102 protein-coding genes, 1 pseudogene and 2 riboswitches (1 of these 105 cut by a window edge) are annotated in these 113,500 nt (G+C 68.8%); of the genes and pseudogenes, 44 read left to right on the top strand and 59 right to left on the bottom strand.

The genetic code is table 11. The features are described from left to right. Positions 1-791, bottom strand: the 5' portion of a protein-coding gene (locus D0C15_RS08635; RefSeq protein ID WP_116042795.1) for an SDR family oxidoreductase. 76 nt of this gene lie to the left of the window's left edge; only the first 791 of its 867 coding nucleotides appear in the window; the start codon lies at positions 789-791; its stop codon lies off the left edge, out of view. A 178-nt stretch (positions 792-969) separates the two neighbouring features. On the opposite strand from D0C15_RS08635, the gene soxR reads away from it, so the two are divergent. Then, positions 970-1,434, top strand: coding sequence for a redox-sensitive transcriptional activator SoxR (gene soxR, locus D0C15_RS08630; RefSeq protein WP_116042792.1), 465 nt, complete (start codon positions 970-972; stop codon positions 1,432-1,434). A 17-nt stretch (positions 1,435-1,451) separates the two neighbouring features. Here the strand turns inward: soxR and D0C15_RS08625 are convergent, their stop codons facing one another. Both D0C15_RS08625 and D0C15_RS08620 read right to left on the bottom strand, forming a co-directional pair. Beyond that, positions 1,452-1,841 carry a hypothetical protein gene (locus tag D0C15_RS08625; RefSeq protein ID WP_116042592.1) on the bottom strand — a complete coding sequence of 130 codons (390 nt, stop codon included), beginning with the start codon at positions 1,839-1,841 and terminating at the stop codon, positions 1,452-1,454. 103 nt (positions 1,842-1,944) lie between these two features. Next, positions 1,945-2,832 (bottom strand): LysR family transcriptional regulator, encoded by an 888-nt coding sequence (locus D0C15_RS08620; protein ID WP_116042590.1) that lies wholly within the window; start codon positions 2,830-2,832, stop codon positions 1,945-1,947. A gap of 69 nt (positions 2,833-2,901) precedes the next feature. On the opposite strand from D0C15_RS08620, the gene D0C15_RS08615 reads away from it, so the two are divergent. Both D0C15_RS08615 and D0C15_RS08610 read left to right on the top strand, forming a co-directional pair. Continuing rightward, positions 2,902-3,909 carry an EamA family transporter gene (locus tag D0C15_RS08615; protein WP_245975652.1) on the top strand — a complete coding sequence of 336 codons (1,008 nt, stop codon included), beginning with the start codon at positions 2,902-2,904 and terminating at the stop codon, positions 3,907-3,909. Positions 3,910-3,914: 5 nt separating this feature from the next. Beyond that, positions 3,915-4,730 (top strand): SAM-dependent methyltransferase, encoded by an 816-nt coding sequence (locus D0C15_RS08610; RefSeq protein WP_116042585.1) that lies wholly within the window; start codon positions 3,915-3,917, stop codon positions 4,728-4,730. Here the strand turns inward: D0C15_RS08610 and D0C15_RS08605 are convergent. Then, entirely contained in the window at positions 4,727-5,542 is an 816-nt protein-coding gene (locus tag D0C15_RS08605; RefSeq protein WP_116042583.1) for a hypothetical protein, read from the bottom strand. The genes D0C15_RS08610 and D0C15_RS08605 overlap by 4 nt on opposite strands. A 274-nt stretch (positions 5,543-5,816) precedes the next feature. Here D0C15_RS08605 and D0C15_RS08600 point away from each other — a divergent pair, with 274 nt between their 5' ends. Further along, the gene (locus D0C15_RS08600) at positions 5,817-6,434 is read left to right on the top strand and encodes a hypothetical protein (protein ID WP_162829962.1); all 618 of its coding nucleotides are present in this window, start codon (positions 5,817-5,819) and stop codon (positions 6,432-6,434) included. A 9-nt stretch (positions 6,435-6,443) separates the two neighbouring features. On the opposite strand, the gene D0C15_RS08595 is transcribed toward D0C15_RS08600, so the two are convergent. The 3 genes from D0C15_RS08595 to D0C15_RS08585 all read right to left on the bottom strand — a co-directional run bounded on the left by D0C15_RS08595 (position 6,444) and on the right by D0C15_RS08585 (position 10,265). After that, the gene (locus D0C15_RS08595; RefSeq protein ID WP_162829961.1) at positions 6,444-6,641 is read right to left on the bottom strand and encodes a hypothetical protein; all 198 of its coding nucleotides are present in this window, start codon (positions 6,639-6,641) and stop codon (positions 6,444-6,446) included. A 388-nt stretch (positions 6,642-7,029) separates the two neighbouring features. Then, positions 7,030-7,920, bottom strand: a complete 891-nt coding sequence (locus D0C15_RS08590) for a hypothetical protein (RefSeq protein ID WP_116042575.1) — start codon at positions 7,918-7,920, stop codon at positions 7,030-7,032. A gap of 77 nt (positions 7,921-7,997) precedes the next feature. Further along, complete coding sequence (locus D0C15_RS08585; protein WP_245975651.1) at positions 7,998-10,265, bottom strand: patatin-like phospholipase family protein; 2,268 nt, start codon at positions 10,263-10,265, stop codon at positions 7,998-8,000. 188 nt (positions 10,266-10,453) lie between these two features. On the opposite strand from D0C15_RS08585, the gene dprE2 reads away from it, so the two are divergent. After that, positions 10,454-11,197 carry a decaprenylphospho-beta-D-erythro-pentofuranosid-2-ulose 2-reductase gene (gene dprE2 / locus D0C15_RS08580; protein ID WP_116042787.1) on the top strand — a complete coding sequence of 248 codons (744 nt, stop codon included), beginning with the start codon at positions 10,454-10,456 and terminating at the stop codon, positions 11,195-11,197. Positions 11,198-11,204: 7 nt separating this feature from the next. Here dprE2 and D0C15_RS08575 read toward each other — a convergent pair whose 3' ends face one another. Together D0C15_RS08575 and D0C15_RS08570 are read right to left on the bottom strand one after the other, a co-directional pair. Beyond that, a complete protein-coding gene (locus D0C15_RS08575) occupies positions 11,205-11,678 on the bottom strand; it encodes a hypothetical protein (protein ID WP_116042573.1) in 474 nt (157 codons plus the stop codon). A gap of 115 nt (positions 11,679-11,793) precedes the next feature. Continuing rightward, positions 11,794-12,309, bottom strand: a complete 516-nt coding sequence (locus D0C15_RS08570; protein ID WP_162829960.1) for a hypothetical protein — start codon at positions 12,307-12,309, stop codon at positions 11,794-11,796. Between the two features lie 91 nt (positions 12,310-12,400). On the opposite strand from D0C15_RS08570, the gene D0C15_RS08565 reads away from it, so the two are divergent. Further along, a complete protein-coding gene (locus tag D0C15_RS08565; protein ID WP_116042569.1) occupies positions 12,401-13,423 on the top strand; it encodes a TerC/Alx family metal homeostasis membrane protein in 1,023 nt (340 codons plus the stop codon). Between the two features lie 15 nt (positions 13,424-13,438). Here D0C15_RS08565 and D0C15_RS08560 read toward each other — a convergent pair whose 3' ends face one another. The 3 genes from D0C15_RS08560 to D0C15_RS08550 all read right to left on the bottom strand — a co-directional run bounded on the left by D0C15_RS08560 (position 13,439) and on the right by D0C15_RS08550 (position 15,778). Next, positions 13,439-14,674, bottom strand: coding sequence for an NAD(P)/FAD-dependent oxidoreductase (locus D0C15_RS08560; protein WP_116042567.1), 1,236 nt, complete (start codon positions 14,672-14,674; stop codon positions 13,439-13,441). Then, positions 14,671-15,243: a GTP cyclohydrolase I FolE gene (folE, locus tag D0C15_RS08555; RefSeq protein WP_425455371.1), complete on the bottom strand. Its 573-nt coding sequence runs from the start codon at positions 15,241-15,243 to the stop codon at positions 14,671-14,673. Before folE ends, D0C15_RS08560 begins: the two co-directional genes overlap by 4 nt. Before the next feature lie 97 nt (positions 15,244-15,340). Continuing rightward, on the bottom strand, positions 15,341-15,778 hold the full coding sequence (locus tag D0C15_RS08550; protein ID WP_245975650.1) for a hypothetical protein: 438 nt from the start codon (positions 15,776-15,778) through the stop codon (positions 15,341-15,343). A gap of 85 nt (positions 15,779-15,863) precedes the next feature. On the opposite strand from D0C15_RS08550, the gene D0C15_RS08545 reads away from it, so the two are divergent. Further along, positions 15,864-16,559 (top strand): helix-turn-helix transcriptional regulator, encoded by a 696-nt coding sequence (locus D0C15_RS08545; protein ID WP_116042563.1) that lies wholly within the window; start codon positions 15,864-15,866, stop codon positions 16,557-16,559. 105 nt (positions 16,560-16,664) lie between these two features. After that, complete coding sequence (locus D0C15_RS08540; protein WP_116042562.1) at positions 16,665-16,862, top strand: hypothetical protein; 198 nt, start codon at positions 16,665-16,667, stop codon at positions 16,860-16,862. Here the strand turns inward: D0C15_RS08540 and D0C15_RS08535 are convergent. Both D0C15_RS08535 and D0C15_RS08530 read right to left on the bottom strand, forming a co-directional pair. Beyond that, on the bottom strand, positions 16,852-18,747 hold the full coding sequence (locus D0C15_RS08535; RefSeq protein WP_116042559.1) for a hypothetical protein: 1,896 nt from the start codon (positions 18,745-18,747) through the stop codon (positions 16,852-16,854). The genes D0C15_RS08540 and D0C15_RS08535 overlap by 11 nt on opposite strands. A gap of 130 nt (positions 18,748-18,877) precedes the next feature. Continuing rightward, the gene (locus D0C15_RS08530) at positions 18,878-19,471 is read right to left on the bottom strand and encodes a TetR/AcrR family transcriptional regulator (protein WP_245975649.1); all 594 of its coding nucleotides are present in this window, start codon (positions 19,469-19,471) and stop codon (positions 18,878-18,880) included. Positions 19,472-19,626: 155 nt separating this feature from the next. Here D0C15_RS08530 and D0C15_RS08525 point away from each other — a divergent pair, with 155 nt between their 5' ends. Beyond that, the gene (locus tag D0C15_RS08525; RefSeq protein WP_245975648.1) at positions 19,627-20,244 is read left to right on the top strand and encodes a TetR/AcrR family transcriptional regulator; all 618 of its coding nucleotides are present in this window, start codon (positions 19,627-19,629) and stop codon (positions 20,242-20,244) included. A 116-nt stretch (positions 20,245-20,360) separates the two neighbouring features. After that, positions 20,361-20,843 (top strand): hypothetical protein, encoded by a 483-nt coding sequence (locus D0C15_RS08520; protein ID WP_116042554.1) that lies wholly within the window; start codon positions 20,361-20,363, stop codon positions 20,841-20,843. A gap of 76 nt (positions 20,844-20,919) precedes the next feature. On the opposite strand, the gene D0C15_RS08515 is transcribed toward D0C15_RS08520, so the two are convergent. Together D0C15_RS08515 and D0C15_RS08510 are read right to left on the bottom strand one after the other, a co-directional pair. Next, positions 20,920-21,339 carry a nitroreductase family deazaflavin-dependent oxidoreductase gene (locus D0C15_RS08515; RefSeq protein ID WP_245975647.1) on the bottom strand — a complete coding sequence of 140 codons (420 nt, stop codon included), beginning with the start codon at positions 21,337-21,339 and terminating at the stop codon, positions 20,920-20,922. Positions 21,340-21,426: 87 nt separating this feature from the next. After that, on the bottom strand, positions 21,427-21,921 hold the full coding sequence (locus D0C15_RS08510) for a DUF309 domain-containing protein (RefSeq protein ID WP_116042550.1): 495 nt from the start codon (positions 21,919-21,921) through the stop codon (positions 21,427-21,429). 120 nt (positions 21,922-22,041) lie between these two features. Between D0C15_RS08510 and D0C15_RS08505 the strand changes: the two genes are divergently transcribed. Then, positions 22,042-23,187 carry a CapA family protein gene (locus tag D0C15_RS08505; protein WP_245975646.1) on the top strand — a complete coding sequence of 382 codons (1,146 nt, stop codon included), beginning with the start codon at positions 22,042-22,044 and terminating at the stop codon, positions 23,185-23,187. Between the two features lie 18 nt (positions 23,188-23,205). Here D0C15_RS08505 and D0C15_RS08500 read toward each other — a convergent pair whose 3' ends face one another. Beyond that, complete coding sequence (locus D0C15_RS08500) at positions 23,206-24,627, bottom strand: hypothetical protein (RefSeq protein WP_116042545.1); 1,422 nt, start codon at positions 24,625-24,627, stop codon at positions 23,206-23,208. A gap of 161 nt (positions 24,628-24,788) precedes the next feature. On the opposite strand from D0C15_RS08500, the gene D0C15_RS08495 reads away from it, so the two are divergent. Continuing rightward, the gene (locus tag D0C15_RS08495) at positions 24,789-25,349 is read left to right on the top strand and encodes a serine/threonine protein kinase (RefSeq protein WP_162829955.1); all 561 of its coding nucleotides are present in this window, start codon (positions 24,789-24,791) and stop codon (positions 25,347-25,349) included. A gap of 175 nt (positions 25,350-25,524) precedes the next feature. Here the strand turns inward: D0C15_RS08495 and D0C15_RS08490 are convergent, their stop codons facing one another. Together D0C15_RS08490 and D0C15_RS08485 are read right to left on the bottom strand one after the other, a co-directional pair. Continuing rightward, on the bottom strand, positions 25,525-27,054 hold the full coding sequence (locus D0C15_RS08490; RefSeq protein WP_116042540.1) for an alkaline phosphatase D family protein: 1,530 nt from the start codon (positions 27,052-27,054) through the stop codon (positions 25,525-25,527). Between the two features lie 70 nt (positions 27,055-27,124). Continuing rightward, positions 27,125-27,508: a hypothetical protein gene (locus D0C15_RS08485; RefSeq protein ID WP_162829959.1), complete on the bottom strand. Its 384-nt coding sequence runs from the start codon at positions 27,506-27,508 to the stop codon at positions 27,125-27,127. Between the two features lie 207 nt (positions 27,509-27,715). On the opposite strand from D0C15_RS08485, the gene D0C15_RS35435 reads away from it, so the two are divergent. Continuing rightward, on the top strand, positions 27,716-28,291 hold the full coding sequence (locus D0C15_RS35435; RefSeq protein ID WP_116042536.1) for a M23 family metallopeptidase: 576 nt from the start codon (positions 27,716-27,718) through the stop codon (positions 28,289-28,291). Here D0C15_RS35435 and D0C15_RS08475 read toward each other — a convergent pair. From D0C15_RS08475 to D0C15_RS08465, 3 genes are all read right to left on the bottom strand, one after another. Then, complete coding sequence (locus tag D0C15_RS08475; RefSeq protein ID WP_245975645.1) at positions 28,269-31,274, bottom strand: AfsR/SARP family transcriptional regulator; 3,006 nt, start codon at positions 31,272-31,274, stop codon at positions 28,269-28,271. The two genes, D0C15_RS35435 and D0C15_RS08475, sit on opposite strands and share 23 nt — an antisense overlap. 161 nt (positions 31,275-31,435) lie before the next feature. Beyond that, positions 31,436-31,657, bottom strand: a complete 222-nt coding sequence (locus D0C15_RS08470; RefSeq protein ID WP_116042534.1) for an RNA-binding S4 domain-containing protein — start codon at positions 31,655-31,657, stop codon at positions 31,436-31,438. 55 nt (positions 31,658-31,712) lie between these two features. After that, entirely contained in the window at positions 31,713-33,425 is a 1,713-nt protein-coding gene (locus D0C15_RS08465; RefSeq protein WP_116042774.1) for a GMC oxidoreductase, read from the bottom strand. Between the two features lie 118 nt (positions 33,426-33,543). Here D0C15_RS08465 and D0C15_RS08460 point away from each other — a divergent pair, with 118 nt between their 5' ends. From D0C15_RS08460 to D0C15_RS08450, 3 genes are all read left to right on the top strand, one after another. After that, the gene (locus D0C15_RS08460) at positions 33,544-34,620 is read left to right on the top strand and encodes an AraC family transcriptional regulator (protein WP_116042532.1); all 1,077 of its coding nucleotides are present in this window, start codon (positions 33,544-33,546) and stop codon (positions 34,618-34,620) included. Positions 34,621-34,664: 44 nt separating this feature from the next. Continuing rightward, positions 34,665-34,934: a hypothetical protein gene (locus D0C15_RS08455; protein ID WP_116042530.1), complete on the top strand. Its 270-nt coding sequence runs from the start codon at positions 34,665-34,667 to the stop codon at positions 34,932-34,934. 137 nt (positions 34,935-35,071) lie between these two features. Further along, a complete protein-coding gene (locus D0C15_RS08450; protein ID WP_116042527.1) occupies positions 35,072-35,977 on the top strand; it encodes an AurF N-oxygenase family protein in 906 nt (301 codons plus the stop codon). 132 nt (positions 35,978-36,109) lie between these two features. On the opposite strand, the gene D0C15_RS08445 is transcribed toward D0C15_RS08450, so the two are convergent. Together D0C15_RS08445 and D0C15_RS08440 are read right to left on the bottom strand one after the other, a co-directional pair. Continuing rightward, positions 36,110-36,565 (bottom strand): GreA/GreB family elongation factor, encoded by a 456-nt coding sequence (locus tag D0C15_RS08445; RefSeq protein WP_116042525.1) that lies wholly within the window; start codon positions 36,563-36,565, stop codon positions 36,110-36,112. Between the two features lie 56 nt (positions 36,566-36,621). Then, complete coding sequence (locus tag D0C15_RS08440) at positions 36,622-39,039, bottom strand: Tex family protein (protein ID WP_425455368.1); 2,418 nt, start codon at positions 39,037-39,039, stop codon at positions 36,622-36,624. Positions 39,040-39,152: 113 nt separating this feature from the next. Here D0C15_RS08440 and ilvD point away from each other — a divergent pair, with 113 nt between their 5' ends. Beyond that, entirely contained in the window at positions 39,153-40,826 is a 1,674-nt protein-coding gene (gene ilvD, locus D0C15_RS08435; protein WP_116042522.1) for a dihydroxy-acid dehydratase, read from the top strand. Positions 40,827-41,011: 185 nt separating this feature from the next. Then, positions 41,012-41,398 (top strand): DUF7715 family protein, encoded by a 387-nt coding sequence (locus D0C15_RS08430; RefSeq protein WP_116042519.1) that lies wholly within the window; start codon positions 41,012-41,014, stop codon positions 41,396-41,398. Positions 41,399-41,428: 30 nt separating this feature from the next. Here D0C15_RS08430 and cobN read toward each other — a convergent pair whose 3' ends face one another. The 8 genes from cobN to D0C15_RS08390 all read right to left on the bottom strand — a co-directional run bounded on the left by cobN (position 41,429) and on the right by D0C15_RS08390 (position 52,842). Continuing rightward, positions 41,429-45,049: a cobaltochelatase subunit CobN gene (cobN, locus tag D0C15_RS08425; RefSeq protein ID WP_116042517.1), complete on the bottom strand. Its 3,621-nt coding sequence runs from the start codon at positions 45,047-45,049 to the stop codon at positions 41,429-41,431. Between the two features lie 36 nt (positions 45,050-45,085). Continuing rightward, positions 45,086-45,202: riboswitch (cobalamin riboswitch) on the bottom strand. 148 nt (positions 45,203-45,350) lie between these two features. Further along, positions 45,351-45,590 carry a helix-turn-helix transcriptional regulator gene (locus D0C15_RS08420; RefSeq protein ID WP_116042514.1) on the bottom strand — a complete coding sequence of 80 codons (240 nt, stop codon included), beginning with the start codon at positions 45,588-45,590 and terminating at the stop codon, positions 45,351-45,353. A 7-nt stretch (positions 45,591-45,597) separates the two neighbouring features. Further along, on the bottom strand, positions 45,598-46,449 hold the full coding sequence (locus D0C15_RS08415; RefSeq protein ID WP_116042512.1) for an ABC transporter permease: 852 nt from the start codon (positions 46,447-46,449) through the stop codon (positions 45,598-45,600). After that, positions 46,446-47,405 carry an ABC transporter ATP-binding protein gene (locus tag D0C15_RS08410; protein ID WP_116042510.1) on the bottom strand — a complete coding sequence of 320 codons (960 nt, stop codon included), beginning with the start codon at positions 47,403-47,405 and terminating at the stop codon, positions 46,446-46,448. The genes D0C15_RS08415 and D0C15_RS08410 overlap by 4 nt, the downstream gene beginning before the upstream one ends. Before the next feature lie 100 nt (positions 47,406-47,505). After that, positions 47,506-48,576 (bottom strand): NlpC/P60 family protein, encoded by a 1,071-nt coding sequence (locus D0C15_RS08405; RefSeq protein ID WP_116042507.1) that lies wholly within the window; start codon positions 48,574-48,576, stop codon positions 47,506-47,508. A gap of 12 nt (positions 48,577-48,588) precedes the next feature. Then, positions 48,589-49,071: a poly-gamma-glutamate biosynthesis protein PgsC/CapC gene (locus D0C15_RS08400; protein WP_116042505.1), complete on the bottom strand. Its 483-nt coding sequence runs from the start codon at positions 49,069-49,071 to the stop codon at positions 48,589-48,591. Further along, positions 49,068-50,486 carry a poly-gamma-glutamate synthase PgsB gene (gene pgsB, locus D0C15_RS08395; RefSeq protein ID WP_245975644.1) on the bottom strand — a complete coding sequence of 473 codons (1,419 nt, stop codon included), beginning with the start codon at positions 50,484-50,486 and terminating at the stop codon, positions 49,068-49,070. The genes D0C15_RS08400 and pgsB overlap by 4 nt, the downstream gene beginning before the upstream one ends. Further along, a complete protein-coding gene (locus D0C15_RS08390) occupies positions 50,461-52,842 on the bottom strand; it encodes a HAMP domain-containing protein (protein ID WP_116042501.1) in 2,382 nt (793 codons plus the stop codon). The genes pgsB and D0C15_RS08390 overlap by 26 nt, the downstream gene beginning before the upstream one ends. A 180-nt stretch (positions 52,843-53,022) precedes the next feature. On the opposite strand from D0C15_RS08390, the gene D0C15_RS08385 reads away from it, so the two are divergent. Genes D0C15_RS08385 through D0C15_RS08370 form a run of 4 tightly spaced genes read left to right on the top strand, consistent with a single transcriptional unit; the run spans position 53,023 to position 57,384 of the window. Further along, entirely contained in the window at positions 53,023-53,961 is a 939-nt protein-coding gene (locus D0C15_RS08385) for a hypothetical protein (protein WP_211323125.1), read from the top strand. Between the two features lie 47 nt (positions 53,962-54,008). Then, positions 54,009-55,211, top strand: coding sequence for a precorrin-3B synthase (cobG, locus tag D0C15_RS08380; RefSeq protein ID WP_116042768.1), 1,203 nt, complete (start codon positions 54,009-54,011; stop codon positions 55,209-55,211). After that, positions 55,208-55,831: a precorrin-8X methylmutase gene (locus D0C15_RS08375; protein ID WP_116042498.1), complete on the top strand. Its 624-nt coding sequence runs from the start codon at positions 55,208-55,210 to the stop codon at positions 55,829-55,831. The genes cobG and D0C15_RS08375 overlap by 4 nt, the downstream gene beginning before the upstream one ends. Then, on the top strand, positions 55,831-57,384 hold the full coding sequence (locus D0C15_RS08370; RefSeq protein WP_116042496.1) for a precorrin-2 C(20)-methyltransferase: 1,554 nt from the start codon (positions 55,831-55,833) through the stop codon (positions 57,382-57,384). The genes D0C15_RS08375 and D0C15_RS08370 overlap by 1 nt, the downstream gene beginning before the upstream one ends. A gap of 47 nt (positions 57,385-57,431) precedes the next feature. Here D0C15_RS08370 and D0C15_RS08365 read toward each other — a convergent pair whose 3' ends face one another. The 3 genes from D0C15_RS08365 to D0C15_RS08355 all read right to left on the bottom strand — a co-directional run bounded on the left by D0C15_RS08365 (position 57,432) and on the right by D0C15_RS08355 (position 62,139). Then, entirely contained in the window at positions 57,432-60,608 is a 3,177-nt protein-coding gene (locus D0C15_RS08365; RefSeq protein ID WP_245975643.1) for an arabinosyltransferase domain-containing protein, read from the bottom strand. Positions 60,609-60,685: 77 nt separating this feature from the next. After that, the gene (gene bluB, locus D0C15_RS08360) at positions 60,686-61,351 is read right to left on the bottom strand and encodes a 5,6-dimethylbenzimidazole synthase (RefSeq protein WP_245975642.1); all 666 of its coding nucleotides are present in this window, start codon (positions 61,349-61,351) and stop codon (positions 60,686-60,688) included. Continuing rightward, the gene (locus D0C15_RS08355; RefSeq protein ID WP_211323124.1) at positions 61,348-62,139 is read right to left on the bottom strand and encodes a cobalt-precorrin-6A reductase; all 792 of its coding nucleotides are present in this window, start codon (positions 62,137-62,139) and stop codon (positions 61,348-61,350) included. Before D0C15_RS08355 ends, bluB begins: the two co-directional genes overlap by 4 nt. Before the next feature lie 21 nt (positions 62,140-62,160). Here D0C15_RS08355 and D0C15_RS08350 point away from each other — a divergent pair, with 21 nt between their 5' ends. Next, positions 62,161-63,249 carry a cobalt-precorrin-5B (C(1))-methyltransferase gene (locus D0C15_RS08350; protein WP_116042490.1) on the top strand — a complete coding sequence of 363 codons (1,089 nt, stop codon included), beginning with the start codon at positions 62,161-62,163 and terminating at the stop codon, positions 63,247-63,249. 28 nt (positions 63,250-63,277) lie between these two features. Here the strand turns inward: D0C15_RS08350 and cobM are convergent, their stop codons facing one another. Beyond that, the gene (gene cobM, locus D0C15_RS08345; protein ID WP_116042487.1) at positions 63,278-64,042 is read right to left on the bottom strand and encodes a precorrin-4 C(11)-methyltransferase; all 765 of its coding nucleotides are present in this window, start codon (positions 64,040-64,042) and stop codon (positions 63,278-63,280) included. 139 nt (positions 64,043-64,181) lie between these two features. Further along, positions 64,182-65,408, bottom strand: coding sequence for a precorrin-6y C5,15-methyltransferase (decarboxylating) subunit CbiE (gene cbiE, locus D0C15_RS08340; protein WP_245975641.1), 1,227 nt, complete (start codon positions 65,406-65,408; stop codon positions 64,182-64,184). Positions 65,409-65,503: 95 nt separating this feature from the next. After that, a riboswitch (adenosylcobalamin (AdoCbl) riboswitch) is annotated at positions 65,504-65,609 on the top strand. 71 nt (positions 65,610-65,680) lie between these two features. On the opposite strand from cbiE, the gene D0C15_RS08335 reads away from it, so the two are divergent. From D0C15_RS08335 to cobC, 4 genes are read left to right on the top strand one after another with little or no spacing between them, the layout of a single operon-like run. Then, positions 65,681-67,726, top strand: coding sequence for a magnesium chelatase subunit D family protein (locus D0C15_RS08335; RefSeq protein WP_116042485.1), 2,046 nt, complete (start codon positions 65,681-65,683; stop codon positions 67,724-67,726). Between the two features lie 6 nt (positions 67,727-67,732). Next, a complete protein-coding gene (gene cobO, locus D0C15_RS08330) occupies positions 67,733-68,347 on the top strand; it encodes a cob(I)yrinic acid a,c-diamide adenosyltransferase (RefSeq protein ID WP_116042482.1) in 615 nt (204 codons plus the stop codon). A gap of 28 nt (positions 68,348-68,375) precedes the next feature. Next, positions 68,376-69,725: a cobyrinic acid a,c-diamide synthase CobB gene (locus tag D0C15_RS08325; protein ID WP_116042479.1), complete on the top strand. Its 1,350-nt coding sequence runs from the start codon at positions 68,376-68,378 to the stop codon at positions 69,723-69,725. After that, positions 69,703-70,782, top strand: coding sequence for an Rv2231c family histidinol phosphate aminotransferase CobC (gene cobC / locus D0C15_RS08320; RefSeq protein ID WP_245975640.1), 1,080 nt, complete (start codon positions 69,703-69,705; stop codon positions 70,780-70,782). The genes D0C15_RS08325 and cobC overlap by 23 nt, the downstream gene beginning before the upstream one ends. Here the strand turns inward: cobC and D0C15_RS08315 are convergent. From D0C15_RS08315 to cobU, 3 genes are read right to left on the bottom strand one after another with little or no spacing between them, the layout of a single operon-like run. Beyond that, positions 70,762-71,493: an adenosylcobinamide-GDP ribazoletransferase gene (locus D0C15_RS08315; protein ID WP_116042759.1), complete on the bottom strand. Its 732-nt coding sequence runs from the start codon at positions 71,491-71,493 to the stop codon at positions 70,762-70,764. The two genes, cobC and D0C15_RS08315, sit on opposite strands and share 21 nt — an antisense overlap. A 32-nt stretch (positions 71,494-71,525) precedes the next feature. After that, positions 71,526-72,575 carry a nicotinate-nucleotide--dimethylbenzimidazole phosphoribosyltransferase gene (gene cobT / locus D0C15_RS08310; protein ID WP_211323123.1) on the bottom strand — a complete coding sequence of 350 codons (1,050 nt, stop codon included), beginning with the start codon at positions 72,573-72,575 and terminating at the stop codon, positions 71,526-71,528. Continuing rightward, positions 72,572-73,234 (bottom strand): bifunctional adenosylcobinamide kinase/adenosylcobinamide-phosphate guanylyltransferase, encoded by a 663-nt coding sequence (gene cobU / locus D0C15_RS08305; protein ID WP_116042474.1) that lies wholly within the window; start codon positions 73,232-73,234, stop codon positions 72,572-72,574. The genes cobT and cobU overlap by 4 nt, the downstream gene beginning before the upstream one ends. Positions 73,235-73,285: 51 nt before the next feature. Here cobU and D0C15_RS08300 point away from each other — a divergent pair, with 51 nt between their 5' ends. Beyond that, positions 73,286-74,254: a cobalamin biosynthesis protein gene (locus tag D0C15_RS08300; RefSeq protein ID WP_116042754.1), complete on the top strand. Its 969-nt coding sequence runs from the start codon at positions 73,286-73,288 to the stop codon at positions 74,252-74,254. On the opposite strand, the gene D0C15_RS08295 is transcribed toward D0C15_RS08300, so the two are convergent. From D0C15_RS08295 to D0C15_RS08280, 4 genes are all read right to left on the bottom strand, one after another. Then, complete coding sequence (locus tag D0C15_RS08295; protein ID WP_116042471.1) at positions 74,229-74,459, bottom strand: helix-turn-helix domain-containing protein; 231 nt, start codon at positions 74,457-74,459, stop codon at positions 74,229-74,231. The genes D0C15_RS08300 and D0C15_RS08295 overlap by 26 nt on opposite strands. Then, the gene (locus D0C15_RS08290; protein WP_116042469.1) at positions 74,459-75,091 is read right to left on the bottom strand and encodes a hypothetical protein; all 633 of its coding nucleotides are present in this window, start codon (positions 75,089-75,091) and stop codon (positions 74,459-74,461) included. Before D0C15_RS08290 ends, D0C15_RS08295 begins: the two co-directional genes overlap by 1 nt. Positions 75,092-75,158: 67 nt before the next feature. After that, positions 75,159-75,929, bottom strand: a complete 771-nt coding sequence (locus D0C15_RS08285) for a CbtA family protein (RefSeq protein WP_116042466.1) — start codon at positions 75,927-75,929, stop codon at positions 75,159-75,161. 12 nt (positions 75,930-75,941) lie between these two features. After that, complete coding sequence (locus tag D0C15_RS08280; RefSeq protein ID WP_116042463.1) at positions 75,942-76,154, bottom strand: CbtB domain-containing protein; 213 nt, start codon at positions 76,152-76,154, stop codon at positions 75,942-75,944. A 242-nt stretch (positions 76,155-76,396) separates the two neighbouring features. Between D0C15_RS08280 and D0C15_RS08275 the strand changes: the two genes are divergently transcribed. Next, on the top strand, positions 76,397-77,314 hold the full coding sequence (locus D0C15_RS08275; protein WP_116042461.1) for an ROK family protein: 918 nt from the start codon (positions 76,397-76,399) through the stop codon (positions 77,312-77,314). Between the two features lie 3 nt (positions 77,315-77,317). Here D0C15_RS08275 and D0C15_RS08270 read toward each other — a convergent pair whose 3' ends face one another. From D0C15_RS08270 to D0C15_RS08250, 5 genes are all read right to left on the bottom strand, one after another. After that, positions 77,318-77,608 carry a DUF6343 family protein gene (locus D0C15_RS08270; RefSeq protein ID WP_116042459.1) on the bottom strand — a complete coding sequence of 97 codons (291 nt, stop codon included), beginning with the start codon at positions 77,606-77,608 and terminating at the stop codon, positions 77,318-77,320. A gap of 130 nt (positions 77,609-77,738) precedes the next feature. Continuing rightward, a complete protein-coding gene (locus tag D0C15_RS08265) occupies positions 77,739-79,190 on the bottom strand; it encodes a glutamate synthase subunit beta (RefSeq protein ID WP_116042456.1) in 1,452 nt (483 codons plus the stop codon). Beyond that, a complete protein-coding gene (gltB, locus tag D0C15_RS08260) occupies positions 79,183-83,736 on the bottom strand; it encodes a glutamate synthase large subunit (RefSeq protein ID WP_116042453.1) in 4,554 nt (1,517 codons plus the stop codon). The genes D0C15_RS08265 and gltB overlap by 8 nt, the downstream gene beginning before the upstream one ends. 599 nt (positions 83,737-84,335) lie before the next feature. Continuing rightward, complete coding sequence (locus D0C15_RS08255; protein ID WP_116042450.1) at positions 84,336-84,836, bottom strand: hypothetical protein; 501 nt, start codon at positions 84,834-84,836, stop codon at positions 84,336-84,338. Next, positions 84,833-85,630 (bottom strand): 2-keto-4-pentenoate hydratase, encoded by a 798-nt coding sequence (locus D0C15_RS08250; protein WP_116042448.1) that lies wholly within the window; start codon positions 85,628-85,630, stop codon positions 84,833-84,835. The genes D0C15_RS08255 and D0C15_RS08250 overlap by 4 nt, the downstream gene beginning before the upstream one ends. A gap of 193 nt (positions 85,631-85,823) precedes the next feature. Here D0C15_RS08250 and map point away from each other — a divergent pair, with 193 nt between their 5' ends. The 5 genes from map to D0C15_RS08225 all read left to right on the top strand — a co-directional run bounded on the left by map (position 85,824) and on the right by D0C15_RS08225 (position 89,811). Further along, a complete protein-coding gene (gene map / locus D0C15_RS08245; RefSeq protein WP_116042446.1) occupies positions 85,824-86,591 on the top strand; it encodes a type I methionyl aminopeptidase in 768 nt (255 codons plus the stop codon). Between the two features lie 22 nt (positions 86,592-86,613). Then, positions 86,614-87,189 (top strand): GNAT family N-acetyltransferase, encoded by a 576-nt coding sequence (locus D0C15_RS08240; protein ID WP_116042443.1) that lies wholly within the window; start codon positions 86,614-86,616, stop codon positions 87,187-87,189. 69 nt (positions 87,190-87,258) lie between these two features. Continuing rightward, positions 87,259-88,134, top strand: a complete 876-nt coding sequence (locus D0C15_RS08235) for an SDR family oxidoreductase (protein ID WP_116042752.1) — start codon at positions 87,259-87,261, stop codon at positions 88,132-88,134. A gap of 143 nt (positions 88,135-88,277) precedes the next feature. After that, the gene (locus D0C15_RS08230; RefSeq protein WP_116042441.1) at positions 88,278-89,363 is read left to right on the top strand and encodes an alpha/beta fold hydrolase; all 1,086 of its coding nucleotides are present in this window, start codon (positions 88,278-88,280) and stop codon (positions 89,361-89,363) included. A 61-nt stretch (positions 89,364-89,424) separates the two neighbouring features. Beyond that, positions 89,425-89,811, top strand: coding sequence for a hypothetical protein (locus D0C15_RS08225; RefSeq protein ID WP_162829958.1), 387 nt, complete (start codon positions 89,425-89,427; stop codon positions 89,809-89,811). Between the two features lie 102 nt (positions 89,812-89,913). On the opposite strand, the gene D0C15_RS08220 is transcribed toward D0C15_RS08225, so the two are convergent. The 3 genes from D0C15_RS08220 to D0C15_RS08210 all read right to left on the bottom strand — a co-directional run bounded on the left by D0C15_RS08220 (position 89,914) and on the right by D0C15_RS08210 (position 93,886). Then, positions 89,914-91,125, bottom strand: coding sequence for an acyl-CoA dehydrogenase family protein (locus D0C15_RS08220; RefSeq protein WP_116042436.1), 1,212 nt, complete (start codon positions 91,123-91,125; stop codon positions 89,914-89,916). Between the two features lie 32 nt (positions 91,126-91,157). Further along, complete coding sequence (locus D0C15_RS08215) at positions 91,158-92,453, bottom strand: acyl-CoA dehydrogenase family protein (RefSeq protein ID WP_116042750.1); 1,296 nt, start codon at positions 92,451-92,453, stop codon at positions 91,158-91,160. Positions 92,454-92,686: 233 nt separating this feature from the next. Then, positions 92,687-93,886, bottom strand: coding sequence for a TetR/AcrR family transcriptional regulator (locus D0C15_RS08210; protein WP_116042433.1), 1,200 nt, complete (start codon positions 93,884-93,886; stop codon positions 92,687-92,689). Positions 93,887-94,089: 203 nt separating this feature from the next. Here D0C15_RS08210 and D0C15_RS08205 point away from each other — a divergent pair, with 203 nt between their 5' ends. The 5 genes from D0C15_RS08205 (at position 94,090) to D0C15_RS08185 (ending at position 99,565) form a co-directional block, all read left to right on the top strand. Continuing rightward, entirely contained in the window at positions 94,090-95,301 is a 1,212-nt protein-coding gene (locus D0C15_RS08205) for an acetyl-CoA C-acetyltransferase (protein WP_116042747.1), read from the top strand. Between the two features lie 32 nt (positions 95,302-95,333). After that, entirely contained in the window at positions 95,334-97,505 is a 2,172-nt protein-coding gene (locus D0C15_RS08200; RefSeq protein WP_116042431.1) for a 3-hydroxyacyl-CoA dehydrogenase NAD-binding domain-containing protein, read from the top strand. 214 nt (positions 97,506-97,719) lie between these two features. After that, on the top strand, positions 97,720-98,088 hold the full coding sequence (locus D0C15_RS08195; protein ID WP_116042428.1) for an ArsR/SmtB family transcription factor: 369 nt from the start codon (positions 97,720-97,722) through the stop codon (positions 98,086-98,088). Next, positions 98,085-99,158: an ACR3 family arsenite efflux transporter gene (arsB, locus tag D0C15_RS08190; RefSeq protein WP_116042425.1), complete on the top strand. Its 1,074-nt coding sequence runs from the start codon at positions 98,085-98,087 to the stop codon at positions 99,156-99,158. The genes D0C15_RS08195 and arsB overlap by 4 nt, the downstream gene beginning before the upstream one ends. Continuing rightward, a complete protein-coding gene (locus D0C15_RS08185) occupies positions 99,155-99,565 on the top strand; it encodes an arsenate reductase ArsC (protein WP_116042422.1) in 411 nt (136 codons plus the stop codon). Before arsB ends, D0C15_RS08185 begins: the two co-directional genes overlap by 4 nt. A gap of 261 nt (positions 99,566-99,826) precedes the next feature. Here D0C15_RS08185 and D0C15_RS08180 read toward each other — a convergent pair whose 3' ends face one another. Then, positions 99,827-101,380, bottom strand: coding sequence for an acetolactate synthase large subunit (locus tag D0C15_RS08180; RefSeq protein WP_162829957.1), 1,554 nt, complete (start codon positions 101,378-101,380; stop codon positions 99,827-99,829). Positions 101,381-101,403: 23 nt separating this feature from the next. Continuing rightward, entirely contained in the window at positions 101,404-102,789 is a 1,386-nt protein-coding gene (locus tag D0C15_RS08175; RefSeq protein ID WP_116042418.1) for an FAD-binding oxidoreductase, read from the bottom strand. Between the two features lie 304 nt (positions 102,790-103,093). Here D0C15_RS08175 and D0C15_RS35885 point away from each other — a divergent pair. Continuing rightward, positions 103,094-103,601, top strand: a pseudogene (locus D0C15_RS35885) (aldo/keto reductase). 442 nt (positions 103,602-104,043) lie between these two features. Here D0C15_RS35885 and D0C15_RS08165 read toward each other — a convergent pair. Together D0C15_RS08165 and D0C15_RS08160 are read right to left on the bottom strand one after the other, a co-directional pair. Continuing rightward, positions 104,044-104,544, bottom strand: a complete 501-nt coding sequence (locus D0C15_RS08165; protein WP_116042415.1) for a DUF3830 family protein — start codon at positions 104,542-104,544, stop codon at positions 104,044-104,046. A gap of 12 nt (positions 104,545-104,556) precedes the next feature. Further along, entirely contained in the window at positions 104,557-105,813 is a 1,257-nt protein-coding gene (locus tag D0C15_RS08160; protein ID WP_116042413.1) for an aspartate aminotransferase family protein, read from the bottom strand. A 98-nt stretch (positions 105,814-105,911) separates the two neighbouring features. Between D0C15_RS08160 and D0C15_RS08155 the strand changes: the two genes are divergently transcribed. Then, positions 105,912-107,375 (top strand): NAD-dependent succinate-semialdehyde dehydrogenase, encoded by a 1,464-nt coding sequence (locus D0C15_RS08155; RefSeq protein ID WP_116042410.1) that lies wholly within the window; start codon positions 105,912-105,914, stop codon positions 107,373-107,375. After that, the gene (locus D0C15_RS08150; protein ID WP_116042408.1) at positions 107,372-108,439 is read left to right on the top strand and encodes a tartrate dehydrogenase; all 1,068 of its coding nucleotides are present in this window, start codon (positions 107,372-107,374) and stop codon (positions 108,437-108,439) included. The genes D0C15_RS08155 and D0C15_RS08150 overlap by 4 nt, the downstream gene beginning before the upstream one ends. Positions 108,440-108,506: 67 nt before the next feature. Here D0C15_RS08150 and D0C15_RS08145 read toward each other — a convergent pair whose 3' ends face one another. From D0C15_RS08145 to D0C15_RS08135, 3 genes are all read right to left on the bottom strand, one after another. Further along, positions 108,507-109,181: a GntR family transcriptional regulator gene (locus D0C15_RS08145; RefSeq protein WP_116042406.1), complete on the bottom strand. Its 675-nt coding sequence runs from the start codon at positions 109,179-109,181 to the stop codon at positions 108,507-108,509. A 1-nt stretch (position 109,182) separates the two neighbouring features. Further along, positions 109,183-109,926 carry a maleate cis-trans isomerase family protein gene (locus tag D0C15_RS08140; protein ID WP_116042403.1) on the bottom strand — a complete coding sequence of 248 codons (744 nt, stop codon included), beginning with the start codon at positions 109,924-109,926 and terminating at the stop codon, positions 109,183-109,185. 62 nt (positions 109,927-109,988) lie between these two features. Further along, positions 109,989-110,738, bottom strand: a complete 750-nt coding sequence (locus tag D0C15_RS08135; protein ID WP_116042401.1) for a maleate cis-trans isomerase family protein — start codon at positions 110,736-110,738, stop codon at positions 109,989-109,991. Positions 110,739-110,888: 150 nt separating this feature from the next. On the opposite strand from D0C15_RS08135, the gene D0C15_RS08130 reads away from it, so the two are divergent. Further along, complete coding sequence (locus tag D0C15_RS08130; RefSeq protein ID WP_116042746.1) at positions 110,889-111,815, top strand: D-2-hydroxyacid dehydrogenase; 927 nt, start codon at positions 110,889-110,891, stop codon at positions 111,813-111,815. Between the two features lie 8 nt (positions 111,816-111,823). Continuing rightward, positions 111,824-113,236, top strand: a complete 1,413-nt coding sequence (locus D0C15_RS08125) for an amidase (RefSeq protein WP_116042399.1) — start codon at positions 111,824-111,826, stop codon at positions 113,234-113,236. Positions 113,237-113,500 lie beyond the last annotated feature (264 nt).

Below are 113,500 nucleotides of genomic sequence, written 5' to 3'. Positions count from 1 at the left end.
GTCACATCCCGTACGTTCGTGGTGACCGGCTCTGGATCGGTGACCATTCCAGCCCAGGCGTCGAGTGCGCCTTCGGCGAACTCGTCGGGCCAGTTGGCGAGCAACTCCTTCCGTGCCGTGTCGCGCGGCACTTCCTCGTAGCTCAGCTGGCGCCCGATCGCGGCGCCGATCGCCTCGACCTGCTCGATCTGGGTCAGCTGTTCAGGGCCGGTCAGATCGTGGACGACCCCGCTGTGATCCGGGCCGGTGAGGGCCAGTACGGCGACGGCCGCGATGTCCGCCTCGTGGATCAGGGATCGCGTGGCCTTACCGTACGGCCACCGGACCACGTCTCCGTGCCTGATCTGCTCGGCCCAGCCCAGAGTGTTGGTGGCGAATCCGCTGGGCCGCAGGAAGGTCCATTCCAGTCCGGACCGCCTGATCAGTTGCTCCAGCTCGTAGTGGAACCGGACCGGGCCGTCGGCCCGGTCGGCGCCTGCCGAAGACAGGTACACCACATGACGGACATCAGGGCCAAGGGCGTCCAGCGCCGACGGTGCGTCATCCGCGGTGACGAAGGGCCAGGCAAGGAAAACGGCGCGAACTCCCCGTGCCGCGACGGTGACGGTCGCAGGGTCGGTGAGATCTCCGGCCACGATCTCGGCCTGCTCCGGAAGCCCGGCTGTGGCAGGGTTTCTCACCATCGCGCGTACCGTGACTCCCGTTTCGAGCAGCTGGCGTACCACCTGCCTGCCCACGTTGCCGGTCGCACCGATGACAAGTACCGGATCTGCTGGGTTCCGCTTCGACATCGGGTTCTGTTCCTCTCGCTTGTTCGTGGCATCCGGAAGTCCCGGTAGTGCCGACACTAGAACCTCGACATTGATAGAGGTCAAGAAAGTTGACCGGACAAGGGATTGCGCGTAAACCTCAAGCAATGTCGAATATCGTCGTTCTGCTGGTGAGGCGTCGAGGCGGTGGTGATCGGTGGTGGACGAGCTCGTGTGGAACCAGGCTGAACTGACCGTTGGGCAGTTGGCGGCGCGTAGTGGGGTCGCGATATCGGCGTTGCACTTCTACGAGCGTCAGCAACTCATCGAGAGCAGGCGAACGCCGGGAAACCAGCGAAGATATCGGCGCGACACCCTGCGCAGGGTGGCCTTGATCAGAATCGCCCAGCGAGCCGGGATACCGCTCGCGGAGGTCAGAGACGCGCTCGCTGAACTGCCGGAAGGGCATTCTCCCAACAGAAAGGACTGGCAGCGGCTTTCCCGGCGCTGGCGGTCCGCTGTGGACGCACGAATCCGGAGCCTGCGGCAGATCAGGGACAGCTTCACCGACTGCGTCGGGTGTGGTTGCCTGTCACTCGACCGATGCGCGCTGGTCAACCCGCATGACGAACTCGGCAGGCAGGGGCCAGGGCCTCGGCGATTGCTCGGCCCTGGCGAGTCATGACCGGCGGCTGTTGTGCGTCATGGGATGGCCAGTCCCGCGCCACGAAGTGCTTCCTCCACCCGCAGCCGCTCGACCTCGCGGTCGATGCCCTCCGGAAGGACGGTGAGCTCATGCGAAACATCGACGGCGGCGCACGCCTGGACGAGCAGCGCGTCGTAGGCCTGGCGAGTCCCCTTGCGCCGTGCGGCGGGAGTGCCGGGACCGAACTCCGCGAGAATGCGGTGCACTCGGCGTAGGTCCGCGGCCAGATCCTGGATAGGCCGATGCTCCAGCACGCCTGCGCTGCCGCGCCTGCGACGAACGACTGCCGCGGTGGACAGCGCGACCCAGAACACGAACGTGGGTGCCACTGCCACCACGGCGTAGAGCAGCAGGTTCGTCAATGGAAAGCCGTCGAGTTCGGCCATGCCTCATTCTAGAACCGCTCGGCGCCGGAGGAGGAACGAATTTTCGGCCCCACACCCGGGTACTGAACACGATCAGTACGTTGCCGGCGAAACGAGCGCTCCTTCACGAGAACTTGTCCGGTTTCCTGTCCGCTTCGGTGTCGGCGACGACGTCGCGGAACAGGGTGACAAGAGTGGGAATCGCGGGGTGCCCCGGCATCCGCCGCCAGGCGAGCACGACCGGGATCTCCGGGGCGTCGGCCACCGGCCGGTAGACAACGCCGGGGTACCGGTGCAGGTCGGCTGTCGCCGAGGTGGTGATCCCGACCCCCCGGTTGGCGGCGATGGCCGCGAGCCAGTCGTCTGTGTTGGCCACCGTGACCGTCCGGGCGGGCCGGGACTGCGGAGGCCACAGGTGCACGGTGGTGACGCCGGAGACGGTGTTGACGGCCACGGTCTGGTCGGTGAAGTCGGCCAGCGTCAGTTCGCCGCGCTCCGCCAGCGGGCTGTCCGCGGGCATCGCCGCGACCCTTGCCTCGGTGAGCAGCGGTTCCACGACCAGCCCGGGCGCGTCCACTGTGCCCCTGAGCAGGGCGACGTCGACCTGTCCCGTGGTCAGCCCCGCCGTACGGCCGTCGATCCGGAGCAGTTCCAGCGGAGTGTCCGGGTTGGCGCGCTCCCAGCGTCGTAGCAGGGTGCCGGTGAAGGATCCCGCCGCGGACCAGGCGTGGCCCAGACGCAGTGGCCACGAGCGCAGCCTGCCCGCGTCGAGGGCGTCCTCCGCCGCGGCGACCACCGTGGCGGCCTTGTCGCGGAACGCGAGGCCGTCCTCGGTGAGTCGCAGATGGTGTGTCGAGCGGTCCACCAGGCGCACACCGAGACGCTGCTCCAGCTGCCGTAGCGTGCGCGAGACGGCGGGCTGGGTCAGGTGCAGGCGGTTGGCCGCGCGCGTGACATTGCCTTCCTCGGCGATCGCGAGGAAGCATCGGAAGTGACGCAGCTCAATGGCCATGCACGCGAAGCATAACAAGGAACGAATCGGCATTTCACGCGCTGTTTTTCGATGTCTACCGTGCAGGGTGTGACCGCAGTCCGACTCGACTCCCCGCTGGCCCCGTCCCCGACTTCCACCTGGCGTACCGCCGCCGCACGCCGGACGGTCAGGCGTCGCGGCGACGGTTCCCAGCTCGGCTCGATCGCACTCGTGCTCGGCGGCGCGGTTTCGCTGCAGTTCGGTGCCGCGATCGCCGCCCTGCTCTTCCCCAGGGCGGGTGCGATGGGCGTGGTGTTCCTGCGTCTGGCGCTGGCCGCGGTGGTCATGCTGCTCATCTGCAGGCCGAGGATTCGCGGATACAGCCCCGGCGACTGGGCACTGGTCACCACGTTCGGTGTTGCGCTTGCCGGCTTGAACTCGCTCTTCTACCAGGCGATCGAGCGGATCCCGCTCGGTGCGGCCGTGACACTGGAGGTGCTGGGGCCGCTGACCCTCTCGGTGCTGGCAGCGCGCCGGAAGGCGAGCCTTTTCTGGGCCGCGCTCGCGCTCGCCGGGGTGTTCCTGCTCGGACGGGGTGGATTCGACAGCCTCAACGTCGAGGGCGTCCTGTTCGCGCTCGCCGCTGGCGTGTTGTGGGCCTTGTACATCCTGCTCAGTGCCCGCACCGGCCGCCATTTCCCCAAGGCGGACGGACTGGCCATCGCTTTGGCGATCGGCGCCGTGCTGAGTCTGCCCTTCGGTATCGCAAGCGCCGGGTCCGCGCTACTGGACCCCGTGACGCTCGGGCTGGGAGCCGCCGTGGCATTACTGTCCTCGATGCTGCCCTACACGCTGGAACTGCTCGCGCTGCGCCGGATCGCCGCGGCCACCTTCGCCGTGCTGATGAGTCTCGAGCCTGCCATCGCCGCGTTCGCCGGGTTCCTGGTGTTGAGCCAGGCGCTGTCCGTGCTGGAGGGACTCGGTATGGCGCTGGTGATCATCGCCAGCATCGGCGCCGTGCGCCTGTCCAGATCCGCTCGATCGAGTGGTTCGGGTACCCGAGATCCGGAGGACCACAGACAGCCGGCCGTTCCGCCGAACGGGGCAGTACTCTGACCCAAATGCGGGAGCGGGCACCGGTGGCGATCGACACGAGTGTGCCGAGCATCGCGCGTATCTACGATTACTTCCTGGACGGCGAGGACAACTTCGCCTGTGATCGGGAACTGGCCGCTCAACTTCTGCGCGTCGCGCCGGAGGCACGGGCCATGGCCCGCGACAACCGCGCGTTCCTCGGCCGTGTGGTGCGCTACCTCGCTGGTCGCGGCGTCAGGCAGTTCCTGGATCTCGGAACCGGGCTGCCGACCCAGAACAACGTGCACGAGGTCGCCCAGCAGATCCATCCGGACACCAGGGTCGCCTACGTCGACAACGACCCTGTGGTGCTCGTGCACGCCAGGGCGCTGTTGGCGAACAACCCGCACACCGTCGTGATCGACGCCGACGTACGCGATCCCGCCACGTTGCTGGCCGATCCCGCGCTGCGCGAGCTCATCGACTTCGACCAGCCGGTGGCGGTGTTGCTGGTCGGGATTCTGTACTTCTTCTCCGAGGAGGACCGCCCGTTCGACATCGTCGCCGCGTTCCGGGACGCGGTGGTGCCGGGTAGCCATATCGCCTTGTCGCACGTCGTCTCCGACGAGGGGCCGGAGGAACTCGGTCAGGCGCAGGAGCTCTGTCGCAGCTTCCTCAAGCGGCCGCGTGATGCCCGGCGGAGCAGGAAACAGGTGCTGTCCTTCTTCGACGGCCTCGAACTGGTCGAGCCCGGCCTGGTGCCCGCCAGCCAGTGGCGGGCCGAACCACTGGACACTGTGGACACCAGTGGTGCCGCGGCGTGGATGCTCGGCGGCGTCGGCCGCACCAGGGCGGGCGGTTAGGGCTCGCCGAGCCAGGGCACCGTCAGTGTGGTCGCGGCCGAGGTGAGTGCGCCGAGCAGACTGCTGAGCGGGATGCTGGCGAGCCGGTCCCGCCAGTGATCGGTGACCCCGCGCAGGACGAGGTTTCCCGGGCCGGTCTCGATACCGGTGAGCCGCAGGCCACGGGGCAGGTCCGGCACGTCGACCGGGATGGGCCGGACGCGGGTGGGCAGCGGAACCCGGACTCGGGAGACCTGCGCGGCTACCGGCCGCAACAGGATTCTTGACCCGTCGATGTACGGCTCCACCTGCAGGTGTCCCCACCCGGGCCGGCGAGCGGAACGCAGGCGCAGGATTCGGTCGGCGCCGACGTCGGCGAGTACGTCAGGGCGCGCCTGGGTGACGAGGTCGCGTACGACGTCGCCACCGACAGTGATCGTCAACTCGATGGCCTGTGTGGCGAGAGTGGGTACCGGAATGGACCTGACCCGCAGGTCCCGGCAGACGATCACCGCGCGCCGCACGGGGATGTGCCCGCCTTCGGTGCTCTCGACGTCCTCGACGACCAGCCGCAGATCCCCGACGTCGGCCTGCCCGATACCCACCGAGGAGATCCGGCAGTCGAGCTCGACGAGTGTCATGCGCAGGTCGGTGTCGGCGGCGCGCACGGTGAGGCGGTTGCCCACCAGGCGGTCACCCACGGTGCGGATCGCTGTCTGCAGAACGCCGGAGGGACTGGTCGGCATCGAGGGCAGCAGTGTCCGGCCCGCGGTGAACAGCCCTTCCAGTTCCCGCCACGGCAACCACGAACCGAAGGCCCCGGGAATGCTCATGCGGCCTGTCCACCTGCTCGGCGTACTGGGTCGTTCATCTGTTCAGTGTGACCCAGTGGGCGCGGTGGAGTGGGATCGACCGGGCTTCGGGAGGTTGACGTCACGGGCGCGGTGACACTCCGCGTAGTCGGGGGCACGGGTAGTGGTGGCGTTCCTGTCACCCGCATGACAGGAACCGGCGGAAGGTTCGGCCACCTGGTGGGCAACGCTTTACGAGTGGAGCCGGCGCTCCATACCATCGGGCGCCTGGTATTCACCGCGACGGAGGTTGCCGATGACCCGTACGACTCCGCGGAGGCGAGAGTCCTCCTCGGAGGAGACGGTGACGGTTGCCGAACTCGTCGGCCGCGCGCGCACGGTGGCCCCGCCGAGGAAGCCGGACGACACGATGCCGATGCCGGCGGTTTCCGCTGCTGAGAGTCGTGCGCGGCATCGTCGTCCCGGGGCTCGCGGAGGTGCCCGGGGCACTGAGGGCTTTGGCACACGGCTCGCGCTGGGTGGCGCGGCCGTGGTGACGCTGTCGGTGTTCGCCGTGATCGGTGGGTTCGTAACCGATCACGATGGGGGTGTTGGGCGACCGCCGGGCGATATCGCCGACGGCGCCGAGGCTCCCGAGGGAGCGAGAACCCTCCCGGTCGTGACCATCGAAGGTGTCGCCCATCCCAGGGACACTGCGGCCGGCAAGGCCGTACCTACCGCATCTTCCGGGGCGCGGCAGGCGCGGCCGCGGTCCCCCGATGCGACGCGGCCACGTGCCCCGGAGCCCAGGTCCGAACCGGAGGCGTCGGCTCCCGAGCCGGACCCGCGTGAGCGGGCCCGTGAGGCCGTCGAGCGCAGGTTCGGAGAGTGGGAGAGCCGGGCCAACGAGATGCCAGGCGTCCCGGACTGGTAGCGGCCCGCGCTACTCGCGTCCGCGCACGATGGTCGGCTCGAACTCGTCGTCCTCGGTGATCCGAGGAGCGGGGACCGCGGGGCCAGCAGGAATGTTGAGGCCGGCGTGCGGGTCATCGATGGAGCCTGGGTTGAGTACCGACGTCTGCGCTCGCGAGTTGGAGTTCGCAACCGAGCGTTGCCTCGCCATCTGGCTGTTCCTAGTCACGACAGCCACTCCCTTCACTCAGCGTCATGCACGATCGCGCCTGCGATCGACACCGGCTGCGCCGACGAAATGCAGGCGGACGCCCCTTGGCTACCCGTGCCCCTGTACCGAAAACATCGACCGACACGGGATCGGCGTTACCCCGAGTATTCTCTGCCGCCCCCTTCCCGCTCAACGGATTTCGGAGTTCCGCAGGCCTGGAGAACGAAGATCAGCCCTTCGTGTTCGACCTGCCGAGCCGAGTCCGAAGGCCGGCTCGAGCCCCGGATCTGCCAACTCGGGCCCTGGATCTGCCAAGTCGGGCACTGGATCTGCCAAGTCGGGCACTGGATCTGCCAAGTCGGGCACTGGATCTGCCAAGTCGGGCACTGGATCTGCCAAGTCGGGGCTAGGGGGTTGGGCGGGCGTTGGCTTTGAGGATGGTCAGGGCGCGTACGGTGGCCCAGCCGCGCCATTCGAGGGCGCCCGCCGGTGACTGCGAATCCCAGTCCACCGTCCACCCGCCGTCGGGTTGCTGGGCGGACTCCAGGGAGTCCAGTTCGGACTGGATCGCGGATTCGCTGAACAGGGCACGCAGCGGGCGGTCTGGCACTGGCGCGAAATCCAGTGGCCGCATGGCCTCACCGTCGGTACCGCCTTCGACGGCCAGGATGCCGGACTCCGGCAACCATGCGCCGAGCCTGTGCAGTTCGGCGTCGGCGCCGGGCAGGATGTCGTGGGTGGCGTCCAGGAACTGCAGTGCGAACCGGTACTCCAGTGCGTGGCCAGGTCCTTCGAGTTCCCGGATCCGCTGCAGCGAGTACGCGGTCGCCGTGGTCAGCCAGCGATGCTCCCGCACCACCGGGTCGTGCCTGCCGATCCGGTGGGCGATCGCGGCGAGCATGCAGGTCATGTGCAGCGAGGACACGCGGGAATCCGCCTGGACGAAGAAGGGCGCGCAACCCGCCGGGTCCGGGACCGGCAGGGCGAAGGGCAGGCCGCCATCGGCGAGGGTGCTGGAGGCGAGCCAGTCGCACAGGTGCGCCGCGTGTTCGCTCGCGACCGGCGCCACCTCCTCGAACACCTCGAAGGCGTGCAGCGCGCTCACCGGTTGACTGCCAGCCGATCGCAGGTCCGGCTCCAGCGCGTTGCCGTAGCCGCCGTCGTCGTTGCGGTATCCGGCGAGTGCGGCGAGCGGGCCCTGGGGGCCGTTTTTGCCGGTGAGCAGGTCGAAACGTCTGCGGTCGAGCAGTCGTGCGTGGGTGGTCATGAACCTGGCTGCGGCGTTGAGGTCGATCATGTCTCCATCGTCGCCTTTCCGGCAGCGGCTCGTCGTGAACAGAACGGACATCGACGGGAATTCGCTCCGCAGTGGTGCTACTCCGGCGGGGTGAGACGAAGGACCGGATTCACCGGAGCGGTGCCGTCGAACGGTTCGGCGAGGTGGGTGTCCGCCAGCTCGCCGAGCTCGTCGAATGTCTTCTCGATGGCCGGACCATGCGGTTCCTGCCGCGGCCAGGTGTCGTGTGGCTCGGCGAACCAGCCCGCGAGCGCCTCCGGGATCGGGTACTTCGTCGCCCGCTCCTTGTACAGCGACGCACGTGCGGCAGCCTGCGTGCTGATCTCGCGGTACTCGCGCAGCGCAAGGCGCATCCGCAGCCACCGGTAACGATCGGTCTGGGTGAAACCGGGTGCTTCACCGTCCTTGCCAGGCGTGCTGAACCGGACCTTCAGCTGCTCACCGGCGCGGTACCCGCGCAGGGCCAGTTCGGCGATCAGTTCGGGCGGCATGAACAGGTTCGTCCCGCCTTCGCCGTCCCCCTGCCGGACGTGGGCGATCCGCCCTCGGAATCCCGGCAGCGCCGATTGCATGGTGTCGCGCCACCCGAGGAACGTGTTCAGGATGCGGCCGGCGAAATCGGCCGCCCCGGCGCCGATCGGGCTCCACGGCGCGGCGGGTTCCGAAGAGTTCTGCGGTGGCAGGAAAACCTCCTCGGTCCCGTCGACCTCACCGTCGACGGAATGCAGATTCAGCCCGAACGTCGGCCAGCGCGGCAACAGCGCGTCGAAGAAGTGGATGGGGAAGTTGCTGGTGATCCCGCCGTCGCTGAACCAGTGCGGTCTGCCGCCCCGGTGCAGGGGAACCGGGCAGATCAGCCCCGGCAGTGACAGGCTCATCCGTACCGCGAGCACCACCGGCATGTCCCACGGTTCGGGCAGCCAGTGCAGCGGACATTCCGGGTGGCGGGAACACGTGTCCGCGGCCCTGCCCTCGGTCGACAGCTGCCGGATCACCCGTTCCCCGACGATGCCGTCCAGACATTCAGGACAGAACTGCCAGCGATCGCCGGACCCGTCCCATGCGGCGAGTGGGAGCCGGAACGGACGGCCCGCCGAGAGGTCGGTGGTCATCAGCGCCAGGTTGATCACCCGGCCGCCACTGCCTGCCGCCAGGTTTCGCAGTACCGACGGGTCGCGTTCGGTGTCGCGGTCGGCGTCCGGGCCGAGCCACAGGTCGCCGAAGGTGAGTGCCCGTTCGCCGTCGAGCTCGGCGAGCTCGTCGAGCCGGTCGGCGAGCCACGTCGCCAGCGGCGGAACCCCGGTCGAGGCGGGCACGCCGGCCAGCCGGTCGACCGGGGTCGGGTGGTACGGGGTGGCACCGGGCACGATCCCGAACCGGAACCGTTCGGCCTCGGCGAGTACGGGCCCGCAGGCCCTGCCGTAGATGACGGCGAACGCGGCAGCGACGGCGAGCGTGCTGACCAGCCAGCAGGTGATGACGGCGGCGATTGCCGCACTCCACCCCGCCACGGTGGCCGGATCCGTGTTCGTCCCATGCACCAGCAGGGTGAGCACGCCGACGGTGAGCGGCACGGCGAGCACTGTCCAGCCCAGTCCGAACCAGCCTGCCGATACGCGCAGCAGCCAGCCCGCGCCGGCCACCGAGGCCACCGCCGCGAGTACGGCCCAGAGCGGATGTAGCCCGCCAGCCCCGGCCGGGGACATCGCCATCGCCACGGCGAAGGGCGCTGTGAGCCAGCCGAGGAACAGCAGGGTCAGCACCGCCCCCGCGACCCTGCTCACCGCTGTGAGCAGCGCGGCGAGTACACAGAAGAGCCGGTTGCGCCCGGTGGTGCTCGGTGACTGCATGAGGGCGACGAGCACCCGGAAGATGCGGCTCAGTGCCGTGTTCGGCTGGAACAGTTGCACCAGCCGCCAGCGCGCGGTTCCGGTACCGGAGACCATCCACCTGATCAGCCCGGCCAGCCCGGCGAAACCCGGACGGACCGATCCATCGGGCACCTCGGCGGGCTGCTTGGCGAACCGCCCGTACTCAGCGGCAGCCGTCGCGGAGGCCGCGATCGCGCCCGCGGAGGCGCCACCCACCGAGCGGAAAACGTACCGGCGGGCCAGTGAACAGACCGCGAGCGGATAGATCACTCCGCTGGTGGTCCCGCCGCGCATGGTCAGATCGCAGGAGGAGTCGACGAACCGCAGGTACTCACCGGCCTCTTCGGTGACACGCGCGTCGGCCTCGCTCGGGGACCAGCGCACCCACTCCTCGCCACGGTGGGCGGTGTAGTGCTCGGGGTTCTCCAGATCGAGTTCGGCGATCTCGCCGATCGGGTCGGTGCTGTTCGCCACCGGTGCCTCCGGAAGTCGGAGCGGGAGTACGGCGACCAGACGCTACTACTCGCGGAGCACTGCCGGGGGTGGTTTCGGTGCGGTTCACCGACAGGGCGTAGCGAGAACCTCGGACCGCGAGGTGCCGGTGATCGGTGGGACTCGGACCCGAGTTCTCCGGCAGGCTCCGAGACGGCAGACTGCGCGGGATGAACGGGACTCTCCTGGTACTCGGCGGCCGCAGTGAGATCGGCCTGGCACTGGCGGAGCGCCTTGTCGCGGAAGGAGCCACGACAGTGGTGCTGGCGGCCCGTCGCAGCGACGAGCTGGACGCGGAGCGGGAGCGGCTGGCCGAGGCGGGCGCCGCGACCGTGGACACGGTGGAGTTCGACGCCGACGACCTGTCCTGCCACCGCGAGGTGCTCGACGAGGTCGTCGCGCGGCACGGCCAGCTGGACACCGTGCTCGTGGCCTTCGGGATTCTCGGGGACCAGCAACGCGCCGAGACCGAAGCCGCGCACGCCGTCGCCGTGGTGCACACCGACTACGTGGCACAGGTGAGTGTGCTGACCCACCTGACGAATCTGCTGCGCGCACAGGGCACTGGCAGGCTGGTCGTGTTCTCCTCGGTCGCCGGGGTGCGGGTGCGCAGGGCGAATTACGTCTACGGTTCGGCGAAGGCGGGCCTGGACGGTTTCGCCAGCGGGCTCGCCGACGCGCTGGCGGGCAGCGGTGTACGTCTGCTGCTCGTGCGGCCGGGTTTCGTGATCGGCCGGATGACCGAGGGAATGGAGCCTGCGCCGTTCTCCAGCACCCCGGAGCAGGTCGCCGACGCCGCGATCACCGCCCTGCGCCGCGGCCGGGGCGAGGTGTGGGTGCCCCGGGTACTGCGCCCGGTTTTCGCGGTGCTGCGGTTGTTGCCGAGGCCCCTCTGGCGCAGGCTCCCTCGCTGAGCGCCGGTCAGATCACCAGCAGGCTGACCAGGCTCGAGCTCGCCGCGGCGTAGAGCGTGGTCTCCGGGTGGTAGACGCGGAGAGTGACCTCGGCGCGGACCCGGAAGCTCAACCGGAGCTGGTAGCTACCGTTCGGCCTGCACGAGGTCGAGGTGAGGTTCACCCACGCGCCCGCGACGAGCTGCTGCACCACGAGCGGTTCGAGTGACGACGCGTCGGCGGTACCCGCTGCCCGCAGCGGTGCCTCCACGTCGAGCTTGCCCTTGAGCTTGACCTTCTCGTTGACCTTGACCTTGCCCTTGGCGAGTTTGGCGTTGACCTTGACCTGCTTTTTGCCCGCCGTCGAGTGGGTGCTGGTACCGGCATTGCCAGTGCTTTCCTGTGCGGCGACAGCCGCGCCCGGTGCGGTGGCAACGAGTGCGCACCCCGCCGCCAGCGCGACCAGTGAACGCCGGATTCGGTGCTGTGCTGTGGTGTCCATGATCGCAGTGCAACATGCCGGACCTCGGCGAACGGAGTTAACGGACCCTATCGATGTCGCACGACCACCTGAGAAGGTGAGAGCCGCGACCTGGGTGACGGAGGGTGCTTCCTGCTCAGACGTCGAGCGGGATCATGCAGTGGACGCGGGCGGTCCCGTCCTCGCCGGGGCTGGTCCGCGCGTCCGTGGCCACCGGTCTGCCGTCGACAGTGATGGCGCACCGCAGCGGCTCGGTGGCGGCGTCGGCACCGATGGCGCTGATAGCACTGATGGCGCTGACGGTGATGCCGAGGCTGCCGACGTGTGTGAGTTGCTCGGTGAACTCGAACTCGAATGGCTCGCCTCGCAGTTCCACCTCGGTCTGCGCACCCGCCCTCGAGACCCGCATGACCGTGTCCTGCGGCCCGGACACCGTCACCTTGATGTGGTGCACGGCCGCCTTCTGCGGCTGCGGCCGAGCCGGTAACTCGGCAGGTTTGCCTTGCGTGGCAAGGGATTCCGTGGGCGGGCTGGAGGAGACGGTCACCGCGGCCAGCGCGACGGCGAGCACGGACAGGGAGGCCAATGCGATGCGCTGCACGGGGCGCGCTCCCTCCCTCGGTCTGCGGACGCAGACACTCGATTGTGCCATCCGCCGGTTTCCTCCGGCAGCGCCCTGCCGAGTGGTGGGGTAGCGGTCCGTGGAACAGGATGATCGGGCAGGCAACCGAAGCGGAGGCAGGATGCTGGACGTCGGTGCGGTGACGTGGATCGTCACCATCGGCCTCATCGTCGCGCTGCTCGCGGTGGACCTCGTCCTCGCGGCGGCACGACCGCACCGGGTCGGGTTCGGTGAGGCGACGGCGTGGTCGGTGTTCTACGTCCTCGTCGCCATCGGTTTCGGGGTGTGGTTCACCCTCCAGCACGGAGGGGAGTTCGGTACCGAGTACTTCGCCGGCTACCTCATCGAGAAGAGCCTCTCGGTCGACAATCTGTTCGTGTTCGTCATCATCATGACGACCTTCGCCGTTCCCGTGGAACACCAGCACAAGGTGCTGACCTTCGGCATCATCCTCGCGCTGCTCATGCGCGCGATCTTCATCGCCGTCGGCGCCGCACTGCTGGCGTTGTTCTCCTTCACGTTCCTGCTCTTCGGACTGTTGCTGATCTACACGGCCGTGCAGCTCTTCCGCCACCGCGACGAGGACCCGGACGTCGAGGACAACGCCGTGGTCAGGGCGGCGCGCCGCGTGTTGCCGGTGAGCGACGAATACGTTGGCGGCAAACTCGTCGCCAGGGTGGACGGTCGCCGCCTGGTCACCCCGCTGTTCATCGTGCTGCTGGCGATCGGCAGCGTGGATCTGCTGTTCGCGCTGGACTCCATTCCCGCGGTCTTCGGGGTCACGGAGGAGGCGTACATCGTCTTCACCGCGAACGCCTTCGCCCTGCTCGGGCTGCGCGCGTTGTTCTTTCTGGTCAAGGGGCTGCTCGAGCGACTCGTCTATCTCTCCGCCGGGCTCGCCCTGATCCTGGCGTTCATCGGTGTCAAGCTGCTGCTGCACTGGGCCCACGTCGACATCGACGAGCGCGTCCCGGAGATCCCCACACCGGTCAGCCTCGCCGTTGTCGTCGTGGTGCTCGCCGTCGTCACCGTCGCGAGCCTGCTCAAGAGCCGGGCCGATCCCTCGGTCAAGGCGCACCCCGGCTCGTTGCGGGGCCATCGCGACAGGACCGGTGACGCGGACAGCGACCCGCCCCGCGGTTGACTCGGGGACGAGCGGTCAGGCCGCCTCCTGTTCGGCGAGCGGGACCGAGGTGTCGGCGAGCCGGACCGGGTCGACGGCGATTCGCCCGCGGATCATGTTCTGGACGGCGGCGATGCCCTCGTTCCAGCGGTTGACGTGCATGCCGGCCACCACACGCTCGCCCGCCAGCCAGAAGGCGTGGAACGCTCCTTCGGCCGGGTCGCCGCGGGTGACCAGCGTGTCGAACCCCCGCGGCCGCACCACTCCGGTGAACTCCATCCCCGCGTCGTACTGATCGGTGAAGAAGTACGGCAGGCGGTCGTAGACGATGTCCTCGCCGAGCATGGCCTTTGCGGCGGCGGCACCGCCGTGCAGGGCGTTCGCCCAGTGCTCCACGCGCAGATGCTCGCCGTACAACGGGTGGTAGGCGTTCGCGACGTCTCCTGCCGCGAAGACGTCGACGTCGGCGGTACGCAACGACTTGTCGACAACGACGCCGTTCTCGACCGGCAGTCCGGACTGTCGCGCCAGTTCGTCGCGCGGTCGCGCACCGATGCCGACGACCAGCAGGTCCGCCGCGATCACCGCGCCGTCATCGGTCCCCACGGCGGCAATGTGCCCTGTGCCCTCGATTGCCGTCACCGTCCGGCCCGTTTTGATCGTGACGCCGTGTTTCCGGTGCAGTTCCGCGAAGTACCCGCCGATCTCGGTGCCGAGTGCGGCATGCAGCGGGGTCGGCATCGGTTCGACGACCGTCACCTCGCAGCCGTACTGCCGGGCCGCGGCAGCGACCTCCAGCCCGATCCAGCCCGCACCGGCCACGACCAATCGGCCGCCGCGCACGAGCGCTTCCCGTAGCCGATCCGAGTCCATGGCCGTGCGCAGGTGGTACACGCCGGCCAGGTCCGCGCCGGGCAGGGACAACCGGCGCGGTCTCGAGCCGGTTGTCAGCAGCAGTTTCGAGTAGGTGATCCGGCCGCCTTCATCGAGTTCCACCTCATGGCTGGTGCGATCAACCGCGGTGACTCGCCTGCCGGACAGCAGTTCCACCGAGTTCTCGGCGTACCACGTCTCGTCGTGGACCGAGAGTTTGGCGCGCTCGGTGGCACCGAGCAGATACTCCTTGGACAGCGGCGGCCGCTCGTACGGCGGCTCCGGCTCGGCGCCGGCCAGCACGATCCGGCCGGAGAAGCCCGTCGTTCGCAGGGTCTCGGCCGCCTTCGCTCCGGCGAGTCCGGCTCCGACGATGACGAGTATCTGTTCCCCGCTCATGGTGTCATCCTTCCGGCCAGTGCGAAGAATTCCTGCCTCGAACCGGCGTTTCGGCGCAGCGAGCCGTGGAGGGCCGAAGTCACGGTGCGTGCCCCGGAGGCCCGTACGCCGCGCAGTGACATGCAGAGGTGTTCCGCCTCGATCACCACGCCGACCCCCTGAGGATTCAGGTGGTGTTGCAACCAGTCGGCCACCTGCTGGGTCAGTCTTTCCTGCACCTGCAGATCGCGTGCGAACAACTCGAGCACGCGAGCCAGTTTGGACAGCCCCAGGATCCGTTCCCCCGGCAGGTAACCGATATGCGCTACTCCACTGAACGGAAGCAGGTGGTGCTCGCACAGCGACTGCACCGGAATCCCTTTGGCGAGGACCAGTTCGTCGTACCCCTCATCATTGGGAAAGGTCGTCAACCGGAACTCGGGTGGCCGCAGCAGTTCGGCGTAGGACAGGGCGACTCGTCTCGGTGTTTCGGCCAGATGTTCCGACTCGGGGTCCTTGCCGAACGCCCGCAGCAGATCCGCGACGGCCCGCTCCGCCGCAGCGAGGTCAGGTTCACCGCGATCCCGCATGATCCGCAGGTTTCCAGCCTCGGCCACCGCCGGGCCGATGTGGTTGATGTGGTCGATGTCCGGAACGCTCATCGGGCCTCCGCCTCGGGTGGGGTGATCAGGATCGGCCGGGCAGGGGCGAGCTGTACCTGGCGGCCAGCCGAGCGAGCGCGATGGCGGCGACCAGCAGACCGAAATCTCGCAGCGCGATGTCGTAGAAGCCGGGAATGGTCAGCAGGTTCAGGATGATCCCGCCGAGCCAGGCCGCGACGAGCCAGCCGCCGAAACGCGGGATGAGGGCCACCGTGATGCCCGCGACTATCTCCACCACGCCGACGATGTACATCGCCTGCTGTGCCGTGCCTGGAACCAGCCCGTCGATCCACGGGGCGAGATAGCGGGGCCAGTCCGCGAGCAGGTTGGTGAACTTGTCCAGCCCGAAAACGATGGGCGCCACGGTAAAGGCGGTCCGCAGCAGCAGGAATGCCTGGTAGCCGGCGTCGCTTCGCATGTGTTCGGCGAATCCTCGGCCGGTCCTCGAACGCGAGACACTCATGATCGCTCCTTCTAAAATTAACGTTAGCTGACTATAGAAACTCCGTTCCTGTTTCGTCAACTGGTGTTTGTTTTAGAATGTGGACATGGACGATCGTCTTGGTACGCACGTCGCGGCGGTCGCGGCACTGGATGAGCCGACGCGCAGGCGGCTCTACGACTACGTGACCCGTCAGCCCGGGGCGGTGGGCCGCGACGACGTCGCAGGCGCGGTCGGGCTCGCGCGGGCCACCGTCGCCTTCCATCTCGACCGGCTGGTCGAGGAAGGGTTGCTGGACGTCCGGCACGAGCGGCGCAGTGGGCGTTCGGGACCGGGTGCGGGTCGCCCTTCGAAGCTGTACTACCGCTCCGCCCGGCAGGTCGCGGTGTCGCTTCCGGAGCGGCATTACGACCTGGCCGGGCATCTGCTCGCGACGGCCATCGAGGCGGCGGACGGTTCCGATCGGTCGGCAAGGGCGGAACTCGACCGGCGCGCACGCGTGGTCGGTGAGGAGATGGGTCGCGACTGTGCGCGAGACGCACCGGAAGGAACCGAGAACACCGACATCGTGCTCCACGCCCTTGAGTCGCAGGGGTTCGAGCCGCGGACACCGGACGATCGGGTGCTGCTCGGCAACTGTCCCTTCCACCGATTGGCGAAACAGCACACCGAACTCGTCTGCGGGATGAACCTCAGCCTGCTCGGTGGACTACTCGACGGCCTCGGCGTGGTTTCTCTGCGTGCGGACCTCGACCCGCTGCCTGACCATTGCTGCGTGCAACTCAAGCCGGTTTCGGACTGACACTCCGGGGGACCGGCAGGACAGGTGATCGAACGTATGTTCTAATTGCTGGGCCGGCTCCGGCGGGGAAGACCGGGGCCGGCCCAGACCTGAGGAGGGGTGCGCGTGGCCTGCAAGATCACCCACAAGCTGAACAGTCAGCAGATCCGGTTCGCCAACCGGGACGCGGCCGAGCGCTACGCCGAGATCATCGGCGGTGGCGTCGACAACTGGCACTTCTCGACGGTGCCGCGACCCGATGCCAGGCAGGTGCCGGTCACGGTGACCGGGCCGAGGAGGGTGCGTGTGGTGATCAAGGCGTGAGCACGGATTCCGGCGCGGTCCGTCGTGCGGGGCGGCCGCGCCGGCCGGTACCCGCAGCCGCCGCGGCGTAAAGCCAGGCATAGAGGCACCACGACGCGCCGAAGATGCCACCGACGGCGACGTAGGCGACCGTCCAAAGGATTGCGGGGGTGTCCTCCTTGCGCTCCCGCTGCAGGAAGGAGATCTCGCTGATGAACTCCCGTTCGCCGGGGACGGCCGCGATTAGCGGAGCCGAGGCCTCGGGATCCTCCGGAGCGTAGACCGGCAGGATCGTCATCGTCCGGTCGACCAGCGCGTTGGTCGAGCCATGCAGGCGGATCCCGCTCTTCCATTCCCCGAAGACCGGTAGCGGCTGGGTCGTGGTGTAGACACCGGGGCTCAACTGGCGCATCGGCGAGTGGAAGAAGTCCCCGCCCTGCCAGGCGAGTGCGCGGAACCAAACCGAGTTCTCCGCGACGGCGATGTCCTCGGCGCGATCGAGGGTGATCGTGACGTCGGCCCACCTCGGCTCGTCCTGTGCGCCGGATCCCCTCGGAGCGTGGGAGATGGGCAGGGTCTCGGCGCTGGGGCTCAGTGCGATGTCGGCGCGCAGGCCGGAAGGCGGATCCTCGGGTGGTACCACCACCGCCATGAGCCCGACCGCGCCCAGCGCGCCGGCCAGGCCGAACGCGTGGCGGGCGCGAAAGCGTCGCCCGGCCGAATCCGCGGGTCGCGGGTCCTGCTTGCGACGGATGGCGATGTCCTCGGTGCGCTGGAACTGCCAGAACCCGATGAGAGCGCCGGAAACTCCGGCGAGTGTGCCGAACAAGATGATGGCGGGCAGCATCGCGGCAGGCCACGGGTAGGGCATCAGCCACTGGCTGAACGCCCATTCGGCGGCCATCCCCGCGGTGCCGATCAGTGCACCGGACAGCAGGGCGAACACGGGTTTGGCTGTCCGTCCACGCAGGACGAGCGCTGCGATCTCCACCAGCGCCGCTTCGGCGACGTAGGGCAGCATCGATGCCACATGGAAGTCCAGCGCGAGCGGAATACCCGCGTACAGCGCGCGGGAGAGCAGGAAGACCGCGAGCACGATCAACGTGGCGCCAGGGCCGAACTTGGCTCTGGCGTACACCAGGGTCCAGCCCGCGATCAGCCCGACCAGCACCACCTGGGCCAGCATCGGGAACTGGGGCACTCCGAGGTCGAACTCCATCAGGAACGCGGACGCGCCCATCATCCAGGCACCCGCGAGGATCGGGTCCAGCCAGCGCACCAGCCGCCCGGTAGCGCCGACCTGCCTGGCTTCGGCCAGCAGCAGCTGCAGCCCGATGACCACGGTGATCCCGCCGCCGATCATCAGCACGTGTGTGGGGCCCCACTCGGTGACGTCCTGACCGAACAGCCGGTGCCATACGTCGTCGAGGGGGAATCCGACCACGGCCACCAGGCCGGTGGCCATGATCAGGATGCTGCCCATCGGGGCGCGCCAGTACGGGCCGATGGGGAAGGTGCGGACCGGCAGCTTGCCCTTCGCCAGTGCCGCGCTCAGTACGCCGGTGGCGAAGATGCCCATCAGCCCGAAGTAGATGGGGTAGTGCGATGGGTTCGCCAGCGGCCCCTCGTCGCGACCCAGTTCCATATGGGTCGGTACGTCCCAGTACACGCCGATCAGGGCGGCGACCCCGGAGAGCATCGCGGTGCCCATCGGCAGCCCGGCCCACCGTGGCAGTCCGGTCCAGCGGGCGACCAGGTCGGCGAGTCTGCCGATCAGCGTGCGCCTGCCGCCCCTTTCGCGAATGACGAAGACCGCCACCGGCAGGAAGATCCCGAAGAACATCGCCATCGCGATCAGGATCTGGTCGACAGCGGCACCTCCGGCGGGCGCCTGGGACAGCGTCATCTCGGTTGCCTTCCGGGTTGCTCGATGCGTCCGCGCATCAGAGTCTCGTTACCTGCTACTTAAGGTAACACTTACTGGAAGTAACACAAACCCGAGTCGCCCTGCGGTGGCCGCTCTTCGCTGTCGTCCTCTAGGTTCGCCCGGCATACCGCGCCGCGAGCCGCTGGTGCTCGGCTGCCGCCGTCGCCGGTCCGACATAGGGCAGGAGCGCGCAGTAGACCAGGTCGGGAAGTAGTTCGGGCAGCCGTGCTGCCTCCCCGCGTTGAATTCTGCTGTAGACCACCTCGACCAGCCCGCCCACGACCGTCTCGGCCGTGATTTCGGGAGACTGTGGCGCTCCCTGCGATTTGGCGATGGCGCAGGTGGTCTCATGGACGAGACCGATGATCAGGCGAAGTGAGGCGTTGCGGCGCTCGATCGCCTTCGGCCCGGCCGCGAGCACCTCGACGACGAGCATATGTGCTTCGGCGGGATGTTCCGCGAGTAGTTCGAGGACCGCCCGGAGGGTGGCCTCGGCCAGCCCGGACAGCTCCGTCTCGGAGGATCGCTGCGCCTGCTCGACCCGCTGCAGTACCAAGGCGGCGAACGAGTCGTATGCGGCGAGGAAGGCGTCTTCCTTCTTGCTGAAGTGCTGGTAGAAGGTGCGGCGGGAGATGCCGGCTCTGGAGATGACCGCCTCGACGGTCAGTTCGCCGTATCCGGTCTCGGCCGCCACCTGCGCCACCGCGGACAGGATCCGCCCGCGTTGGTTCCCCTCGACATAATCGCGAGGCAGGCCGTGTCGGCCAGGGGGCAGCTGCTGCGCTGCGCGCTCCCGATCCCCCACTTCGCCTCCGGTTCGCTCTTTGCTCACCGTAAAGTTACGGTTACTGTACGACTGTGGCCTCCGACACAGGAACACCTCGTCGGTGTGACAGCGCCGCGGCGTCGGGCTGCGTCCAGGACTGCCCGGCGTGCCTGCGCCTGCGTGCCGCTCTGCGGGCGACACTCGTGAACCGGTCGTGGCACGATCTCACTCCTACCGCGGTCGCCGACACCGCCGGGATGGCCGTTTCGGCGTTCTTCGCACACTACCCAAGCGTGGCGGCGTGCGGCGCCGCCGCGCTCGACGAAGCCGCCGACGAATGCCGGGCGGCCTGCGAGCTCGCTTATCCCGCGTGGCGTGACTGCCATGAGCGGTTCCTGCGGATGGCCGACGCCGCGGTGAGCTGGATGGCGGCACGGCCAGAGATGGCCCGACTACTTTTCGTGATACCACGACAGGCTTACGACCCCGTTCTGCTGGCGAAGGTGAGTGCGTTCAAGCGGGCGCTGGTGTCGCTGTTCGAGCAACCGGGACGGTGTTCGCCCGCGGGCAGAACGCATGTCGAGTTCGTTATCGGACTGTTCTTTCAGGTGGTGGTTCGCGAGTTCGCCAGGGGCGCGGAGATCGACACCCTCCGCCTCAGGGTGCTGACGCTGGCTCCGTTCGTCGAGACGCCAACGTCCGACAGCTAGCGGTGTCACTCAGAGTCATGACCAGGAACTGACCGTTGACGTTTAGAAACACGCGTGTTTATCTCTTTGGGCCGCCGGGTGTACCCGCCGGTAATGCCGACAGATGGAGGTAGACGATGTCTCGGTTGTCTTCGAAGATCATCGGAATTCTCGCCGGTGCGCTCACCGTCGCGGCGCTGGGAACCGGCCCGGCGCTCGCCGACCACTCGAAGATCGACGGGTCGATCACCGCGAACGGTGAAACCTGCAGCTGGACCGACGGAAGCACCAGTGACAACCCGCCCAACACGCTGACCGTCGACCGCACGACCATCAACGCCCCCGGTGGCAACCTCAGCTGCACCGGTGGCGTCGAAGCCACCCTGAACAACGACCCGACGGCCACCTTCGACGATGACAACGGCACCGCGACGGTCGACCTCCTGGACGTCACCCTCACGCAGCTCGGGGTGGAGTGTCGTTACCAGGCCAACGATGTCGTGGGCCAGCGCGACGGAACGACCAGGCACTACACGGCCAGCGTCAGCATTCCGCTGGCCAGTGGTGGTTTCGGTTGCCCGAACCCGCTGGACGCCGACGCTTCGCTGACTCTGCACTAAGGCCTCGCCTGGCAGCGACCCCTGCCTCCCCAGCTGTGGGAGCGCAGGGGTTCGTCGGGTTCATCGACGGTGAAGGTCAGTGGGTGACGAGCCGGACGAAGGGAATATGCCTGCCCGCTTCCGCGAAATCGGCCGCGCTGCCGTCGACCTCGAATCCCATGTATCGGCACAGCGCCTTCGCCGCCCGGGAGTGCCTGGCCGCATACCGGACCAGCACGTCGGCACCCTCTTCGGTGGGCAGCGGCATCGCCGTCGCCGTCTTGTTCCGGTTGCCGACCTGCACCCGCACCTCGGGATGCGCGAGCAGGTTGCGGTACCAATCGGCTTTGGCGCCGAAGCCGGAGGCGACGGTATAGGTTTTCGCCGCGCTGTCGTGGTGCACCACCTCGAGCACCACCTGCCGGGTCTTGCCGGACACCCTGCCGCGGTGGTGCAGCAGCAGGAAACGGCCGCCGAGCAGCCAGCCGAGACCGACACGGTAGAGGCGAATGGGCAACCTGAAGAGAAACCTCGTCAGCCCCTTCGGCTGCGGCTTCTGCCCGAGGATTCGCACTCCTGTCCCTTCTCGGTCGTCGGTTTCGCGTTACCGGCCGGCCGGCCCGTGCTCGCCTCGTAGCCGCGGGGCGAGCGATGCGGGCTCGCGGCTTTCGGTCCCCTTTTCCAGATCCACCGCCAGGTCCTCGGCCCAGCGACGGATGCCGCCGATGTCGAGCTCGTGCGGGTCCTGGTACGCCGCGATGTTCTCCGCGCCCCTGCGTAGCAATGATGCGGCACCGGTGAGGTTTCCCCTGCCCGCATGGGTCACCCCGACCGCGAGCTGGGCCATACCCCGCCACAGTCCTTCCTCCTCGGGCGGCCCGGTCTTCCATGCGTCCTCGAACACCTCGTGCGCGTGGAACGGCATGCCCTCATCGAGCAGGTGCTGTGCCTCGCGCACGGTCTCCTGCGGGCTGCGCTCGACACCTTCCGGCTGCCGCTCGACGCCCTCGGCTCCGTAGGGCAGCGGCCTGCCGAGGCCATCGCGCGGACGGGCGTTGCGCGCGCGTCCCTCGTCGTCTCGGTCCCGTTGCGTGCTCACCCCTCGATGGTGCCACGGTGCAGGGGAAGCGGCGGTGCCACCGAGGGCAGACCGATGGTGCAGGATGACCCCGATCGTGTCGGTCGGCGGTCATCTGAGCACGTACGGATAGGAGATCAGGTGCGGCGAATCCTTCCCGCGGTTCTTGGCGTAGCGGTCGTCCTGACTGCCTGCACCGGCAACTCCACCGAAACCGGAGCAGGGCCGCGGTCGTGGTCGGAGCCACCGGCCGTGCCGACGGAGAGCGCCGGCCCCGCGGACTCGTTCACCGTCCTGGCCACGGGCGACGTGCTGATCCACCCTGCGCTGACCGAGCAGGCCGAACAGGACGCGGGGCAGGGCGACATCGATTACCGGCCGTTGTTCGCCGGGCTCGAACCCGCTGTGTCGGACGCGGACCTGGCTATCTGCCATCTCGAGGTACCCCTCGCCGAACAGGGCGGTGACTACAGCGGCTACCCCTCGTTCAACGCTCCGCCCCAGGTCGCCGACGCGCTCGCGGACACCGGCTACGACAGCTGTTCCACGGCCTCCAACCACACCCTTGACCAGGGGGAGGACGGGGTGGCGCGGACACTGGACACCCTGGACGGGGCCGGAATCCGGCACACGGGATCGGCGCGCAGCGAGGAGGAGGCCCAGACTCCGCTGGTGCTCGACGTGAACGGGGTCAAGGTCGGGCAGGTGTCGTTCACCTTCGGCTTCAACGGCTATGAACTACCCGAGGGCAAGCCCTGGATGTCCAATCCGCTGGACGCCGAGGCCGTCCTCAGCGCGGCGGAGGCGACGCGGGAGGCGGGCGCCGAGGTGGTGATCGCGAGCCTGCACTGGGGTACCGAGTACCAGCACGAGCCGACTGCGGAGCAGCAGGACCTCGCCGCGCGACTGCTGGGTTCGGACGCGATCGACCTGATTCTCGGTCACCACGCGCACGTCGTGCAGCCGATCGAGCGAATCGACGGCGAGTGGGTCGCCTACGGTCTCGGCAACAGCGTCGCGAAGCACTCCGAACCAAGGGGCGTCACCGAGGAGGGCATAGCGGCGCGGTTCCGCTTCACCCGCTCCGCGGACGGCTGGTCGGTCGAGCGGGCCGAGTACGTTCCGACGCTGATCGACCTCGGCCCGCCGATCCGGCTCGCCGATCTCAGTGGCGAGCCGGGCGCGGACGTACCCGCCGCGCGACGGACCGAGGCGCTCGATCGGATCGACGAGGTGGTGCTCAGCCGCGACGGCGCGAGCAACGGGCTCAGCAGGGCGGGCCGCTGAGCGCTGGCCTCGATCTGATCAGGCGGGACAGGCGGTGAAAAGCCGGCGTGTGCTGCCGGGAGCGGGGTTGTCGTAGGCGGCCGCGTCACTGAACCGGCAGCCGTAATCCGGCTGCGCGACCACAGAGCGGTCGTGCACGACGTCGCCCTCGGCCCGTTCTCCCGTGTCGGCCCAGCGAACCAGGTCGTCCCATGCCGCCCCGGCCTCGGCCGGCGAGAACTCGCAATGGTTCACCGTGCGGATGGCGCGCTGGGCGAGCAGCCGTGTCCTGTGGTGCTTACTCGCGTCCTCCCGGTACGCCTGCTCCATCGAGAACGGCACGAACAGGTCGCCGAGGCCGTGCAGCGTGAGCACTGGAACGGTGGGCCTGCCCGAGATCCGGGGTACCTCGGTCAGCAGCGGCGAGTGCCTGGCGCGGACGTTTTCCGGCCGGACCCGTTGTACGGAGGCGTTGACGTCCACCGGGGTGTTCGGCTCGTACCTCGTGCCGACGTTGGTCGCCACGTCACCAGGGTTCGCGGCGAGCCCTTCCAGACCGGAGGGCACACCGAGGCCGAAGAGGAAGTCCTTCCAGAACGCGAACGACGCGGCGTCGCCTGGGCGGGGACCACCCGTGTGTTCCAGGGTGATGGCGCGCAGCTGTGCCCCGAGTTCGTTGAGGGTGTCCGGACCGCCTGGCGCGAGTTCGGTCATGCCCAACTTCTCCTGGATCAGCGGGACGGCGGACTCGAGGTAGTCCTCCGGCACCGGATAGGCGGGCACGTCAGCCAGATCCTGGGCCAGGAGTTGGTAGTCGAGCAGGAAGTCGAACAGTTCGTGGTCCCCGAGCACGCCGCACATCGGCAGCGCGCCCGCGTAGAAGCCGGGGTACTGCTCCAGCGACCGCCCGATCACGTGCCCGCCCATGGAAACTCCGGCCACGAACACCCGTTCCGGTTTGCCGACCAGCGTGCGGAAGTGCCGCGCGAGATCACGGGTACTCGTGACCCCGGCCCGTACGTCGTAGCCGTTGGCGTAGTACGACGAGGCGGCCCAGGCGAATCCCTGGTCCAGTAACCGCTGCCGTAGCCCGTACGCGGGTGGGTCCACTGTCAGGACACCGCTGTTGCCGCGGTAGCCGTGCGCCCACATCGCCAGTTCGCCGTTCCAGTTCGGCGGCACCTCGACGGTGTAGGCGGCGTGTTCGTGGATGCCTTGCAACACGGTGGTCGGTTCGCCACCGACTTCCGTGGGCGGCAGCGCCGGGTTGTTCACCGTGTAGCCGGGCAGCGGCTGATCGCCTGGCGGTTTGTCGCGCGCGGTGCCGTCCTCGCCGCGTACGGCGGGATGAGCCGGGTCTGCTCCCGAGACCGGTGCCGCAAGGACGCCACCGCCGATGAGCGTCAAACCCAGTACCAGCCCCATAACCGCGCGCGGGCGGCGATTCGACAGCAGCGGCATTGCGCACCTCCGTGCGGCTCACCGTAGCGGATGTGAGTCCGCGGCCGAGGGAAAAATTTGTGACCGTGAGTATCTGCTCGAACACGGTGACTCGCCCGGTTCCGGGGTTGTTGGCGAGCGATCAATGACATTGGGGTAGAAATGCCCCCTACCGCGCCGGCGTGTTGAAAGGTCTCCTGGTGGACGACGAGGTGTCCGTGGCTCAGCTCCTCGAACGCGAGGGCTGGGACGAGCACGCACCGCCACGACCGGGCTCCCGCCTCCGCGTGCTCGCCGTCATGGGTGCGGTGGTGCTCGGTTGCGGTATCGCCGCCGTGCTCGTCCGGCCGGCACCGGAAGGGGAGCCCCAGGCGCTCTGGCCGGAGGAGACCAACCTCATCGAGGTGCCGGGAACGCCGACCGGGGGCGGGCTGCCGGGATCGGTGGCCCTCACCGCGACGGTGGCCGGAACGTCCAGCGAGCGGTCCACGGTGAGCGTGTCCGCCACGGACGACGCCGCCGACACGAGTGAGTCGTCAACGCCGACCGACACGACAAGTTCGACCAGTGCCACCAGTTCGGTTCCGACACCGACCGGTGATTCCAGCAGCGCGCGAGACGACCCGCCGGCCCCCACCGGCGAGCCGTCGGAAACGCGCTCGAGCAATCCGCCGCCGCCGGCCACGACCACGAGGCCGCCGGACGATGACGACGACTATTGCTGGTTCCCGCTCTTCTGCTGACGGCCTCAGTGTTTGTCTGTGAACTCGGGTCCGCGATCGAGTCGCCAGGGCTCTGACTCTTATGCACTGTCCGGTTCTGCTGGTTGACGCCCTGCCGCCTCGATAGCGGGACTTCGTCGGCCGAGTTCCACGGAGCACGATGACCGCGCAATCCACCGGTCCTCGACGGCCTGCCTCAGCCCGGCTGCAGGCCCGGCCTCCCGTCCTCGACGTGGAACCGTTTCACCACCGACAGGGTCGATTTCGCTGGATCCCGCACGAGCACCGAGGACACGCCCATGAACTCGGCCGTCAGCTGCTGCGGAGTGACCCTGGCGCGCACGAAGCCTCGCTGATGGCCGACGTAGTGCACGTGTGGGTTGCGTTCGGGGTACGCGGGCGGAGTGGTGCTGCCCCGTGAGGTGATCGAGGTGGTGACCAGTTCGGTGCCCACGAACGGCGCGTCGTGGTCGTTGTAGTTCCTGCGCAGGTCGCAGGCCCAGTGCCGGTGCACGTCCCCGGTCAGTACCACCGGGTTGCGAACCTTGCGGTCGATCCAGCCCTGCACGATCCGGTCCCGGTTCGCCGGGTAACCGTCCCAGGCGTCCTCGCTGACGTCACAGGTGCTCGCCCTGCCGTCGCCGTCTCGTTGGGCGAAGAACACCTGCTGGCCGAGGAAGTCCCAGCCCGATGTGCGTGAGGTCAGCGAATCCAGCAACCATCGTTCCTGTGCGCTGCCGGTCAGCGTGCGGTCCGTGCGCCGCAGTTCCGTGCAGTTGGTGTTGTTGTTGTTCGGCGCCTGCTTCCAGCGGTACTGCCGGGTGTCCATCATGTGGAAGCGGGCGAGGGTGCCCCAGGTGATCGTGCGATACAACGGAATCGCGGAGTTCACCGGCTTCATCGAACGGGGCAGCGGCATGTTCTCCCAGAACGCCTGGAACGCGTTCTGCTTGCGGTACTGCTGGTCGAAGTCGACCCCCCACCAGTTGTTCTCCAGCTCGTGGTCGTCGAACACCGCCAGCCATGGGGCCGTGGCGTGCGCCTCTTGCAGATCCGGGTCGAGCTTGTGCTGCGCGTACCGCAACCGGTGCTCGTCCAGCTTGTCGACCTCGTCGAGGTCGAGGTATCCCCGGACGACGTCGCTGTGCCCGGAGTTGTTCTCGTACATGTAGTCGCCGAGGAAGAGCACGACATCGGGATCGCCCTTGGCGAGGTGCCGGAACGCGTGGTACCAGCCCTCCTCGAAGTGGGCGCAGGAGGCGAAGGCGAAGCTGAGGCTCGCGGGAGTGCTGCCTTCCGCTGGTGCGGTTCTGGTGCGGCCGACGGGGGAGACGTGCGTGCCGGTCCTGAACCGGTAGAAGTAGTGCGCCCCCGGGGTCAACCCGCCGGGCTCGGCGTGCACGCTGTGCCCCTCCGCGGGAACGGCGGTCTCCGTACCCGAAGCGACGATGTCGGTGAACGCCTCGTCGGTGGCGAGTTGCCAGTCAACCGGCACGTTCTGTGTGCCCATGCCGCCGTCGAGATCGAGCGGAGCCTGAGCCAGCCTGGTCCAGAGCACGACCCGGTCCGGGCGTGGATCGCCGGACGCGACCCCCAGGTGGAACGGGTAGCGCAGGGCCGCGGTGCCCGCGCCGGCCGCCGCGAGCCCGGGGACGACCAAAGCGCCGCCTGCCGCGGCGCCGGCCAGTCCGGTGACCAGGAACAGTCTTCTATTCACTGTGGGCATGAGATCTCCTCAGGTGAGCGGGCGGTGTCCGGGCGTTCGTCACTTTCGCGTTGTCCACTCATGCGCACACTCACGCGTAATCAGTGATGGGGGCACCGCAGGTGGATTCCAGAATCTCCTTGGGGCCGTGTTCCCCCAGGCAGGCTCGGTAGGTCACCCAGTCGCCTTCCGGGAACTCGAGATTCGCCGTCACCGAGGAGCCGTTACCGTTCGGGTTCCAGACGCGGTGTGGGCCGGAACCGTCCGGCAGCCAATACAGCAGTACTGCCGAATGCCCATCGGCCTTCTGGTCGTAGACCTTGAAAACCTCGCCGTACGACTGGAAAGTAACCCGTCCGGAGCAGGCGCTGCCGGACGTGCACCTGGAACTGTCGGCGAGTGCGGGAGTTGCGGCGGTGACGGTCATCGTAGTGGCGGCGAGTGCGATGAAGGACAGTCTGCGCAAGGTGAACATGAAGCCTCCGGCGGTGGGGTGGAAACCGATTCTGCTCACTTTCCGGCCGCCGGTGAAGGGATTTCGCGAGCCTGGGCGAACTCCCAACATATTCATAAAAAACTCCCAACCACCTCCGCCTGTCATTCGCATAGATTTGTACGGAACTTGTATTCGCCGATGTTGTTCTTTGCTTCTCGTTTGTCACGATCCGGAATGAGGAACAACATGAGACTGTCGACCGCCAGGAGATCTCTCGCCGGTGTCGTCGCGGGCACGGCAGCCGTGCTCGCGCTCGCGACTCCGGTCAGCGCGACCGCGGGCGCCACCGATGTCAGCGCGGCCACCGGTTCCGGGGACGTCGGCATACAGGCGGTGAACCTGCGGACGCCCTTCGACTGCGGCCAGGTGTGGAACGCCAACACCCGCACCAATCACAATCCGCAGAATTCGGTGGACTTCCAGCGCGGCGACGCGCTGAACAAGAACGTGCGCTCGAGTGCCGCGGGCACGGTGGAGATCGTCCGCAACCTCGGCAACACCAGTTACGGCAAGTACATCGTCGTCCGGCACGCCGAGGGCTGGAAGACGCTGTACGCGCATCTGAACTCGTTCAACGTCTCGGTGGGCCAGCGCGTGAGCACCGGAACGATCATCGGCAAGGTGGGCAGCACGGGCGGATCCACCGGTCCCCATCTGCACTATGAACAGCGCCTCAACGGTGTCGTGAAGCGCGTTGTGCTCAACGGAGTCGCGATCAGGTACTTCGGCAACACCACGATCACGAGCAGTACCGGCTGCTGACCTGATCGTCGCACTTTCCCGGGAAAGCGGCATCTATGCACGCGCAACCACCGCGCTTTCCCGGGAAAGCGCGTTTCGTGGCGCAGCTCTCCGCTGGTTCGGGCTCGAGGTCGCGCCAGATGGCGAGCGCGTGGTCGAAGTACCGCCGCGACTGTTCGCGCCTGCCGAGCTTGTCGTACAGCTGCCCGAGCAGTTCGGCGACCTGTGCCTGGGACCGGCGGTCGCCGTTGCGGCGGTGCACACTCATCGAGTTCACCAGCAGTAGCCGGGCGTGGGCCAGGTCGCCGCTGCAGAGGTTGAGCTCGCCGAGATTCTGGTTGGCGTAGCCGACGCAGTGGTCGTCCCCGAGCTCATGGAAGATCGCGATCGCTCGGTCCACCAGTTCTCTGGCCTGTCCGAGGTTTCCGCGGTGCTGTTCCAGTGCCGCGAGGCGTTTGAGGGCGTGCGCCTCCCGGTGCTGGTCCCCGATCGTCGCGGACAGCTTCCGGGCGTCGGTGAACCAGCGTCCCGCGCAGGCGAAACAGCCGAGTGCGAGCCACACCGAGCCCACGGCGATCCGCGCGACCGCCTCGCCGTGCCGATCGCCCGCCGACTCGAACAGCTCGAGTGCTTCGTGACAGTGCCCGATGGCCTCGTCGTACTCGCCCAGTATCCGCTGCACGCTGCCCTGTCCGGCCAGGGCGATCGCGACACCCCGGTCGTCGCCTGCCTTCCGGAACAGATCGGCCGCCTCGCTGAACGCGGCGTGGGCCGCGTCGTAGGAATCCTGGTAGAGGTGAACCTGTCCGAGATTGCGCAGAATCACGGCCTGCCCGAGATGATCACCAGTCCGGCGTGCGGCGGCGAGCGCTGTCGCATGTGTGTGCTGCCAGTCGTCCTGATGTCCTCGTAGGTCGAAGAACGGCGTGAATGCGGCGGTCAGCCGCCATGCCAGCTCGTCGAGTCCCCAACGCGCGGCTAGTTCGATCGCCGAAACTACCCAGCGATGTTCCGCCTCGAACCATGCGGCCGGGTCCCCTTCGCGGAGGTGCCCCGGCAACGGACGCTCGGGTAATGGGGACCAGGTCGCGGTGTACCTGCCCGCGGAGCTCATGCCGAAGAAATGGATCGGCATCGCCTCGACCGTCTCGAGCGCGAGTGCCAGGTAGCCCTCGAGCGCACGGCGAACAGCTGCCCTGCGGTCGTCCACACTGTCCAAACGGGACTTGTCTGCGGCGTAACAGCGCAGCAGATCGTGCAGCCGGTATCGGGGCGCGCCGGTGGCGTCCGCGCCTACGGGTTCGACCAGATGCGCGTCGACGAGGGTGTCCAGTACGTCGTCGGCAGCGGCGCGGCCGAGTAGTGCGGCGGGCATCCATCCGGGAAACCGCACGGGCCCGAGCAAAGCCAGCAGGCGGAAAGCCAGGGCGGCCTCGGCGGGGAGCTGGTCATAGCTCAGTCCCACGCTGGCGCGTACTTCGAGGTCGCCGAGCCGGAGTTCGTCGAGCCTGCGCCGCTCGTCGTGCAGGCGCAGCGCGAGTGTACTTACCGTCCACGAAGGACGGTGGACGAGCCGGGCCCCGGCCACCCGGATGGCGAGCGGGAGGTGGCCGCAGTAGTCCAGGAGGGTCGCGATGCCGGCAGGTTCCGCCGCCGACCTCTGGGCGCCGACGATTCCGGTGAGCAGCCGGAACGCGTCCTCCTCCGGCAGCACGCCGACCTCCACCGGGTAGGCGCATTCGAGGTCCGGCATACGCACCCGGCTGGTCACGACAACGGCGCAGCCACCTGTTCCCGGCAGCAACGGCCGCACCTGAGCGGCACAGGCGGCGTCGTCGAGGACGACGCAGAGGCGTCGGCGGGCGAGCCGGGAACGCAGTAGCGCCGAGCGCTCGCCGAGTCCGCGTGGCATGGCCGTGTCCGGTACCCCGAGTGCCCGCAGCACCTCGGCGAGCACGTCCAGCGGGCTGCGTGCAGCGGCGGAGGTGCCTGCGAGGTCGATATGCAGCTGACCGTCGGGGAAGGCGCCGCTGACCGCATGGGCGACGTGCACGGCCAGCGCGGATTTTCCTGCTCCCGGTGGCCCGGACAGCACGGCGACCGTCGGCACGCCGCGCCGGTTGTTCTCCCGCAGCAGTCGCGTGAGTTCACCGATGAGCCGGGCTCTGCCGGTGAAGTCGGGCAGGTCCATTGGCAGCTGGCGGACGGGCAGCGGGCAGCGATCGGCACCTGTGGTGCGCTGCCCCTTCTTCGAGTCGCCGGCCAGCCTCGTCCGTAGCTCCCGCAGGGCGGGGCCGGGTTCCGCATCGAGCTCGTCCAGCAGAACCTGTTCCGCCTCGGCGTAGACGTGCAGGGCCTCCGCCCGCCTGCCGCTCGCGTCCAGCGCCACGATCAGCTGCTGCCAGAGCTCCTCACGCAGCGGATGTTCGGTGAGCAGGCCACGTAGTTCGGCGATCGCGTCGCAGTGCCCGCCCTGCTCGATTCGCAGCCGCAGCCGTTGTTCCTCGGCGGACAGCCGGAGTTCGGTGAGCCGAGCGAGCCGCGAGGCCCAGGCGTGGCTGTGCGGCAGATCCTCCAGCAGGTGCCCGCGCCACAGTCCGCTGGCGGCGTCCAGCTCTGACAGGGCCGCCCCGGTGTCGCCGGTGGCCAGTGCACGGCGGCCGGCTGCCACGTGCTGCTCGAAGACCGAGCAGTCGAGCTCGGTCGGCTTCAGGGTCAGGACGTAGCCCCAGGAGCGGCTCCGCAGGCGTTCGCCGAGCTGACCGCCGCTCTCGTCGAGCCGCCTGCGCAGGGTGTGCACGTAGGTGCGGACGTTGGCTGCCGCCGAGCGCGGCGCCCGGTCCGGCCACAGCACGTCGATCAGCACATCGGTGGCCACCACCGAGTTCGGCTGCAGCAGCAGGGTGGCCAGCAGCATGCGCGGCTTCGGGCCACCGAGTGGCACCGCCCGCTCGCCGATACCGGCTTCGAGCGGGCCCAGAACACGAAAAGGAATCGCAATCACGTGTACCGCCCAGGAGGCAGGAGCCCAGTTGCCCGGATCGTAGGACTCGTGGACAGCGATTACCAGACTTGTCGAATACTTTGGGTATTATTTGCGACTCGGTCGCGCTCCGTATTCCGAAAAGAACTCGAGTTTCACTCGTTTGCCGTTCAGCCGTGCTGTCAGGCGAGGACGACCCGGGCGCGCTCGGCCTCGATGGCGACCACGTCGCCGCCACGCAACTGGCGTCCGCGCCGGTGCTCGGGCTCGCCGTTCACCGTGACGTCGCCCGCCTCGAGCAGGACGCGCGCGTGGGATCCGTCGTCGGCGAGGCCGGCCAGTTTCAGGAACTGGCCGAGTTTGATGGGCTCTTCGTTGATCGTGACGTCGCGAACGCTGGACATGTCCCCATCATCGCGCACGACCGGTGGGCGCGAACGAATCGCACCCCCTGGCACCTCAGACCGGGGTGATCGGCAACCGCAGCGCGCCCGGCGCGAAATCTGGCACGGCCGGGCGTTTCGGCGGTATCGGGCTGAGTCGCTGGTAGGCCGCCCCCAGCGGCGGTCGCGGGTCCGGTTCGCCCTTGTTCGGCCAGAAGGCCATCGCCCGCTCGGCCTGTGCGGTGATCGTCAGCGACGGGTTGACGCCGAGGTTGGCCGAGATGGCGGAGCCATCGACCACGTGCACGCCTTCGTGCCCGTAGAGGCGCTGGTAGGGATCGACGACTCCGGTGGAGGGCGAATCACCTATCGCGCAGCCGCCGATGAAGTGGCCGGTGATCGGGATGTTGAACATGTCGGTCCAGGCGCCCTGTGCGAGACCGCCGATCTTCTCGGCCACCCTGCGGGTGACCTCGTTTCCGGCGGGGATCCATTCCGGACTCGGCGTTCCGTCGCCCTGCCGGGTGGTCATCCGCCTGCCGAGCAGGCCGCGTCGGGTGTAGGTGGTGACCGAGTTGTCCAGCGTCTGCATGACGAGCAACCCGATCATCCGCTCCGACCAGCGGCGGGGGTTGTGCAGGCGGTGCAACTGCCTCCGCTGTCGCCAGAGTTCCCGCAGCCCGAGCACCCAGCGACGCCGTCCCGGCTCCGCGTCCACCAGCGCGGTGGTGAGCAGACCCATGAAGTTGCTGCCCTTGCCGTACCGCACGGGTTCCACATGGGTCACGGCGTCGGGGTGGATGGAGGAGGTGATGGCGACACCCTTGGTGAAGTCGGTGTCGGAGCGCAGGGAGCGCGCGGCCAGCACTGCTTCCGAGTTCGTCCTGGCGAGCATGCCGAGACGCGGGGAGATCCTGGGCAGCGCGCCGGTTTCCTTCAACGTGTGCAGCAATCGCTGTGTGCCCAGCGACGCCGCGGCGAAGACCACCTGATCGGCGGTGAACGTGCGCGAGGCCCTGCGCAGCCAGCGCCCGGTCCGCTCGGTGTACACCCGGTAGCCGCCGCCGGCCAGTGGCCGGACGTCCACCGCCGTGGTCAGCGGGTGTACCTCCGCGCCTGCCTGTTCCGCCAGGTAAAGGTAGTTCTTGACCAGGGTGTTCTTCGCGCCGTGCCGGCAGCCGGTCATGCACTCCCCGCAGTGGGTGCATGTGCGCCGCCGCGGCCCGGCCCCGCCGAAGAAGGGGTCCGCCACGCTCTCGCCCTGCGTGGTGCCGGGCGGTCCGAAGAACACGCCGACAGGGGTTCTGCGATAGGTGTGACCGATTCCCATGTCTTCGGCGACCTCGCGCAGCACGCGGTCGGCCGGGGTGGTCGCCGGGTTCTCGGTCACACCGAGCATCCGGGAAGCCTGGTCGTAGTGCGGGCCGAGTTCGGCCTTCCAGTCGGTGATGTGGGCCCACTGCGGGTCGGAGTAGAAGGTGTCCGGCGGCTCGTAGAGCGTGTTGGCGTACACCAGTGAACCCCCGCCGACACCGGAGCCGCTCATCACGAAGGTGTTCTTCAGCAGGGTGAGCCGCTGGATGCCGAAACAGCCGAATTTGGGTGCCCACAGGTATTTGCGCAGTCGCCACGAGGTCCTGGCGAACTCGTCGTCGGCGAAGCGGCGCCCGGTCTCCAGTACGCCGACCCGGTAGCCCTTCTCGGTCAGACGGAGCGCGGTCACGCTGCCACCGAACCCGGAGCCGATCACCAGCACGTCGTAGTCGGAGTCGGAATCCCACTTCGTCATGGCGAGACCGTAGAACCCCGATTCGGGCGAGTGAAGTGCAACACAGGTCAGCGAATCGAGAAAACCGGCCAAGTCCCCCGGTGGAGTGGCCAGGCCCCTTGGATCCATAATTCCGGTCATGCCCGAACTCGCCGTCCCGGCCGTCCGCGACTGGGACTTCCCGCGAACCCCGGCAAGCATCCTGCTGATGTCCGAGTTCGCCGGGCAGCGCGGTGTCCCCGTGGCCGAACTGCTGCGCGGTTCCGGGCTGCGGGAGGCGGATCTGGTCGATCCCGAGCTGCAGGTCGATGCCAGGCAGGAACTGGATGTGGTGCGCGCACTCGTGGCCGCGCTGGGGGACGACAGTGCGACGGCGGTCGATCTAGGACGGCGCTATCACCTCACCACGTTCGGCATCTTCGGCTTCGCCTGCATCAGCAGCCCCACACTGCGCGACGCGATGGTGTTCGCCCTGCGCTACCTCGATCTCAGTTTCACGTTCAGCATTCCCCAGATCACCGTGGACGCCGGACGGGTCACGCTGGCACTGCACAACGAGCGGGTGCCCGAAGACGTCGACGGGTTTCTCGCCCTACGCGACCTCGCCGCGATCCACACGATGATGCGCGATCTGCTTCCGGCCATCTCGCTGCTCGGCCTCGAACTGTGTGGGCCGCGCCCGCCAGGCATCGACCCCTATCTGGAGGTCTTCGGAATCGAGCCGGTCTTTGGTTCCGGCGTCGTGGCCCTCAGCTTCGACGCCGCGTATCTCGACCAGGCGCTGCCACAGGCCAATCAGCACACGGTGGCGATCTGCATGGCGCAGTGTGCCGAGATGGTCGCGCGGCGCCGGGCGAGGACGGGGATCGCGCACGAGGTCAGGGAACGCCTGCTGCGTACCGGGCCACATACGGGCATGGACCGGCTCGCCCGCGAGCTGGCCATGAGCCCGCGAACCCTGCGGCGCAGGTTGACCGAGGCGGGCACCAGCTACCGCACGCTGGTCGACGAGGTCCGCCAGGCGCTGGCCGAGGAACTGCTGGGCACGGGGGCGCTCTCGGTGGAGGACGTCGCGGTGCGCCTCGGGTACGCCGAGGCGTCCAGTTTCATCTACGCGTTCAAACGGTGGAAGGGGATGACGCCGTCGGCCTATGCCAGGCGGCGCAGGCCCGCGCTGCCCGGCTCAGCGGGGTCCGCCGGCGGCCGAGCCGGGTGAGGCAGGGGAGATCGGCTCCGTGCTCGACGCGCGGTGCGGGTTCGGTGGCGGTACTCGCGGCCGTCGTGCTGGTCTGGGCCGCGATCACCGGCTCCTGGTACCGCGACTGCCTTGAGAACGGTTTGGGGTACCGCGGCGCCACCGGGTTCGAGATCACCGAGAACGGCTGCCGGATCCTGACGAGGGATGCCGTCTTCGAAGTGGCCGCACCGGTGGGCCCTGGTTTCGCCGTCGGGGTGGTCGCCGCGGTGGTGCTACTGGCCGCGGTGGCCGTCGGGTCAGTGGCGTTCTGTCTGCGGCGTGTCCGGCGGTAGTGGCTGGTCGGGGCCAGTTCCATGCCGCCACCGCACGGCACATGCCGACCAGGCTGAGGTTCCAGTAACAGATACAAGATGTACCCTCCAGGTATCGAGTACGTGATGTACCCGCTATCTCGGCGAGGAGAGTGGCGATGGCGACAACGGGCCGGGCAGAACAATCCAGAGATCCACAGGTCACAGCCGCGCGGCTGCTGACCTCATCGGCGCGCAACTCCTATGATCCGGACCTGGACGTCGACTGGGACGCTCCGCTGGTCGAGGGCAAGCCGTTCATGCCGCTGGAGCGGGTGTCGCTGTACGGAACCGACCTGTGGCGGACGCTGAGCGAGCAGCAGCGGATCGAACTGTCCAAGCACGAGATGGCCAGCATCATGAGCGTCGGGCTGTGGTTCGAGATCTGCCTGATACAGATGCTCACCCGATATGCGTACGATCTCGACCCGCGCAGTGCGCACGCCCAGTACGCGCTCACCGAGATCGGCGACGAGACCAGGCACTCGGTGATGTTCGCCAGGGCGGCAGAGCGCCTCGGCGTGCCCCGGTACGGGCCGCCCCGGCTGGTGCACAATCTCGCGCGGCTGTTCAAGGCCACCGCGAGCGGGCCCTCGATGTTCGCGAGTGTGCTCGTCGCGGAGGAGACCACGGACCGGCTGCAGCGCTCGATGATGGACGACGAGAACATCCAGCCGCTCATCCGCGCCGTGAACCGCATCCACGTCGTGGAGGAGGCCAGGCACGTGCGGTACGCGCGGGAGGAGGTCGCCAGGACCATGCCGGGGCTCTCGCGGGCGGGCCGGAGCCTGCACCGCTGGCGCACCGGTGTCGTGTCCTATGCCGTGATCGAGTGCCTGATCGACCCGAAGGTGTATGCCAGCGTCGGTATCCGGCCCGCTGAGGGCCGCGCCGCCGCGCTCGCCAACCCGCACTTTCACCAGACACGCCGCTGGATGGGGGAGAAGGTCGTGCCGTTCCTCCGGGAGCAGGGCTTGATCGGCGGCCCCACCACCGGCCTCTGGCGCCGAGCCCACCTGATCTGAGCGCCCGCCAGCGGCAGAGGAGTTCCCCAATGTGGCATTGGGGTACTTCAACGTCCCCAATGTGGCATTCGGGTACTCCAACGTCCCGAAAGCCACATTGGGGAACTCCTCGGAGGGCGCGGCGGAGGCGGGTTAGGCCGGTGGGGTCATCTCCAGGATCTCGGCCGTGGCTTCACCGCTGGGGGTGCGGTAGGTGATCTTGTCACCGGGGCCGTGGGCCGCGACTGCCTTGCCGAGCGGGCTGTCCAGGGTGAGCGCGTCGGCATCGTCGACCGCCTCCTCGGCGATCGCGATGATCCGCATCGTGTCCTCGCTGCCGTCGGCGAAGCGCAGCTTCACCTCGGTGCCAGGGGCGACGGCGTAGTCCGCTTCAGCGCCGCCGGTCAGCAACTCCTTGATCTCGTGTATCCGTCGTTCCATCCAGGCCGCCGTCTCGGCGCGCTCCAGCATGTCCGCCTGGTCGGCGCTGTCGCCGACCGACTCCTCGCCGAACCGCGGCGCGAGCGCGGTGTGCTGCTCCCGCAACTGGGCGAGTTCCTGCTCCAGCCGGGCTCGCGTCGCCGGGTTCAAACCACCTGTGGAAGACATGGCCGCCATTGTCCTTGTCCAGTGGCGTGTACGCCACACAGATGACGGCCCGGCGGCTACTTCCCGTACCCCGCTCGGCGTAGCGCGTCGGCGAGTGCGCCGCTACCGCCCGCGCCCGTACCACCACGACCCTTGTCCTGCTTGCCTCGCTGCTGGCTCTGGGCCCTGCCGCGCTGGTTCTGGTTCGGCTGACGGCCCCGATCTCCGCCGCCCTGACCACCCTGGCCGCTCTTCGCGCGCCGCTGGTCACTGGTCTTGGCGCCGGGCTCGTCATCGAGGCGCAGGGTCAGCGAGATCCGCTTGCGCTCGACGTCCACCTCGAGGACCTTCACCTTGACCACGTCACCGGGCTTGACCACCTCGCGCGGGTCCTTGACGAAGTTGTGCGACATCGCCGAGACGTGGACGAGCCCGTCCTGGTGCACGCCGACGTCGACGAAGGCGCCGAACGCCGCGACGTTCGTGACGACGCCCTCGAGACGCATCCCCGGCTCCAGGTCCGTGACCTTCTCCACGCCGTCGGCGAAGGTGGCGGTACGGAACTCCGGCCGTGGGTCGCGACCCGGCTTCTCCAGCTCCTTCAGGATGTCGGTGACGGTCGGCAGCCCGAACGTGTCGTCCACGAAGTCGTCAGGGCGCAGCGTCTTGATCGCGCGGGAGTTGCCGATCAGCTCGTGCGTGGCGGTGCCGGCCGCGGTAACGATGCGACGCACGACCGGGTAGGCCTCGGGGTGCACGCCGGAGATGTCCAGTGGATCGTCGCCGCCGTTGATCCGCAGGAAGCCCGCGCACTGCTCGAAGGCCTTGGGGCCGAGGCGGGAGACCTCTTTGAGGGCGAGCCGGGTCCGGAACGGCCCGTTCGTGTCGCGGTGGTTCACGATGTTCTCCGCGAGCCCGGTGCCGATGCCCGACACCCTGCTCAGCAGCGGGGCCGACGCGGTGTTGAGATCCACCCCGACCGCGTTCACGCAGTCCTCGACCACGGCGTCGAGTGAGCGGGAGAGCTTGAACTCGGCCAGATCGTGCTGGTACTGCCCGACGCCGATGGACTTCGGGTCGATCTTCACCAGTTCGGCCAGCGGGTCCTGCAGGCGGCGGGCGATCGACACCGCGCCCCGCAGCGAGACATCCAGCTCGGGCAGCTCCTGTGAGGCGAACGCCGACGCCGAGTACACCGAGGCGCCCGCCTCGGAGACCATCACCTTGGTGAGCTTGAGCTCGGGCCGCAGCGCCACCAGCTCACCGGCCAGCTTGTCGGTCTCCCGCGACGCTGTGCCGTTGCCGATGGCGATGAGCTGGACGTTGTGCTCGCGCGCGAGCCGCTCCAGCACCACCAGCGCGTCGGTCCACTTGCCCTGCGGCTTGTGCGGGTAGATCGTCTCGGTCGCGACGACCTTGCCGGTGTCGTCCACCACCGCGACCTTCACCCCGGTGCGGAAGCCGGGGTCGAGCCCCATCGTCGCCCTGGTGCCCGCGGGGGCCGCGAGGAGCAGGTCGCGCAGGTTCGACGCGAACACCCGCACCGCCTCGTCCTCGGCGAACTGCCGCAGGCGCATCCGCAGGTCGATACCCAGGTGCAGGAGGATCTTGGTCCGCCACGCCCAGCGCACCGTGTCGTTCAGCCAGCGGTCGGCCGGTCTGCCGAGGTCGGCGATGCCGAACCGCGCGGCGATGTCGACCTCGTACTCGCTCGGCCCGGCCTTGAGCGCGTCGGCGTCCTCGCTTCCGTCGGTCGGGTCGGTGGTGAGGTCGAGGATCTCCTCCTTCTCACCACGGAACATCGCGAGGATCCGGTGCGACGGCAGCTTCGGGAACGGCTCGGCGAAGTCGAAGTAGTCGGCGAATTTCGAGCCCTCGGCCTCCTTGCCCTCGCGCACCTTCGAAGCGAGCCTGCCGCGCGACCACATCTTCTCGCGCAGGTTCCCGATCAGGTCCGCGTCCTCGGCGAAGCGTTCGACCAGGATCGCGCGCGCACCGTCCAGTGCGGCGGCGGCGTCGGCGACACCCTTCTCCGGGTCCACGAAGACGGCGGCCGCGGCCTGCGGGTCGGTGTCCGGGTCGCTCAGCAGGCCGTCGGCGAGCGGCTCCAGACCGGCCTCACGGGCGATCTGTGCCTTCGTCCTGCGCTTGGGCTTGTACGGCAGGTAGATGTCCTCGAGGCGGGCCTTGGAGTCGGCGGCGAGGATCTGGGCCTCGAGCGCGTCGTCGAGCTTGCCCTGCTCGCGGATGGAGTCGAGGATCGTCGCGCGGCGCTCCTCCAGCTCGCGCAGGTAGCGCAGGCGCTCCTCCAGCGTGCGCAGCTGCGTGTCGTCGAGGGTGCCGGTCACCTCCTTGCGGTAGCGGGCGATGAACGGCACCGTGGACCCGCCGTCGAGCAGGTCGACGGCCGCCTGGACCTGCCGTTCCCGGACGCCGAGTTCCTCGGCGATCTTCCGGTGGATCGACTGCCGTACAGCTTCCGCAGACACCGCCACGTCCTGTCCCACTTCCTCAGATCCCGCTCTCTCGTTCGCGTTGCACGCCGTCGCAGAATTGTGCACCGTCGGCCTGCCGGGAAGAACACGGACCTGTGCGGCATCATCAGGGCATGGCCGACTATGACATCAAGCCGCGCAGCCGTGAGGTCACCGACGGGATCGAGCGGGCCGCCGCCCGCGGAATGCTCCGCGCTGTGGGCATGGGGGACGAGGACTTCGCGAAGCCGCAGATCGGTGTGGCTTCATCGTGGAACGAGATCACCCCGTGCAACCTGTCGCTGCAGCGGCTCGCAGAGGCGAGTAAGCAGGGCGTGCACGCGGGCGGCGGATTCCCGATGGAGTTCGGCACGATCTCGGTGTCCGACGGGATCTCGATGGGGCACGAGGGGATGCACTTCTCCCTGGTGTCGCGCGAGGTGATCGCCGACTCCGTGGAGACCGTGGTCGAGGCCGAGCGCCTCGACGGCACCGTGTTGCTCGCCGGGTGCGACAAGAGCCTGCCCGGCATGCTGATGTCGGCCGCGCGCCTCGACGTGGCCTCGGTGTTCCTCTACGCGGGCACGATCCTGCCCGGCACGGTGGACGGCGAGGAGGTCACGATCATCGACGCCTTCGAGGCCGTCGGTGCCTGCGCCCGCGGGCTGATCTCCCGTGAGCAGGTCGACAAGATCGAGCGCGCCATCTGTCCTGGTGAGGGTGCCTGCGGCGGGATGTACACGGCCAACACGATGGCCTGCGCGGCCGAGGCGCTGGGGATGTCGCTGCCCGGCTCGGCGAGCCCGCCCTCGGTGGACCGCAGGCGGGACGGCTTCGCCAGGGCCAGCGGTGAGGCCGTCGTGGAGATGCTGCGTTCCGGGCTCACGGCGCGCGCCATCATGACGAAGGAGGCGTTCGAGAACGCCATCGCCGTGGTCATGGCGCTCGGCGGTTCCACGAACGCCGTGCTGCACCTGCTGGCCATCGCGCACGAGGCCGAGGTGGAGCTGACCCTCGACGACTTCACCCGGATCGGCGACCGGGTTCCGCACCTGGCCGACGTCAAGCCGTTCGGCAGGCACGTGATGACCGCGGTGGACCGCGTCGGCGGCGTACCCGTGGTGATGAAGGCGCTGCTGGACGCCGGGCTGCTGCACGGCGAGTGCATGACGGTCACCGGCCGTACGGTGCGAGAGAACCTGGACGAACTGGCGCCGCCGGAGCTCGACGGCTCGGTGATCCGCAAACTGACCGACCCCATTCACCCGACCGGCGGGCTGACGATCCTGCACGGCAGCCTGGCCCCCGAGGGCGCCGTGGTGAAGAGTGCCGGATTCGACTCGGCGCGGTTCGAGGGCACGGCCAGGGTCTTCGACGGCGAGCAGGCCGCGATGGACGCACTCGCCGAGCTCAAGGCCGGTGACGTGGTCGTCATCAAGAACGAGGGTCCGCGCGGTGGCCCGGGGATGCGCGAAATGCTGGCCGTGACCGGCGCGATCAAGGGCGCGGGTCTCGGCAAGGACGTGCTGCTGCTGACCGACGGCCGCTTCTCCGGTGGCACGACGGGGCTGTGCGTCGGGCACGTCGCGCCCGAGGCCGCCCACGGTGGCCCGATCGCGTTCGTCCGCGACGGCGACCCGATCGTGCTCGACATGGAAAAGCGCACCCTCGACGTCGAGATCGACCCGGCGGAACTCCAGCAACGCAAGGAAGGCTGGCAGCAGCCGGAGGTCCCGCGCCGCACCGGCGTCCTGGCCAAGTACGCGAAACTGGTCGGCTCAGCAGCCAACGGCGCCGTAACCTCCTAACCCCGACTTTGCAGTTTCAGGGCCCGAGTTTGCAGTTTCGGCGGCCGACTTTGCAGTTTCGGTGCGCGAGTTTGCAGTTCCGTCGCGGCTCCCGTTCCCGCAGGTCAGCCCCTGTCGGACCCCGCTGGTAGTCAGGTATCCAGCGGTGGTCCGCGAGGGGCGGGCCCACGGGAAGGGGAGCGGCGATGGTGAAGGTTCTGGTCGCGACATCGGCGATGCAAGGTACCCGCGACAACGACTACAACTGGTGCATCGAGGGGGAGTTGGTGCTGCTCCTTCCGGTGTGCCGCCGAGACCGCGAGGATCCGGATGGCGGCTGCGGCTGCGGTCGCGGGTTCGCCGGGATGAACTCGCATCGGGCGACGACAACCGCGATGGTGCGGACGCTGGCCGGCTTCAGCCGTGCGGACTATGCCGAGGCCGTGCGGTCCAGTTTGGAGGCGCAGGGATACAACCATCATGCGGCGCCCCGGTTGACCGACTACCTGCTCGACGTGGTGGAGGACCTGCCCGACGGTGTTGTCGTGGAGAAGCGGCTCGACGACATCCAGCTCAGGCAGGTGCCAATGTGAACGTTTCTCCCCGGACTGGGGGCCTCGCGCTCAGTCCTCCAGGTCGCCCTCCAGCCGGAGGTAGACCTCACGCATCCGGTCGAGCAGGTCGGGGTCCGGCTCGGCCCACAGGCCGCGGTCGGCCGCCTCGTTCAGGCGCTCGATGATGCCGCGCAGTGCCCAGGGGTTCGCCGACGCCAGGAACTCCTGGTTCTCCGCGTCGAGCACGTAGGACTCCGAAAGCTTCTCGTACATCCAGTCGTCCACCACGCCCGCGGTGGCGTCGAAGCCGAACAGGTAGTCCACAGTGGCCGCCAGTTCGAAGGCGCCCTTGTAACCGTGCCTGCGCATCGCGGTGAGCCAGCGGGGATTGACCACCCTCGCCCGGAACACCCGCGCCGTCTCCTCCGAGAGCGAACGGGTACGCACGGCGTCGGGCGTCGTGCTGTCGCCCACATAGGATGCCGGCGCACTGCCGGTCAGCGCACGTACCGTGGCGATCATGCCGCCGTGGTACTGGAAGTAGTCGTCGGAGTCGGCGATGTCGTGCTCGCGGGTGTCGGTGTTCTTCGCCGCCACCACGATCCGCCGATAGGAGTTCTCCATGTCCTCCCTGGCCGGGGCGCCGTCGAGGTCGCGGCCGTAGGCGTAGCCGCCCCAGACCGCGTACACCTCGGCGAGGTCGGCGTCGTCGCGCCAGTTGCCGGAGTCCATCAGCGGCAGCAGGCCAGCGCCGTAGGAGCCGGGCTTGGAGCCGAAGATCCGGGTGGTGGCCCTGCGCTGGTCGCCGTGGCGGTCCAGGTCGGCGCGCGTGTGCGCCCGGACGTAGTTCTCCGACTCGGGTTCGTCGAGCCCGGCCACCAGGCGCACCGCGTCGTCGAGCAGGTCGATGACATGCGGGAACGCGTCTCGGAAGAAGCCGCTGATCCGGACGGTCACGTCGATTCGCGGCCTGCCGAGTTCGGCGAGCGGAATCGCCTCGATGCCGGTGACCCTGCGCGAAGCTTCGTCCCAGCGCGGCTGCACGCCGAGCAGCGCCAGCACCTCTGCGGCATCGTCGCCGGAGGTCCGCATCGCGGACGTGCCCCACACCGACAGTCCCACCGAGCGCGGCCAGTCGCCGGTGTCCTCGCGGTAGCGGCGCAACAGCGAGTCGGCCAGAGACTGGCCGGTCTCCCAGGCGAGCCTGCTCGGAATCGCCTTCGGATCGACCGTGTAGAAGTTACGTCCGGTCGGCAGCACGTTCACCAGGCCGCGCAGTGGCGAACCGCTCGGGCCTGCGGGAATGTACCCACCGTCCAGCGCGTGCAGTACCGCATCGATCTCCGCCGCTGTCCCCGCGAGCCGGGGTACGACCTCGGTGGCGGCGAACGCCAGCACCCTCGCGACGTCGGAATCGCCCTCGCCCTGCAGCACTTCCGCGCAGACGGCCGGGACGGCCTCGGGGGACCAGTCGCGGGTCTCCATGGCCTGCACGAGTGCGTGCGCCGTGCTCTCCACAGCGTCCACATCGGACATCGGCGCGTTCTCTTTCAGCCCCAGCGCCGAGCGCAGCCCCGGCACCGCACCCTGCTGTCCGCCCCACATCTGCTGGGCACGCAGGATCGACAGCACCAGGTTCACCCTAGCCTCGCCGACGGGAGCAGCGCCGAGGATGTGCAGGCCGTCGCGGATCTGCGCGTCCTTGACCTCGCACAGCCAACCGTCGATATGCAGCAGGAAGTCGTCGAACTCCGCGTCGTGCGGCCGCTCCTCGACGCCGAGGTCGTGGTCGAGCTTGGCCGCCTGGATCAGGGTCCAGATCTGCGAGCGGATCGCCGGCAGTTTGGCCGGGTCCATCGCCGAGATGTTGGCGTACTCGTCCAGCAGCTGCTCCAGCCGCGCGAGGTCGCCGTAGCTCTCTGCCCTGGCCATCGGCGGGATCAGGTGATCCACGATCGTGGCGTGCGCCCGCCGTTTGGCCTGTGCGCCCTCGCCGGGGTCGTTGATCAGGAAGGGGTAGATCAGCGGCAGGTCGCCGAGTACCGCATCCGGTGCGCAGGACGCCGAGAGCCCCGCGGTCTTGCCGGGCAGCCATTCCAGCGAGCCGTGCTTGCCGAGGTGCACCACGGCGTGTGCGCCGAACTCCTCCTCGAGCCAGCGGTAGGCCGCAAGGTAGTGATGGCTCGGCGGCAGGTCGGGGTTGTGGTAGATGGCCACCGGGTTCTCGCCGAACCCGCGCGGCGGCTGGATCATCAGCACCACGTTGCCCGCCTGCAGCGAGGCCAGCACGATCTCGCCTTCCGGGTCGTGGGAGCGGTCCACGTACAACTCACCCGGCGGCGGCCCCCAGTGCTCCTGCATGGCCGCGCGCAACTCTTCCGGCAGCGTCGCGAACCACTCGCGGTAGCGCGTGGCGGGCACCCGGATCGGGTTGCCGGCCAGCTGTTCCTCGGTCAGCCACTCGGGGTCCTGCCCTCCCGCGGCGATGAGCGCGTGGATCAGCGCGTCCCCGTCCGGCTGCGGTGTGCCGTCGGGCAGCAGCGCGCCGGTCGGCTCGACACCGGGGAACGCGTCCGGCCCGAGGTCGTAGCCACGGTCGCGCATCTGCCGCAGCAGTTCGACGGCGGATGCCGGGGTGTCCAGCCCGACCGCGTTGCCGACGCGCGAGTGCTTTGTCGGGTACGCCGAGAGCATCAGGGCGATCTTGCGGTCACCGGGCGGGGTGTGCCGGAGGCGGGCGTGCGCGAGTGCGATCCGGGCCACCCGGCCCGCGCGTTCGGCGTCGGGGACGTAGCGGGGGAGGCCGTCGTCATCCATCTCCTTGAACGAGAACGGCACAGTGATGAGCCTGCCGTCGAACTCCGGCACCGCCATCTGGTTCCCGGCGTCCAACGGGGAGAGACCCTCGTCGTTGTCCTGCCAGGTGTCGCGGTCGCTGGTCAGGCAGAGGGCCTGCAGGATCGGGATGTCCAGCGCCGCCATCTCGGCGACGTCCCACGCCTCGTCGTCGCCACCGGCCCCCGCCTCCGACGGACGGGTGCCACCCGCGGCGAGGACGGTGACCAGCAGTGCGTCGGCCTCGGCGAGCGCGGCCATCATCTCCGGTTCGCGGGAGCGCAGTGAGGCGCAGTAGATGGGCAGCGCCCGGCCGCCCGCCGCCTCGATCTGCGCGGCGAGAGTCTCCACGAACGCCGTGTTCCCGGACAGGTGATGCGCCCGGTAGTAGAGGATCGCCACCACGGGCGCGTCCTGCCTCGCCGCACTTTCCCGGGAAAGCGTGCCCCAGGTGGCCTGCTCAGCAGGTGCTTCGAACCCGTGCCCGGTCAGCAGGAGGGTGTCGGAGAGGAAGTGGAACAGCTGCGTGAGGTTCTCCGGGCCGCCCTGGGCCAGGTACACGTGCGCCTGCGTGGCGATGCCCGCCGGGGTGGTCGAGAGCTCCATCAGTTCCGCGTCCGGGGCCTGCTCGCCGCCGAGCACCACGGCGTGCTTGCCGCTCGCCCGGATGGTGTCCAGGCCCTCCTGCCACGACTTCGGCGAGCCGAGGATCCGCACGATGACGATGTCCGCCCCGTCGAGCAGGCCGGGCAGGTCGGCGAGGTCGAGCCGGGACGGGTTGGCCAGGCGATAGTCGGCACCGCTGCCGCGGGCACTGAGCAGGTCTGTGTCCGAAGTGGACAGCAAAAGGATCACGCGCGCGAATCTCCTCTCCGGGGAGTCCTCGCCCCGGGTGGTGAATACGCGCAGGCGGGAGTTCCTGGCTCCCGCACGTGAGTGCGGTGACAGTGGCGGGTCCGCCCCGGAATCGCACCGGGTTCCTCCACTGCCTGCGCGTAGGGTCGTCGTTCACTCTCCGGCTCGCGCACCCGGCCGTCAAGGTGACGCGCGCCCCCCGAAGTGCAAACTCGGGCCCCGGATCTGCAAACTCGGGCCCCGGAACTGCAAACTCGGGCCCCGGAACTGCAAACTCGGGCCCCGGAACTGCAAAGTCGGGTCAGGCTGTGCGTTCGGCGCCGCCGATGCGGGGGAACGGGGTGGTGGAGAAGATCACCTCCACCTGGACCTCGAAGTACTCCGCGATTCGCAGGGCCAGGTAGAGGCTGGGGCTGTACTCGCCCCGTTCCAGGTAGCCGACCGTCTGGTAGTGGACACCGAGTGCCTCGGCCAGCTCGCGGCGCGAGATCCCGCGTTCGGCGCGCAGCATCGCGATCCGGTTGTAGATCGTCTCGCTCATCGCCGTGTCACCTGACCTGCTGCAAAGCTTTCTCCCGCCGCGCCGCGACGGCCGAACCCGATTCCCGTCGTGCCATCCTGCGCAGCACGATCGGCGCCAAGGCGTATCCGATCACAGCCCAGATCCCGAGCACGCCCAGGGTCTCCAGGTGCCGCCACGACTCGCCGATCTCCACGGCGGCCATCGAGTCCGGCAGCAGCGCCGAGCGCATACCGAGGCCGAGCCAGTAGATCGGGAAGATCTGGCTGAACCCCTGTACCCACTCGGGCAGCGCGGTGATCGGATAGAAGATCCCCGAGATGGCGGTGAGGATCGAGAACGGCAGCATCACCAGGCCCATGCTGCGCGGGCTCGGCATCAGAGCACCGATGATCGCGCCCAGCGGCATCGTGGCCAGCAGGCCCACCGCGAGTACCCACACCAGGGTCAGCCATGAGGTCAGGCCGCCGGTGGCCAGGCCATCGAACAGGAACAGGCACGGCACCAGGGTGAGCAGCAGCCCGGACACCGCGTAGGCGGAGGAGGAGACGACCCTGCCGACCAGGTAACCGCGCATCCCGTTCGGGATGGCCTTGGCCCGCAACAGCGTTCCGTCCTCCCGGTCCACGCTCAGTCCCGCGGCGATGCCCACGACCCCGCTGAACACCAGGCTCATGCCCAGCACGCTCGGGACGGTCATGGTGCCGAGGGAGAAATCCGTCCCGGGCACGGTGGAACCGCGCATGAGCACCATCACCACGATGAAGATGGTCGTGAAGACGAGCGTGCTGCCCAGGTCCTCGCTGTTGGTCAGCATCTGCCGGGACTCGACCTTGCCGCGGGTGATCCCGGCGCGAATCGCGTTCAGTGTCGGGTTCATGCCACGTGTCCTTCCAGGGGCTGCGCGTCGCTGTTCTGGACCGCGAACACCTGCGCGGCCGCTTCGTCGTGGCCGGACTCCGCCTGGCGGACCATCGTCACGTACGTGTCCTCCAGGGAGGCCCTGCGCACCTCGAGTTCGCCGATCGCGTCGCCGTACTGCTTGAACAGGTCGTGGACGAACTGCGTCGACTCGGTCGAGGAGTGCACGAACCGCTGCCCGTCCCTCGTCCAGCGGACTTCCGCCGCGCCTTCGACCTGCCTGCTGAGCGCGTCCGCCGAGCCGTTGGCGATGATGTTTCCGCCGGACAGAATCAGGATCCGGTCGGCGAGTTTCTCCGCCTCGTCCAGGTCGTGGGTGGTGAGCAGGATGGTGGTCTCCTGGTCGTCGGCGAGCCGGGCGACCAGATCGTGGAACTCGCGCCGGGCCTCCGGGTCGAAACCGGTGGTCGGCTCGTCGAGGAACAGCAGTTCGGGCCGGCCGACGATGCCGATGGCGACGTCCAGTCTGCGGCGCTGCCCGCCGGAGAGCTGCTTGCTCTTCTTGTTCGCATGCTCGCTCAGGCCGACCGCTTCGATCAGCTCGTCCGGGTCCCACGGCCGCTGTCGCTGCTCTGTCGAGTAAGGCGCGTAGAAGCTGCCGAGGTGGGCCAGGAGTTCCCGGATGCGCCATTTGCTGTGGTCGCGCCAGGATTGCAGGACGATGCCCAGCTTGGCCCGCCACGCCTCGTCGCCGTCGGCCGGGTCGACGCCGAGCACGCTGACCTCGCCTGCCGAGCGCCTCCGGAAGCCTTCAAGAATTTCGATGGTCGTCGTCTTGCCCGCACCGTTGGGACCGAGAAGCGCGAGCACCTCGCCCTTATGCGCCTGGAATGTCACGCCGCGCAGGACATCCTTGGCGCCGTAACGCATGCGCAGATCACGGACGTCCAACGCGAGTTGATCGGAAAACTTCATTACCCCCACCTAAGATCCGATGTATGCCCCGAAAGATAGCACATGTACTACATCTGGTTGCAGGGATATTGAGGGTGATGGGTTGCTGTCCCTGTTGAAATCAGAGTCGCTTGGCGGCGCGGAAGGCCTTCGAGTAGAGCCCGTTCTGGTCCAGCAGCGACTTGCCGCCGTAGTCCCCGAGGGTCGGACCGTTGGCGAGTTCCCGGCTGGACACGATCCGATGGTGGCCGTCGCTGTCGAGGCCGAGATAGATGCCGGAGTGATCCACTTGGGGGCCATCGTACGGGTCGAGGTTGAAGAACACGAGGTCTCCCGGTTGGAGGCGTGTGTAGCTGGTGGCTCGTTGCCCTGTGTCGGCGATGACCTGTGCACCGGGACCCAGTTCGGACATGGCCCAAGCACGTCGCGGCAGGCCCTCTCCCGCAGTGTTCGAGCCGCGCAGTGGGTAACCTGCCCTGTAGCCGTACACCAGCCTGAGATATCCCGAGCAGTCGACCGACCCATATCGTTTGGGCGTTGCCGACTTCGTCACCCCGTCCGGGAACGACCACGGCACACCCAGGTAGTCGTAGAAATCCGAGGCCTCGAGCCTGCCCTCGGCGCTGTCCGGGCCGAACGTCGCGTCCCCGATGTATCGCAGATCCTGTTCGTTCCGCTCGTCCGAGGTGCCGATGACGTAGTCCATGGCGAAGGCGAGAATGTCCGGGCGTTCGTCATCGATGACACTGTCCAGCCAGGGACGGAACCATTCCTCGTCCTCGGCGCCCGCGCGCCACGGCTGGGGGGCGAGACGGACCCATACGGTGGTGGTGACCGAGGCATCGGTGTGCTGGGGCTCAGTGAACGTGCGTACGGGTCCTTGGACCGCGACGGAGCGGGCGTCGTCGGTGAAGGTGGCTACGAGCGCTCCCGATGCCGCGCGTACTAGCGTCCTCGCCGGATCGGATATGCGTTCGAAGGTGTAGTCCTTCGACGCACGAGCCGCGCCCTCCGACCTACGAGCCGTCCCCTCTGACGCACGAGCCGCCCCTTCGTGGGCGGAGATCACGGTGATGTCCGTTTGCGCCTGGTCCTGCCGAGCCAGGTACACGGCCGTCGTTCCCGATACCGCGATCACCGCGACGAGCAGCGCGGTCCTGAGACTTCTGGATCTGCGATGATTGCTGCGCACGGTCGCCTCCGGTTACAGGGTCGGTACGAGCCCGACCAGTACGCCGCTGATCAGTACGGCGTAGCTGACCAGGCTGACGGCGGTGGTGGCCAGAACAGTCGAAACGGGACGTTGTCGCACAAGTTGGTAGGCGATCAGGCCTGGTACGACGAAGCCGAGGGTTTGATGCGGGAGCAGGAGCGGATAGCCGGTCTGCAGAACCAGCAGCAGCGTCGCCTGGAGTACGACTCCCAGTAGGACCACAGCGGCGAACAACCGCTTCCCATACAGGATTACTACCCGTTGCAGCACCTTCGTGCCGCCGTAGGTAAGGGCCGTCATCAGTACGATGACCGCGGCCCTGCGGTAGTCCTCGACCAGGGTCAGGGCGAGCCAGCCGGGGGTGATCATCCCTCCCGGGGAGAGGTTCGTCGTCAGGTAGCAGACCAGCGAGAGCACCAGGCCGATCGCGAGGCCGATGGTCGCTACCTCTGGTGCCAGGGTGTTGGTGATCATATTCGACCCTGTCTGCGCGGTGGTCCTGTCCGCCGGCGCGTCTGCGGAGGTTGGACAGGCGCGTGCCTTCCGATCGGCAGTTCGCCGAAATGCCGCTGGTAGGAGTGTGGCCGTTGCGGGGCAGCGGGTGGCGGTGCAGGCATCCGCACCGGAGGCGGGGGCATCCGTACCGGTGGAGGCGGTGGTGGCGGCACCGGTGGCGGTTCTTCCGTGCGTGCCTGCGGCAGCTCGCTGAGTGCTTCGATCAGCAGCTCGCCCTGGCCGTGGATGTTGCCGATTGCTACGAGTGAGGCGTGCTGGTCGATGCCGTCGAGGACCGCGGCGACGAGTTCGTTCCCGGTTCGGCTGCCACCCAGATCGAGCACGCGTTCCTGCCACTGCGGGCCAATCGCGGTGCGAGCACTGCGAGTCGGCTCGCCGAGCAGCAGAACCCGCTCCGGGTCGAGGTCTGCGATGAGTGCGCCCATCTGCGCGTTGCGCTCCACCCTGTCGGGTCGACAGTTGATCACCACGTGCATCGGGTCGTCGATCGCACCCTGGCCGCGCAGTTGTTCGACGTTCATTCGGGTGGACTCAGGGTCGTTCGCGGCGAACACGTTCGCGAAGCGCAGCCGTTTGCCGCCGGACAGATAGCTGTGCACCCGCAGGACTCCGGGATCCGGCGGTGCCGCCCACATGCCCTCCAGTGCTGACTGCCGGTTGACCTGCAGCAGGTCGGCCACCGCCAGGGCGATTGCGACGTTCTCCTTGAAAGTGATCCAGTCGAACCCGCTCATCTCCTCATCGGTCACCGACTCCGGGTCGGCGACCACGAGCTCGCAGTCGCGCTTGGCCGCTTCCTCTCGAAGGATGTCCAGCCGCTCCCGCTCCGCGGTCACGCAGATGCCGCCGATCGGCATCGAGCGGCTCAGCGACCGGGCGACATCGTCCAGCGTTGGCCCCATCTCGGCGAGATGGTCCTCCCGGACGTTGCACAGCACGCCAATGGTGGACTGAATCAGCTTCGTCTGGTTGATCTCCTGAAGGTCCGGCATGACGGCCATGCACTCCATCACCAGCACGTTGGGGCGATAAGCGGCGGCACGCCGGACGATGCCGATCTGCTCCACCACGTTGGCGATCTCGAACTTGCGGTAGACCGGTTCTTCGCTGCCGTCGGGGTGGATGAACCGGGCCGCGGTTCCGGTGGTCTTCGCGGTGGTGACCAGTCCGCCGCCACGAAGCGCGCCCGCGCACAGTCGGGTGATCGAACTCTTGCCGCGGATCCCGTTCACTAGGACACGGGTAGGGATCGCTCGAAGGTTGACGTAGTGGGTGCGCTGCTCGCGGACTCCCGCCACCAGCAGCGCGAGGCAGGCAAGAACCAGAACGACGTAGAGGTAGAGCACGTCAGCGCTCGTTTCGTTGACCGGCACGTACGGGGCCTCGCCTCACGGGTGGCTTGCGCGCGGCGCCGCCTCGTCGGTACTCCGGTCGCCTCGTCGCTGCCCGTTCAGCCGCCCCCCGTGCCGGATCGCCGAGCTGGACATCACTTCCACCGTCCACCTCGGACAGTGAGCGCAACAAGCGTGTCGGATCTGTCGCGGCTCCGGTCGGCCTGCGGGAGGAGCCGAGCTTGCCGAGACCCTCCTGCATCGCTTGCCTGCAGACTTCCACGCAACAAGCGATGGTGCCGATGGCGTCGTGCCGCTGCGGGTAGATCACCGTCCTGGTGTCGCCGGCGGCCAGTGCTTCGACGGATTCGGCAACCCGGCGCAGTGGCCGCACGAGCATGAGGTGATGCCAGCCGAACATCATCAGCGCGACAACCGCAGTGAGCAGGCTCGCGACAAGTGCGCCGTCGCTGACTCGGTTCTCTGCGGCCAGCAGTGAGCCAAGCGGCTGTTCAGCGATCAAGGCCCAGCCCAGATCGGCAACACTGCCGTCGGTCGCCACCGGCAGGGCAGCGATCAGCGCCGTCTCGGTCGCGGTGCGGGCCGGTTCACCGGAAATCGCCGACTCGGCACTGTTGCGCAACGGGCCGTCGGGAAGCTGCTCGAAGGCGAGGAACCCCTCGGTGTCGGCGATTGTTCTACCTCCGTCGTCCACCAACCGGGTCCGCCCTGACTCGATTCGCATCAGCGCGGCGATGCGGGTGACGTCGTACTCGCCGACCAGGAACTGGCCTGCCTCCGTGAGTTCGGCATGCGCCACCACGATGGGGACCCTGCCGCTGGTGTTGTGCTGGCGCAGGCCGTCGCCTGCGGGAATGTTCTCCGGTGCGCGTAGCGGGTCCCGGCCGGCATGTTGCAGCACTGCGCCCGAGGAGTCGGCGAGGTACACGCTGCGAAAGCGGCTACCGGGTCTGCTCAACTCGGTGATCATCGATTGCAACCGGTCCGGATCGGTGCCGAGTCGGGCTGCGGCGCGGAGATCGGACAGGCCCTCGGACATGCCCCTACGGACCGTTTCGGCCGCCCTGCTTACCCGCAAGTCGTGCTCGCTGATTATCGAGACGGATGGGTCTGCCTGCCTGGTGCCGATGGTCGCGGCGACCGTCGCCGACCAGGAGAGGAGCGCGCACAGGAGCACGACTAGCACGGCATTCGCGCGGATGGCACGACGTGGCACGCGCTTCGCTGGTCGGCGATCAGAGCCACGAAGCCGTAACCGGCAGCGTTCCATAGCGGCAGTGATCCGCCGGACCTCCGCACTGCGTGACTGGCGGATCGGGTGGCGAAGGTTCCCTGCCGCGATGGTGATGGCGTCGGTGCGTAGGCGCAGGATCGGGGATTCGAGGCCGCGGCGCAGTAGCAGCAGGCAGATCGTGGCGAGGACAATCAGGGACACTGCGGGGACGAGTCCGGGCCAGGTGGTCGGTCCGGCGCGTATTGGGATGTCGGCCACCGATACCACCGAAAGCCCCAGCATGCCCGCGGCGTTGTCGTGCACGACCGGGGCGTAGGACACGACCGGAACCCTCGCGTTGTCCGTCGCGTCGTTGGATGTGATGCGCTCCCCAGTCAGCACGCCGCTCTGGCCGGCCGCGGCAGCGACGGTCGCACGTTCGAGCAGGTCGACGGGCGCCGTGGGTCCGGTGTCCTGTCCGGTCGCGCGGTTCGCGCCCACCGGTACCACCGTCGTCCCGGCGGCGGTGATCAGGCGAATCTGTTGGTTGACTCCGTCGTCCAGCTGCGGAGCCGGGTCTCGCAGTCCGACCGAACTGACGAGCAGCTTTCCGGCGTTTGATCCGGCCAGGGGGGTCGTGGTCAGCACGATCGTGCTGCCACCAGAGCGGACGACGGGCTGCACCGTGACGTTGTCGACCTGCAGGTCGCGCAGGCCCTCCGCGGGAATCGTTTCCCCTCGAGCGGCCAGCAGTGCCCCGGTTGCCGAGTCGAGTACGGCGAGTCCGCGCCAGTGTGGGTATGTCTCGCTCAGGGTGGCCAGCAGCCGCTCTGTGTTCTCCGTGGCAAGCACACCCGACTCCGTGGCAACCCGCAGATCCCTTGCCGCATCGGTCGCGGAGATGGCTACCGATGCGGCGAGTGACTCTGTCGCCCGCAGCTGTTCGGCAGCGATATGCGGGTCCACCAGTGCGGACTCCGCGTTCCCGAACAGTTCTCGTGGACCGTTGATCAGGTAAGTCGCGCAGAACGAGGCGATCAGCAGGAGCAGGACAAACGTTGCGGTTGAGCCTCCCGACAGCCGCGAGGGAAAGGCCGCTTCAGTGAGCTGTTGCCCGGTGGCTCTTGATTGCTTCCGGGCGCGATCGGCCGTTCCCTGGTCCACAACCCCCGGATCCTTTCGTTCACCGGTTCGGGGGTTCGCCCCGACCTTATCCGCATTACATGTGACAGATAGTCGTCAACTGGCAAGCCGAACCGCACTTGGCTGACCGTCTTGTCCCCCGATCGGATGGTTCCGAGGTTGCAGAGTAGCGGCCCGGTTGGTCGTACTAATCTTCCGGGCGTGCTTCATCGCTCCGGCAGGATCCTGATCGCGACGGGCGCCGCCCTGGCAATCACGGGAGTGCTGCTGACCACACTTGGCCGTGACGGGGTCCTGGAACGACAGGACGCTCCGCCGGGTGGCCTCTCCGACCTGGTCGGGGACTTCGTGGGCGGTTTGAGTCGTGATCAGGAGTACCAGCCGCCCAGCGCGCAGCAGCGGCGAATTGGGGTCCGCGCGCTCATCGCCCTGGTCGAGGACCGACAGTCAGCTGGTGGTGTCGGAGAAGCAGGCCTGAGTTCGCTCGGCTTCACTGTGCGGGATGACGTCGACTCGGCGACCGGACGACCCTTCACGGTTGTCACGGACGAACACGCGAACGCAAGTTCCGGTTCAGCTCGTTCATGGGGAATGTTCGTGATCGACCGTTCTGCTCCGCCTGCGCTGGTCGTTGGAGTGCCGCATCCGAGGTCGGACCTGCGCACCGAGGAACTGGGCGTAGACCTGTTCCGGCGGATCCCCGGATCGATAATGCTGATCGCGGGGGCGCATAGACGGGCCGCCGACGCCGAGGCCGACGTGGCGCACCAACAGAATTCGCTGTTCCACGCCTTCTCCGCTGCGTTTTCCGGTCGTGGACTTGGCCAGGTTCAGCTCCACGGATTCGATGACAGATCCCTGCCGGGTGTCGACATCGTGGTATCCGCCGGTGCGACCCGAGCAGGCGGGAGTGTGCGGCGGTTGGCTGCGCGACTCGACCATGACGACTGGGTGATCTGCCGGGCCTGGGAGGGACACTGCACTGGACTGGAAGGCAGAACCAACGTCCAGGGAAAGGCCGCGGCCGAGCATGGCGCGGTGTTCGTGCACCTGGAACTCAGCAGGTCGATCCGGGAGGACCGCGCGGCGCGTGAGCGGGTGTTGGCAGCGCTGGCCGAGGCTGGCCTCGCCGGCTCCTGAGCACGGGTTCAATTGAGGGGTCGGAGCCGCCATCTACAGTGATCCGCATGCCGACCGCCGAGCGCTCCCACGCCGACGCGTGTCCCGGTGTTTTCGCCACACACGACGCGGCTGACGGTGCACTTGCGCGCGTCCGCCTCCCCGGTGGTGTGGTGAGCGCGCGGCAACTGCGCGTCCTCGCGGACTGCGCCGAGGATCTCGGCGACGGCTTCGTGCACCTCACTTCGCGAGCTAATCTGCAGCTCAGGGGGCTGAACAGGACCGAGTCGGGACTGGTGCCCAGGCTGGTTCGCGCCGGTCTCCTGCCCGCCCCGGAACACGAGCGGGTGCGCAACTTCCTCGCCTCGCCTGCCAGCGGCCTGAGCGGTGGGCTGCTCGATGTCCGGGCACTGGTTCGCCAGCTGGACCGGGCTGTCTGTGCCCGCCCCGAGTTGGCCGCACTGCCCGGCCGGTTCCTCTTCGCCCTCGACGACGGGCGCGGTGACGTTTCCGGCGAGGACCCCGACGTGTGCTGGCGGGCGGTGGACGCGAGGACCGGTGCGCTTCTCTTCGCCGGTACCGACAGCGGGTTGCGGATTCCCCGGGAGCGCGCAGTCGAGGCACTGGTCACCGCCTCCGCGACGTTCCTCCGGCTCAGGGGTTCCGGCGAAGGGGCCGCCTGGCGCGTCCGTGAACTGCCCGATGCCGTCGAGGCGATGACCACCGTGCTGGCGGCGTTCGGCCGCCGACTCCCACCGGAGCCCATGCGGGCGGGCGAGCACGTGGTTGTCGGCGAGCAGCGAACGGACGACGGCAGGACGCTGGCCTGCGTCGCTCCCGTGCTCGGCCAACTGGACGCTGATGCGCTGCGACTGATGGCCGCGCTGGCCGGCGAGGTCGTCGTGACACCGTGGCGCACGATCCTGCTTCCCGGTGTTCCCGGCGCGGCGCTGACCGAACTCGCCCGGGCAGGCCTCGTCACCGACGCCGCCGATCCCCGGGCCGGGATCAGCGCGTGTGCGGGGCAGCCCGGCTGTGCCAAGTCCCGGGCCGACGTTCGTGCGGATGCTGTTCGTGTAAGCACGGCGCTGCCATCTGGGACCAGGGCGCATTTCTCCGGCTGTGAACGGCGGTGTGGCAGGCCACGGGAAGCGCACCGCGACCTGCTTGCCGAGGACAACGGCTACCGGGTGGACGACGCCTGGGTGCCACTTGGCAGGCTCGTTAATTCGCTGGCGAGTTCGCCTGCGGGAAGGGAAGACAACGCGTGATCGACTATATCCGTGACGGTGCGGAGATCTACCGGCACTCGTTCGCCACCATCAGGGACGAGGCCGATCTGGCTATCCTGCCCGCGGACCTCGAACCGGTCGCGGTGCGGATGATCCACACCTGCGGGATGGTCGACCTGGTCGAGGACCTGCGGTACTCACTGGAGTTCGTCGAGGCGGGTCGCGAGGCACTGCGCGCCGGCGCGCCCGTGCTCTGCGATGCGAACATGATCGCCAGCGGGGTCACCCGCAAGCGACTGCCCGCGGCCAACGAGGTGCTCTGCACGCTGTCCGACCAGAGTGTGCCCGGACTGGCCGAGCGGATGGGGACCACGCGCTCCGCCGCCGCACTGGAGCTGTGGCGCGAGAAGCTGCCCGGTTCCGTCGTCGCGATCGGTAACGCCCCCACCGCCCTGTTCCGGCTGCTGGAGCTGCTGGACGAAGGTGTCGGCGCGCCCGCCGCGATCGTCGGCGTGCCCGTCGGCTTCGTCGGCGCTGCCGAGTCGAAGGACGAACTGGTTGCCCGCGCCCCCGCGCCCTACCTGACCGTAAGCGGTCGCCGCGGCGGCAGCGCCATGGCCGTCGCCGCCATCAACGCCATCGCCACGGAGGAGGAGTGATGACCGCCCCGAAGACCGGCACGCTATGGGGTGTGGGCCTCGGCCCCGGTGACCCGGAACTGATGACCGTGAAGGCTGCCCGGGTGATCGGCGAGGCCGACGTCATCGCCTACCACAGTGCGCGGCACCGTCGCAGCATCGCGCGTTCGGTCGCGGAGCCGTATCTGCGCGAAGGCCAGCTGGAGGAGGCACTGGTCTACCCGGTGACCACCGAGACCACCGATCATCCCGGTGGGTACGAGGGCGCGATCGCCGACTTCTACGAGCTCAGCGCCAAGCGGCTCGCCGAGCACCTGGACGCGGGGCGGGACGTGGTCCTGCTCTGTGAGGGCGATCCGTTCTTCTATGGGTCCTATATGTACATGCACGAACGCCTCGCCGACCGCTATACCGCGCAGGTGATCCCCGGTGTGACGTCGGTGAGTGCCGCATCGGCCGTGCTGGGCAGGCCGTTGGTGCAGCGCGACGAGGTGCTCACCCTGCTGCCCGGCACCCTGCCCGCGCCGGAACTGGCGCGTCGGCTGGCCGACACCGAGGCGGCGGCCGTACTGAAGCTCGGCCGCACCTTCGGCTCCGTGCGCGAGGCGCTGGCCGAGTCAGGCAAGCTCGACGAAGCCTTCTACGTGGAGCGGGCGACCTGGGGCGCACAGCGGGTGGAGCCCTTCGCCGACGTCGACCCGGAGTCGGTGCCCTACTTCTCGCTGGCAGTCGTACCGAGCCCGGCGTATGCCGCACGGACCTCGGGCACTGCCGAAGCCACGGCCGACGCCGCGGGCTCGCAAGACCCGGCCGGTGAGGTGGTCGTCGTCGGGCTCGGTCCCGCGGGCCCGCAGTGGCTGACCCCGGAGGCGGAGCAGGCGCTGGCCGCCGCGGAGCATCTGGTGGGCTACGGCCCGTACCTGGCGAAGGTGCCGCAGCGGGCCGGGCAGCGCAGGCATGCCTCGGGCAATCGTGTCGAGGCGGAGCGGGCCGCCGAGGCGCTCGACCTCGCGGCGCGAGGCGCGAAGGTGGCCGTGGTGTCCTCCGGTGACCCCGGAGTGTTCGCGATGGCATCGGCCGTGCTGGAGCAGGTCGAGGCGGACGGCGAGAGCGAGCCGGGGGCGCGACGCTGGGCCGGGGTATCGGTGCGGGTCCTGCCCGGACTCACCGCGGCACAGGCCGCCGCGTCGAAGGTCGGCGCGCCGCTGGGGCACGACTACTGCGTGCTTTCGCTGTCCGACCGGCTCAAGCCGTGGGAGATCATCGAGCGCAGGCTCGACGCCGCGGGCGCGGCCGATCTCGTGGTGGCCCTCTACAACCCGGCCTCCCGCAGCAGGACCACTCAGCTGGAGGCGGCGAGGGACGTGTTGCTGCGCCATCGCACGCCGGAAACACCCGTGGTGGTCGCACGTGACGTCGGTGGCCCCGAGGAATCGGTGCGCGTGGTCCGGCTCGGTTCGTTCGATACGAGCGAGGTCGACATGCGCTGCCTGCTGATCATCGGCTCCACCCGCACTCGCGTCCGTGAGCAGGAGGACGGCACCAGCGTCGTCTGGACCCCGCGAACGTACTGACAGGCGGCGAACGCGTGGCGGTGTGTCGCGCGTTCGCCGCTCCCCGGTCAGCGGGTGGGCTGGTTGCCGTCCGGCTGGCCGGGACCGGGGCCGGGGGACCACCAGCCGGGGTGCACCTCCTGGCCGCGGATCACCGTCGGTGCGGTGCCTTTGGCATAGGGGTCGATCTCCAGCAGCTCGCCCCAGGGCTGGTCCGGCTGCCCCTGCAGGAAGCTGGGCACCTCCGGCTGGTCGGCGATCTCCTCCAGCCAGCCTTTCGGGCCCCCGCCCTTGCTGCTCGCCCAGCCACCCTCGTAGGCGAGCGAACTCGCCGTGATCCGGTATTCGGGCACCTCGCTGATCCCGTCGCGGGTCTTGGCCGGGGTCAGGCACGGGTAGACGAAGGACGTCGGCCAGTCCATGTACACGGGTTTGTTGCCGACCTTGTCGGTGAGTGTGGTGAACGTGGGGATCCTCGGCGCGGTCACCGCCACCCAGCCGTCCTCGGTGAAGTCCGAGTCCACCGACACGATCCGTGCCGTCGTCGCCGAGGGCGGGGCGTCGTCGAGGTTGAGCCGGACGTCGCTCCAGTCGCCGCTGCCGGCGCCCGCGGAGAGTGCCATCGCGCTGCCGACGACCTTCGTCCCATCCGAGGTCGGCATGCCGTACTCCACCCGGACCGTTGTCGCCTTGCCGGACTTCGCGGCGATAGCGAGAACCAGCTGGCCGCCGGCAGTGCGCTCGCCGAGGTCGTACCAGTCGGTGCGCAGGGTGCCGGTGGGAGTGTTGCGCTCCTCGAAGCTGCTCCACATCGCCACGGTGCTGGTGCTGAAGCCGTGCGGCGGTTCGGCGATCGGGTCACCGCCGGAGGCCGCTTCGGTGTGGAAACCCGTACGTGAGCGGCCGTTGCCCTCGTCGGAGTCCGGCAGATCTCCTGGCGGGTCGCCGGTCTCCTTCTCCACGGTCCGCTGCGAACCGGCAGGCAGCGGCGTGAGCATGCTGTTGATCGGGTCCTGTTCCACCATCACGTGGTCGGCGAGATTGCAGCCGCTGCCGAGCAGGTGTTCGATGTTCGCCGCGCCGAGGCTGTAGCTGTCCCGTTGTTTGTGAATGGCCTTGGCCATGCTGGCGAACTCACTCGCGGCGACCAAGCCGCAGACCACGACCAGGGAGAGGGCGCCGAGCTTCAGGGCCCTTCCCCGCCGTTCGGGGGGCAGGGGTGGGCCGGGCCGGTGGGCGCGCACGTTCTCGATGAACGCGATCACCGTAGCCACCGCGGCACCGAGAAGCAGGATCGTCGAGAGGCCGAGACCACCGATCGAAGGGGCCTTGTCGAACCAGGGAACTCCGAAACCGGAGACGAACCAGTACGCGTTCGGGCCCGTCGCGGCCAGCGCGGCGACGACCAGCAGCCCGGCGGTGAACCCGGCTCTGTTGCGTTTCGAGCGCAGCACACTGGAACTGGTCGCCAATGCGGTCAGTGCGGCCATCGCGGCGCCGACGGCGGCGAAGGCCCCGAAGTGGTGCGTCCATTTCGTCGGTGTCAGCGCCATCAGCAGGAAGAACAGCGCCACCGTGCCGATCAGCCTTCGGCTCGGCCCCAGCGCCGCGCCGGGGATCCGTCCCCTGCGCAGCAGCACCACAAGGCAGGTTCCGGTACACAGCAGCAACAGCAGCACCGGGAAGCGGCGGGTGGCCGAGCCGTCGGCCGTGTTGCTGAACAACAGCTCGTAGCGCGCGAGCTCCTCGAACCAGGACAGGCTGGGACCCACCTGGCTGCGTAGCCGGGTGGCCTCCCCGACCGTGGCGAAGGTCTGGTCCGCGAACACGACGATCAGGACCAGCAGCCCGGAAGCCAGAATCGGCGAGAGCACGGTCAGCCAGCCTCGGTTCGCCCTGTTGCGCAGCAACTGGAACAGCGGGCGGCCCGCGACCAGGAAGGGCGCGACGGCGATCAGTCCGGTCGGCGTCGCCGCCAGGGTGAACGCGGCCGCCAGCAGGCCGAGGCACAGGGGCAGCAGTCTGCGGGTCACCAGCGCCCGCTCCACCGCGCAGATCGCCAGCAGGGAACCCACGGCGGCAACCGGCTCGGGCCGCACGCCGTTGTTGTACGGCATCCACCACACCAGGAACACCGCGGCGGCGGCCCAGCCTGCCGCCCGGCTGGTGCGGACCTCCTTGCCGAGCCTCGGCATCACCTCCCGGCTGATGAGCAACCAGCTGACGATTCCGAGCACGAACGAGGGCAGCCGGATCCACGGAGGCGCCGTGCTGAAGTGCGTCATCAGCTCGTAGACGTGGTAGAACCAGCCGAACGGCGCCTCGGCCACCCCGAACCAGCGGTGATAGTTGGTGAGGTAGCCCGCGTCCTCGGTGACTCTTGCCATTCCGAGGATGTATCCGTCGTCGGAGGTGACCGGTCCAATGAAGACCCAGGCGCCGAGTGCGAGGAACACGACGATGTCCCGGCCCGTCAGATGCCACCAGCCGATGGGCGCCCAGCGCGGTGCACGCCGCGCCACGCCCTCGTCCAGCCGGTTCACCGCGATCAGGCACGCGACGATCGCCAGCACGCCGAGAATGCCCACGGCGGCCTTTATCGCGGTGGGGGAGGACTGGTACCGGGTGTCCGGCGTGATCGACACCGAAAGCCCATCGACCGGATCCTCCGCCGAGTCGATGGCGGTGTAGATGCCGAGTACGCGCGGCCGGACGTCCCCCTCTTCGTGGTAGATCGGGGTTCCGGCGACACTCACCGTCGTACTCAGGGCGTCGGAGCCGACGCGCACGTCGCAGCCGTCGGCCGGAAGCGGCTGACGAGCCATCTGTTCACCACGGCTGGAGGCGACCAGTAGGCCGTCCCCGACCCGCAACTGCAGGCCCGCCCCCTCCTCGGTGCGCGCGGCGGGCACGGTGGAGAACAGCAGCGCTTCCCCTGGAGTGCGGGCGTCGATCGACCGGATCGTCTCGCACGACATCCGCACCTGCAGGTCCTGTGCCCAGTAACCGGTGAGTGGTGCGTTCACCTGAGTGGTGTCGCCGCCCGCGGGCCAGACGATCCGCGCGGTGTCCTGTGTGATGGGCAGGAAGGGGAACGACAGCGCGCACGCGGCCGCGATCAACCCGAAGACGACCGCGATCCGCCGCCAGAACCGGTTCCGGTTCGCGCTCGCACCCGCCCCTTCGTTCCCAGGACCTGGTGTCGTGTCCCGGGATGTCGGGGTGGGCATACTTGCGGGCGGCATCGAGGTCAACGCTAACCAACTGCCCTCACCCGCCCCGACCTGGGTTGGGTCCGTGCCCAGGTGGTGTGTTCGCCTTGTCAGTCCGGATTAGACTCGGTTGTCCGGAATCGTTCCCGGTGCACCGCGGCGGACAGCGGCCTGCGGGTGCGCCAGCCGTGCCGTTCCAGGTCCGGCACCTCGGCGAGTTCGCGCACCGGGCCGAGGCAGAGCCAGGCCACCGGGCGGATCCCGGCCGGAATCGCGAGCAGGTCCCGCAGGAACGGTTCGCGGTAGAAGCTGACCCAGCCGACCCCCAGACCTTCCGCGGTGGCCGCGAGCCACAGGTTCTGGATGGCCAGGCACACCGAGTAGAGCCCGGCGTCGGCGATGGCATGCCTGCCGAGCACGTCCGGTGAACCGCGAGCGGGATCGTAGGTCACCACGACGCCCATGCTCGACTCGAGAATGCCCTCGATCTTGATCCGGGAGAACGTCTTCCCGCGCTGTCCGTCCAGTGTCTCGGCGAAGACGTCCCGCTCGGCCCGCACGTGCTCGGCGAACTCCTGCCGCGTCGCGGTGTCCCGCACGAGCACGAAATCCCACGGTTGGGTGAGACCGACACTCGGCGCGGCGTGGGCCGCCGCCAGAATCCGGTCCAGGACGTCGGCGGGCACGGGGTCGCCGGTGAACTCGCCGCGCACGTCGCGGCGTCGCCGCAGTACGTCGTAGAACGCGTCCAGCCCGGTTTCCAGGTCGATACTCACCGTTGTTCCTCCTGCTCGATCACCCAGCGTGCGGCGTCCGCGACGCTGGTCACCGTGTTCGTTTCCGGGCGTGGTGGCCGCCGGACAAGCACCACCGGAAGCCCGAGCCGGCGCGCGGCGACGAGTTTGGCCGAGGTCATCGACCCGCCGCTGTCCTTGGTGACCAGAACATCGATCCGATGCTCCCGTAGTAGCGCGAGTTCGCTTTCCGGCCGATAGGGGCCGCGGCTGAGCAGCACCTTGATTCGCGGCGGCAGCGGCGGTTCGGGTGGGTCGACACAGCGCAGCAGGAACCACAGCCCGGAAAGGGAGGCGAACTCGGAGAGTCCCTGCCTGCCGCTGGTCAGAAACACCCGCTCGCCCAGGCCGGGCAGCGCGGCCGCGGCCTGGGCCAGCGAGTCGACCGGTCGCCAGTCGACGTCGTCCCATTCGCGCTCGCCCGTCCAACCGGGACGTTCCAGGCGGAGCAGCGGCACCCCCGCCGTTACGGCGGCCCGGACGGCGGACGTACCGATCCGCTCCGCGAAGGGGTGCGTGGCGTCCACCACGGCCGTGATCGCCTCCCGCTCCAGCCATGCGGCGAGTTTCTCGGGTCCACCGAAGCCCCCGATGCGCACCTCACCTTCGGGGAGTCTCGGCGCGCTCACCCGCCCCGCGAGCGAGGAGATCACCGCGACACCGCCGGCCACGAGTTCGGCGGCGAGCGCCCTGGCCTCGGCCGTGCCCCCGAGCACGAGCACCCGGCGCGCGGTCGCCCGATGGGCCACCTGTAGGTCGGCGGGGTTCATGCGGCGATAATTCCTTTCCTGATGGCAGCACCGAACGAGCAGCTCCGGTACGGATGGACCACGGGTGCCTGCGCGACCGCCGCGACGACGGCCGCGTACACCGCGCTGCTCACCGGCGAGTTCCCCGACCCGGTCGAGGTGCTGCTGCCCAAGGGCAAGCGGCCGAGTTTCGCACTGGCCACCGAGGAACTCGACGCGGCTCGTACGGCCGCGAGCGCCGGGGTGATCAAGGACGCGGGCGATGACCCGGACGTCACACACGGGGCGTTGATCGTCGCCACGGTCTCGTTGGGCGCCCCCGGTTCCGGGGTGACGTTCAGCGCGGGTTCCGGCGTCGGCACGATCACCCGGCCCGGCCTGCCGTTGCCGATCGGGGAGCCGGCCATAAACCCGGTGCCGCGGCAGCTGATGACCGAAGCGGTGCGCCGGGTCGCGCAGGCGCACGGGGCCGCTGGAGACGTCGAGGTGGAGATTTCCATCCCGCACGGCGAGGAGATGGCTCGCCACACCTGGAACCCGCGCCTCGGCATCATGGGCGGATTGTCCGTGCTCGGTACGACCGGTGTCGTGGTGCCGTACTCCTGCTCGGCCTGGATCGACAGCATCCGCAGGGGCGTCGACGTGGCGCGGGCGATGGGGCACCAGCACGTCGCGGGTGCCGTCGGCAGTACGTCCGAGCGGGTGGTGGCCGAGCTGTACGGGCTGCCGGAGAGTGCGTTGCTGGACATGGGCGACTTCGCCGGCGCGGTACTCAAGTACCTGCGTAAGAATCCGGTTCCGAGGCTCTCACTGGCCGGCGGGTTCGCGAAGTTCTCCAAGCTCGCGGCCGGTTTCCTTGACCTGCACTCCAAACGGTCCCGAGTGGACCTCGACCTGCTCGCCGAGCTGGCCGCGACCGCGGGATTCTCCGGCCTCAGCGAGCCGATCCGGCAGGCCAACAGCGCGCTGCACGCTCTGCAACTGGCTACGGCCGACGGGCTGGACCTCGGCGACCTCGTCGCCGAGCGGGCGCGGCAGACCTGCGTGGGCGTGCTCCGTGACGCCCCGATCGAGGTCGACATCGTGGTCATCGACCGTGCGGGCACCATCGTCGGCCGCGCTCCGGCTTGATCCGGTGCTGTGCTGATCCCGGCACCGTTCACGGCAGCGAGCGCGGCTGGGCCGAGCGTTCGCGGGTAGCCGAGTACAGGAAGCTGTCGGGGAAACCCTCGGCCGCCAGCACCCGGCCAACGAAGATCATCGCGGCCCTGGTCACGCCTGCCTCGCGGACCTGCCTGGCGATATCGGCGAGGGTGCCGCGCAGCACGGTCTCTCCGGGCTGGCTGGCATGTGCCACCACCGCCACAGGGCAGTCCGCGCCGTAGTGCGGGAGCAGCTCGTCCACCACCTGCTCGATCCGGTTGATCGCCAGGTGCAGGGCCAGCGTCGCGCCACTCGCGGCGAAGGTGGTGAGGTTCTCGCCCTCGGGCATGCGGGTGGACCGGGCCTGCGCCCTGGTCAGGACCAGGCTCTGGCCGACGGTCGGTACGGTCAGCTCCCTGCCCAGGACGGCCGCCGCCGCGGCGAACGCGGGCACACCGGGGGTGATCTCGTAGGGCACACCTGCCGCGTCGAGCCGCCGTGCCTGTTCGGCGACCGCGCTGTAAACGGAAGGATCCCCGGAACACAGCCGAGCCACATCCTGGCCCCTGGCATGGGCCGCGGTGAGCTCGCCGACGATCTCGGTCAGTGTGAGGTCAGCCGTGTCCACCAGGTAGGCGTCGGACGGACAGTGGGCGAGCAGGTCCGACGGGGTGAGGCTGCCCGGATACAGGCAGACGCCACAGCGCGCCAGCAGATCCCGCCCACGCACGGTGATCAGGTCGGCGGCCCCCGGTCCCGCCCCGATGAAGTGGACCGTCATGCCCCGCCCCCGGTGGTGTCCGGGGCTCCGGCTGTGCCGGGGGGAGTAGTTCCCCAATGTGGCATTCGGGACGTTAGATGTCCCGAATGCCACATTGGGGACATCCCAACCCGCTCCGTTCGCGTCGCGACGGGCCCGTTCATGCCTTGCCTCCGTTCCATTGGGTCACCGCGCGCGCCGGGGTCCAGCCGGTGAACCCACCCAGCGGCGCGGCCTGCTCGACCGAGATGCGAACCAGCTCGCCACCCCACTCGGCGTACGCGGCCGCCAGCGCCTGCTCCGCCTCCAGCGTCACGCCGTTGCCCACCAGCCGCCCGCCCGTGGGCAACGCCGCCCAGCAGGCCGCCAGCAGTCCGGGTGCGCTGACGCCGCCGCCGGCGAACACCGCATCCGGGGTGGGCAGGTCCGCCAGCACCTCCGGCGCGCGTCCGGTCACCACCTGCAGGTCCGGGACGCCGAGATGGCGCGCGTTGCGCTCGATTCGCGCCGCTCGCTCCGGCACCGACTCGATCGCGATCGCGCGGTTTGCCGGGTGCGCCCTGCACCACTCGATCGCGACGCTGCCCGCGCCAGCGCCGACGTCCCACAGCAGTTCACCGGGGCACGGGGCCAGTCTGGCGAGCGTGCTCGCCCGCAGGTCCCGTTTGGTGAGTTGCCCGTCGTGTTCGAACGCCGAGTCGGGCAGCCCCGGCAGCGGCGGGAGTGCGACCGCCCCAGGATCGAGGCGGCAGCACACGGCGAGCACGTTCAGTGCCGCGACCTCCGGCCGCGACCAGTCGCGTGCGTTACCTGACAGCCGCTGCTCGCCGGCCCCGCCGAGCTCACCCAGCACGGTCAGTTCGCTGGCCCCGTAGCCGTGCTCGGTGAGCAGGGCGGCGACATCCGCAGGCGTGCTGGCCCCCGAGCTGAGTACGAGCAGCTTCCGTCCTGGCGCGAGCGCCCTGAGCACGCGGTGCGCGTCTCGCCCGACAGCACTGACCACCTCGACGTCCTCGGCCGACCACCCGAGCCGGGCGCGCGCCAATGTGACGGACGAAACACCCGGCAGGATGCGCACCCGCTCAGCCCCGAGCCGCCGGACGAGTGTCGTGCCGATGCCGGACAGCAGGGGATCGCCACTGGCGAGCACGCAGATCCTGCGTCCCGCGTGCGCGGTGAGGGTCGTTTCGAGGTTCGGCAGCAGCGGGCTCGGCCAGGGCACCTTCTCGGCCCCCTCGTCGGGGACGAGACCGAGCTGGCGGGGGCCGCCGAGCAGCACCTCCGCCGTCCGGACCGCGTCCCGAGCCTGCGTGCCGAGCCCACTCCAGCCGTCCGCGCCGACACCCACGACGGTGATCGGAAGCTGGGCCGGTCGCTCTGCTGACACGACAGGCACGCTAGCCGGTCGATCGTCGCCGGGGCGGTCGGGTTTATCACGTCTTCGTGATCCGGTACTGCTCGATACGTGTGCGATGATCGGGCGCGACGATCGCCGAGGAACCCGGTGCGAATCCGGGACGGTCCCGCCACTGTGACCGCTCGCCGCCCCAGCGCGGCGAGCGGAAGTCAGAGCTTTGGTGCTCGTCGCGTGCCGGTTCTCCGGTGCGCGCCAGTTCGGCGTGGGCGTGGACACCCACTCGTGGCAAGGGAGCTTTGTGTATGCGGCCGTATCCGTTCTCCGCCGTGGTCGGGATGCAGGACCTGCGGTTGGCCCTCGTGTTGTCGGCGATCTCGCCCGCGATCGGCGGCGTGCTGGTCCGTGGCGAGAAGGGCACCGCGAAATCCACCATGGTGCGCGCGCTGGCGGGGCTGCTGCCCGGCGTGGACGTCGTGGACGGCTGCAGGTTCTCCTGTGACCCGCTGAGCCCGGACCCACGCTGCCCCGACGGGCCACACGCGGACGGGGCACCCGGCCAGCGCCGAGCCGCCCGGCTGGTCGAGCTGCCGGTCGGCGCCGCCGAGGACCGCGTGGTCGGATCGCTGAACCTGGAGCGGGCACTCGGCGAGGGAGTGACCGACTACCAGCCAGGTCTGCTGGCCGGTGCACACCGCGGGCTCCTGTACGTCGACGAGGTCAACCTTCTGCACGACCATCTGGTCGACACCTTGCTGGACGCTGCGGCGATGGGCAGGGCGACGGTCGAACGCGAAGGCGTATCCGTGTCGCACGCCGCTCGCTTCGTGTTGATCGGCACGATGAACCCGGAGGAGGGCGAGCTGCGTCCGCAGCTGCTCGACCGCTTCGGTCTCACCGTGGAGGTGACATCGAGTCGCGAGCCCGAGCAGCGGGTGGAGGTCGTGCGCCGCAGGCTCGCCTACGAGTCCGACGCGGACGGTTTCGCGGCCGGTTACGCGGACGCGGACACAGAACTCGCCGCCGACATCGAGGCAGCCCAACGACTGTTGCCCTCGGTGGTGCTCACCGATGACGCCCTGCTGCAGATCGCCGAGGTGTGCGCCGCGTTCGAAGTGGACGGCATGCGCGCAGACATCGTCACCGCACGGACGGCCATCGCCCACGCGGCCTGGTCCCGGCGGGACCACGTGAGCACCGAGGACGTGCGGGTCGCGGCGCGGCTGGCGCTACCGCACCGGCGCAGGCGCAACCCCTTCGACGCGCCCGGCATCGACGACGAACAGCTCGAGCAGGTACTGCGCGACAGCACTCCTGAGCAGAGCCCGCCGGAACCGCAGGAGCAGGGCCCGGCCGAGCAGGGGGAGCAGTCGCCGGGGGAGGGCCCTGAGGACCAGGGGCCGGACGACGATGGGCCCGGTTCGGGGCAGCGGCCCGACGAGAACTGCAAAGACGAGCCCCAAAACTGCAAAGACGAGCCCCAAAACTGCAAAGACGAGGGGCGGAACGACCAGAACGCGGGGGAGCGGACCGTGGGGGCGGACGGGTCGTATCGGGCGCGGCTGTTCACCGTGACCGGGACGGGTGCCGGGGCGCAGGGACGGCGGTCGCGCGCCGTCACCGACACGGGCCGGATCGTGGGCGTGCGGCCGCAGGGGGTGCGGGAAGGCGGGCCGCATCTGCTGGCGACCGTGCGGGCTGCCGCGCCGCACCAGCGTGCGCGGGGCCGCAGCGGGCCCGGGCTGGTCGTCCGTTCACCGGATGTTCGTTATGCGCTGCGCGAGGGCAAGGAGGGCAACCTCGTGCTGTTCTGCGTGGACGCCTCGGGCTCGATGGGTGCGCGTTCGCGGATGGGTGAGGTGAAGTCGGCCGTACTGTCCCTGCTGCTCGACGCCTACCAGCGCAGGGACAAGGTCGGCCTGGTGACGTTCCGCGCGGCCGAGGCGCAGGTCGCGCTCCCGCCGACGATCAGTGTCGAGACAGCCGCCGCCCGGCTGGAGGGCCTGCCCACCGGGGGCCGGACCCCATTGGCGGAAGGGCTGTTGCGGGCGGCGGAGGTGTTGCGGGTGGAAGCGATCCGCGATCCACGACGCAGGCCGCTGCTCGTGGTCGTCACCGACGGCAGGGCCACCAGCGGACCCGACGCCGTCGCCCGTTCGCAGGCCGCGGCCGGGCTGCTCGCGGGCACCGGGGTCAGCACCGTGGTGATGGACTGCGAGTCCGGGCGGATGCGCCTCGGGCTCGCCGCCGAACTGGCCGCCAGACTCGGTGCGGAACATGTTCCGCTCGGCGAGGTCGCGGCGGGATCGCTCGCAGGCGAGGTGCGGGCCAGGACCGGAAAGGCTGCGTGAGCTGATATGCCGAAGGGAAAGCCGGACGTCGTCCCGGACGATGGACTCACCACACGGCAGCGGCGAAACCGTCCGCTCGTGGTCGTCCACACAGGACCAATGAAGGGTAAGTCGACCGCCGCATTCGGGATGGCGCTGCGCGCCTGGAACCAGGGCTGGTCCATTGGGGTGTTCCAGTTCGTGAAGTCGGCGAAGTGGCGCGTCGGCGAGGAGTCCGCGCTGCGCGCCCTCGGTGAGGTGCACGAGTCCAGCGGGCAGGGGGGTCCGGTGGAGTGGCACAAGATGGGCGAGGGCTGGAGCTGGTCCAGGAAGCAGGGCACCGAGGAAGACCACGCGGCCAACGCGCGTGAGGGCTGGGCGGAGATCAGCCGCAGGCTCGCCGAGGGACGGCACGACTTCTACGTGCTCGACGAGTTCACCTATCCGCTGCACTGGGGCTGGATCGACGTCGAGGACGTCGTGGGGGCACTGCGCGAACGTCCAGGGCGCCAGCACGTGGTGATCACCGGCCGCAACGCGCCACCCGCGCTGATCGACGCGGCGGATCTGGTCGTCGAGATGACCAAGGTCAAACATCCGATGGACGCGGGTCAGAAGGGGCAGCGGGGCATCGAGTGGTGACGGCGGTACGAGTGCGCGAGGCGGCCCGATGGTAGCCCGGTTGATCATCGCGGCCCCCGCGTCCGGGCACGGCAAAACCACCGTGGCCGCGGGGCTGATGGCCGCGTTCTCCGAACGTGGCGTCGCCGTGTCGGGGCACAAGGTCGGCCCCGACTTCATCGACCCGAGCTACCACTGCCTCGCCACCGGCCTGCCCGCCCGTAACCTGGATCCCTTCCTGCAAGGGGAACAGCGGGTGGTTCCCCTGTTTCTGCACGGTGCCCGCAGGGCCGAGATCGCCGTGATCGAAGGCGTCATGGGGATGTTCGACGGGATGCTCGGCACCGAGGGCTACTCCTCCACGGCGCACGTCGCCCAGTTGCTCGACGCTCCTGTCGTGCTGGTGGTGGATGCCTCCGCGGCCAGTCGCAGCGTCGCGGCTGTGGTGCTCGGATTCGCCAATTACGACCCGAACGTACGCCTCGCCGGTGTCATCCTGAACAAACTGGGCTCGCAGCGGCACGAGGACGAGATCCGTGCGGCGCTGCGTCCCACCGGGATCCCGGTTCTCGGCGCACTACGCCGAACCACGGAGATCCACGCACCGAGCAGGCATCTCGGTCTGGTGCCGGTGGCGGAACGGGCCGCCGAGGCCGAGCGGTTCCTGCCCCGGCTGGCCGCGTGGATCGCCGGGGGAGTGGACCTCGACGCCGTGCGCAGGGTCGCGGACACCGCGCCTGCGCTGCCCGGCGTCGCGTGGGATCCCGCGCACGAGGTGACCCCATCAGCCACACGAGGTGCGCGTCCTGTGGTCGCGGCCGCGGGTGGTGAGGCCTTCACCTTCCGCTACACCGAGACGGCGGAGTTGCTCGAAGCGGCGGGCGTCGACGTCGTGGATCTGGATCCGTTGCACGACACCGAATTGCCCGAACACTGCGCGGGGCTGTATTTCGGCGGCGGATTCCCCGAGGTACACGCCGAGGAGTTGTCCGCGAACGTACGGCTGCGGAAGGTGGTCGCCGGTGCGATCGGACGCGGTATGCCGGTGGTGGCCGAGTGTGCGGGGCTGCTGTACCTCTGCCGTGAACTGGATGGCCTGCCGATGGTGGGCGCGCTGGACGCCCGTGCCCGGATGACCGAGCGGGGAGCGCTCGGCTACCGGCGTGCGACGGCACCGGCGGACACACTGCTCGCCCCCAGTGGCGAGGAGGTGACCGGCCACGAGTTCCACCGCACCGAGGTGCTGCCGGGAGCCGGCGTTCACCCGGCATGGCAGTGGGATGAGCACTCCGACGGTTTCGCGACCCCTACCCTGCACGCCTCATACCTGCACGTGCACTGGGCGGGACATCCCGGTGTCGCGCAACGATTCGCCCATGCGGTCCACAATGGAGTTTGACCTCGGCCATCATGGTGACCGTGAGGTGGGCGATGGCCTGGTGGACCTCGCGGTGAACGTGCGCCTGCCCGCTCCGCCGGAGTGGTTGCGTCGTGAGCTCGAACTCGCGGTCCCGTTGCTGGCGGCCTACCCGGACGTGCGGGCCGCGACCGCTGCCATCGCCGTCCGGCACGGGCGAGCAGCCGAGGACGTGCTGCCGACGGCGGGTGCCGCGGAGGCGTTCACCCTGTTGGCCACCGCACTGCGCCCGCGGCGCGTCGCGGTTGTCCATCCACAGTTCACCGAGCCGGAGGCCGCGGTGCGGGCGGCGGGACATCCCGTCACGCGAGTGGCGCTCCGGGCCGAGGACGGATTCACCCTGGACCCCACGGCCGTGCCGGAGGACGCCGATCTGGTGTTCGTGGGCAATCCGACGAATCCGACCTCCGTGTTGCACCCGGCGTCCGCCGTACGCGCGCTCGGTCGGCCAGGCCGTCTCGTCGTGGTGGACGAGGCCTTCCTCGACGCGATCCCAGGGGAGCCGGAAACGCTTGCCGGGGAACGGATTCCTGGATTCGTCGTGCTGCGCAGCCTGACCAAGACCTGGGGCATCGCCGGGCTGCGGGCGGGATATGTGCTGGCCGAACCGGACGTGGTGCGCCGATTGCGCGCCGTGCAGCCGCCCTGGTCGGTGTCGAGCCTTGCCGCGACGGCGATGGCCGCCTGCAGCGCCCGTGCCGCGCAGGCGGAGGCCGAGTCACTGGCGAAGGAGGCCGTGCGGGACAGGGAGTTCCTCGTCGCGGGGCTGGAGGCGCTCGGAGTCGAGGTGGCGGGCACACCGCGGGCGCCGTTCGTGCTGGTGCGCGTGCCCGGGGGCGAGCGCGTGCGGGCGGAACTGCGTGCTGCCGGATACGCCGTGCGGCGGGGAGACACATTTCCCGGCCTCGGCCCGGACTGGCTCCGGATCGCCGTCCGTGACGAGCCCACCATCCGCGGCTTCCTCGCCACCCTAACTACCGCGCTTTCCCGGGAAAGCGCGGTAGTTAGGGCGGGGGAGCTAGGGGGCGAGGGTCAGTAGTGCGGCGGCGGTGGCGGCCTCGACACAGCCGCCGAGGACGTCGCCGGTGATCCCGCCGAGTCGCGCGACGCAGCGCGCCAGCAGCGCCGCCGTCGCAAGGCAGCCGAGCAGTACCGCGAGCGGGCCTCGCCACCACGCGACGCCGGGTGCGAACGCCGCGAGTCCGCCGACGAGGGCCAGCACCAGCACCACTGCGGTGATGGGCACGGCGCCTGCCACCGTCGCCCCCAGCCCCTCCGGTCGGGCCGAGGGGACGCCGCGGGCGCAGCACAACGCCAGTACCGCGCGGCCGCCGACGACGGCCACGGCCACCGCGACGACACCGTGTCCAGCCTCGATCGCCCCGGCCAGCGCGGCGCACTGCAGGAGCAGCACCAGCGTCAGCGTCGCGACACCAGACGGGCCCGCATCACCCTTGCGCATGACCGTCAGCGCTCGTTCCCGGTCGTAGGATGCGCCGAGCCCGTCCGCGGTGTCGGCCAGCCCGTCGAGGTGCAGTCCCCTGCTGCCCAGCGCCACCACGGCGACGGCCAGCACGGCCGAGGCGAGTGGGGGCAACCCGAGAGTGTCGCCCGCCCACACGACGAGTCCGGCGGGTACGGCGAGCACCACGGCGGCGAGCGGGGCGAGCAGCATCGCGCCCGCGGCCACCCGCCGGTCGATGGTGCGTGGTGCGGGTACCGGCAATGCCGTGAGCGTGCCCAACGCCATCCGCAGTGGGTCGGCTACCGGAACGTGCACGCTCAGCCGAGGTCGAGGTCGGCCAGCGAACCCATTCCGGCGAGCACCGCACGGGCGGAGCGCAGTACGGGCACCGCCTGCACGGCGCCGCTGCCCTCGCCCAGGCGCAGGCCCAGGTCGAGGATCGGTTCGAGACCGAGTGCCTTCAGTGCGAACGCCTGCGAAGGCTCGGTCGAGCGGTGCCCGGCCAGCCACCAGCGCTGTGCGCCCGGTGCGAGTTCCGCGGCCAGCAGGGCCGCCGCGCCGGAGTACACGCCGTCCAGCAGTACGGGCACCCCACGCACCGCCGCCTGCACGAGGAATCCGGCGGTCGCCGCCGCGCACGCGCTGCCGAGTGCGGTGAGCAGCGCGACGGGGTCGCCCTCGTGCCTGCCCGTGCGGTCCAGCGCGGCCGTCACCACCGATACCTTGTGCGCCCTGCCTGCCTCGTCCACCCCGGTTCCCGTGCCGACGACCTCCTCCGCGGGCAGTCCCAGCATCGCCGCCACCAGCGCGGCGGCCACCGTGGTGTTGCCGATGCCCATGTCGCCGGGAATGAGCAGGTCCGCACCCCCGTCGATCTCCGCGTCGGCCACCGCGCGGCCCGCGGCGAGGGCACGCAGGGTCTCCTCGGGTTCCAGCGCGTCGGTGACGTCGATCGAACCGGACCCACGCCGGATCTTGTGCGCGGTGATCTCCGGAGCGACGTCGTCCAGATCGGCGTCCACCCCGATGTCCAATACCCGCACGCGTGCACCCACCTGCTCGGCAAGCACACCCACCCCGCTGACACCGGCGAGGAACACCCGCACCATCGCGGCGGTGATCTCCCTGGGATAGGCCGACACCGCCGAGGTGGCAGCCACGCCGTGATCGCCCGCGAAGATCACCACACGCACGTCGTCGAGTGCCCGTGGTGGCACCTGATCGTGCGCGGCACAGAGCCACGCCGCGAGTTCCTCCAGCCTCCCGAGCGCGCCGAGCGGCTTGACCAGCCCGTCCAGCCGTTCCTGCGCGGCCATCCTGGCCCGCTCGCTCGGCCGGGGAACCGGCGCTACCTCGAAGATCGTCATCGGCTTCCGTTCTCCTTCAGTTCCAGCGCCCGGCCCGCGACGACCAGCAGCACCTCATCAGAGCGGGCGGCGATCTGGCTGTTCAACGCACCGAGCACATCACGAAAGACCCGGCCCGAGAAGGTCGGGGGCACGATCCCACTGCCCACCTCGTTGCTCACCGCCACCACCGGCACCCTGGCCCCCGCCCATGCCTCCACGACGTCGGCCAGCCGCTCGTCCACCCGAACCTGCCATCCCTCGCGCTGGTCCCAGGCCCCGACCTCGCCGAGCACCCGGCTGAGCCAGGTGCCCAGGCAGTCGATCAGCAGCGGGGTCGTCGCTTCACGCAACGTCTTCGCGAGATCGGCGGATTCGATCGTGTGCCAGTGGGCGGGCCTGCGAGCCCGGTGCTGGGCCACCCGTGCGGCCCACTCCGGATCGTCGTCACCCGGCGGCAGCCCGCCAGCGACGTAGGTGACGGCCGGGTACCGGGAGATGAGCTGCTCCGCGTGCCTGGACTTGCCGGAACGGACACCGCCGAGGATCAGCACTCGACCGTCCCGGTCGGGCGTGCCGCAGAACCGGCGCAGCAACCTGGCCCCGGCTTCCAGCCGGTCGGCCACGAGTTCGGCGAGCCGTCGGGTGGGGCGGGCGGAGGGGGTCTTGGCGGGAGGCATGGGAGGTATTGTCGCGGACGCATTAGGGTCCTCGCTGTGGTGTCCGCGAGGTTGACCCGCCGAACCGCGACAGCGGCCGGTATAGCCGCTGGTTACGCGGCCGATCTGTACTTCGGAGATCCGCGGCGCGGACATCCGGTCGCCGTCTTCGGCAACGCCGCCGCGACCCTGGAACGGCGGATGTGGAGCGCGTCCCGGTTCCGTGGAGTGCTGTACACCGCGCTGTGCGCGGGTGGGGCCACGGCCACGGGCTTGGCGGTCTCCGCACGGACCAGGAACAACGCCACGGCCCGGTTCGCGGCGACCACCGTCGCGACGTGGGCCGTGCTCGGCGGCAGCGGACTGGCCACGGAGGGTGAGCAGATGGCCCGGCTGCTCGACGCCGGCGACATCGCGGGGGCACGGGCGCGGCTCGCGCACCTGTGCGGGCGTGACCCCGACGGTCTTGACGCGACCGCGCTGGCGCGGGCGGTCACCGAGTCGATCGCGGAGAACACCTCGGACGCCGTCGTGGCGCCGTTGTTCTGGGGCGGCGTGGCCGGACTCCCCGGGCTGCTCGGGTACCGGGCGCTGAACACACTGGACGCGATGGTCGGCCACCGGTCGCCACGGTATGCCGAGTTCGGCTGGGCGTCGGCCCGTGCGGACGATCTCGCGAATCTGATCCCGGCCCGCCTCAGTGCGGCCGCCGCCGCACTGTGCGCACCGCTGGTGGCCGGCCGCTCGCAGGCCGCCCTGCTGGCGTGGCGGCGCGATGCCCACCGGCACCCCAGCCCCAACGCCGGACCGGTGGAAGCCGCGTTCGCCGGTGCGCTCGGTGTCCGGCTCGGTGGCAGCAACAGCTACGGCGGCAGGGTCGAGGACAGAGGCCCGCTCGGTCAAGGACCGCCGCCCGGCGCCGGGGACCTGCGCCGGGCCGTGCGGCTGTCACGGCTGGTCGGCTTGGCCGCGCTCGCAACGGGTTTCGGCCTGGCGGCCGCCGGCAGGCCACGGTTCAGTCGCGCTGCCGGTCGAAGGTGAGCAGATCGCCGGGCTGACAGTCCAGTACCTCGCACAGTTTGGACAGTGTCGAGAACCGGATCGCCTTTGCCCTGCCGTTCTTCAGTACCGAGATGTTCACCGGAGTGAGTCCGACCCGCTCGGCGAGTTCCGCGACCGTCATCCCCCGCTCGGCGAGTACGGCGTCGAGGTGGATGCGGATCCGGTGCGTTGCCTCCGGCGGCATCAGATGGTGCCCTCCAGTTCCTCACCCATGCGGACCTCGATCCGCAGCAGTTTCGCCACCACGAGCGCGGACACCCCGGCGAAGACCGACCACCACGGGAAATCCATCTGCAACTCCTGCAGCCAAGCGGAGTAGTCGCCCATGCGGTATTCGTCGCCGCCCAGCAGGCTTTCGGCCAGTTCGTAGGTCCAGAAATGCCCGAGACCCTCGCTGACCGGACCACCGATGAGGACGAACCAGCCCAGTGTGCGCAGCCGACCTGGTGTCACCGGCGCGTGCAGTCCCGGTCGCACGGCGCCCCAGAGGAACCGCCAGAGCAGGAGCAGGGCGCCCGCGCTGAACACCAGTGCGGGCAGCGTTGCGCCGAGGGAGAGGAACAGATCTGTCGTGGAGAGCTGCCCGTCTACGGGGCATACCCGCTTCGTCGCCACCGTGACGGCCACACCGGACTGAACGGTGCTGGCGAAGGTGGGGCCCCCGTAGGTGATCTCCGTGCACCCGGTGGTCGCCGCACGGACGGTGCCGTAGTTGACCAGTGCGAACGCCGTGACGAAGAGCAATCCGAAGATCGTGACGAGGCGCTTGTCGGTGGTGCTCAGCGGTTCGCCGAGTCGCTTCCGGATGGAGGACATGACCGCATCTCCTATCGTTTATCGATGTTATCGACAGACGATAGCATCGATAAACGATAGATCAAGTTCACGACCCGATGACAGCCGACTCGGTGGTACGGCCGGTCAGTAAGCGTTCGGCGAGGGTGCCGAAGACCAGGCCGAGTGCGGTCCAGAGCACCAGTTGCGTGCCGAGCGAGGCGATCCGGAACGTCCACAGTGTCGAGCCGGGGAACCCCGCGGGAAGTTCGTCGAGCACCGGCATAGACGCCGCACATACCGCCATCACGACGACGTAGCCGCCCGCGCCGAGCAGGCCACCGGCCCACGGGCCGAGCCGGTCGGCGATCCGTCGCCCCGCGTACACGGCGGCGATGGCGAACACGACCGAAAGGGCGAGGAAGCCAAAGTACAGCGCGGTGCGTGAACCGATTGTGGCGCCCCGGCCCACCGCGGGCGGGTTGGCGGGGTACTTCAGGAACGGCACCAGGACGACCACGGCGTACGCGCAGCCGCTCAGCAGTGCCGAGGTGAGCCGGGGCCGCAGGCTGCCGACGCGCCCGTGCAGGAACGCGAACGCGAGCGCGAACAGGCCACCCACCGCGACGGCGTAACCACCTACCCCGGCGAACAGTCCGATCGTGCTCTGCACGCCGCGGGTGACGAGTTCGTCTTCAGTGGACTCCGCGCCGTGCTGGCGCGGAGCACCGGCATTGGCGTGCGAGTGGGCACCGCCCGTAGCTTCCTCGATGCCGATGGCCGCGTTCAACGAGGGCTCGCCGAAGAAATAGGCGAACACGGTCGCGAGCGCACCGGCGATCAGACCCGCGAGCATCCCGCGGACCAGCAGGTTCCTCATCGCCACACCCTGTCAGTGGCAGGGGAACGCGAGCAGGTGCCTGCCGTCGTGCACGAACTCGTGCACGTAGCCACCGGAGAACAGCGCGGTGACGCCCTCCTCGGTGCTGACGAAGTACAACAGGATGAACGAGAGGATGCCGACGAACACCGCCCACGGCAGGATCTGTCGGATCGGGATGCTGACCGGAACGGGTTGCGCCGCAGCGACCGTGGCGTGCGTCATAGAGAACCTCCGTGGGCGAAACGCGGCCCTGTTGGAACGGTTGCGAAGGTGTCGGGTCTGACTTCCGGGCCCATTCGGGATTCGGGGCCCGGTCACAGTGGCGCGACCGCGCGGATTCTCACCGGCTTCCGGTCACCATCGCTCAATTGGATGGAGCGTATGATCGCCCGCTTTGCCCTGTCAATGCGGCGCGAGTGTGATGCTCGGCGAGGGGCCGCGAACCCGGGCAGCAGAATGCGGGCATGAACGTTCCCGTTGTCGCCGCGTTCGATGTCGGCGGTTCCAGCATCAAGGCGGCACTGCTCGACAGCGGTGGCGGGCGGCTCGCCGCACTGCGCCGCACCGTGCCAGCGGCCGTCGACGGTGCCGTTCCTCCTGGTGAGGTCGCCGATCTGATCGCCGCTATGACAGCGGAAATGAGTGCGGCAACTGGGTTGCGACCGGTGGCGGCCGGGGCGGTCGTGCCCGGCATCGTCGACGAGAACGCCGGAATCGCGCGCTTCGCGGCGAATCTGGGCTGGCGCGACGTACCGCTGGCGGCGATGCTGCGGGATCGTCTCGGTATGCCCGTCGTCTTCGGTCACGATGTGAGTGCCGGTGGGCTGGCCGAGTGGCGGCTCGGTGCCGCTCGCGGGTACCGCGATGTCGCGGTCGTTCCCGTCGGCACCGGAATCGCCGCCGCGTTGCTGCTCGACGGGCGGCCCTACCGGGCAGGCGGGCATGCGGGGGAGCTCGGGCACGTCGACATCGGGCACGGCCTGCCCTGCGGCTGCGGCTCGACCGGCTGCCTCGAGGTGGTGGCGTCGGCGGGTGGAATCGCGCGACGCTACCGCGAACGCTCGGGAGCCGCGGTGGCCGGAGCCGCCGAGGTGTTCGGGGCGGCCGCCGCAGGAGACGAGATCGCGGGAGACGTGCTGCGGGAGGCCACCGAGGGGCTCGGTAAGGGGCTGCGCGTGCTGGCGACCCTCGTCGCGCCGGAAGCCGTGGTTCTGGGCGGCGGACTTTTCGACGCCGGTGCCGTATTGCTGGACCCGGTCCAGCGCTGGCTGAACGCGAACCTGCCGTTCCAGCGCGTGCCACGGCTGTTGCTGGCCGAGCTGGGCGCGGAGGCTGGTTGTCTAGGTGCGGGCCTGCTGGCCTGGGACGCGGTCGAGCCGTGAGCGTCAGCCCGGTTCGCCGCGTCGTTTGCGGTGGATCACCCAGCCGAGATCGATCGCGCTGGCGAGGGCGAACACTCCGAGCACGACGACCGCCCAGACGACTCCCTGGGTCGCGAAGTAGACGGCCGCGGCCAGGGCCAGCAGCAGACCGGCAGCAGCCAGCACGATGCGCAGGGTGAGCGCGCTGTAGGCGGGAGCGGCGCCGCCGAACCCGCCGGTCGGGTCGTGGTAGTCGGGCAGGCCCTGTGCGTACTCCGCACGAGTACGCCGCCTGCCCCTGTCGTTGTCCGCCATGGCAAGGGGATACCCGGCCGGTGCCCTCGTCAACCCCTGGTGGCGAAGCGGGCCCGCACACGCCGTTGTGCGCGGGACCGCTCCGGTCTCGGGGGCCGGACCAGGGACAGTGATGTTCCCCGCTGCCGGGTCAGGCGATCGGGCGCTCCGTCGGCAGGATCGGCGAAGGGAGCACGTCTCGCCCGGTCAGGTAGGCGTCCACCCCTGCGGCCGCGGAGCGGCCCTCGGCGATCGCCCACACGATCAGCGACTGTCCGCGGCCCATGTCCCCGGCCACGAACACGTTGTCCAGGCTGGTCCGGTACTCGCTGTCCCGCGCGACATTGCCGCGCTGGTCCAGCTCGACGTCCAGCTCGGTGAGCAGGCCGTCCTTCTCCGGGCCCACGAAGCCCATCGCCAGCAGCACCAGCTGGGCGGGCAGTTCCTGCTCGGTGCCCTCGACCGGGACGAACTTGCCGCCCTCGTTGCGCACCTCGACCAGCTTCAGCGCCCGCAGTTTTCCCTCGTCGTCGGCGAGGAACTCCTGCGTGTTCACCGAGTACAGCCGTTCGCCGCCTTCCTCGTGGGCCGAGGACACCCGGTAGATCATCGGGTAGGTCGGCCAGGGGTGCGCGTCGGACCGGCTCTCCGGCGGCTTCGGCATGATCTCCAGCTGCGTCACCGACGCGGCACCCTGGCGGTGCGCGGTACCGACGCAGTCAGCGCCGGTGTCTCCGCCACCGATGACCACGACGTGCTTGCCCTCGGCGGTGATCGGGGACCGCTCCAGTTCGCCGCTGGCCACCTTGTTGGCCGGAGGCAGGTACTCCATGGCCTGGTAGACGCCCTCGGCCTCGCGGCCCTCGATCGGCAGGTCCCGCCAAGCCGTGGCCCCGCCGGCGAGCACCACGGCGTCGTACTCGGAGCGCAGTTGCGCGCCGGTGATGTCGACGCCGACGTTGACCCCGGCCCGGAACTCGGTTCCCTCGGCCCGCATCTGGTCCAGCCGCCGGTCCAGGCGGTGCTTCTCCATCTTGAACTCGGGGATGCCGTAACGCAGCAGCCCGCCGATCGCGTCGGCCCGCTCGAACACGACCACATCGTGACCGGCGCGAGTCAGCTGCTGGGCCGCGGCGAGCCCGGACGGACCCGATCCGACGACCGCGACCTTCCTGCCGGTCTTGGTCTCCGGAGGCAGCGGCTTGACCCAGCCCTCCTCCCAGGCGCGGTCGACGATGGAGATCTCGACCCGCTTGATCGTCACCGGGTCGTCGTTGATGCCCAGTACGCACGCGGTCTCACACGGTGCGGGGCACAGCGTGCCGGTGAACTCGGGGAAGTTGTTCGTGGCGTGCAGCCGCTCGATCGCGTTCTGCCAGTCCTCCCGCCAGACCAGGGTGTTCCACTCCGGAATCAGGTTGCCCAGTGGGCAGCCCTGATGGCAGAAGGGGATGCCGCAGTCCATGCAGCGGCTCGCCTGCTTGGAAACCTTGCTGGTGGCGAAGTCCTCGTAGACCTCCCGCCAGTCCATCAGCCGCAGGTCGACGGGACGAGTCTTCGGAGTCTCCCGCTCCGTGGTCAGAAAACCCTTTGGGTCAGCCATGTGCGGCCTCCATGATCGCAACGTTGGGGTCCCTGCCGTCGCGCTCGGCCGCAGCCTGCGCGCGCAGGACACGCTTGTAGTCCTTCGGCATGACCTTCGAGAACCGGTCGATCGCGGTGTCCCATTCGGCCAGCAGCTTGCGTGCCACAGCCGAGCCGGTCTCCGCGTAGTGACGCTCCACCGCGTCGCGGAGGATCTCGCCGTCCTCGTCGTCGAGCGGATCGAGGTCCACCATCTCCGGGTTGACCCGGTTCGGGTCGAGGTCGAGCACGTACGCGACGCCACCGGACATACCTGCCGCGAAGTTGCGGCCGGTCGATCCGAGCACCACGACGCGGCCGCCGGTCATGTACTCGCAGCCGTGGTCGCCGACGCCCTCGACGACGGCCAGCGCTCCGGAGTTGCGCACGCAGAAGCGCTCGCCGACCTTGCCGCGCAAGAAGATCTCACCACTGGTCGCGCCGTAACCGATGACGTTGCCCGCGATGATGTGCTCCTCGGCGGGGAACTGCGCGCCGTGGTCGGGACGCACGATGATGCGCCCGCCGGAAAGGCCCTTACCGACGTAGTCGTTGCCGTCACCGACAAGTCGCAGGGTGATTCCCTTCGGGACGAACGCGCCGAAGGACTGACCCGCGGTTCCGGTGAAGGTCACGTCGATGGTGTCGTCGGGCAGTCCGTCGCCACCCCACTTCTTGGTCAGCTCCGAGCCCAGCATCGTGCCAACCGTGCGGTTCACGTTGCGCACGGGCAGTTCCAGCCGGACCCGGTCTCCTGAGGACAGTGCGCCCTCGGCGAGCTGGATCAGCGTGTTGTCCAGCGCCTTGTCCAGCCCGTGGTCCTGGGACACCACCTGGTGCCGGGCCGCACGCGGCTCGAGCTCGGGAACGTGGAAGATCGGCGTGAGGTCCAGCCCCTCGGCCTTCCAGTGATCCACCGCCTTGCGGGTGTCCAGCAGTTCGGCGTGGCCGACGGCCTCCTCGATGGACCGGAAACCGAGCTCAGCCAGGTACTCCCGGACCTCCTGCGCGATGAACTCGAAGAAGTTCACCACGTACTCCGCCTTGCCGCTGAACTTCTCCCGCAGCACCGGGTTCTGGGTCGCGACACCGACCGGACAGGTGTCCAGGTGACAGACACGCATCATGATGCAGCCCGACACCACCAGGGGCGCGGTGGCGAAGCCGAACTCCTCCGCGCCGAGCAGTGCGGCGATCATCACGTCCCGGCCGGTCTTGAGCTGGCCGTCGGTCTGCACGACGATCCGATCGCGCAGCCGGTTGGCCAGCAGTGTCTGCTGTGTCTCGGCGAGGCCCAGCTCCCACGGACCACCGGCATGCTTGATGGAGGACAGGGGAGAGGCGCCGGTCCCGCCGTCGTGCCCGGAGATCAGCACCACGTCCGCGTGCGCCTTGGACACACCGGCCGCGACCGTGCCGACCCCGACCTCGGACACCAGCTTCACGTGGATACGTGCCGAGGGGTTTGCGTTCTTCAGGTCGTGGATCAGCTGCGCCAGGTCCTCGATGGAGTAGATGTCGTGGTGCGGCGGCGGGGAGATCAGGCCGACACCCGGCGTCGAGTACCTGGTCTTGGCGATCCACGGGTACACCTTGCTGCCCGGAAGCTGTCCGCCCTCGCCGGGCTTCGCGCCCTGCGCCATCTTGATCTGGATGTCGTCGGCGTTCACCAGGTACTCGCTGGTGACCCCGAACCGTCCACTCGCGACCTGCTTGACCGCGGACCGCCGTTCCGGGTCGTAGAGCCGCTCGGCGTCCTCGCCACCCTCACCGGTGTTGGACTTGCCGCCCAACCGGTTCATCGCGATCGCGAGGGTCTGGTGCATCTCCTGGGAGATCGATCCGTAGGAGATGGCGCCGGTGGCGAACCGCTTGACGATCTCCGAGACCGGCTCGACCTCCTCGATCGGCACCGGCGGGCGCTCGCCCTCCTTGAAGCCGAACAGCCCGCGCAGCGTCATCAGCCGCTCGGCCTGATCGTCGACGCTCTTCGTGTACTCCTTGAAGATCTCGTACTTGCCGGAGCGTGTCGAGTGCTGCAGCTTGAACACCGTCTGCGGGTTGAACACGTGCGGCTCGCCCTCACGGCGCCACTGGTAGTCCGCGCCGGTCTCCAGCTCGCGGTGGCTGGCCCGCACCCCGTCGACCGGGAACGCCTTGGTGTGGCGCTTCTGCACCTCCAGGGCGAGCGTGTCGAAGCCGACGCCACCGAGCCGGGAGGTGGTACCGGTGAAGCAGTTCTCGATGACCTCCTCGCCGAGTCCGATCGCCTCGAAGATCTGGGCACCGGTGTAGGAGGCGACGGTGGAGACGCCCATTTTGGACATCGTCTTGCGCACGCCCTTGCCCAGCGCCTTGATCAGGTTCCTGGTGGCCTGCTTGGCGTCCACCCCGGGGATCAGGCCGCGCTCGGCCATCTCTTCCACGGTGGCCATGGCCATGTACGGGTTGACGGCGGCCACGCCGTAGCCGATCAGTAGCGCGATGTGGTGTACCTCGCGGGCGTCGCCGGACTCCACGATCAGCCCGACCTGAGTGCGGGTCTTCTCCCGCACGAGGTGGTGGTGCACGGCGCCGGTGAGCAGCAGCGAGGGGATCGCAGCGTACTTCTCGTCCCCGCCCCGGTCGGACAGCACGATCAGCCGTGCACCGTCCTCAATGGCCTCGGAGACCTCCTTGCGGATCTCGTCGAGCCGCCGGTTCAGGGCCTCGCCGCCGCCCGCGACCTCGTAACGGCCGAGGACGGTCACCGCCTGGAACTCGGGCAGGGTGCCGTCGTCGTTGATGTGCACGAGCTTGGCGAGCTCGTCGTTGTCCAGCACCGGGAACGGCAGCACGATTCGCCTGCACGAGTCCGCGTCGGCCTCGAGCAGGTTCGGCTCCGACCCGAGCTGGGTGCCCAGCGCGGTCACCAGTTCCTCGCGGATCGCGTCCAACGGCGGGTTGGTGACCTGCGCGAAAAGCTGGGTGAAGTAGTCGAAGAGCTGCCGTGGCCTGCTGGACAGCGGGGCCAGCGGCGAGTCGTTGCCCATCGAGCCGATCGGCTCCGCGCCTGCCGCGGCCATCGGCTTGAGCAGGACGTCGAGCTCCTCCTCCGTGTAGCCGAAGGCCTGCTGACGGCGGACGAGCGAGGAGTGGGTGGGGACCTCGCGCTCGCGCTCGGGCAGGTCGTCGAGGTGCAGTAGTCCGTCGCGGACCCACTCGTCGTAGGGGTGCTCGGCGGCAAGGCCGCCCTTGATCTCCTCGTCGTCGACGATGCGTCCCTGCACGGTGTCGACGAGGAACATACGACCAGGCTCGAGGCGGCCCTTCTTGACGATCTTCGACGGCTCGATGTCGAGCACGCCGACCTCGCTGGCCAGTACGACGAGGCCGTCCTCGGTCACCCAGTAGCGCGCGGGACGCAGGCCGTTGCGGTCCAGTACGGCGCCGATCTGGGTGCCGTCGGTGAAGGACACCAGCGCGGGTCCGTCCCATGGCTCCATCAGCGTGGAGTGGAACTCGTAGAACGCCCTGCGGGCGGGGTCCATCTCCTGGTGGTTCTCCCAGGCCTCCGGGATCATCATCAGCACGGCGTGCGGCAGCGAGCGTCCGCCGAGATGCAGCAGCTCCAGCACCTCGTCGAAGGAGGCGGAGTCGCTGGCACCACGGGTGATGATCGGGTAGATCCGCTTGAGGTCACCAGGAATCAGATCGGTGTCCAGCATGGACTCCCTGGCATCCATCCAGTTGCGGTTGCCGCGCAGGGTGTTGATCTCACCGTTGTGTGCCACGTAGCGGTACGGGTGCGCGAGCGGCCAGGACGGGAAGGTGTTGGTGGAGAAGCGGGAGTGGACGAGGCCGATGGCACTGGTCACCCGCTCGTCGGCCAGGTCGTCGAAGAACTTCTCGACCTGTGGCTCGGTGAGCATTCCCTTGTAGACGATGGTCCTGGAGGAAAGGCTGGGGAAGTAGACGCCACCCTCGTCGGACTGGGGAAGTTCGTGCTCGACCCGCTTGCGCACGCAGAACGCGGCGCGCTCCAGCGCGAGGCCGGTGACGCCCTCGTGGCGCGGGGCCAGGAACAGCTGCGCGAAATGCGGCATCGTGGTCCGCGCGGTCGGGCCGACGTGTTCGGTGTGCACGGGCAGTTCACGCCAGCCGAGGATGCGCATGTCCTCCTCGGCCGCGATCCGCTCGACGGTGGTCATGGCGCGGCCACGGGCGGCCTCGTCGGCCGGCAGGAACGCCGTTCCGACGGCATATGCGCCGGGCTCGGGCAGCTCGAAGTCCACCACGTCGCGGTAGAAGGCGTCCGGGACCTGGATCAGGATGCCCGCGCCGTCACCGGTGTCCGGCTCGGCGCCACGGGCGCCTCGGTGTTCGAGGTTGCGCAGGGCGACGAGGGCCTTGCGCACAATCGCGTGGTCTCGTTTGCCTGCGAGATCGGCGACGAAGGCGACGCCGCAGGCGTCGTGCTCGTACTGCTCGTCGTACAAGCCCTGCTTGCGGTGCGGCTCGTGCGAGCTCGGTGCGTGGCGGTTCACGGCTGGCCGCCCTCCTAGGCGTTGGCGCTGCCGGGTCGGTTCGTCGGGCAGGTGAAGGCGCACCTGGCTAACGATCCGGCCCGGTGTTGCGATGGTCAGTCGAGAGATGAGAAAGCCCCGAGAGGGGCCCCGGACATCGCCGGATGGCCACACCTCGTCGTGTGGCCCTGCACGTCGCTGTGCATGTCGCGTACTTCGCTGTACTGCGGGTCGCGCGCACTTCCAGGGCCCTGTGGTGAGGGACCGTGGGAGCGCGCGTCGGTTACTCCCGGGTTCGCCGGTCTTATGACACTAGTGTGAATTCGCCGTTATCGGCATAGGTCAAAGCCGACGCGTGGGAAACAACACGCAGGTGTTGACTACCGTTGTGCGGCGTCGAAGTCCCAAGCCTAAATCCCACTCGGGTACCTGAACAGGGAAAACAGGTGTGACATCTGTCGGCGCCCCGGTCCGCACGTCCGCGCGCCACAGATAACGATCCAGTCGCGAAAATCTTCCCGGTTGGGCTCTCGAGCCTCCCGCAGCCAGGTTGGAGCGTCTGCAAGTACGCCCAAGCAAGATCAAATTCGTCGTTAACCGCTACCAACCCGCCGCACTCACTAACACACAGCAATCGTGAGTGAGCCGAGAGTGCTGAAGTGTGCCGCGATCCGATTCCCCTGCCGAACGGGGACCGGCTCCGTGAGCGCTCTGCTGAGCAACACGGCGCCAGCCGGCAGTTCCATCGCGCTGGCCGCGCGGACGAGGGCCCCGGCGAGCCGGACCGCTGCTGCGGCCGCACTGTCGACGATCTGACCGTCGACCTCCAGCAGACATCCCTCCAGCATCAGGTCTACGTCGTTGACCGGCCGTACGGTCGGACCGTCGAGGTATCCGGTGGGACGGCCGCCGCCGGTCACCACCAGTGCGCCGCACACCGCCTCGACGGCTAGCAGCGCACGTGCCGCGGGCATATGCCCGTGCAGGGAGGTGCCGAGGATGACGGCGAGATGGGCGCCGACTCTCGGTTCGGCGAGCCCGGCGACGTCCAGCGGTGCACCGGCCCGTAGTGCCGTGTCGACGGGGACCCCACCGTCGAGCAACATCGCGTGCTCGCTCATGACCGTTCCTCCGCATCGAATGTCGCCGTGACGCTGCCGAGTCCGGCGATGTCCGCGACGACCGTGTCTCCGGGGCGCACCGCGATCGCCTTGGTCATCGATCCTGGGAGGACCACGTGGCCGGGTTCGAGGTCGATGCCCAGCGGGCCGACGGTGTTGGCCAGCCACACCAATGCGTTGACCGGTGACCCGAGTACGGCCCCGCCCGCGCCGGTGGCGACCAGATCGCCACCGTGGTGCAAGGTGCAGCCCGCCAGGCGCAGGTCCACAGTCGACAGGCTGGTGGGCTTGCTGCCGAGGATCACCCCGCCGGAGGAGGCGTTGTCAGCGATCGTGTCGACGATCGAGATCCGCCAATCGGTGATCCTGGAGTCCACGACCTCCAGTGCGGGCAGCACGAAGTCGACCGCGCGGATCGCGTCGGCGACGGTCACCCCCGGACCGGAGAGCCTGCGGCCCAGCACGAACGCGATCTCCGGCTCGATCCGTGGTTGCAGGAACCGCTGCGCGGGAATCGGCTGGTGCTCGAGATGGAACATGTCGCCGAGCAGGTGCCCGTAGTCGGGCTGGCTCACGCCCATCTGCCGCTGCATCGCCGCGGAGGCCAGGCCGACCTTGTGGCCTCTGACGGTGTCGCCGGCCTGGGTCCATCGCCGGACCTGTTCCTGCTGGACACGGTAGGCGTCGGTGACGTCGGCATCGGGGTACTCGTCGATCAACGGCGCGATCGGCGTCCCGCTGCGATAGGCCTGTTGCAGCAGGTCGGCCGCCGCGCGTACGGCACTGGGCTCCATGCTCGCCACCCTGCTCGGAGGCGCTGATCCCGGCAAGACCGGCGTGCCGCTGACCGGTACGGGTGGGCCGTAGGACTCCCGTCTCGTCCAAAAAGGAGTGCCTGTGCCGGGACGGCGGGGCCCGTTACGGGAACGTGGATCCAATCTGTGATAGATATACCGGTATAACTATCCCACCAGGAGAGGGTTTGCGATGATCGAACTGAAGACCGAGGGTGAAATGGCGGCGATGCGAGCCGCTGGGCAGATCGTCGCCGAGGTGCTTGCCACCGTGCGTGCGGAAGCCACGGTGGGCACGAGTTTGCTGGAGTTGGACGAGGTCGCGGCGGAAATCATCCGAAGGGCGGGGGCGACCTCGTCGTTCCTGGACTACCACCCCGGGGGCGCCCCCTGCCCGTTCCCCTCGGTGCTCTGCACGAGCGTGAACGATGCCGTCGTTCACGGCATCCCCACTGGGTACCGCCTGCGGGAAGGCGATCTGCTCAGCATCGACTTCGGCGCGTGTCTGGACGGCTGGCACGGGGATGCGGCGGTGAGTTTCGTGGTCGGCGCGGCCAACCCGCGCGATCTCGACCTGATCGCCGCCGCGGAGCGCGCACTCGCCGCGGGTATCGCCGCCGCACGTCCCGGTGCACGCCTGGGCGACATCGCGTCCGCGGTCGGCGCCGCGGGTCGCGCGGCGGGGTACCGACTACTGGCCGATCACGGCGGGCACGGGATCGGCAGGTCGATGCATGAGGCGCCGCACCTGCCCAACGAGGGTGAGACTGGGCGAGGACTGCTGCTGCGTCCTGGGCTGGTGCTGGCTATCGAGCCGATGCTGGTCGGAGGCGGGCAGGACGACTACCGCCACGGCGACGACGGGTGGACCATCTACACAGCCGACGGCAGTCGTGCCGCGCACGCCGAGCACACCGTCGCGATCACAGAGGACGGCCCGTGGATTCTGACCAGCAGGTAAGGTACTGGCGATACGGTCCGGTATGCCGGGTGACGGTGAACGCCTGCTTGCCATGTTCGACCGGGCCGTCGCCTGGCTCGCCGCTCGCGGCAGATCGGCCCAGTGGGGTGACAAGCCCTGGTCCACCGACCCCGTGCGCACGGAGCGTGTGCACCGGATGGCCGCCGACCCCGGCTTCCGGGTCGCCGAACTCGACGGCGAGCCCGCGGGCGCCCTGCTGCTGGAGGATCATCCGCCCGCGCACGTGCCGGTGGTCGCCGAGGCGGAACTGTACGTGGGGCTGCTGATCACCGATCGCCGGTTCGCCGGGTACGGAATCGGCTCGGCCCTGCTGGAGCGTGCCCGGGCCGAGGCGCGGGAGCGTGAGATCGAACTGCTGCGCGTCGACTGCTGGGCAGGCGGAGGCGGAGATCTGGTGCGGTACTACACCGGTCAGGGATTCACGCCCACCGTCCAGTTCGACTACCACGGCTGGATCGGTCAGGTATTCGAACAGCGGGTGCGCTCGATGACCGATACGCCCGCCGCCGGCGGGTGCGTCACCGCGAACGAGCCCCTACCGGGGTCTGGTGGTCCGGCGGAGATGGGTGCACCATGACCGCAAGCAGTTGGCGTTGTGTCAATAGTGCGCCTGCTGGACGTCGACAACGGCGAGAGGAGCCGGATCATGGCCAGGCAGATGCGTTCGTTGCGGGGCAAGGTCATCGTGGTCACCGGAGGCGCGCAGGGGATCGGTGCGAAGACGGCTGCGGCGCTCGTCCGGCACGGCGCGAAGGTCGCGATCGGCGACCTCGATCTGGTTCGTGCCGAGAAGACGGCGGGTGAACTGGGTTCGGACACCCTCGCGCTGGAGTTGGACGTCACCGACACCGGCGCGTTCAGTGCCTTTCTCGACGAGGTCGAACGGCGCCTCGGCCCGATCGACGTGCTGATCAACAACGCCGGAATCATGCCGCTGGCACCACTGCACGAGGAGGAGGACAGCTCGACCCGCCGTCAGTTGGAGATCAATCTGCACGCTGTCATCCACGGAACGCGGGAGGCGGTACAGCGGATGCGCCCGCGCGGCAGCGGCCACATCGTGAACGTCGCCTCGATGGCCGGGAAGGCCGGCTTTCCCGGCGCCGCCACGTACTGCGCGACAAAGCACGGGGTGGTCGGGCTCTCCGAATCAGTCCACCTCGAACTTCGGGGCAGTGGCGTGGACGTCTCCTGTGTGATGCCGGCGATCGTGCGTACCGAACTGGCCAGCGGGCTCGGTGAGGCAAAGATGATCAAGTCGGTTCTGCCGGAGGACGTCGCGGCCGCGATCGTCGGCGCCTTGCGGCGTCCCCGATTCGATGTCTTCGTGCCCAAGTCGCTGGACCTCACCGGCCGGATCACCCGGCTGCTGCCCCGTACTGCGGCGGAGTGGATGCTGCGCACACTCGGCGGCGACCAGATCCTCGCCTCGGCGGCGCACTCCAGTGCCAGGGCGGGCTATGAGGCGCGGGCGGCGGAGAGCGCGCCCGCGATGGGGGACGAGGACGGCACCGCGAAGTAAGCCACGCCACAGCTACACGTCCGAAGTGGACTTTAGTGTGATAATTCCAATTCGGGCTGAGCTTCGCCGCTTGTTGAATACCGGCATCGCGCCAGGCAAGATTCGTCCGGAACGATGATGCAGGCGAATGCGAGGAGGCGGCGATGTCATCACCACCGGCAAGGGTGGCGGCCGCGGCCTCCAACGTGATCGGCAAGGTCTTCCAGGGAGGCGTCGCCGACCTCCGCCCCGTGCCACGGGTGCTCATCGACCAGGGCCCCAACCGCTCGGTGTACCGGATGAGCTCCGGTGCCCGTCCCGCGGAGGGCCCGCCGGTGTTGCTCGTGCCACCGCTGGCCGCACCCGCGTTGTGCTTCGACCTGCGCAGGGGTTGCAGTCTGTCGGAACATCTGGTCGAGGCGGGCAGGCGCACGTATCTGGTCGACTACGGCAACGTCGCGTTCTCCGACCGCAGGCTCGGCGTCGAGCACTGGATCGACGAGGTGCTGCCGAAGGCGATCCAGCGGGTGAGCGAGGACGCGGGTGGGCAGAAGGTGCATGTCGTCGCCTGGTGCCTCGGCGGCATTTTCTCCCTGTTGACCACGGCTGACCGGCCGGAACTGCCGGTTGCCTCGATCGCCACCGTCGCCGCGCCATTCGATTTCACCGCGATCCCGCTCATCGCGCCCTTCCGTCCACTGGTGGACTTCACGGGTGGGCATGTGCTGACGCCGTTCTACCGCGCTCTTGGCGGTGCACCGTCCTACTTGGTCAGTCGGGCGTTCCGGATCTCGGGAATCAACAAGGAGATCACAAAGCCACTGGCGATCCTGAAGAATCTGGATGACCGGGACTACCTCGCGCAGATCGAGGCGGTCGACCATTTCATGGACAATATGATCGCCTACCCCGGCCGGACCTTCGGGCAGATGTACCACCGATTCTTTCGCTCCAACGATCTGGCAGAGGGGTCGGTGGACCTCAACGGCCGAATCATCTCGCTGACCGGGGTGAAGGTGCCGACATTGGTGATCGCGGGTGCGGATGACAGCATCGCACCGCAGGCAGCCGTCGAGAGACTCGTGACACTGCTGGAGAACGCGCCGTCCGTGCGGTTCGAGGTGGCGCCCGGCGGGCACCTCGGGGTGCTGACCGGCCGCAAGGCGAGAGGCACGACCTGGCGTTATCTGGACGAGTTCCTTACCCAACAGATCGGTAACGCCGAGGGTGAGAACACTGTCGGGCGCTGAACCTGCAGCGGAAAGCGCCTAACCTGGGAGGAGTAGTCACGGGGATCGGGGGTGCGGGGACATGTCGTTGTCAGCGGACGTCCGTCAGCGTTGCGCCGCCTTTCTGCCTGAAGGGGCGCGGGTCCGGTACGTATTTCCCGGTTCCGCGGTCACACTTCGCGGACCTACCGGGATGGCCGGATTCCTTGTCGTGGTCACCGATACGGAGATCGTTGTACTCGCCTGTGGTTGGTTCCGACGGCACCGGCCGGTATCGGTCTGGTCACGGTATCCCCGCTCGACCACGCTGGGGCCCCTGGAACTGTCCGGTTCGATGGACTCCCTCTGCCACATAGGTTCGCTGACACTGGAAATCCCCGAGGAGTTCGTCCCGGTGATCCGGGCCGCGGATGCCGAACTGTCGCCCGCCGAGCAACATCTCCCACCCGACCCGTTCCCGGATCTCTGAGAGCCCCGCGCCCAATCGCTGTGGCATCGGTGGAAACAACCGATCAGGCCGACGAAACATCGACCTGATCGGCATCATCCACCCGGTGTCCTGTCGTGCGGGCTACTTCAGCTCGGCCGAGGTCTTGCCGAGCACCTTCCTTGCCACGATCAGCTGCTGGATCTGTTGCGTACCCTCGAAGATGTCCAGGATCTTGGCATCCCGGCTCCACTTCTCCAGCAGCGAATCCTCGGTGTAGCCGACCGCTCCCGCGAGTTCCACGCAGCGCAGGGTGATGTCCACGACCGAGCGGCCTGCCTTCGCTTTGGCCATCGAGGCCTGCAGCGAGTTGGGCTTGCGATTGTCGGCCATCCAGGCCGACTCCATCGTCAGCAGGTACGCCGATTCGTAGTCCGCCTCCAGTTCCAGGTATGCGGCGGCGGCCGCATGCTGGGAGTTCGCAGGCTTGTCGTAATCGACTGTGACTCCGGCCGCGGCGAGGACGCGTGCGGTCTCCTCCAGTGCCGCGCGGGCGACACCGATGGCCATCGCCGCCACCAGGGGACGGGTGTTGTCGAAGGTCTGCATGACCCCGGCGAAGCCGGACTTGGTGTCGATCTCGGGGCTGCCGAGCAGGTTTTCCTTGGGAACACGGCAGTTCTCGAACCGCAGCACGGCCGTGTCGGAGGCGCGGATGCCCAGCTTGTGCTCCACCCGTTCCACCTCGAAACCGGGCGTGCCCTTCTCGACCACAAAGGACTTGATCCCCGCACGGCCCTTGCTCTTGTCCAGAGTGGCCCAGACGACAACCGCGTCCGCGCGCTGCCCAGCGGTGACGAAGATCTTCTCACCGTTGAGGACGTAGTGGTCACCGTCCTTCTGGGCGGTGGTGGTGATGGCCGCGGAGTCCGAGCCACAGCCGGGTTCGGTGATCGCCATCGCCGCCCAGATGTTGGCGAACCGCTCGAGCTGTTCGTCGTTGGCGACGGAGGCGATCGCGGCGTTGCCGAGTCCCTGGCGCGGCATCGACAGCAGCAAACCCACGTCGCCCCAGCACATCTCGATGGTGCCGAGCACGGTGCTCAGGTTGCCACCGTTGCGGTTTCCCGCGGCGCCGTCGGACTTGTCGTCCTTGCGGATGCCGGACGCGCCCGCGCCGCCCTCACCCGAGGAGTTCAGCCCGTCAAGCAGCGAGGCGAACATGTCCAGTTCGGCCGGATAGGTGTGTTCGGCCCTGTCGTACTTGCGCGAGATGGGCCGAAACACCTCGGCCGCGGCCTGATACGCCTGGTTGACCAGTGCGCCGGCCTTCTTTGGGGGTTCCAGGTTGATCATGGTGACCTTCCGAAGTCTGGGGAGCGGGACGCTCAGAGCAGGACGACGCCTTCCAGAACGCCGATGGCGCGCAGATCGCGGTACCAGCGCTCGACCGGGTGCTCCTTGATGAAGCCGTGCCCGCCGAGCAGCTGCACACCCGCGCTGCCGATCTGCATTCCCTTGTCCGTGGCCAGCTTCCGAGCCAGGGCGACCTCACGTGCATAGGGCTTGCCCTGCTCTGCCCTGGCGGCCGCCCGCAGCATCACCAGACGGAGGCCTTCGAGTTCGATCGCCATGTCGGCGACCTGGAACGCGACCCCCTGCCGGTGGCTCACCGGCTCACCGAATGCCTGGCGCTCGTTGACATAGGGGATGACGTAGTCGAGCACGGCCTTGCCGGTGCCCGCGGCCAGCGCCGCCCAGCCGAGGCGGGAGAGCCGGACGACCTCGGTCATGACCTCGGCCTTGCCACCGCCGAGCAGTGCGCTCGCGGGCAGCGACACCTTGTCCAGGCGCAGGCTGCCGGTCGCGGCGCCACGCAGTCCCATCGCGGGTTCGGCCTCGATGCTCACTCCGGCCGAGGAGGACTCGACGATGAACAGCGCCGCGCCACGGCCCTCGAGATCGGCTGACACGATGAACAGTTCCGCCTGTGCGGCGCGCGGCACCAGCGATTTCACGCCGTCGAGCTGGTAGCCCTTGGGGGTGCGGCGCGCCTTCACGGTCGGCTTGAAGGGGTCGAACAACGCCACCCGCTCCTGCAGTGCGAGCGCCGCGACCGGCACGTTCTCGCCGACGAACGACGGCAGGTACGTGGCCTGCTGCTCCTCGTCACCCCACTGCACGAGTGCGGTACTCACCGCGGACGGCGCGAGGACCGACACCGCGAGGCTGAGGTCGCCGTGCGCCATGGCCTCGGCCACGAGCGCCCCGGTCACCACCGAACGTTCGGTGCCGATGCCGCCGAGCTCTTCGGGGATCCCGACCAGGGTCACGCCCAGCTCGGTGGCCCTGCTGAGCAGGCCGTCCGGGGCGGCGGCCTTCGCGTCGGCCTCCGCCGCCGCGGGCCGTAGCTGTTCGGCCGCGAAGTCGGTGACCGTGTCGACGATCATCTGCTGTTCTTCCGACGGCGTCAGATCGAACAGCCCCGTATCGGGGCCGGGCGCCAGCCGGGCGGGCTGGCCCAGCCGCTGAACGGCCTTGAACGACCGGCCTGCCGCCCCGGCCGCCCGGAAGCCGTTGCGCGTCCCGGCCGACACCAGGTTCTGCACCGGTTTGCGCAAACCCATCCGGTCGATCGCCTTGGTGCTGGCGAGCCGGGTCAACGCGGCAAGGCCGAAGCCCATCGCGTCTCGTTTCTTCTGCGGCGCAACCATCGTCGCGTCTCCCATCAGCCGGGGTCCGGCCTCGCTTACCTACTCGTCAGTAGGTTAGCCGCTGACGCCGACCCACGCCACCACGGGTCCCCGACTTTGCAGTTCCGGCGCTCGAGTTCGCAGTTCCGGATGGCCGAGTTGGCAGTTTCGGCGCCCGAGTTGGCAGTTCGCGCGCTCCAGGGCCCTCAGGGCGCGCAGGGTCTTCAGAGGCCGAGGACGGCGCTCATCATCGCCACCAGCTCGGCGGGCAGATGCGGCCGTCCGCTCGTCCGGCGGGTGCGCGCGAGGTCGTTGGCGATCGTCAGCGCCGCGTGCACGGTGATCCTGACCTCGCGCGGCCCGAGCTCGGGCCGCACCGTGGCGAGCAGGTGCAGCCACTGGGCCACGTAGTCCCGCTGGATACGGACCAGTTCGGCCCGGTCGCGTTCGTCGGTCACGGCAAGTGGGCCGCCCGCGAACGACACCGCGAGTTCGGCGCTGCCGGTGAGCGTGCGGACATAGGACTCCGCCAGCCGCCGTAACGCCTCCCGCTCGTCGGCCGGGCCGCTCGTGCGCAGCGCGTACTCGGCGCCCAGCGCGAGCCGCTCGGCCGCCCGCTTGCCGATGGCGGTGACCAGGCTCGCCTTACTCGGGAAGTGCCGGTACACGCTCGGACCAGCGATGCCGGCTGCCGCTCCGATGTCCTCCATGCTCACGGCGTGGAAGCCGCGCTGGTGGAACAGGTCGGTGGCCGCGCTGAGTACCTGTTCCCTGCGGGACTGGGTGCCGAGACCGAACGCGGGCGGCGTGGCGGAGGGGGCGGTGTCCTGCTCGGGAAGCCGCACATGCAGTACCCGCTGGGCGAGCTGGACGAGCAGCTCGCAGAAGCGCTTCTTGGAGATGCTGGTGTGGTGGACCGACACGCTGCCGAAGACACTCATCCCGGCCCAGCAGAGCAGCTCCGCCTCGTCGTCGGAGAGCTCGGGCCGCACCTGGCGCAGCGCATGGGCCCAGGAGCGCAGCATCGCTCCGGAGCGCCTGCGGATCTCGCGCTGATCCTCCGGCGCCAGGTGGCGCCCCTCCCACCGCCACAGCGCGGCGGCTTCCCTGCGCTCGACGGACTTACGTGCCAGCGTCGTCAGCAGCAGCTCTATCTGGTCGGCCGACGGCTGCCCGGCGCCGGCGAGGGTCTGCTCGGTCGCGAGCTCCATTTCCTCGATACCGGCGAGCAGCACGTGCGCGAGGATCGCCTGTTTGTCGGCGAAATGCCGGTACAGCGCGGGGCCGGTGATCCCGGCCTCGGCGGCGATGTCGTTGATCCCGACACCGTGGTAGCCACGGGCACGGAACAGTTGCGCGGCGACCGCGGCGAGTTGGCTCTTGCGGTCGCGCGGACGGCGGGTGCGCGTGGCGGTCGGTTCCATAGGTGAGAACACTGTAGCCGCATTTGTGGCAATCGCCAGTGGCGCGCTCTCGGACGAGTAACCCCAGGTGTGGACTAGGTCCCAACCCATTGACAGGGTTTGTCGAAGGTGGATTATGTTAGTGAGGATTAGCATGACCGGCCGGCCAGTTCCGGCCGCTGCAACCGCCCCGTACACGCAGTGCTGCAGGAAGGACCGTGGGTGTGAGTAATGAGGCGTTCATCTACGAGGCGATTCGCACGCCTCGTGGTAAAGGCAAGAAGGGGTCCCTGCACGGGACCAAGCCGCTGGACCTCGTCGTCGGCCTGATCCGGGAACTGCAGGTCCGGCACCCGAACCTCGACTCGGCCGCGATCGAGGACATCGTCCTCGGTGTCGTCTCGCCGGTGGGTGACCAGGGTGCCGACATCGCGCGCACCGCGGCCATGGTCTCCGGCCTGCCGGAAACCGTCGCCGGTGTGCAGCTCAACCGCTTCTGCTCCTCCGGTCTCGAGGCAGCCAACCAGGCCGCGGCCAGGGTGCGTTCCGGCTGGGAGAGCCTGATCCTCGCCGGTGGCGTCGAGTCGATGTCGCGGGTGCCGATGGGCTCCGACGGCGGGGCGATGTTCACCGACCCGGCCACCAACTACGACACCTACTTCGCTCCGCAGGGCATCGGTGCCGACCTCATCGCGACCACCGAGGGCTTCTCCCGCGAGGACGTCGACCGCTTCGCCGCCTGGTCACAGGAGAAGGCCGAGGCCGCCTGGTCCGGCGGGTACTTCGCGAAGTCCGTGGTGCCGGTCAAGGACATCAACGGCGTCACGATCCTCGACCACGACGAGCACCGTCGCCCCGGCACCACCGCGGAGGCGCTCGGCAAGCTCAAGCCGTCCTTCGAGGGTATCGGCGAGATGGGCGGTTTCGACGCCGTCGCGCTGCAGAAGTACCACTCGGTGGAGAAGATCAACCACGTCCACACCGGCGGTAACTCCTCCGGCATCGTGGACGGTGCCGCGCTGGTGCTGCTCGGAAACGAGCAGGTCGGCAAGGACTTCGGCATGACTCCGCGGGCGCGCGTGGTGGCCACTGCCGTCACCGGTTCCGACCCGACGATCATGCTCACCGGCCCGACCCCGGCCACCCAGAAGGTCCTCGACATCGCCGGGCTCACCGTCGACGACATCGACCTCTTCGAGCTCAACGAGGCGTTCGCGTCGGTCGTCCTGAAGTGGATGAAGGACCTGAAGCTGCCGGAGGAGAAGGTCAACGTCAACGGCGGCGCCATCGCCATGGGTCACCCGCTCGGCGCGACCGGCGCGATGATCCTCGGCACCATGGTCGACGAGCTGGAGCGTCGCCAGGCGCGGCGCGCGCTGCTGTCGCTGTGCATCGGCGGCGGCATGGGTATTGCCACCATCATCGAGCGCGTCTGAGCGCCGGGGCGAGAAGAAGAGGCGACAAGCAGATGACCGAAGCGAAGACCATCCGTTGGGAGCAGGACTCCGACGGGATCGTCGTGCTCACGATGGACGACCCGAAGCAGTCCGCCAACACGATGAACTCCGACTACATCGAGTCGATGGGCGCCACCGTCGACCGGCTCGAGGCGGAGAAGGACTCCATCACCGGTGTCGTGATCACCTCCGCGAAGAAGACCTTCTTCGCCGGCGGTGACCTCAACGACCTGATCCAGGCGACTCCGGAGCACGCCGAGGAGATCACCAAGCGCGGCAACGAGCTCAAGGCCCAGCTGCGCAAGCTGGAGACGTTCGGCAAGCCCGTCGTCGCCGCGATCAACGGCGCCGCCCTCGGCGGCGGCCTGGAGATCGCGCTGGCGACCCACCACCGCATCGCGGCCGACGTCAAGGGCAGCCAGATCGGTCTGCCCGAGGTGTCCCTCGGCCTGCTGCCCGGTGGGGGCGGTGTCACCAGGACCGTGCGGTTGCTGGGGATCCAGAGCGCGATCATGAACGTGCTGGTGCAGGGACAGCGGCACAAGCCGGCCAAGGCGCTGGAACTGGGCCTCGTGCACGAGCTGGTCGGCTCCGTCGACGAGCTGCTGCCCAAGGCCAAGGAGTGGATCAAGGCCAACCCCGAGGCCTCGGTGCAGCCGTGGGACGCCAAGGGCTTCAAGATTCCCGGTGGCAGCCCGTCCAACCCGTCGTTCGCGGCGAACCTGCCCGCGTTCCCGGCGAACCTGCGCAAGCAGCTCAAGGGCGCGCCGATGCCCGCCCCCAGGGCGATCCTCAGCGCGGCCGTCGAGGGCGCGCAGGTGGACTTCGACACCGCCTCGCTGATCGAGACGCGCTATTTCGTCAGCCTGGCCACCGGTCAGGTCGCGAAGAACATGACGAAGGCGTTCTTCTTCGACCTGCAGCACATCAACTCCGGCGGCTCCCGTCCCGACGGGTTCGAGAAGTACACCGCCAAGAAGGTCGGCGTGCTCGGGGCCGGAATGATGGGCGCGGCGATCGCCTACGTCTCGGCGAAGGCCGGGATCGACGTCGTACTCAAGGACGTCTCGCAGGAGAACGCGGAGCGCGGCAAGGGCTACGCGGCCAAGATCGAGGAGAAGGCCCTCTCCAGGGGCAAGACCACGCAGGAGAAGTCCGACGCACTGCTGGCGCGGATCACCCCGACCGCGGACCCGGCCGACTTCGCCGGCGTCGACTTCGTGATCGAGGCGGTCTTCGAGAGCACCGAGCTCAAGCACAAGGTGTTCGGCGAGATCGAGAACGTCGTGAACGCGGACGCCGTGCTGGGCTCGAACACCTCCACGCTGCCGATCACCGGCCTCGCCGAGGGTGTGCAGCGTCAGGAGGACTTCATCGGCATCCACTTCTTCTCGCCGGTGGACAAGATGCCGCTTGTGGAGATCATCCGCGGGGAGAAGACCTCCGACGCCACGCTGGCCAAGGTCTTCGACTACACCCTGCAGATCAAGAAGACGCCGATCGTCGTCAACGACAGCCGTGGCTTCTTCACCAGCCGCGTCATCGGCACCTTCATCAACGAGGCCATCGCGGCACTGGGTGAGGGCGTGGAGCCCGCCAGCATCGAGCAGGCGGGATCGCAGGCCGGTTACCCGGCTCCGCCGCTGCAGTTGATGGACGAGCTGACGCTGACCCTGCCCCGCAAGATCCGGCAGGAGACGCGGGCCGCGATCGAGGCCGAGGGCGGCACCTGGAAGGAACACCCCTCCGAGGGCGTCATCGACCGGATGATCGAGGAGTTCGACCGCAAGGGCCGCTCGAGCGGGTCCGGCTTCTACGGCTACGACGAGAACGGCAAGCGCACCAGCCTGTGGCCAGGACTGCGGGACGCCTTCAAGTCCGGCAGCGGCGACGTGCCGTTCATCGATCTGCAGGAGCGGATGCTGTTCGCCGAGGCGCTGGAGACGGTGAAGTGCTTCGACGAGGGCGTGCTCACCTCGGTGCAGGACGCCAACATCGGCTCGATCTTCGGTATCGGCTTCCCGCCGTGGACCGGTGGTGTCATCCAGTACATCAACCAGTACTCCGGTGGCCTGAAGGGCTTCGTCGCGCGCTCGCGTGAGCTGGCCGAGCGCTACGGCGACCACTTCACGCCGCCGCAGTCGCTCGTCGAGAAGGCCGAGAAGGGCGAGATCTTCGAGTAAGCACCCACCCTGGCGTGCTCGTGAACGGCCCGCCGCTCGTATCTCGCGAGCGGCGGGCCGTTCCACGTTCTCGCGCTTTCCCGGGAAAGCGCGGAGAACCCAGGCCCGGGCCCGGCGCGGCCCGGGGCGGGTAGCCTTCCTCGCGCTTTCCCGGGAAAGCGCGAGGGTGGGGGCCGCGTGGCGGCACTGGTTGGATGTCTGTCAATATAGATGTATGTCGAATCAGCTTCCCCTGGCCGAGGCCGCGGAGGTGTGTTGCACGCCGCTGGCGAGCGAACCGCTGTCCGGGGACCAGGCCGCCGAACTGGCCCAGAAGTTCAAGGCGATCGCCGATCCGGTGCGGCTGCGCCTGCTGTCGATGATCGCCTCGCACGACGGGGGAGAGGTGTGCGTCTGCGAGCTGACGCCGCGGTTCGACCTCACCGGTCCGACGATCTCCCACCACCTCAAGGTGCTGCGTGAGGCTGGTCTGGTCACCGGGGAACGACGTGGCACCTGGATCTACTACCGCAGTCATCCCGAGGTGCTCGAACGACTGTCCGGCGTGCTGGTGCCCGAACTCTCGTCGGTGGTGACCGCATGAGTGACAATGTCGTCGCGAAGATGTCCACTCTGGACCGTTTCCTGCCACTGTGGATCGGCGCCGCCATGGTGCTCGGGCTGCTGGCCGGAGACTGGGTTCCGGGCCTCGATACGGCGTTGAACGCCGTGGCGATCGATGGCATTTCGCTGCCGATCGCGATCGGCCTGCTGGTGATGATGTACCCGGTACTGGCGAAGGTGCGCTACGACAAGCTCGACTCCGTAACCGGCGACCGCAGACTGCTGTGGTCCTCGCTGGTGCTGAACTGGCTGATCGGCCCCGCGCTGATGTTCGCGCTGGCGTGGGTGCTGCTGCCGGACCTGCCCGAGTACCGCACCGGGCTGATCATCGTCGGCCTCGCCCGCTGCATCGCCATGGTCATCATCTGGAACGACCTCGCCTGCGGTGACCGGGAGGCCGCGGCTGTGCTGGTGGCGCTGAACTCGGTGTTCCAAGTGATCGCGTTCGGCGCCCTGGGCTGGTTTTACCTCTCCGTGCTGCCCGGTTGGCTCGGACTGCCACAGACCGACCTCGCGGTGTCGGGCTGGCAGATCGTGAAGAGCGTGCTGATCTTCCTCGGAATCCCGCTGCTGGCCGGGTATCTGTCCCGTCGACTGGGCGAGCGGGCGAAGGGGCGCGATTGGTACGAGTCCAAGTTCCTGCCCCGCATCGGCCCGGTGGCGCTGTACGGACTGCTGTTCACCATCGTGATCCTGTTCGCGCTGCAGGGGAACCAGATCACCAGCCGACCGCTCGACGTCGTGCGGATCGCGCTGCCGCTGCTGGTCTACTTCGCCGTGATGTGGGCGGGTTCGTACGCGTTCGGCGCGGCACTCGGCCTGAACTACGAGCGCACCACGACGCTGGCGTTCACCGCGGCTGGTAACAACTTCGAGCTCGCCATCGCGGTGGCGATCGCGACCTTTGGCGCGACCAGTGGGCAGGCCCTCGCCGGTGTCGTCGGTCCGCTGATCGAGGTGCCGGTGCTGGTCGCGCTGGTCTACGTCTCGCTGGCCCTGCGCAAACGTTTCGCTCCCAAGTCCACCGAACCCGAGAAGGTGTCGTCGTGACCGAGATTCCCGAAGTGCTGTTCGTGTGCGTACACAACGCCGGACGCTCGCAGATGGCGGCAGCGCTGCTGCACCATCACGCCAACGGCAGGGTGCTGGTGCGTTCGGCCGGGTCGGCTCCCGCCGATTCGATCAACCCCGCCGTCGTGGAGGTCATGTCGGAGCTGGGGCTGGACCTGTCCCAGGAGTTTCCGAAGCCGCTGACCACGGAAGCGGTCCAGGCCTCCGACGTGGTGATCACGATGGGCTGCGGTGACGCGTGCCCGGTGTTCCCCGGAAAGCGGTACCTCGACTGGCAGCTCGAGGACCCGGCGGGTCAGGGGGCCGAGTCCGTCCGGCCGATCCGCGACGAGATCGACCGCAGGGTGCGCGCCCTGCTCGGCGAGCTGGTCCCCGCAACCGCCTGACCCAACGCCCGAGTTTGCAGTTTCGGTGCCCGAGTTTGCAGTTCCCGTGTCCGAGTTTGCAGTTCCCGTGGGCTTGCGCGTGATCCGGCACCACCTCGTGCTAGTCGAGGCAGTGCAATCTCGACCTCTTATGGCAGCCAGCCATGAGGGCAGGTCGTCGCCCCGCCGCTCCCTGACTGGCCCAACTGCAAACTCGGGCCCCGGATCTGCAAACTCGGCCCCCGGAACTGCCAACTCGGGCGCTGGAACTGCAAAGTCGGGTTAGAGGAGGGGTGGGATTATGGCGTCGATGAGGTGGGGGCCGGGCTCCGCCAGTGCGGTGCGGAACTGGTCGGCCAGTTCCTCGGCCGTGGTGGCGCGGGTGGCGGGCACGCCAAGGCCTTCGGCGATCTTGACGAAGTCCATGTCCGGTGTGGACAGATCGAGCAGCTCGGCGGCCTTGGGGCCGGAGCCCTCCGCGCCGACCCGCTGCAACTCCATCCGCAGGATGGCGTAGGCCCGGTTGTTCAGCAGGACCGTCGTGACGTTCAGGTTCTCCCGCGCCTGCGTCCACAAGGCCGACATCGTGTAGAGCGCACTACCGTCGGACTCCAGGTTGATCACCGGACGATCGGGGGCGGCGATCGCTGCCCCCGTCGCCACCGGAATGCCCTGGCCGATCGCCCCACCGGTCAGCGTGAGTACGTCGTGCCGGGGCGCTCCCGCCGTCGCGGCGGGCAGCAGCAGCCCCGACGTGTTCGCCTCGTCCGAGATGATCGCGCCCTCCGGCAGCAGCGCGCCGATGACGTCGACCCAGTTCTGCGGTGTCAGATCACCCGTGGGCAGCGCGGGCCGCGCAGCCTCCTGCACCACAGGCTCCGTGCTTGGCGCCAGCAGATCCGCCAGATCGTCCAGCGCGCCCACCATGTCCTGGTCCACTCCGGCCAGCGTGTGCACCTGCGCGCCCTCGGGCAGCAGGTCACTGGCCTTGCCCGGGTAGGCGAAGAACGACACCGGCGGGCGGGCCCCGGCCACGATCACGTGCTTGACGCCGTCGAGTTGGTACGCGACCTGCTCGGCCAGGTAACCGAGGCGCTCCACCATCGGCAGACCCGCTCCCCGCTCGATCCGGGCGGGGAAGGTCTCCACCAGAACCTTGGCTCCCGTGGCGGCACCGATTCGCGCGGCGGCCCGCAGCCCGGTCTCCCGGCAGGCCCGTCCGCCGATCAGCAGCACAGCCGGCTCGCCCGTGCGCAGCACCTCGGCGACCGACTTGACCGCGTTCTCGCCCACCGAGGGCGCGGCGCGCGGCGGTACCGGCTCACACGCCTGGCCCCCCTCGCCCCAGGACACATCAGCGGGCAGGATCAGGGACGCGACGCGGCCCGGCGCATCCATCGCCGCGGCGACCGCGGCCGCGGCATCGGCGCCCACGTCGGCGGTGGAGGCCGACCGTCGAGCCCAGCCGTTGAGCGTGCCCGTGAGCGCCTCGATGTCCGATTCCAGCGGGGCGTCGTACTGCTTGTGGTAGGTCGCGTGATCGCCGATCACGTTGACCACCGGCGTGTTCGCCCGGCGCGCGTTGTGCAGGTTGGCCAGGCCGTTGGCCAGCCCGGGGCCGAGGTGCAGCAGAGTGGCGGCGGGCTTGTCGGCGATCCGCGCATAGCCGTCCGCAGCGCCGGTCACCGCGCCCTCGAACAGGCCGAGGACGCCGCGCATCTCGGGCACTGTGTCCAGCGCGGCGACGAAATGCATCTCCGAAGTGCCGGGATTGCCGAAGCAGACGTCCACGCCGGCGTCGACGAGGGTGCGGATCAGGGACTGCGCGCCGTTCATGCTGCTCACTTTCTGCTGTCGCCTCAGAGAAGGACGCCGGGGTTGAGGATCCCGGCCGGGTCGAACGTCTGCTTGATCCGGCGCAGCAGGTCCAGCTTCGCCGGATCCTCCAGCTCCAGGAAGTACTCCTTCTTCGCCCTGCCGATTCCGTGTTCCCCGGAGATCGCGCCGCCGAGGTCCATGCCAACGGCGAAGATGTCGTGCAGCAGGGCGCCGCGACGCTGCGGATCCTTCTGGAAGACCGCCAGGTGCACATTTCCGTCGCCGGCATGTCCGCAACCGACGACGCCGGACTCGGACTCGGCGGCCAGCTCCCTGGCCCTGGCGAGGAAGGCGGCCATCGCCGAGCGGGGTACCACCACGTCGATCACGTCGTCGGCACCTGCCGCCTTCGCGGTCCAGAAGGCCTTCTCCCGTGCCTCGATCAGCTTGTGCGCGCTGGCGCCCTCCAGGACGTAGACGTCCGCGGCGCCGATGCCGGTGAGCAGCTCGCCGAGAGTCTCGACGTCGTTCTGCAGCCGCTCGGCATCGCGGTTCTCCATCCCGACCACGAGATAGGCCTGCGACGCCTCGCGTACGTCGTCGGGTACGCCGAGGGTCAACTCGGCCGAGTAGGTGATCGCGGCCATGGTGAAGGCGTCGATGTACTCCAGGATGTGCGGGGCGAGCCCACTGGAGATGATCTCCGGGACCGCGGCGAGTACCTGGTCCAGGTCGGTGAACGGGGCGAGCACGGTGGCGCGGTGGGCCAGGCGGGGCTGGAGCTTGACGATGACCTCGGTGGCCAGTGCGAGCGTGCCCTCGGAGCCGATGATCAGCTGGGTGAGGTCGTAACCGGAGGAGACCTTCGTCGTCCTGCCGCCGGTCCGGATTATCTCGCCGGTGCCGAGTACCGCCTGCAGCCCGAGCACGTTGTGCCGGGTGACGCCGTACTTGATCGCCCGCATGCCGCCCGCGTTGCTCCCCACGGTGCCGCCGACGCTCGCGCTGAGCTCCCCGGGATAGACGGTGTAGCTGAGCCCCGCCTCCGCTGTCCGATCGTCCAGTTCGGACAGTGTCACGCCCGGCTGCACCACGGCCACGTGGTTGACGGTGTCGATCTCCAGCACCGCGTTCATCCGCTCGAAGGAGATCACCAGTGCGTCCGGCTGCGGACGGGCCGAGCCGGAGAGGCCGCTGCCGGAGCCGCGTGCTGTCACCGGAACACCCAGCTCGCCCGCGGCGACGAGAAGCGCGGACACCTCCTCTGCGGTGCTGGGGCGGGCGAGGTAGCGGGGAAGCTGCGGTTCGCCGGTGAGGGCCTCGTCGTGGGCGTAGTCCTCGGGGACGTCGGTACCCGTGAGCACGTTTCCCTGGCCGACGATCTCCGCCAGCCGCACCGCCACATCCCGGGAGTCGACCTTGCTCATGGCGATGCACCGCCCTCTCGTTCCCGCGCCTCACTGCACTGTTGACGCGAAGCCTAGTAGGCGGGTCCACCGCTCCGCCATGAAGATCATTCACGTTCTGTGGATTTAGTGGGAGCTAAATCTCTCGCCGCCCGTCACTGCTGGGGTGACGCTACCGGCATGAGTGTTTCACCGACCTTTTCCTTCGGCGACAGCCTGTCCGTGCACCGTCTTGGTTTTGGCGCGATGCGCCTGACCGGCCACGACCGCAAGCCGCCCGGCGAGCACGAACAGGCGGTGGCAGGCCGGGCAGAGCAGGCCGGGGGTGCGGGGGCCGCTCGGCGGGCCCGAGTACCTGCGGCAGCAGGCGGAGCTGTCGCAGCGGAGGCTGCGGATCGAACGGATCGAGTTGTTCCAGCTGCACCGGATCGACCCGCTCGTCCCACTGGAGGACCAGTTCGGAGCGCTCGCGCGACTGTGTGCCGAGGGCAAGATCAACCGGATCGGACTGTCCGAGGTCACGATCGGGCAGATCGAGGCCGCACGCGGAATCGTCGACATCGCGAGCGTCCAGAACCGCTACAACCTGAGCGGTGCCCTGGCTGCCGATCGCCGCCGGGCAGCACCTGGGGTCACGAGGTGCGCTGGGCAAGGTGGCCGCCGAACTCGGCGCCGCGCCCGCGCAGGTATCGCTCGCGTGGTTGTTGCACCGTTCGCCGGTCATTGTGCCGATTCCCGGAACGGGCTCGATGGAACACCTTGCGGAGAATTGCGCGGCTGCGTCGGTGGAATTGTCCGAGGAGCAGTTCCGCGCGTTGAGTTCGGCGTACTGATTCGAGGGTGGCGTGGGGCCGGTCCGCGCCAACGATCCCGGCCCCACGCCTCAGTTCCGGCTAGCTCAGATCAGCCATCCGAGGACGTGTGCCAGTGATGCCAGCACGCTGGTGACGATGTCGTCGGCGTGGTGGGCATGCGCGGCAAAGAACTGCATTGAGGGGCTCCTTAACGGATTCGAATTAACAGAGACGTGCGCGCACTGCTTTCGAAAGCGAGAAGGAGATTTTCACCGTTCCGGGCAGGTGTCAAAGCATCCTGGCGTGACGCGGCGAGGGCGCTTCGGTTACCCGGCTGGGGGATCTTCCTGCCACGAGTGGTGATCTTGAAATTCCGTCGAGCTTTCACTCGAACAGGTGGCGGTTTGCCTTCCCTGTAAGGGGCGTCAGGGCCACCACGGTGCGGACGAACGCACGCGAGGTGGCCCTGACGGGTATGGCTCTATTCGGCCCTGGCGAAGCTCAGCGTCTCGCCTTCGACCCCGCGCAGCCACAGGTCCTGCGCCGCCGCGGCCATCTCGTCCAGGCCCTCGGTGATCGTGGCGAACACGTTGCCGGGCACCCAGCCCGCGTCGCCGTTGATCAGCAGGTTGTTGCGCCCGTAGAAGATCGCCAGGTCGGTGGCGCCCTGGTCGCTGTGCGCCTCGCTGTCCGAGTCGTAGCCGTAGGCGGGGTTGCCGATCTCCCAGGCCTCGAAGCCGAAGTACACGACGTCACCCGGAATGGGGGTCACCGTCGGGTTCTCTCTGCCGGGCTTCGGCTCCGCGAACGGCGGCACGAGCGTGTAGACCTCGTTGCGGGCGTACTTGGCGTGATAGGCCGAACCGCTCTGCGGCAGCGCGTCCCAGACCGCCTTGCAGGTACGCGGTGCCTGGTCGTCGAGCAGCCGGGCGCGGCAGGAGACGCCGCGCTTGTCCAGCGTGATGGTGATGTAGCGGGCCACGGAGTAGACCTTTCAGCTCTTGGTGGCGGCGGCGACCGCGTCGGCCCAGATCGCCAGTGCCTCGTCGATCTGTTCCGCGGTCACCACCAGTGGCGGAATCATCCGCACGACGTTCATGTGCGCGCCGCAGGTGAGCAGCAGCAGACCCCGCTCCGCCGCGGCCTTCTGCACTGCCTGCGCGGTGGCGTTGTCCGGCCCGCCGTCGGGAGTGGTGAACTCCGAGCCGACCAGCAGGCCGAGCCCGCGCACGTCGCCGATCTGCGGGGTCTTGTCGGCGACCAGTTTGGCGCCGTCGAGCAGCTGCCTGCCCCGTGCGGCGGCGTTCTCGACCAGCCCCTCCTCCTGGATGACCTCGAGCGTGGCCTTCGCGGCCGCGCAGGAGACGGCATTTCCGCCGTAGGTGCCGCCCTGCGACCCTGGCCATGCCTTGGCCATCAACTCGGTCGACGCCGCGATACCCGACAGCGGGAAGCCGCTGGCCAGGCCCTTCGCGATGACGATGACGTCCGGCCGGACGTCGAAGTGGTCGTGGCCCCAGAACTTGCCGGTACGGCCGAAGCCGGTCTGTACCTCGTCGATCACGAGCAGGATGCCGTGGCGGTCGGCGCGCTCCCGCAGTCCGGCGAAGAACTCGGTGTTGCCCGGGACGTAGCCGCCCTCACCCAGCACCGGCTCGATCACGAAGGCGGCTGTCTCGTTCGGCGCGCTCATCGTGGCGAACAGGTAGTCCAGCTCCTGCAAAGCGAACTTCGTCGCCGTGGCCTCGTCCCAGCCGTAGCGGAACGCGTTCGGGAACGGCGCGACGTGCACGCCGGCCATCAGCGGCGAGATGCCCGCGCCGAATCGCGTGCCGGAGGTGGTCATCGACGCGGTCGCCACGGTGCGGCCGTGGAAGCCGCCGTGGAAGACGATCACGTTCGGCCTGCCGGTTGCCTGGCGGGCCAGCCGCAGGGCGGCCTCCACCGCCTCGCTGCCGGAGTTGGCGAAGAACAGCGAGTCCAAGCCTTCCGGGAGTACGTCGCCGAGGCTCTCGGTGAGCTCGAGTAGCGGCTTGTGCATCACCGTCGTGTACTGACCGTGGATCAGCTTGCCGATCTGCTCCTGTGCCGCCGAGACCACCTTCGGGTGGCAGTGGCCCGTGCTGGTGACGCCGATCCCCGCGGTGAAGTCAAGGTTACGTCGCCCGTTGGTGTCGTACAGGTAGACGCCCTCGCCGTGGTCGACGACGACCGGGGTGGCCTGCTTGAGCAGTGGGGAGAGCTGAGCCATGGCAGCGTTGCTCCTTAAGGGTTGCGAGGGGTGTTGTCGATTGTTGACAATATGCATAGCATGGTCTCTGGACCAGGCGCAATCAAGCGAGGAGCAGGATGAGCGACATCAGCGAGGCCGGCGTCGTCGACGCGGTCGGCAAGGACCTGTTCATCGGGGGCAAGTGGACGTCCGCCGCGGGCGGCAGGAGCTTCCCGGTGCACGACCCGTCGACGGGCAAGGTGTTGTGCGAGGTGGCCGACGCGTCGCCGGAGGACGGCAAGGCCGCACTGGACTCCGCGGTGGCCGCTCAGGCTGACTTCGCCGCCATGGCACCCCGTGAACGCGGCGAGATCCTGCGCAGGGCCTACGAGCTGCTGATCGCCCGTGCCGACGAACTCGCGCTGCTGATGACCCTGGAAATGGGCAAGCCGCTGCCCGAGGCCAAGGGTGAGATCACCTACGCGGCGGAGTTCTTCCGCTGGTTCGCCGAGGAAGCCGTGCGTATCGACGGCGGGTACGCCGTGGCGCCCAACGGCAACGGCAGGTTCCTGGTGCACCGCCAGCCGGTGGGCCCGACCCTGCTCATCACTCCGTGGAACTTCCCGATGGCCATGGGCACGCGCAAGCTCGGCCCGGCGATCGCCGCGGGATGTACCTCGGTGATCAAGCCCGCCGCGCAGACGCCGCTTTCGATGCTCGCGCTGGCCGGGATCCTGGCCGAGGCCGGGCTGCCCGCAGGGGTGGTGAACGTCCTCACCACCAGTGACTCCGGTGGCGTGATGGAGCCCCTGATCCGGGACGGTCGCGCCCGCAAGCTGTCCTTCACCGGCTCCACCGCCGTGGGCCGCAAGCTACTCGAGCAGTGTGCGGAGAAGGTGTTGCGCACCTCCATGGAGCTCGGCGGTAACGCCCCGTTCCTGGTCTTCGACGACGCGGATCTCGACGCCGCGATCGAGGGTGCGATGCAGGCCAAGATGCGCAACATCGGTGAGGCGTGCACGGCGGCCAACCGGTTCTACGTGCAGCGCGGGATCGTCGAGGAGTTCTCCCGGCGGCTGACCGAACGCATGTCGGCATTGCCGATGGGCCGGGGCACCGAGGAAGGCGTCGTGGTGGGCCCGCTGATCGACGAGGCGGCGGTGGAGAAGGTCAGCAGCCTGGTCTCCGACGCTGCCGACCGCGGGGCGCAGGTGCTGACCGGTGGGTCCGCTGTGGACGGTCCGGGGAACTTCTACCGGGCGACGGTGCTCACCGATGTGCCCAAGGAAGCGAAGCTGACCACCGAGGAGATCTTCGGCCCGGTGGCACCGATCTCGGTGTTCGATACGGAGGACGAGGCGGTCGCCGCCGCGAACGACACCGAGTACGGACTGGTGTCCTACCTCTTCACCAACGACGTCAAGCGGGCGCTGCGGGTGTCCGAGCGGCTGGAGGCCGGGATGATCGGCCTGAACCAGGGCATCGTGTCCAATCCGGCCGCACCGTTCGGTGGGATCAAGCAGTCCGGCCTCGGCCGTGAGGGCGGCACGGTGGGGATCGACGAGTTCCTGGAGACCAAGTACATCGCGGTGAGCCTGTGACCGAAGCGGGCCGGAGTTACCGCATCGCGAGCATTCCCGGCGACGGGATCGGCGTCGATGTGACGGTCGAGGCCCGCTCGGTCCTCGACCGAGCGGCCGAGCTGCATGGTTTTGGTCTGCGGTGGACGGAGTTCGACTGGAGCTGCGAGCGCTACACCGAGACCGGCCGGATGATGCCGGAGGACGGGATCGAGCAGCTCGCCGATTTCGACGGGATCTTCCTCGGTGCGGTCGGATTCCCCGGAGTGCCCGACCACGTGTCGTTGTGGGGCCTGCTGATCCCGGTGCGCCGGGCGTTCGCGCAGTACGTGAACCTACGGCCTGTTCGACTGCTACCCGGGACCACCAGCGCGCTCGCCGGCCGCTCCGCCGACGAGCTGGAGATGGTGATCGTCCGGGAGAACTCCGAGGGTGAGTACTCGGAGATGGGCGGGCGGCACAACAAGGGCCACTCCGGCGAGTTCGTGCTGCAGGAGTCGGTGTTCACCAGGGTCGGGGTGGAGCGCATCATCCGCTACGCGTTCGACCTCGCGCGGACGCGGAGCGGGCGGGTGTGTTCGGCGACGAAGTCGAACGGGCTCATCCACTCGATGCCGTTCTGGGACGAGATCTACGCCGAGATCGCGGCCGAGTACCCGGATGTCCAGAGTGAACAGATGCATGTGGACGCCCTGGCCGCGCGCATGGTCCAGCAGCCAGACCGGCTCGACGTCGTGGTGGCATCGAACCTGTTCGGTGACATCCTCAGTGATCTCGCGGCGGCGGTGACCGGTGGTCTCGGCATGGCGCCATCGGGCAACATCAACCCACCGGGGGAGTACCCGTCGATGTTCGAGGCGGTGCACGGAAGTGCGCCGGACATCGCAGGCAAGGGCATCGCGAATCCGGTGGCGCAGATGCTGGCCGGCGCGATGATGCTGGAGCACCTCGGCGAGGCCGATGCCGCACAGGCCGTCCGTGGTGCGGTGGAGAAGGTTCTGGCCGAGGGCGCGGTGGCGACACCCGATCTGGGTGGCGAGTCCACCACGGCAGACCTCGGCGCCGCTGTCACCGCCGCGGTCTGAAGGATCAGTCAGGCCGGGTTCACGCGGCCCGAGTTCGGGCTCGGGCCGTGTGGGCGGGCGGGACGGCTCAGCTCGCGTGCAGGCTGGTGCCGGGAACGAGGCGCTGCACAGCGTCCTCCATATGCGCTTCCAGCAGGGCGAGGACCGTGTCCTGATCGCCCTCGCGGATCGCCTCGATGATGCGGTTGTGCTCGTTGACCCGCTCTTCGACGCGCTGATAGGTCTGCTGGAGCAGCGAAAGGCACATCCGCGTCTCGATCAGCAGAGTGCGGGCCATACGGACCAGCCTGCGGCTGCCGGAGGCGCTGATCAGTGCCTCGTGAAAGCGCAGGTCGGCCTCTGACAACGCGGTGGGATCGTCGTCGTCGGCCGCCGTGGCCATGTCCCTGACCGACTCGTCCAGCACGGCCGCCGCCGCTTCCCGGTCCCCGCGCAGGATGAGAATCGCCGCGGCGCGCTCGATCGCCGATCGAGCTACGTAGATGTCGTAGACGTCGCTGGGCTCGAGGTCGATGACGAAAAGACCGCGATGGCGCTCGCTACGCAGCAGCCCCTCGGAGACCAGTCGCTGCATCGCCTCCCGCAGCGGGCCTCTCGACACCTGGAACCGGGCGGCCAGTTCGGTCTCGCCGAGTTGGGTACCGGGCGGCAGCGAGCCGTTCATGATCGCGTCCCGCAACTGCCGCGCGATGATCGCAGCGGTGGACTCTCGGCTCACCGGTTCGATGTCGGCCAGCGGCATGTCAGCGCCCTCTCGAGGGAACCGGCGCCGACAGCGTGCGGAACAACGCCCCGAGGGACTCCACGACCCGCCCGGCCCCGGCCAGGCGAAGTCCTTCCCACACCGTCACCTGGTTGGCCGTGAGTACCGGCTTGCCCAAGTGCTCCTCGATATCGCCCAGGAGGGCGAGGGTGCGCATCGCGGTGTCCGGAATCAGCACCGCGTCGGCGTCGGGATGATCGTGCTTGCGCGCCAGGTCGAGCACGGCCTGCGGCGTGAGCCTGCCGACCTCAGCCGCGGTGTCGATGTCCGCGCTGGACATCGACACGACCTCGACCCCACCCGCGGCGAGGAAGTCGACGAACAGGCGCGCGACATCATCGGGATAGCTGGCAGCCACGGCGACCCGGCGCAGGCCGAGTGCGGCGGCGGCGCGAACGAACGCGAAAGAGGTGCTGGACGCCGGGATGCCGCCCGCGGCCTTCGACAGCTTCTCGACCTGTTCCGCGGCACCTTCCGGCCCGTAGACAAAACTGCCGCTGGTGCAGGCCCACACGATGGCGTCCGGACGATGTGGCGCGAGTAGTTCGGCGCCCTCGGCGAGCCGCTGCGGGCTGCCGAGGTCGAGCAGTTCGGCGACCGCGTGCAGGTCCGTGCCGTAGATGTGCTCGACGGCGAGCCGGACGTCGGCGCCGAGCAGGTTCTCGGCGAGCGGGTAGTCGTCCTCCGCCGCGTGATCGGGATAGATGAACCCCACGGTCGTCATCGCGTGTGACCCTCCTTCGGCAGATTGTTGACAATCCTACTAGGCGCCGTCAAGTAGCCGGATCAGGAGACCTCGCGCAGCCACTCGCCGGGCCCCACGATCGGGAGCTGCATCCGCTTCAGGCAGGCCCACATCGTCAGTTGGTTCGCGGTCAGCACCGGCTTGCCCAGTGCCTGTTCCAGGGGCTCGATCAGGTCGTAGGTCGGCAGGTTCGTGCAGCTGACGAAGATGGCTTCGGCGTCCTCGTGATTGGCCGCGATGATGCGCTCCGCGATGGTTCGGTAGCTGACCTTCCAGATGCCCCCGCCGAGGCCGAGGTGGTCGCTGGAGACCGTGCGTACACCCAATTCGGTGAGGAAGTCGTGCAGTGCGCCGGTGAGGTCGGCATCATACGGCGTGAGCACCGAGATCCGGCTCAGGTTGAGCTGTTGCAGCACTTCGGCGAGGGCGCCGGAGGTCGTGACGGCGTCCGGTGCTCCCGCGTCACAGATGGCCTTGCACAGGGAGCGCTCGTAGTCGATGCCGTTGACGAAACTGCCCGAGGTGCAGAGGTATGCGACCACCTCCGGCTCCACGTGCAGTACGTCGCGGGTGGCCGCCGCCAGGTGCTGGCTGTTGCTGACCAGGTGTGCCATCTCCATGCTCACCGGCACCGGCTCGTACGGCGTGCGAGCGAGGTGGAGGGAGACCTCCATCGGCACCCAGCGCCAGAGTTCTCGTTCCAGCGCCAGGTCGAATGGGGCGATGACGCCGATCCCACGTTGGGCCAATGGCCCCTCGAACGCGGGGAAGTCCAGCGCGGTGAAATCCAAGGCTCAGCCTCCGGCCGATCTCTGAAGGAGTGCCTCCGGGGTGGCCCTCGGATTGTTGACAATCATACGACTGACTCATACCGTGTCAACGTGAGCGGCACGGAGTCCCCGGTGCTGGCGGTGTTGTGTGGCGATCAACACCCCCCGGACATGGACAGCATCGAGAAATCGGCAGAAGTTCGTTACACCCGCGCCGACGGCCTGGCCGACGCGTTACGCGGAGCTGACGCACTCTTCGTCTACGACTTCCTCTCTCCGGCGGTGCCGGGCGCGTGGCATTCGGCGGACAAACTGCGCTGGCTGCACATCGCGAGTGCCGGTGTCGATCCGGTCCTCTTCCCCGAGTTGCGGGACAGCGATGTGGAGCTGACCAACTCGCGTGGCGTGTTCGACGACCCGATCGCCGAGTACGTGCTCGGGGTGATCCTGGCTTTCGCGAAGGACTTCGCCGGTTCGCTGCGGTTGCAGGACCAGTCGCGCTGGCAGCACAGGGAGACCGAGCGGATCGCCGGAACCACGGCGCTGGTGCTGGGCACCGGTCCGATAGGGCGAGCGATCGCGCGGATGCTGCGTGCGGCGGGAATGAGTGTCGCCGGCATCGGGCGCAGGGCGCGCGAGGACGACCCGGACTTCGGCACCGTGTACGCCTCGGACAACCTGACCGAGCACCTTCCCTCCGCCGACTACGTGGTGGCCGTCGCGCCGCTGACCGAGCAGACGAAGGGCATCTTCAACGCCGATGCCTTCGCGGCGATGAAGTCCACGGCGCGGTTCGTCAACGTCGGCAGGGGAGAGCTGGTGCTGACCGGCGACCTGATCGAGGCGTTGCGCTCCGGGCAGATCGCGGGCGCCGCGCTCGACGTCTTCGACACCGAACCGCTGCCCACTGACAGTCCACTCTGGAGCATGCCGGACGTGTTGTTGTCGCCGCACATGTCGGGGGACTTCATCGGTTGGCGGAACACCCTGGTAGAGGTGTTCGCGGACAACTTCCGGCGATGGACCGCGGGCCTTCCGCTCCGCAACGTCGTCGACAAATCGCTGGGCTACGTGCCGTCGCCCCCGCAAGAGCGCTGAGGAGAACCATGCCGGCCAACACCACCACCCTGCTGACGGCGAGCGAGCTCGTCGCGGCCTACTCCTCGGGCGAGGTATCGCCCGTCGAGGCCACGCAGGCCGCGTTGGACACCATCGCCGAGCGGGACGGCGAGCTGAAGGCCTATTCACTGGTCGACCGTGAAGTGGCGCTCGATCAGGCGAAGGGATCCGAGGAGCGCTGGCGCGAGGGCAACCCGATCGGCTGGCTCGACGGCGTCCCGAGCTCGATCAAGGACATGTTCCTCACCCAGGGCTGGCCCACGATGCGCGGCTCCCGGTGCATCGACCCGGATCAGCCATGGGACGTCGACAGCCCGGTGACCGCACGGATGCGGGAGAACGGGCTGGTGCTGCTGGGTAAGACCACGACCCCCGAACTGGGCTGGAAGGCCGTGACCGACAGTCCACTGGTGGGTGTCACGCGCAATCCGTGGGACACCTCGTGCACGCCGGGTGGATCCAGTGGCGGCAGTGCGGCTGCCGTCGCCGCGGGAATGGGTGAGCTCTCGGTCGGAACCGACGGTGGTGGCTCGGTGCGGATCCCCGCTTCGTTCTGCGGAATCGTCGGGTTCAAGCCGACCGGCGGACGGATCCCGTTGTACCCGGCGAGCCCGTTCGGCCCCTTGGCGCACGCGGGTCCGATGGCTCGTTCGGTGGACGACGTCGCGCTGATGCTGGACGTGCTCGCGGCGCCCGACCACCGCGACCCGAACGCCCTTCCGCCGCCGATGAGCGTGTATCGCGAGGCGGTACGCCGTGATCCGCGCGGGCTGAACGTGGCGTACTCCGACAATCTCGGTTATGTCGACGTCGACCCCGAGATCGCCCGGATCGTGCTGTCCGTCGTCGCCGCCCTGAGCGATTCCGGGCTGCAGATCGAGGAGACCGATCCCGGTTTCGGTGACCCGCTGGACGCGTTCGACGTGCTCTGGTCCACCGGTGCGGCGAAGTGGCTGAACACCTTCCCCGAGGGATCGGCGGAGCTGGTCGACCCGGGTCTGCGCAAGGTCTGGGAGCAGGGGGTGACCTACTCGGCCGCCGACTACCTCGAGGCCAGCGCGCAGCGAGCGGCGCTCGGGATTCACATGGGCGAGTTCCACACGCGATACGACGTGCTGATCACGCCGACCGTACCGGTGCAGCCGTTTGCGGCAGGCCACGACGTGCCACCGGGCAGCGACTTCGAAAGCTGGCCGCAGTGGGCGCGGTTCAGCTACCCGTTCAACCTGACCCAGCAGCCCGCGATCAGCGTGCCCGCCGGGTTCACGGCGAGCGGGCTGCCGGTTGGTCTGCAGATCGTCGGCCCGAGGCACTCGGACGACCTGGTGCTGGCCGTGGCCAAGCTGGTCGAGGAGATCCGCCCCTGGCCGACCACCCACCCCGCCGGCATCAAGCACTGATCACCCCGCCGACGCAGCTCACCCCAAAGCATGGAGTGTCTGCAAGTACCACCAAGCAAGATCATTGCTGCGTTTTCCGCTACCAAGCCACGTCCTCAGCGGCCGGGGTTGGTAGCGGTTAGCGGTGATGTCGATCTCTTGGGGTCAGTGGGTGGTTGCAACGCCTTGTGATGAGGAGTTGTGATGGGTGGGAAGCGGCCTGGGCGGGCTCGGTGTGTGCGGGTGTTGTTTTGGGAGGGTGTCCGGCGGGGGTTGTCGGTGCCG

Source organism: Amycolatopsis palatopharyngis (genome assembly GCF_003385185.1).
Classification (GTDB): domain Bacteria; phylum Actinomycetota; class Actinomycetes; order Mycobacteriales; family Pseudonocardiaceae; genus Amycolatopsis; species Amycolatopsis palatopharyngis.
Note: the sequence above shows the minus strand (reverse complement) of the source record. Positions and strands in the feature narration are given on the sequence as shown.

Bases quoted from the DNA above. Each gene is read 5' to 3' on its own strand.
- D0C15_RS08295 (WP_116042471.1), bottom strand. From the start codon at position 74,459: ATGCCGCCGGAGGCAACGCACCGGATCCGCATCCACCTCGACGCCGTA.
- D0C15_RS08620 (WP_116042590.1), bottom strand. From the start codon at position 2,832: ATGGCCATTGAGCTGCGTCACTTCCGATGCTTCCTCGCGATCGCCGAG.
- D0C15_RS08280 (WP_116042463.1), bottom strand. From the start codon at position 76,154: ATGACGCACGCCACGGTCGCTGCGGCGCAACCCGTTCCGGTCAGCATC.
- D0C15_RS08560 (WP_116042567.1), bottom strand. From the start codon at position 14,674: ATGAGCGGGGAACAGATACTCGTCATCGTCGGAGCCGGACTCGCCGGA.
- D0C15_RS08220 (WP_116042436.1), bottom strand. From the start codon at position 91,125: ATGATCAACCTGGAACCCCCAAAGAAGGCCGGCGCACTGGTCAACCAG.
- D0C15_RS08200 (WP_116042431.1), top strand. From the start codon at position 95,334: ATGACCGAAGCGAAGACCATCCGTTGGGAGCAGGACTCCGACGGGATC.
- D0C15_RS08550 (WP_245975650.1), bottom strand. From the start codon at position 15,778: ATGAGTGTCTCGCGTTCGAGGACCGGCCGAGGATTCGCCGAACACATG.
- D0C15_RS08195 (WP_116042428.1), top strand. From the start codon at position 97,720: ATGTCGAATCAGCTTCCCCTGGCCGAGGCCGCGGAGGTGTGTTGCACG.
- D0C15_RS08160 (WP_116042413.1), bottom strand. From the start codon at position 105,813: ATGGCTCAGCTCTCCCCACTGCTCAAGCAGGCCACCCCGGTCGTCGTC.
- map (WP_116042446.1), top strand. From the start codon at position 85,824: ATGATCGAACTGAAGACCGAGGGTGAAATGGCGGCGATGCGAGCCGCT.
- D0C15_RS08605 (WP_116042583.1), bottom strand. From the start codon at position 5,542: ATGAGCATTCCCGGGGCCTTCGGTTCGTGGTTGCCGTGGCGGGAACTG.
- cobC (WP_245975640.1), top strand. From the start codon at position 69,703: ATGCGGTCCACAATGGAGTTTGACCTCGGCCATCATGGTGACCGTGAG.
- folE (WP_425455371.1), bottom strand. From the start codon at position 15,243: ATGCGGGATCGCGGTGAACCTGACCTCGCTGCGGCGGAGCGGGCCGTC.
- D0C15_RS08140 (WP_116042403.1), bottom strand. From the start codon at position 109,926: ATGACGACCGTGGGGTTCATCTATCCCGATCACGCGGCGGAGGACGAC.
- D0C15_RS08350 (WP_116042490.1), top strand. From the start codon at position 62,161: ATGGCAGCACCGAACGAGCAGCTCCGGTACGGATGGACCACGGGTGCC.
- D0C15_RS08275 (WP_116042461.1), top strand. From the start codon at position 76,397: ATGAACGTTCCCGTTGTCGCCGCGTTCGATGTCGGCGGTTCCAGCATC.
- D0C15_RS35435 (WP_116042536.1), top strand. From the start codon at position 27,716: ATGAGACTGTCGACCGCCAGGAGATCTCTCGCCGGTGTCGTCGCGGGC.
- D0C15_RS08460 (WP_116042532.1), top strand. From the start codon at position 33,544: ATGCCCGAACTCGCCGTCCCGGCCGTCCGCGACTGGGACTTCCCGCGA.
- D0C15_RS08335 (WP_116042485.1), top strand. From the start codon at position 65,681: ATGCGGCCGTATCCGTTCTCCGCCGTGGTCGGGATGCAGGACCTGCGG.
- D0C15_RS08290 (WP_116042469.1), bottom strand. From the start codon at position 75,091: ATGTCCTCCATCCGGAAGCGACTCGGCGAACCGCTGAGCACCACCGAC.
- D0C15_RS08500 (WP_116042545.1), bottom strand. From the start codon at position 24,627: ATGCCGCTGCTGTCGAATCGCCGCCCGCGCGCGGTTATGGGGCTGGTA.
- D0C15_RS08365 (WP_245975643.1), bottom strand. From the start codon at position 60,608: ATGCCGCCCGCAAGTATGCCCACCCCGACATCCCGGGACACGACACCA.
- D0C15_RS08210 (WP_116042433.1), bottom strand. From the start codon at position 93,886: ATGGAACCGACCGCCACGCGCACCCGCCGTCCGCGCGACCGCAAGAGC.
- D0C15_RS08235 (WP_116042752.1), top strand. From the start codon at position 87,259: ATGGCCAGGCAGATGCGTTCGTTGCGGGGCAAGGTCATCGTGGTCACC.
- D0C15_RS08155 (WP_116042410.1), top strand. From the start codon at position 105,912: ATGAGCGACATCAGCGAGGCCGGCGTCGTCGACGCGGTCGGCAAGGAC.
- D0C15_RS08545 (WP_116042563.1), top strand. From the start codon at position 15,864: ATGGACGATCGTCTTGGTACGCACGTCGCGGCGGTCGCGGCACTGGAT.
- D0C15_RS08240 (WP_116042443.1), top strand. From the start codon at position 86,614: ATGCCGGGTGACGGTGAACGCCTGCTTGCCATGTTCGACCGGGCCGTC.
- D0C15_RS08225 (WP_162829958.1), top strand. From the start codon at position 89,425: ATGTCGTTGTCAGCGGACGTCCGTCAGCGTTGCGCCGCCTTTCTGCCT.
- D0C15_RS08175 (WP_116042418.1), bottom strand. From the start codon at position 102,789: ATGAGCAAGGTCGACTCCCGGGATGTGGCGGTGCGGCTGGCGGAGATC.
- D0C15_RS08535 (WP_116042559.1), bottom strand. From the start codon at position 18,747: ATGACGCTGTCCCAGGCGCCCGCCGGAGGTGCCGCTGTCGACCAGATC.
- cobM (WP_116042487.1), bottom strand. From the start codon at position 64,042: ATGACGGTCCACTTCATCGGGGCGGGACCGGGGGCCGCCGACCTGATC.
- ilvD (WP_116042522.1), top strand. From the start codon at position 39,153: ATGGCCGACTATGACATCAAGCCGCGCAGCCGTGAGGTCACCGACGGG.
- D0C15_RS08610 (WP_116042585.1), top strand. From the start codon at position 3,915: ATGCGGGAGCGGGCACCGGTGGCGATCGACACGAGTGTGCCGAGCATC.
- D0C15_RS08565 (WP_116042569.1), top strand. From the start codon at position 12,401: ATGCTGGACGTCGGTGCGGTGACGTGGATCGTCACCATCGGCCTCATC.
- D0C15_RS08230 (WP_116042441.1), top strand. From the start codon at position 88,278: ATGTCATCACCACCGGCAAGGGTGGCGGCCGCGGCCTCCAACGTGATC.
- D0C15_RS08570 (WP_162829960.1), bottom strand. From the start codon at position 12,309: ATGGCACAATCGAGTGTCTGCGTCCGCAGACCGAGGGAGGGAGCGCGC.
- D0C15_RS08315 (WP_116042759.1), bottom strand. From the start codon at position 71,493: ATGGCGTTGGGCACGCTCACGGCATTGCCGGTACCCGCACCACGCACC.
- D0C15_RS08420 (WP_116042514.1), bottom strand. From the start codon at position 45,590: ATGAGCGAGACGATCTACAACCGGATCGCGATGCTGCGCGCCGAACGC.
- dprE2 (WP_116042787.1), top strand. From the start codon at position 10,454: ATGAACGGGACTCTCCTGGTACTCGGCGGCCGCAGTGAGATCGGCCTG.
- D0C15_RS08145 (WP_116042406.1), bottom strand. From the start codon at position 109,181: ATGCCGCTGGCCGACATCGAACCGGTGAGCCGAGAGTCCACCGCTGCG.
- D0C15_RS08355 (WP_211323124.1), bottom strand. From the start codon at position 62,139: ATGAACCCCGCCGACCTACAGGTGGCCCATCGGGCGACCGCGCGCCGG.
- D0C15_RS08430 (WP_116042519.1), top strand. From the start codon at position 41,012: ATGGTGAAGGTTCTGGTCGCGACATCGGCGATGCAAGGTACCCGCGAC.
- D0C15_RS08485 (WP_162829959.1), bottom strand. From the start codon at position 27,508: ATGTTCACCTTGCGCAGACTGTCCTTCATCGCACTCGCCGCCACTACG.
- D0C15_RS08215 (WP_116042750.1), bottom strand. From the start codon at position 92,453: ATGGGCTTCGGCCTTGCCGCGTTGACCCGGCTCGCCAGCACCAAGGCG.
- D0C15_RS08180 (WP_162829957.1), bottom strand. From the start codon at position 101,380: ATGAACGGCGCGCAGTCCCTGATCCGCACCCTCGTCGACGCCGGCGTG.
- cobT (WP_211323123.1), bottom strand. From the start codon at position 72,575: ATGACGATCTTCGAGGTAGCGCCGGTTCCCCGGCCGAGCGAGCGGGCC.
- D0C15_RS08250 (WP_116042448.1), bottom strand. From the start codon at position 85,630: ATGGAGCCCAGTGCCGTACGCGCGGCGGCCGACCTGCTGCAACAGGCC.
- D0C15_RS08600 (WP_162829962.1), top strand. From the start codon at position 5,817: ATGACCCGTACGACTCCGCGGAGGCGAGAGTCCTCCTCGGAGGAGACG.
- D0C15_RS08400 (WP_116042505.1), bottom strand. From the start codon at position 49,071: ATGATCACCAACACCCTGGCACCAGAGGTAGCGACCATCGGCCTCGCG.
- D0C15_RS08415 (WP_116042512.1), bottom strand. From the start codon at position 46,449: ATGAACCCGACACTGAACGCGATTCGCGCCGGGATCACCCGCGGCAAG.
- D0C15_RS08125 (WP_116042399.1), top strand. From the start codon at position 111,824: ATGCCGGCCAACACCACCACCCTGCTGACGGCGAGCGAGCTCGTCGCG.
- cobU (WP_116042474.1), bottom strand. From the start codon at position 73,234: ATGCCTCCCGCCAAGACCCCCTCCGCCCGCCCCACCCGACGGCTCGCC.
- D0C15_RS08325 (WP_116042479.1), top strand. From the start codon at position 68,376: ATGGTAGCCCGGTTGATCATCGCGGCCCCCGCGTCCGGGCACGGCAAA.
- D0C15_RS08370 (WP_116042496.1), top strand. From the start codon at position 55,831: ATGACCGCCCCGAAGACCGGCACGCTATGGGGTGTGGGCCTCGGCCCC.
- cobO (WP_116042482.1), top strand. From the start codon at position 67,733: ATGCCGAAGGGAAAGCCGGACGTCGTCCCGGACGATGGACTCACCACA.
- D0C15_RS08265 (WP_116042456.1), bottom strand. From the start codon at position 79,190: ATGGCTGACCCAAAGGGTTTTCTGACCACGGAGCGGGAGACTCCGAAG.
- arsB (WP_116042425.1), top strand. From the start codon at position 98,085: ATGAGTGACAATGTCGTCGCGAAGATGTCCACTCTGGACCGTTTCCTG.
- D0C15_RS08625 (WP_116042592.1), bottom strand. From the start codon at position 1,841: ATGGCCGAACTCGACGGCTTTCCATTGACGAACCTGCTGCTCTACGCC.
- D0C15_RS08490 (WP_116042540.1), bottom strand. From the start codon at position 27,054: ATGCCCACAGTGAATAGAAGACTGTTCCTGGTCACCGGACTGGCCGGC.
- D0C15_RS08130 (WP_116042746.1), top strand. From the start codon at position 110,889: ATGGACAGCATCGAGAAATCGGCAGAAGTTCGTTACACCCGCGCCGAC.
- D0C15_RS08590 (WP_116042575.1), bottom strand. From the start codon at position 7,920: ATGATCGACCTCAACGCCGCAGCCAGGTTCATGACCACCCACGCACGA.
- D0C15_RS08255 (WP_116042450.1), bottom strand. From the start codon at position 84,836: ATGAGCGAGCACGCGATGTTGCTCGACGGTGGGGTCCCCGTCGACACG.
- D0C15_RS08270 (WP_116042459.1), bottom strand. From the start codon at position 77,608: ATGGCGGACAACGACAGGGGCAGGCGGCGTACTCGTGCGGAGTACGCA.
- D0C15_RS08410 (WP_116042510.1), bottom strand. From the start codon at position 47,405: ATGAAGTTTTCCGATCAACTCGCGTTGGACGTCCGTGATCTGCGCATG.
- D0C15_RS08575 (WP_116042573.1), bottom strand. From the start codon at position 11,678: ATGGACACCACAGCACAGCACCGAATCCGGCGTTCACTGGTCGCGCTG.
- D0C15_RS08520 (WP_116042554.1), top strand. From the start codon at position 20,361: ATGTCTCGGTTGTCTTCGAAGATCATCGGAATTCTCGCCGGTGCGCTC.
- D0C15_RS08285 (WP_116042466.1), bottom strand. From the start codon at position 75,929: ATGAGGAACCTGCTGGTCCGCGGGATGCTCGCGGGTCTGATCGCCGGT.
- cobG (WP_116042768.1), top strand. From the start codon at position 54,009: ATGCCGACCGCCGAGCGCTCCCACGCCGACGCGTGTCCCGGTGTTTTC.
- D0C15_RS08450 (WP_116042527.1), top strand. From the start codon at position 35,072: ATGGCGACAACGGGCCGGGCAGAACAATCCAGAGATCCACAGGTCACA.
- D0C15_RS08470 (WP_116042534.1), bottom strand. From the start codon at position 31,657: ATGTCCAGCGTTCGCGACGTCACGATCAACGAAGAGCCCATCAAACTC.
- D0C15_RS08445 (WP_116042525.1), bottom strand. From the start codon at position 36,565: ATGTCTTCCACAGGTGGTTTGAACCCGGCGACGCGAGCCCGGCTGGAG.
- D0C15_RS08465 (WP_116042774.1), bottom strand. From the start codon at position 33,425: ATGACGAAGTGGGATTCCGACTCCGACTACGACGTGCTGGTGATCGGC.